The 110,777-nt window shown below is 71.7% G+C and carries 110 protein-coding genes, 1 tRNA gene and 1 riboswitch (1 of these 112 running past the window's edge); of the genes, 51 read left to right on the top strand and 60 right to left on the bottom strand.

Annotation, left to right across the window (positions count from 1 at the left end):
• The 3 genes from DRV96_RS04805 to DRV96_RS04800 all read left to right on the top strand — a co-directional run.
• Positions 1-744, top strand: partial view of an electron transfer flavoprotein-ubiquinone oxidoreductase gene (locus DRV96_RS04805; RefSeq protein WP_119288355.1) — the final stretch only. Its footprint begins 930 nt before the window's first position; 744 of the gene's 1,674 nt are visible here — the last part of the coding sequence; the start codon falls outside the window, past its left edge; it ends in the stop codon at positions 742-744.
• 201 nt (positions 745-945) lie between these two features.
• Positions 946-1,296: a beta-propeller fold lactonase family protein gene (locus DRV96_RS18350; protein WP_210756969.1), complete on the top strand. Its 351-nt coding sequence runs from the start codon at positions 946-948 to the stop codon at positions 1,294-1,296.
• Between the two features lie 3 nt (positions 1,297-1,299).
• Positions 1,300-2,175, top strand: a complete 876-nt coding sequence (locus DRV96_RS04800) for a YVTN family beta-propeller repeat protein (RefSeq protein ID WP_210756968.1) — start codon at positions 1,300-1,302, stop codon at positions 2,173-2,175.
• Positions 2,176-2,199: 24 nt separating this feature from the next.
• On the opposite strand, the gene ppk2 is transcribed toward DRV96_RS04800, so the two are convergent.
• A complete protein-coding gene (gene ppk2 / locus DRV96_RS04795) occupies positions 2,200-3,129 on the bottom strand; it encodes a polyphosphate kinase 2 (protein WP_119288352.1) in 930 nt (309 codons plus the stop codon).
• Positions 3,130-3,204: 75 nt separating this feature from the next.
• Positions 3,205-4,449 carry a glycosyltransferase family 4 protein gene (locus tag DRV96_RS04790; RefSeq protein ID WP_235823286.1) on the bottom strand — a complete coding sequence of 415 codons (1,245 nt, stop codon included), beginning with the start codon at positions 4,447-4,449 and terminating at the stop codon, positions 3,205-3,207.
• Between the two features lie 179 nt (positions 4,450-4,628).
• On the opposite strand from DRV96_RS04790, the gene DRV96_RS04785 reads away from it, so the two are divergent.
• Positions 4,629-5,240 carry a hypothetical protein gene (locus DRV96_RS04785; protein WP_119288349.1) on the top strand — a complete coding sequence of 204 codons (612 nt, stop codon included), beginning with the start codon at positions 4,629-4,631 and terminating at the stop codon, positions 5,238-5,240.
• Positions 5,241-5,267: 27 nt separating this feature from the next.
• Here the strand turns inward: DRV96_RS04785 and DRV96_RS04780 are convergent, their stop codons facing one another.
• On the bottom strand, positions 5,268-6,911 hold the full coding sequence (locus DRV96_RS04780) for an aminotransferase class III-fold pyridoxal phosphate-dependent enzyme (protein ID WP_119288347.1): 1,644 nt from the start codon (positions 6,909-6,911) through the stop codon (positions 5,268-5,270).
• A gap of 28 nt (positions 6,912-6,939) precedes the next feature.
• Between DRV96_RS04780 and asd the strand changes: the two genes are divergently transcribed.
• The 9 genes from asd (at position 6,940) to tolA (ending at position 13,852) form a co-directional block, all read left to right on the top strand.
• Positions 6,940-7,833, top strand: coding sequence for an archaetidylserine decarboxylase (asd, locus tag DRV96_RS04775; RefSeq protein ID WP_119288345.1), 894 nt, complete (start codon positions 6,940-6,942; stop codon positions 7,831-7,833).
• Positions 7,834-8,454: 621 nt separating this feature from the next.
• Positions 8,455-8,967, top strand: a complete 513-nt coding sequence (locus tag DRV96_RS17980; protein WP_162910947.1) for a hypothetical protein — start codon at positions 8,455-8,457, stop codon at positions 8,965-8,967.
• Positions 8,964-9,263 (top strand): HPr-rel-A system PqqD family peptide chaperone, encoded by a 300-nt coding sequence (locus DRV96_RS17975; RefSeq protein WP_162910946.1) that lies wholly within the window; start codon positions 8,964-8,966, stop codon positions 9,261-9,263. Before DRV96_RS17980 ends, DRV96_RS17975 begins: the two co-directional genes overlap by 4 nt.
• Complete coding sequence (locus DRV96_RS04765) at positions 9,260-10,177, top strand: HprK-related kinase A (protein ID WP_119288341.1); 918 nt, start codon at positions 9,260-9,262, stop codon at positions 10,175-10,177. The genes DRV96_RS17975 and DRV96_RS04765 overlap by 4 nt, the downstream gene beginning before the upstream one ends.
• Positions 10,174-11,313 carry a nucleotidyltransferase domain-containing protein gene (locus tag DRV96_RS04760; RefSeq protein WP_162910945.1) on the top strand — a complete coding sequence of 380 codons (1,140 nt, stop codon included), beginning with the start codon at positions 10,174-10,176 and terminating at the stop codon, positions 11,311-11,313. The genes DRV96_RS04765 and DRV96_RS04760 overlap by 4 nt, the downstream gene beginning before the upstream one ends.
• A 50-nt stretch (positions 11,314-11,363) precedes the next feature.
• A complete protein-coding gene (ybgC, locus tag DRV96_RS04755; RefSeq protein ID WP_119288337.1) occupies positions 11,364-11,792 on the top strand; it encodes a tol-pal system-associated acyl-CoA thioesterase in 429 nt (142 codons plus the stop codon).
• Positions 11,789-12,514, top strand: a complete 726-nt coding sequence (gene tolQ, locus DRV96_RS04750; protein ID WP_119288335.1) for a protein TolQ — start codon at positions 11,789-11,791, stop codon at positions 12,512-12,514. The genes ybgC and tolQ overlap by 4 nt, the downstream gene beginning before the upstream one ends.
• 2 nt (positions 12,515-12,516) lie before the next feature.
• On the top strand, positions 12,517-12,942 hold the full coding sequence (locus DRV96_RS04745) for an ExbD/TolR family protein (RefSeq protein ID WP_119288332.1): 426 nt from the start codon (positions 12,517-12,519) through the stop codon (positions 12,940-12,942).
• A gap of 4 nt (positions 12,943-12,946) precedes the next feature.
• Positions 12,947-13,852, top strand: coding sequence for a cell envelope integrity protein TolA (gene tolA, locus DRV96_RS04740; RefSeq protein WP_119288330.1), 906 nt, complete (start codon positions 12,947-12,949; stop codon positions 13,850-13,852).
• A gap of 35 nt (positions 13,853-13,887) precedes the next feature.
• Here the strand turns inward: tolA and DRV96_RS04735 are convergent, their stop codons facing one another.
• From DRV96_RS04735 to thpR, 3 genes are read right to left on the bottom strand one after another with little or no spacing between them, the layout of a single operon-like run.
• Positions 13,888-14,622 (bottom strand): DUF3047 domain-containing protein, encoded by a 735-nt coding sequence (locus DRV96_RS04735; protein WP_162910944.1) that lies wholly within the window; start codon positions 14,620-14,622, stop codon positions 13,888-13,890.
• A complete protein-coding gene (locus DRV96_RS04730; RefSeq protein ID WP_119288325.1) occupies positions 14,619-16,784 on the bottom strand; it encodes an FAD-dependent oxidoreductase in 2,166 nt (721 codons plus the stop codon). Before DRV96_RS04730 ends, DRV96_RS04735 begins: the two co-directional genes overlap by 4 nt.
• Positions 16,785-16,837: 53 nt before the next feature.
• Positions 16,838-17,413 (bottom strand): RNA 2',3'-cyclic phosphodiesterase, encoded by a 576-nt coding sequence (thpR, locus tag DRV96_RS04725; RefSeq protein ID WP_119288322.1) that lies wholly within the window; start codon positions 17,411-17,413, stop codon positions 16,838-16,840.
• Between the two features lie 218 nt (positions 17,414-17,631).
• Between thpR and DRV96_RS04720 the strand changes: the two genes are divergently transcribed.
• Positions 17,632-18,075: a rhodanese-like domain-containing protein gene (locus DRV96_RS04720; RefSeq protein WP_119288320.1), complete on the top strand. Its 444-nt coding sequence runs from the start codon at positions 17,632-17,634 to the stop codon at positions 18,073-18,075.
• Between the two features lie 77 nt (positions 18,076-18,152).
• A complete protein-coding gene (locus tag DRV96_RS04715; protein WP_119288318.1) occupies positions 18,153-19,718 on the top strand; it encodes a methyl-accepting chemotaxis protein in 1,566 nt (521 codons plus the stop codon).
• A gap of 15 nt (positions 19,719-19,733) precedes the next feature.
• Here DRV96_RS04715 and DRV96_RS04710 read toward each other — a convergent pair whose 3' ends face one another.
• Positions 19,734-20,204 carry a CBS domain-containing protein gene (locus DRV96_RS04710; protein WP_119288316.1) on the bottom strand — a complete coding sequence of 157 codons (471 nt, stop codon included), beginning with the start codon at positions 20,202-20,204 and terminating at the stop codon, positions 19,734-19,736.
• Positions 20,205-20,302: 98 nt separating this feature from the next.
• Here DRV96_RS04710 and DRV96_RS04705 point away from each other — a divergent pair, with 98 nt between their 5' ends.
• Both DRV96_RS04705 and DRV96_RS04700 read left to right on the top strand, forming a co-directional pair.
• Positions 20,303-21,604 carry an O-acetylhomoserine aminocarboxypropyltransferase gene (locus DRV96_RS04705; RefSeq protein ID WP_119288314.1) on the top strand — a complete coding sequence of 434 codons (1,302 nt, stop codon included), beginning with the start codon at positions 20,303-20,305 and terminating at the stop codon, positions 21,602-21,604.
• Positions 21,601-22,416 (top strand): alpha/beta fold hydrolase, encoded by an 816-nt coding sequence (locus tag DRV96_RS04700; RefSeq protein WP_119288312.1) that lies wholly within the window; start codon positions 21,601-21,603, stop codon positions 22,414-22,416. Before DRV96_RS04705 ends, DRV96_RS04700 begins: the two co-directional genes overlap by 4 nt.
• A 23-nt stretch (positions 22,417-22,439) precedes the next feature.
• On the opposite strand, the gene DRV96_RS04695 is transcribed toward DRV96_RS04700, so the two are convergent.
• On the bottom strand, positions 22,440-23,672 hold the full coding sequence (locus DRV96_RS04695; RefSeq protein WP_235823285.1) for a YihY family inner membrane protein: 1,233 nt from the start codon (positions 23,670-23,672) through the stop codon (positions 22,440-22,442).
• A gap of 19 nt (positions 23,673-23,691) precedes the next feature.
• On the opposite strand from DRV96_RS04695, the gene DRV96_RS04690 reads away from it, so the two are divergent.
• Both DRV96_RS04690 and DRV96_RS04685 read left to right on the top strand, forming a co-directional pair.
• On the top strand, positions 23,692-24,096 hold the full coding sequence (locus DRV96_RS04690) for a DUF2069 domain-containing protein (protein ID WP_119288308.1): 405 nt from the start codon (positions 23,692-23,694) through the stop codon (positions 24,094-24,096).
• Positions 24,093-25,520: an FAD-binding oxidoreductase gene (locus DRV96_RS04685; protein ID WP_119288306.1), complete on the top strand. Its 1,428-nt coding sequence runs from the start codon at positions 24,093-24,095 to the stop codon at positions 25,518-25,520. Before DRV96_RS04690 ends, DRV96_RS04685 begins: the two co-directional genes overlap by 4 nt.
• Before the next feature lie 45 nt (positions 25,521-25,565).
• Here the strand turns inward: DRV96_RS04685 and DRV96_RS04680 are convergent, their stop codons facing one another.
• The 25 genes from DRV96_RS04680 to DRV96_RS04560 all read right to left on the bottom strand — a co-directional run bounded on the left by DRV96_RS04680 (position 25,566) and on the right by DRV96_RS04560 (position 49,620).
• A complete protein-coding gene (locus DRV96_RS04680) occupies positions 25,566-26,006 on the bottom strand; it encodes a DUF1178 family protein (protein ID WP_119288304.1) in 441 nt (146 codons plus the stop codon).
• A 32-nt stretch (positions 26,007-26,038) separates the two neighbouring features.
• Positions 26,039-26,617 (bottom strand): NUDIX domain-containing protein, encoded by a 579-nt coding sequence (locus DRV96_RS04675; RefSeq protein ID WP_119288433.1) that lies wholly within the window; start codon positions 26,615-26,617, stop codon positions 26,039-26,041.
• Positions 26,617-26,916 (bottom strand): DUF2818 family protein, encoded by a 300-nt coding sequence (locus DRV96_RS04670; RefSeq protein WP_119288302.1) that lies wholly within the window; start codon positions 26,914-26,916, stop codon positions 26,617-26,619. Before DRV96_RS04670 ends, DRV96_RS04675 begins: the two co-directional genes overlap by 1 nt.
• A 39-nt stretch (positions 26,917-26,955) precedes the next feature.
• Complete coding sequence (gene nuoN / locus DRV96_RS04665) at positions 26,956-28,440, bottom strand: NADH-quinone oxidoreductase subunit NuoN (protein WP_119288300.1); 1,485 nt, start codon at positions 28,438-28,440, stop codon at positions 26,956-26,958.
• Between the two features lie 19 nt (positions 28,441-28,459).
• A complete protein-coding gene (locus tag DRV96_RS04660) occupies positions 28,460-29,935 on the bottom strand; it encodes an NADH-quinone oxidoreductase subunit M (RefSeq protein ID WP_119288298.1) in 1,476 nt (491 codons plus the stop codon).
• Positions 29,936-29,966: 31 nt separating this feature from the next.
• On the bottom strand, positions 29,967-32,003 hold the full coding sequence (gene nuoL / locus DRV96_RS04655) for an NADH-quinone oxidoreductase subunit L (protein ID WP_119288296.1): 2,037 nt from the start codon (positions 32,001-32,003) through the stop codon (positions 29,967-29,969).
• A 7-nt stretch (positions 32,004-32,010) separates the two neighbouring features.
• Complete coding sequence (nuoK, locus tag DRV96_RS04650; protein ID WP_210756971.1) at positions 32,011-32,322, bottom strand: NADH-quinone oxidoreductase subunit NuoK; 312 nt, start codon at positions 32,320-32,322, stop codon at positions 32,011-32,013.
• Positions 32,322-32,960 (bottom strand): NADH-quinone oxidoreductase subunit J, encoded by a 639-nt coding sequence (locus DRV96_RS04645; protein ID WP_119288291.1) that lies wholly within the window; start codon positions 32,958-32,960, stop codon positions 32,322-32,324. The genes nuoK and DRV96_RS04645 overlap by 1 nt, the downstream gene beginning before the upstream one ends.
• A 65-nt stretch (positions 32,961-33,025) precedes the next feature.
• Complete coding sequence (nuoI, locus tag DRV96_RS04640) at positions 33,026-33,514, bottom strand: NADH-quinone oxidoreductase subunit NuoI (RefSeq protein ID WP_119288288.1); 489 nt, start codon at positions 33,512-33,514, stop codon at positions 33,026-33,028.
• A gap of 19 nt (positions 33,515-33,533) precedes the next feature.
• Complete coding sequence (gene nuoH / locus DRV96_RS04635; protein ID WP_119288286.1) at positions 33,534-34,601, bottom strand: NADH-quinone oxidoreductase subunit NuoH; 1,068 nt, start codon at positions 34,599-34,601, stop codon at positions 33,534-33,536.
• A gap of 2 nt (positions 34,602-34,603) precedes the next feature.
• A complete protein-coding gene (gene nuoG / locus DRV96_RS04630; protein ID WP_119288284.1) occupies positions 34,604-36,925 on the bottom strand; it encodes an NADH-quinone oxidoreductase subunit NuoG in 2,322 nt (773 codons plus the stop codon).
• Positions 36,926-36,945: 20 nt separating this feature from the next.
• Positions 36,946-38,286 (bottom strand): NADH-quinone oxidoreductase subunit NuoF, encoded by a 1,341-nt coding sequence (nuoF, locus tag DRV96_RS04625; protein ID WP_119288282.1) that lies wholly within the window; start codon positions 38,284-38,286, stop codon positions 36,946-36,948.
• A 20-nt stretch (positions 38,287-38,306) separates the two neighbouring features.
• Entirely contained in the window at positions 38,307-38,795 is a 489-nt protein-coding gene (gene nuoE / locus DRV96_RS04620) for an NADH-quinone oxidoreductase subunit NuoE (protein WP_119288280.1), read from the bottom strand.
• Between the two features lie 8 nt (positions 38,796-38,803).
• Complete coding sequence (locus DRV96_RS04615) at positions 38,804-40,057, bottom strand: NADH-quinone oxidoreductase subunit D (RefSeq protein WP_119288278.1); 1,254 nt, start codon at positions 40,055-40,057, stop codon at positions 38,804-38,806.
• A gap of 3 nt (positions 40,058-40,060) precedes the next feature.
• Positions 40,061-40,660, bottom strand: coding sequence for an NADH-quinone oxidoreductase subunit C (locus DRV96_RS04610; protein ID WP_119288276.1), 600 nt, complete (start codon positions 40,658-40,660; stop codon positions 40,061-40,063).
• A 12-nt stretch (positions 40,661-40,672) separates the two neighbouring features.
• Positions 40,673-41,149: a NuoB/complex I 20 kDa subunit family protein gene (locus DRV96_RS04605; RefSeq protein WP_119288274.1), complete on the bottom strand. Its 477-nt coding sequence runs from the start codon at positions 41,147-41,149 to the stop codon at positions 40,673-40,675.
• Positions 41,150-41,263: 114 nt separating this feature from the next.
• Positions 41,264-41,623, bottom strand: a complete 360-nt coding sequence (locus DRV96_RS04600; protein WP_119288272.1) for an NADH-quinone oxidoreductase subunit A — start codon at positions 41,621-41,623, stop codon at positions 41,264-41,266.
• A gap of 174 nt (positions 41,624-41,797) precedes the next feature.
• Positions 41,798-41,882, bottom strand: a tRNA-Leu gene (locus DRV96_RS04595).
• 169 nt (positions 41,883-42,051) lie between these two features.
• The gene (secG, locus tag DRV96_RS04590) at positions 42,052-42,450 is read right to left on the bottom strand and encodes a preprotein translocase subunit SecG (protein ID WP_119288270.1); all 399 of its coding nucleotides are present in this window, start codon (positions 42,448-42,450) and stop codon (positions 42,052-42,054) included.
• Positions 42,451-42,480: 30 nt separating this feature from the next.
• The gene (gene tpiA / locus DRV96_RS04585) at positions 42,481-43,230 is read right to left on the bottom strand and encodes a triose-phosphate isomerase (RefSeq protein ID WP_119288268.1); all 750 of its coding nucleotides are present in this window, start codon (positions 43,228-43,230) and stop codon (positions 42,481-42,483) included.
• 10 nt (positions 43,231-43,240) lie between these two features.
• Positions 43,241-44,227: an NAD(P)H-quinone oxidoreductase gene (locus DRV96_RS04580; RefSeq protein ID WP_119288266.1), complete on the bottom strand. Its 987-nt coding sequence runs from the start codon at positions 44,225-44,227 to the stop codon at positions 43,241-43,243.
• Between the two features lie 31 nt (positions 44,228-44,258).
• Complete coding sequence (gene pnp, locus DRV96_RS04575; protein WP_119288264.1) at positions 44,259-46,538, bottom strand: polyribonucleotide nucleotidyltransferase; 2,280 nt, start codon at positions 46,536-46,538, stop codon at positions 44,259-44,261.
• A gap of 199 nt (positions 46,539-46,737) precedes the next feature.
• Positions 46,738-47,007, bottom strand: a complete 270-nt coding sequence (rpsO, locus tag DRV96_RS04570) for a 30S ribosomal protein S15 (protein WP_119288262.1) — start codon at positions 47,005-47,007, stop codon at positions 46,738-46,740.
• 148 nt (positions 47,008-47,155) lie between these two features.
• Complete coding sequence (locus tag DRV96_RS04565; RefSeq protein ID WP_119288260.1) at positions 47,156-48,340, bottom strand: pyridoxal phosphate-dependent aminotransferase; 1,185 nt, start codon at positions 48,338-48,340, stop codon at positions 47,156-47,158.
• On the bottom strand, positions 48,337-49,620 hold the full coding sequence (locus DRV96_RS04560) for a branched-chain amino acid ABC transporter substrate-binding protein (protein WP_119288258.1): 1,284 nt from the start codon (positions 49,618-49,620) through the stop codon (positions 48,337-48,339). The genes DRV96_RS04565 and DRV96_RS04560 overlap by 4 nt, the downstream gene beginning before the upstream one ends.
• Before the next feature lie 108 nt (positions 49,621-49,728).
• Here DRV96_RS04560 and DRV96_RS04555 point away from each other — a divergent pair, with 108 nt between their 5' ends.
• Positions 49,729-50,169, top strand: a complete 441-nt coding sequence (locus DRV96_RS04555; RefSeq protein WP_119288256.1) for an Hsp20/alpha crystallin family protein — start codon at positions 49,729-49,731, stop codon at positions 50,167-50,169.
• 19 nt (positions 50,170-50,188) lie between these two features.
• On the opposite strand, the gene tsaD is transcribed toward DRV96_RS04555, so the two are convergent.
• Entirely contained in the window at positions 50,189-51,229 is a 1,041-nt protein-coding gene (tsaD, locus tag DRV96_RS04550) for a tRNA (adenosine(37)-N6)-threonylcarbamoyltransferase complex transferase subunit TsaD (RefSeq protein ID WP_119288254.1), read from the bottom strand.
• 120 nt (positions 51,230-51,349) lie between these two features.
• On the opposite strand from tsaD, the gene DRV96_RS04545 reads away from it, so the two are divergent.
• Positions 51,350-51,811: a DsrE family protein gene (locus DRV96_RS04545; protein ID WP_162910943.1), complete on the top strand. Its 462-nt coding sequence runs from the start codon at positions 51,350-51,352 to the stop codon at positions 51,809-51,811.
• Positions 51,812-51,980: 169 nt separating this feature from the next.
• Here the strand turns inward: DRV96_RS04545 and fdx are convergent, their stop codons facing one another.
• The 11 genes from fdx to uvrB all read right to left on the bottom strand — a co-directional run bounded on the left by fdx (position 51,981) and on the right by uvrB (position 61,790).
• Complete coding sequence (gene fdx, locus DRV96_RS04540) at positions 51,981-52,322, bottom strand: ISC system 2Fe-2S type ferredoxin (protein WP_119288250.1); 342 nt, start codon at positions 52,320-52,322, stop codon at positions 51,981-51,983.
• Between the two features lie 6 nt (positions 52,323-52,328).
• A complete protein-coding gene (gene hscA / locus DRV96_RS04535) occupies positions 52,329-54,185 on the bottom strand; it encodes a Fe-S protein assembly chaperone HscA (RefSeq protein WP_119288247.1) in 1,857 nt (618 codons plus the stop codon).
• Positions 54,186-54,190: 5 nt separating this feature from the next.
• A complete protein-coding gene (gene hscB, locus DRV96_RS04530; RefSeq protein ID WP_119288245.1) occupies positions 54,191-54,709 on the bottom strand; it encodes a Fe-S protein assembly co-chaperone HscB in 519 nt (172 codons plus the stop codon).
• Positions 54,706-55,206 (bottom strand): GNAT family N-acetyltransferase, encoded by a 501-nt coding sequence (locus tag DRV96_RS04525; protein ID WP_119288243.1) that lies wholly within the window; start codon positions 55,204-55,206, stop codon positions 54,706-54,708. Before DRV96_RS04525 ends, hscB begins: the two co-directional genes overlap by 4 nt.
• Before the next feature lie 50 nt (positions 55,207-55,256).
• Positions 55,257-55,580, bottom strand: coding sequence for an iron-sulfur cluster assembly protein IscA (iscA, locus tag DRV96_RS04520; protein ID WP_119288241.1), 324 nt, complete (start codon positions 55,578-55,580; stop codon positions 55,257-55,259).
• 5 nt (positions 55,581-55,585) lie between these two features.
• On the bottom strand, positions 55,586-55,987 hold the full coding sequence (gene iscU, locus DRV96_RS04515; protein ID WP_119288239.1) for a Fe-S cluster assembly scaffold IscU: 402 nt from the start codon (positions 55,985-55,987) through the stop codon (positions 55,586-55,588).
• 100 nt (positions 55,988-56,087) lie between these two features.
• Entirely contained in the window at positions 56,088-57,308 is a 1,221-nt protein-coding gene (locus DRV96_RS04510) for an IscS subfamily cysteine desulfurase (RefSeq protein ID WP_119288237.1), read from the bottom strand.
• 32 nt (positions 57,309-57,340) lie between these two features.
• The gene (iscR, locus tag DRV96_RS04505) at positions 57,341-57,874 is read right to left on the bottom strand and encodes a Fe-S cluster assembly transcriptional regulator IscR (RefSeq protein ID WP_119288430.1); all 534 of its coding nucleotides are present in this window, start codon (positions 57,872-57,874) and stop codon (positions 57,341-57,343) included.
• A 216-nt stretch (positions 57,875-58,090) separates the two neighbouring features.
• On the bottom strand, positions 58,091-58,591 hold the full coding sequence (locus DRV96_RS04500; protein ID WP_235823284.1) for a low molecular weight protein-tyrosine-phosphatase: 501 nt from the start codon (positions 58,589-58,591) through the stop codon (positions 58,091-58,093).
• Positions 58,588-59,679, bottom strand: a complete 1,092-nt coding sequence (locus tag DRV96_RS04495; RefSeq protein WP_235823283.1) for an NAD(P)H-dependent flavin oxidoreductase — start codon at positions 59,677-59,679, stop codon at positions 58,588-58,590. The genes DRV96_RS04500 and DRV96_RS04495 overlap by 4 nt, the downstream gene beginning before the upstream one ends.
• The gene (gene uvrB / locus DRV96_RS04490) at positions 59,676-61,790 is read right to left on the bottom strand and encodes an excinuclease ABC subunit UvrB (protein ID WP_119288234.1); all 2,115 of its coding nucleotides are present in this window, start codon (positions 61,788-61,790) and stop codon (positions 59,676-59,678) included. The genes DRV96_RS04495 and uvrB overlap by 4 nt, the downstream gene beginning before the upstream one ends.
• 131 nt (positions 61,791-61,921) lie before the next feature.
• On the opposite strand from uvrB, the gene DRV96_RS04485 reads away from it, so the two are divergent.
• From DRV96_RS04485 to nth, 4 genes are all read left to right on the top strand, one after another.
• Positions 61,922-63,124 (top strand): amino acid aminotransferase, encoded by a 1,203-nt coding sequence (locus DRV96_RS04485; RefSeq protein ID WP_119288232.1) that lies wholly within the window; start codon positions 61,922-61,924, stop codon positions 63,122-63,124.
• A gap of 221 nt (positions 63,125-63,345) precedes the next feature.
• Entirely contained in the window at positions 63,346-64,752 is a 1,407-nt protein-coding gene (locus tag DRV96_RS04480) for a polyhydroxyalkanoate depolymerase (RefSeq protein WP_119288230.1), read from the top strand.
• A gap of 60 nt (positions 64,753-64,812) precedes the next feature.
• Positions 64,813-65,493: an electron transport complex subunit RsxB gene (gene rsxB / locus DRV96_RS04475; RefSeq protein ID WP_119288228.1), complete on the top strand. Its 681-nt coding sequence runs from the start codon at positions 64,813-64,815 to the stop codon at positions 65,491-65,493.
• Positions 65,490-66,128, top strand: coding sequence for an endonuclease III (nth, locus tag DRV96_RS04470; RefSeq protein WP_119288226.1), 639 nt, complete (start codon positions 65,490-65,492; stop codon positions 66,126-66,128). Before rsxB ends, nth begins: the two co-directional genes overlap by 4 nt.
• Before the next feature lie 92 nt (positions 66,129-66,220).
• Here the strand turns inward: nth and DRV96_RS04465 are convergent, their stop codons facing one another.
• The 7 genes from DRV96_RS04465 to DRV96_RS04435 are packed head-to-tail and all read right to left on the bottom strand — an operon-like array spanning position 66,221 to position 73,953.
• Complete coding sequence (locus DRV96_RS04465; protein ID WP_119288224.1) at positions 66,221-66,895, bottom strand: general secretion pathway protein GspB; 675 nt, start codon at positions 66,893-66,895, stop codon at positions 66,221-66,223.
• 19 nt (positions 66,896-66,914) lie between these two features.
• Entirely contained in the window at positions 66,915-68,585 is a 1,671-nt protein-coding gene (locus DRV96_RS04460) for an ExeA family protein (RefSeq protein WP_119288222.1), read from the bottom strand.
• 27 nt (positions 68,586-68,612) lie between these two features.
• Positions 68,613-69,413, bottom strand: coding sequence for an ABC transporter substrate-binding protein (locus DRV96_RS04455; protein WP_119288220.1), 801 nt, complete (start codon positions 69,411-69,413; stop codon positions 68,613-68,615).
• A gap of 20 nt (positions 69,414-69,433) precedes the next feature.
• Complete coding sequence (locus DRV96_RS04450) at positions 69,434-70,219, bottom strand: ABC transporter ATP-binding protein (protein ID WP_119288218.1); 786 nt, start codon at positions 70,217-70,219, stop codon at positions 69,434-69,436.
• Positions 70,216-71,238, bottom strand: coding sequence for a FecCD family ABC transporter permease (locus DRV96_RS04445; RefSeq protein WP_119288216.1), 1,023 nt, complete (start codon positions 71,236-71,238; stop codon positions 70,216-70,218). Before DRV96_RS04445 ends, DRV96_RS04450 begins: the two co-directional genes overlap by 4 nt.
• Positions 71,235-72,041 (bottom strand): ABC transporter substrate-binding protein, encoded by an 807-nt coding sequence (locus DRV96_RS04440; RefSeq protein ID WP_235823282.1) that lies wholly within the window; start codon positions 72,039-72,041, stop codon positions 71,235-71,237. The genes DRV96_RS04445 and DRV96_RS04440 overlap by 4 nt, the downstream gene beginning before the upstream one ends.
• A gap of 58 nt (positions 72,042-72,099) precedes the next feature.
• A complete protein-coding gene (locus DRV96_RS04435; protein WP_119288212.1) occupies positions 72,100-73,953 on the bottom strand; it encodes a TonB-dependent receptor plug domain-containing protein in 1,854 nt (617 codons plus the stop codon).
• A gap of 70 nt (positions 73,954-74,023) precedes the next feature.
• A riboswitch (cobalamin riboswitch) is annotated at positions 74,024-74,265 on the bottom strand.
• 56 nt (positions 74,266-74,321) lie between these two features.
• Here DRV96_RS04435 and DRV96_RS04430 point away from each other — a divergent pair.
• The 4 genes from DRV96_RS04430 (at position 74,322) to DRV96_RS04415 (ending at position 76,389) form a co-directional block, all read left to right on the top strand.
• Positions 74,322-74,534 (top strand): cell division protein ZapB, encoded by a 213-nt coding sequence (locus DRV96_RS04430; RefSeq protein WP_119288210.1) that lies wholly within the window; start codon positions 74,322-74,324, stop codon positions 74,532-74,534.
• Positions 74,531-74,848, top strand: coding sequence for a cell division protein ZapA (locus DRV96_RS04425; RefSeq protein WP_119288208.1), 318 nt, complete (start codon positions 74,531-74,533; stop codon positions 74,846-74,848). Before DRV96_RS04430 ends, DRV96_RS04425 begins: the two co-directional genes overlap by 4 nt.
• Before the next feature lie 264 nt (positions 74,849-75,112).
• Positions 75,113-75,577 (top strand): EVE domain-containing protein, encoded by a 465-nt coding sequence (locus DRV96_RS04420; RefSeq protein ID WP_119288423.1) that lies wholly within the window; start codon positions 75,113-75,115, stop codon positions 75,575-75,577.
• Positions 75,574-76,389: a sulfite exporter TauE/SafE family protein gene (locus DRV96_RS04415; RefSeq protein WP_119288206.1), complete on the top strand. Its 816-nt coding sequence runs from the start codon at positions 75,574-75,576 to the stop codon at positions 76,387-76,389. The genes DRV96_RS04420 and DRV96_RS04415 overlap by 4 nt, the downstream gene beginning before the upstream one ends.
• A 27-nt stretch (positions 76,390-76,416) precedes the next feature.
• Here DRV96_RS04415 and DRV96_RS04410 read toward each other — a convergent pair whose 3' ends face one another.
• Complete coding sequence (locus DRV96_RS04410; protein ID WP_119288204.1) at positions 76,417-77,433, bottom strand: GGDEF domain-containing protein; 1,017 nt, start codon at positions 77,431-77,433, stop codon at positions 76,417-76,419.
• Positions 77,434-77,890: 457 nt separating this feature from the next.
• On the opposite strand from DRV96_RS04410, the gene rpsU reads away from it, so the two are divergent.
• The 5 genes from rpsU to DRV96_RS04385 all read left to right on the top strand — a co-directional run bounded on the left by rpsU (position 77,891) and on the right by DRV96_RS04385 (position 81,531).
• Entirely contained in the window at positions 77,891-78,103 is a 213-nt protein-coding gene (rpsU, locus tag DRV96_RS04405; protein WP_019559597.1) for a 30S ribosomal protein S21, read from the top strand.
• A 98-nt stretch (positions 78,104-78,201) separates the two neighbouring features.
• Positions 78,202-78,648 (top strand): GatB/YqeY domain-containing protein, encoded by a 447-nt coding sequence (locus tag DRV96_RS04400; RefSeq protein ID WP_119288201.1) that lies wholly within the window; start codon positions 78,202-78,204, stop codon positions 78,646-78,648.
• 4 nt (positions 78,649-78,652) lie between these two features.
• On the top strand, positions 78,653-79,012 hold the full coding sequence (locus tag DRV96_RS04395; RefSeq protein WP_119288199.1) for a protein tyrosine phosphatase family protein: 360 nt from the start codon (positions 78,653-78,655) through the stop codon (positions 79,010-79,012).
• 102 nt (positions 79,013-79,114) lie between these two features.
• Positions 79,115-79,720 carry a TRAP transporter small permease subunit gene (locus DRV96_RS04390; RefSeq protein ID WP_119288196.1) on the top strand — a complete coding sequence of 202 codons (606 nt, stop codon included), beginning with the start codon at positions 79,115-79,117 and terminating at the stop codon, positions 79,718-79,720.
• Complete coding sequence (locus tag DRV96_RS04385) at positions 79,720-81,531, top strand: TRAP transporter large permease (protein WP_119288194.1); 1,812 nt, start codon at positions 79,720-79,722, stop codon at positions 81,529-81,531. The genes DRV96_RS04390 and DRV96_RS04385 overlap by 1 nt, the downstream gene beginning before the upstream one ends.
• Positions 81,532-81,687: 156 nt before the next feature.
• On the opposite strand, the gene DRV96_RS04380 is transcribed toward DRV96_RS04385, so the two are convergent.
• Together DRV96_RS04380 and pmbA are read right to left on the bottom strand one after the other, a co-directional pair.
• The gene (locus DRV96_RS04380) at positions 81,688-82,767 is read right to left on the bottom strand and encodes a TRAP transporter substrate-binding protein (protein WP_119288192.1); all 1,080 of its coding nucleotides are present in this window, start codon (positions 82,765-82,767) and stop codon (positions 81,688-81,690) included.
• 224 nt (positions 82,768-82,991) lie between these two features.
• Entirely contained in the window at positions 82,992-84,362 is a 1,371-nt protein-coding gene (pmbA, locus tag DRV96_RS04375; protein ID WP_119288190.1) for a metalloprotease PmbA, read from the bottom strand.
• 66 nt (positions 84,363-84,428) lie between these two features.
• On the opposite strand from pmbA, the gene yjgA reads away from it, so the two are divergent.
• Positions 84,429-84,974: a ribosome biogenesis factor YjgA gene (gene yjgA, locus DRV96_RS04370; protein ID WP_235823281.1), complete on the top strand. Its 546-nt coding sequence runs from the start codon at positions 84,429-84,431 to the stop codon at positions 84,972-84,974.
• A complete protein-coding gene (mog, locus tag DRV96_RS04365; RefSeq protein WP_119288185.1) occupies positions 84,967-85,563 on the top strand; it encodes a molybdopterin adenylyltransferase in 597 nt (198 codons plus the stop codon). Before yjgA ends, mog begins: the two co-directional genes overlap by 8 nt.
• On the opposite strand, the gene cysE is transcribed toward mog, so the two are convergent.
• Positions 85,564-86,343, bottom strand: a complete 780-nt coding sequence (cysE, locus tag DRV96_RS04360; protein ID WP_119288183.1) for a serine O-acetyltransferase — start codon at positions 86,341-86,343, stop codon at positions 85,564-85,566.
• A gap of 45 nt (positions 86,344-86,388) precedes the next feature.
• Complete coding sequence (locus tag DRV96_RS04355; protein WP_235823280.1) at positions 86,389-87,147, bottom strand: RNA methyltransferase; 759 nt, start codon at positions 87,145-87,147, stop codon at positions 86,389-86,391.
• A gap of 91 nt (positions 87,148-87,238) precedes the next feature.
• Here DRV96_RS04355 and DRV96_RS04350 point away from each other — a divergent pair, with 91 nt between their 5' ends.
• From DRV96_RS04350 to mutS, 4 genes are all read left to right on the top strand, one after another.
• Positions 87,239-88,192 carry an inositol monophosphatase family protein gene (locus DRV96_RS04350; RefSeq protein ID WP_119288181.1) on the top strand — a complete coding sequence of 318 codons (954 nt, stop codon included), beginning with the start codon at positions 87,239-87,241 and terminating at the stop codon, positions 88,190-88,192.
• A gap of 10 nt (positions 88,193-88,202) precedes the next feature.
• Positions 88,203-88,481, top strand: coding sequence for a cupin domain-containing protein (locus DRV96_RS04345; protein ID WP_119288178.1), 279 nt, complete (start codon positions 88,203-88,205; stop codon positions 88,479-88,481).
• A gap of 97 nt (positions 88,482-88,578) precedes the next feature.
• Positions 88,579-89,742, top strand: a complete 1,164-nt coding sequence (locus DRV96_RS04340; protein ID WP_119288176.1) for a GGDEF domain-containing protein — start codon at positions 88,579-88,581, stop codon at positions 89,740-89,742.
• Between the two features lie 49 nt (positions 89,743-89,791).
• On the top strand, positions 89,792-92,398 hold the full coding sequence (gene mutS / locus DRV96_RS04335; protein WP_235823279.1) for a DNA mismatch repair protein MutS: 2,607 nt from the start codon (positions 89,792-89,794) through the stop codon (positions 92,396-92,398).
• Positions 92,399-92,422: 24 nt separating this feature from the next.
• Here mutS and DRV96_RS04330 read toward each other — a convergent pair whose 3' ends face one another.
• On the bottom strand, positions 92,423-94,585 hold the full coding sequence (locus DRV96_RS04330; protein WP_119288173.1) for a putative bifunctional diguanylate cyclase/phosphodiesterase: 2,163 nt from the start codon (positions 94,583-94,585) through the stop codon (positions 92,423-92,425).
• Between the two features lie 123 nt (positions 94,586-94,708).
• Between DRV96_RS04330 and DRV96_RS04325 the strand changes: the two genes are divergently transcribed.
• The 11 genes from DRV96_RS04325 (at position 94,709) to DRV96_RS04275 (ending at position 108,892) form a co-directional block, all read left to right on the top strand.
• Entirely contained in the window at positions 94,709-95,536 is an 828-nt protein-coding gene (locus tag DRV96_RS04325) for a proteasome-type protease (RefSeq protein WP_119288171.1), read from the top strand.
• On the top strand, positions 95,536-96,354 hold the full coding sequence (locus DRV96_RS04320) for an alpha/beta fold hydrolase (RefSeq protein ID WP_119288169.1): 819 nt from the start codon (positions 95,536-95,538) through the stop codon (positions 96,352-96,354). The genes DRV96_RS04325 and DRV96_RS04320 overlap by 1 nt, the downstream gene beginning before the upstream one ends.
• Before the next feature lie 44 nt (positions 96,355-96,398).
• Positions 96,399-99,320, top strand: a complete 2,922-nt coding sequence (locus tag DRV96_RS04315; protein WP_119288167.1) for a winged helix-turn-helix domain-containing protein — start codon at positions 96,399-96,401, stop codon at positions 99,318-99,320.
• A gap of 374 nt (positions 99,321-99,694) precedes the next feature.
• The gene (locus tag DRV96_RS04310; protein WP_162910942.1) at positions 99,695-102,976 is read left to right on the top strand and encodes a DUF1565 domain-containing protein; all 3,282 of its coding nucleotides are present in this window, start codon (positions 99,695-99,697) and stop codon (positions 102,974-102,976) included.
• 109 nt (positions 102,977-103,085) lie between these two features.
• On the top strand, positions 103,086-104,753 hold the full coding sequence (locus tag DRV96_RS04305; RefSeq protein WP_119288162.1) for a CTP synthase: 1,668 nt from the start codon (positions 103,086-103,088) through the stop codon (positions 104,751-104,753).
• Between the two features lie 22 nt (positions 104,754-104,775).
• The gene (gene kdsA / locus DRV96_RS04300; protein WP_119288160.1) at positions 104,776-105,633 is read left to right on the top strand and encodes a 3-deoxy-8-phosphooctulonate synthase; all 858 of its coding nucleotides are present in this window, start codon (positions 104,776-104,778) and stop codon (positions 105,631-105,633) included.
• A 10-nt stretch (positions 105,634-105,643) separates the two neighbouring features.
• A complete protein-coding gene (locus DRV96_RS04295) occupies positions 105,644-105,952 on the top strand; it encodes a DUF1330 domain-containing protein (protein WP_119288159.1) in 309 nt (102 codons plus the stop codon).
• A 39-nt stretch (positions 105,953-105,991) separates the two neighbouring features.
• Positions 105,992-107,275, top strand: coding sequence for a phosphopyruvate hydratase (eno, locus tag DRV96_RS04290; RefSeq protein ID WP_119288157.1), 1,284 nt, complete (start codon positions 105,992-105,994; stop codon positions 107,273-107,275).
• 18 nt (positions 107,276-107,293) lie between these two features.
• Positions 107,294-107,572: a septum formation initiator family protein gene (locus tag DRV96_RS04285; protein WP_119288155.1), complete on the top strand. Its 279-nt coding sequence runs from the start codon at positions 107,294-107,296 to the stop codon at positions 107,570-107,572.
• A gap of 7 nt (positions 107,573-107,579) precedes the next feature.
• A complete protein-coding gene (gene pnuC, locus DRV96_RS04280) occupies positions 107,580-108,212 on the top strand; it encodes a nicotinamide riboside transporter PnuC (RefSeq protein ID WP_119288153.1) in 633 nt (210 codons plus the stop codon).
• Positions 108,209-108,892 carry an AAA family ATPase gene (locus DRV96_RS04275; RefSeq protein WP_119288416.1) on the top strand — a complete coding sequence of 228 codons (684 nt, stop codon included), beginning with the start codon at positions 108,209-108,211 and terminating at the stop codon, positions 108,890-108,892. The genes pnuC and DRV96_RS04275 overlap by 4 nt, the downstream gene beginning before the upstream one ends.
• A gap of 21 nt (positions 108,893-108,913) precedes the next feature.
• On the opposite strand, the gene hslO is transcribed toward DRV96_RS04275, so the two are convergent.
• Entirely contained in the window at positions 108,914-109,879 is a 966-nt protein-coding gene (hslO, locus tag DRV96_RS04270; protein WP_119288151.1) for an Hsp33 family molecular chaperone HslO, read from the bottom strand.
• A gap of 76 nt (positions 109,880-109,955) precedes the next feature.
• Positions 109,956-110,468, bottom strand: coding sequence for a zinc-binding dehydrogenase (locus tag DRV96_RS04265; RefSeq protein WP_235823278.1), 513 nt, complete (start codon positions 110,466-110,468; stop codon positions 109,956-109,958).
• Positions 110,469-110,777 lie beyond the last annotated feature (309 nt).

The raw sequence follows: 110,777 nt of genomic DNA, 5'->3' as shown, positions 1-110,777 counted from the left end.
ACCGCCGGCGGTCTGTTGAGCCTGCCCAAGCTCGTGTTCCCGGGCGGCGCGCTCGTGGGCTGCGACGCCGGCACGCTCAACGCGTCGCGCATCAAGGGCAGCCACGCCGCGATCAAGAGCGGCATGCTCGCCGCCGAGGCGGCGGCCGCGGCGATCGCCGCCGGGCGCAGCGGTGACGAACTCGCCGCCTACCCCGAGGCCTTCACGAAGAGCTGGCTGTACGCGGAGCTCGACGCGAGCCGCAACTTCAAGCAGTGGTTCAAGAAGGGCCGCCTGGTGGGCACCGTGATGACCGGCGTCGAGCAGTGGCTGCTGCCGCGGCTCGGCATCAAGAGCCCGCCGTGGACGATCCACCGCCACACGCCCGACCACGCGCGCCTGAGCGGCGCGGCCGCGTGCGAGCCGATCCGCTACCCGAAGCCCGACGGCGTGCTGACCTTCGACCGGCTGAGCTCGGTGTACCTGAGCAACACCAACCACGAGGAGAACCAGCCCGCGCACCTGACGCTGAAGGATGCGTCGGTGCCCGTGGCGGTGAACCTCGACAAGTACGCCGGCCCCGAGGCGCGCTACTGCCCGGCCGGCGTCTACGAGTTCGTCAAGAACGACGACGGCAGCGACCGCCTCGTGATCAACGCGCAGAACTGCGTGCACTGCAAGACCTGCGACATCAAGGACCCTACGCAGAACATCGTCTGGGTCACGCCCGAGGGCGGCGGCGGGCCGAACTACGCCGGGATGTGACGGCCCGGCAGCCATGAGTGGCGCGCCGGCTGCGCGCCGCCGGCCGTTCACACGCCGCGGCGTCGCCGCGCAAGGTCCCCAGACGAACCCTTGACGGCGCGCTTGGCGCCCCGCTCCAATGGACGCCAAGTGCGGCGCGCGGGGCGGCGTGCGCCGCGATGTGTCCACAACAACCATCCGCCCGTGGAAGGAGACCATCCCATGGCGATCCGCACCCTGACCGCGGCGATTGCGCTCGTGCTCGCCGGCTGCGCCGGCCTCGCCCCCGCGCCGTCGAAGCCGACGTGGCCCGACGTCGTCGTGCACCTGCACACACTGGGCAAGGCCTACCTCGTCGACCCGCGCACCGATCAGGTCGTCGCCGCGCTCGACACGGTGCCCGGCGGCAACCTCGGTTCGACGACGCCCGACGGGCGCTACGTCTACGTCGGCGGCGAGGCGCTGAACCAGAACACCGTCACCGTGCTCGACCTGAAGGAGCGCAAGGTCGTCAAGAAACTCGCCACCGGCAGCCGCCCGAAGCACCCCCAGGTCAGCCCCGACGGGCGCTGAGTGATGGTCAACCACTGGGGACTCGACGGCGGCAAGCTGCGTGTGACCTTCATCGACACGCGCACGCACGAGATCGCGAAGAACGTCGAGGTCGCGGTCGCCGGTGCCGCGTCGCCCACCGCGGTGACGTCGATGCACAACAGCTGGAGCGTCGACTCGCGCTACGCGTTCACCGTCGACCGTGTCGACCGGAACCTGCTCGTGATCGACACGCGCGACTGGTCGGTGCGCAAGATCGCGACACCTTCGCAGCCGCACTACCCGGTGCCGAGCCCCGACGGCAAGGAACTGTGGCTCGTCGTCGAGGGCCGTGGCACGGCCGAGCCGCCGGCGGCGCTCGTCTACGACCTGACGCAGCCGGGCATGCCGCAGATCGCGCGCGTGAACCTGCCGCTCGCGGGGCAGGCGGCGATCGAGGGCCACCACGGCAACTTCACGCAGGACGGGCGGCACTTCTACATGCTCAACCGCGGCCCCGGCAACGACCTCAGGGGCACCGCGGTGGCCGTCGTCGATGCGCGCACGAAGCAGGTCGTCGCGCGCGTCGACACCGGCAGCACCGGCATCGGCCACACCTACAACACCCCCGACGGCCGCTACGCGGTGGTCACGAATTACGGCAACAACGTGATCAGCGTGATCGACGCGAAGACGTTCCGCCTCGTCAAGGACCTGACGGTGGGCAAGGGCCGCATGGGCCACGTCGCGTTCACGCGCGACGGGCGCTTCGGCTACGTGTCGAACGCCGGCGACGGCAACCTGCACAAGATCGACATGGCGAGCCTCACCGTCGTCAAGGAGATCGCCACCGGTAACGCGCCGGGCGGCGCGCAGGTGCTCAACGTGTGGACCGGCGTGTTCGAGGAGCTGCCGCGCTGACACCCCCGCGGGGCGTGCCCGGGGTCAGTAGACCTCGGGCACGATCATTTCGGGCGGCACCGGGTGGCGGATGTAGTCGGGGTGCCGCTCGCGCGGCGGCAGCACGACCTCGGGGCGCTCGACCTCGTGGTAGGGCACCAGGCTCAGCAGGTGGTGGATGCAGTTGAGCCGCGCGCGCTTCTTGTCGACCGCCGGCACTATCCACCACGGCGCGTCGGGGATGTGGGTGCGCTCGAGCATCGCCTCCTTGGCCTTGGTGTAGTCCTCCCAGCGGCGGCGGCTCTCGAGGTCCATCGGGCTGAGCTTCCACTGCTTCAGCGGGTCGTGGATGCGGCCGAGGAAGCGCAGGTGCTGCTCCTCGTCGCTGATCGAGAACCAGTACTTGACGAGCTGGATGCCCGAGCGCACCAGCATTCGCTCGAACTCGGGCACCGAGCGGAAGAACTCCTCGACCTCGTCCTCGGTGCAGAAGCCCATCACGCGCTCGACGCCGGCGCGGTTGTACCAGCTGCGGTCGAACAGCACGATCTCGCCGCCGGCGGGCAGGTGCGGCACGTAGCGCTGGAAGTACCACTGCGTGCGCTCGCGGTCGCTGGGCGCCGGCAGCGCGACGACGCGCGCCACGCGCGGATTCAGCCGCTGCGTGATGCGCTTGATGACGCCGCCCTTGCCCGCCGCATCGCGCCCCTCGAAGACGATGACCATCTTGTGCCTGGTGTGCGCGACCCAGTCCTGCAGCTTCACGAGCTCGCCCTGCAGCCGGAACAGCTCGCGGAAGTAGGTCTGCCGGGCGGTGCGCGCCTGCGGGCTGCGGTCGACCACGGTGCGCCCGTCGGCGTCGACGTCGCGGTCCTCGTACGCCATCTCGAGCTCCTCGTCGTAGCCGTCGAGGAGTTCCTGCTCGATGCGCTCGCGCAGGTCGGACAGGTCGGGCAGCGGCGTCGGTCGGGTCATGGCGGTGTCGCAGGCGCAAAGGGGTCGACCCGCCAGCGTCGCGGCCGTCTGTGACCGCGCTGTGACAGCGCGCCGTCAGACGTCGCTGGGCACCGGCACGCGCACCGGCCGCCACGGCAGCGGCTCGTGCTGCGCGAGTGCTGCCAGCAGCACCGACTCGACCTGCGCGACGATGCGCTCCCAGCCGTGGCCGACCATCGTCTCGCGCGCGCGCCGTGCGAGCGCGCCCGCCAGCGCCGGCGACGCCGCCAGCCGCAGCGCGCGCTGCACGAACGCCACTTCGTCGCCGGCCGGCGCGAGCAGGCCGTTGTCGCCGTCGCGGATCAATTGCGCCGCTGCCGCGTGGTCGAACGCGAGCACCGCCAGCCCGCTGGCCAGCGCTTCGGGCGTCACGTTGCCGTAGGTCTCGGTCAGGCTCGGAAAGACGAACAGGTCGCCCGACGCGTAGTGCGCCGCGAGCGCCTCGCCCGACTGCGTGCCGGCGAACACGGCCTGCGGGCAGCGCGCCTGCAGGTCGGCGCGCGACGGCCCGTCACCGACGAGCACGAGCCTGAGCCGCGGGTCGACGGCGGCCATTTGTGCGTGGCAGCGCAGAAGCAGCTCAAGGTTCTTCTCCGGCGCGAGCCGCCCGACGTACAGCAGCACGCGGTCGCCCGGCGCGCAGCCCCAGGACCGGCGCAGCGCGTCGCTGCGGCGCGAGGGATCGAAGCGGCGCGTGTCGACGCCGCGCGCGACCACCGCCAGGCGCTGGAAGCCGTAGGCCTCGAGCTCGCGCTTGAGCGCCTCGGTGGGCACCATCGTGCACGCGGTGCGGTTGTGGAACTTGCGCAGGTACGCGACGATGGGCTTGTGCAGCCAGCCGACGCCGTAGTGCCGGCTGTAGGCGTGGAAGTTGGTGCGGAAGTCCGACACCACCGGCAGCCGCAGCCGCTGCGCGGCCTGCAGCGCCGACCAGCCGAGCGGCCCCTCGGTGACGATGTGCACGACGTCGGGGCGCTGGCGGCTCCAGCGCTCGCCGAGTGCGCGCCGCGCCGGCAGCCCCATCTTCAGGTGCGGGTAGCGCGGGATCGGCAGCCCGCGCAGCAGCACCTCGTGCAGCCGCTGCGCGTCGTCGTCGGGCCGGTCGCCGGCGTGCTGGCGCGGCCGCACGAGCTGCACCGCGTGCCCGCGCTGCACGAGGCCCTCGACGATCGGTGCGATCGTCGCCGCGACGCCATTGACCTCGGGCGGGTAGGTCTCGGTGACGACGGCCACGCGCAGCGAGCGGCGCACGGTCGGCAGGTCGTCGACCGTGATGCCGGCGTCGTCGCGTTGCGTCACGCGCGCATCGTCGCTGCAGCAAGCGACAGTTCGATGACCGCCGCCGCGCGTGTCGCGGCGTCAACGCAACGACGCCGCCGCGTCGCGAGCGCGTCATCGCGGTTTCACGCCCGCGCCGCAGCATCGTCACGCGCAGCGCAGGTCGCGCTGCCGCCTCGTCCACCCACGGAGACCCGACGATGAACGAATTCCTGCGCCAGCTCGAGATCCAGCGCTGGGACGACCACCGCTACTACCACCACAGCACGATCAACCAGTCGCTGCACCTCGTGTCGGCGATCTCGTTCGTCGTCGCGTACGGCCTGCTGTTCGTCGATCCGCCGCTGGCGGCGCTGCTGGCCTGGTGCGTGTCGATGACGACGCGCCAGGCCGGCCACTTCTTCTTCGAGCCGCGGGGCTACGACCACGTCAACGAGGCCACGCACGAGTACAAGGAACAGATCAAGGTCGGCTACAACCTGCGCCGCAAGGTCGTGCTGATGGCGATCTGGGTGCTGCTGCCACTCGTGCTCTGGTTCGACCGCAGCTTCTTCGGCCTCATCGCGCCGAGCACCGACCTGTGGGGCTATGCGCGCGACGTCGGCTGGCTGTGGCTGGCGCTCGGCGCCGGCGGCCTCGTGTTCCGCACCGTGCAGCTGTTCTTCCTGCAGGGCGTGACGACGGGGCTGGTGTGGGCGACGAAGATCCTCACCGACCCGTTCCACGACATCTGGCTGTACCACAAGGCGCCGCTGAAGCTGCTGCGCGGGCAACTGATCGACCCGGCACACGGCCGGCGCCCCGCGCGCTGAACGCGCGGGGGCGCACCGAGAAGCGTCTCAGAAGCGTTGCGCCAGCATCTCGCGCAGCAGGCTGCGCTTGATCGCCTTGTCGGTCAGCGCGGCGTCGTGCCACCACCAGCCGTCGGCCTGCATCTGCCGGCCGGCGGCCACGACGCGCTCGAGCACCTGCGCGAACTCGGCATCACCGTAGTTCAGGCTGAAGATCAGCCGCCCGGTGCCGACCCAGCTCAGCGCCAGCCCCTGCGCGCGCAGGTAAAACTGCATCATCCAGTGGTAGCGCCCCGGCTGCGTGTAGAACAGCGTCCAGATCGTCGACAGGTTCGCCGCGCGCAGCGGCAGTCCCTCGGCCGCCATGCGCGCGTTGAAGGCCGCGCAACGCGCGTTCCAGCGCTCGTCGAGACCGTCGTACAGCGCGCGCACGTCGGGGCGCTCGAGGCGGTCGAGGAAGGCCGCCATCGCGCCCATCACGTAGGGGTGCGTGTTGAAGGTGCCGCGCGCGAAGCAGATGTCGGCGGGCCGCTCGTCGCGGAAGCGCTTCATCAGCTCGCGTCGCCCGCACACGACGCCCACCGGCAGGCCGCCGCCGAGCGTCTTGCCGTAGGTCACGAGGTCGGCCTTCACGCCGAAGTACGCCTGCGCCCCGCCCGGTGCGAGACGAAAGCCGACGAACACCTCGTCGAAGATCAGCACGATGCCACGCTCGCTGCAGACCTCGCGCAGCTGCTGCAGCCAGCGCGTGTAGGCGGCACGGTCGAAGCCGGCGCGGCGCGAGCCGTCGACGAGCGACGAGTCGCCTGGCGCCGGCCTGTTCGGGTGCAGCGCCTGCAGCGGGTTGACGAGCACGCACGCGATGTCGCGCCGCGTGCGCAGCACGTGCAGCGTGCGCTCGTCCATCTCGGCCAGCGTGTAGGTGTGGCGCGGGTTGACCGGGTTGCCGGGGCCGGGCTGCACGTCTTCCCACCAGCCGTGGTACGCGCCGGCGAAGCGCACGAGGTGCGTGCGCCGCGTGTGGTAGCGCGCCAGGCGCACGGCCTGCATCACGGCCTCGGTGCCCGACATGTGGAACGACACCTCGTCGAGCCCCGAGATCGCGCGCAGCCGGCGCACGTTGTCGGCGACGACCGGGTGGTAGCTGCCGAGCACGGGGCCGAGCGCGGCGACGCGCGCGCTGCCCTCGGCGATGCACTCCTTGTAGAAGTCGTAGCCGAACACGTTGACGCCGTACGCGCCGGTGAGGTCGAAGAAGGCGTTGCCGTCGAGGTCGGTGACGGTCACGCCGGCGCTCGACTCGACGAACGCGCCCACGGCCAGGTGTTCGCGCAGGTAGCGGCTGAACGGGTACGGCACGCGGTACGCGCCGGTGAACTGCAGGTCCGAGATGCCCTCGCGCGCCTGCGTCGTCAGCGCCACCGACTTGGGGTAGCGCTCGCGGTACAGCGCGGCCAGCCGCTCGAAGCCGGCGCGGCGGCGCGCGACGACGTCGCCCGGCGCGCCGTCGGCGGCGAAGAAGCGCTGCTCGTCGTACGCGTAGCCGGGAATCAGCGCTGCGACGCGCTTGGCCATCTTCGAATGGCCGGCCAGCGACGGGTGCTTGGCGCGCGACAGCTCGAGGCGGCGCTTGACTTTGGGCAGCAGCGCGAGCGCGCCGGCGCCGAGGGCGAGGGCAAGGGTTTCGTTCATCCCCCGATTGGTAACCGAGGCGTTTGACATGGCCGTGAATCACCCGTTCGACGACGCGCGCGCGCCACGACGCCGGCGCGACCGCTGGCTCCAGCACGAGGGCCTGAACTTCGTGCTGACCAACCGCGTGCCGCGCGCGGCGCTGACGCACCTCGTCGGCTGGTTCAGCCGCATCGAATGCGAGTGGCTCGCGCGGCTGTCGATCGCGGTGTGGCGCCAGTTCACCGAGCTGGACTTGAGCGACGCGCGCGAGACGCGCTTTCGCAGCCTGCACGCGTGCTTCACGCGGGCGCTCAAGCCCGGTGCACGCACCGTCGACGCCGACGCGCGCGTGCTCGCGAGCCCGTGCGACGCGATCGTCGGCGCCTGCGGCACCGTGCGCGACGGCCAGCTGTTCCAGGCCAAGGGCATGCCGTACACGCTCGACGACCTGTTCGCCGGCTCGCCGCTGGCAGCGCACTACCGCGACGGCACCTGGGCGACGCTGCGGCTGACGTCGGCGATGTACCACCGCTTCCACGCACCGCACGACGGGCGGCTCGAGCACGTGACCTACGTCAGCGGCGAGGTGTTCAACGTCAACCCCGCGGCGCTCGCGCGCATCCCGCGCCTGTTCTGCCGCAACGAGCGCGCGCTGCTGAAGACGACGATCGCCGGCGGCCACGTCGTCACGCTGGTGCCGGTGGCGGCGATCCTGGTGGCCAGCATCCGCCTGCACGCGCTCGACGTGCGGCTGCACCTGAAGTACCGCGGCCCGAACGAGATCGCCTGCGACGTGCCGTTCGCCAAGGGCGACGAACTCGGCTGGTTCGAGCACGGCTCGACGATCCTCGTCTTCGCGCCGCGCGGCTTTACGCTGGCACCGGGCATCGCGCCGGGCACGCGCATCCGCATGGGGCAGGCGCTGATGCGCCTGCCCTGAGCGGGCATGCGCGGGCACTGCGATGAGCGTCCTTCGGGACGACGCGCCGAACCCCGGCGCGCCGAGTTCGTCGGGCTATGGACTTGCGCCGGGCGGCCGTCGGCCATCGCCCGGCCCCTGACGTATGGCCTGGTCGGCCACCTCACCGTTGACAACCACCGGCTGGCGATCGCCTTCTTCGCCGGCGGGCTCGTGCTGCGGGTGCCGGTCAACGTCGCGCGGCGGTCGCGGGGGGCTCGACGCTGCCCACCGCCGCGCAGCACGAACAAACAAGACAAGCAGCCCCGGGTGTCGAAAATTTTTACAGTCTTTCAGGATCCCGACCCGCCATCGCCCCCTCGTCCAAGGGGCGCACCGCTCGCGGCCCAGGTTTGTCGCTGTCCATGGCCCGTCGGACGTGCGAACATTCAGGCCACTTGGGGTACTACCTAGTGGTGTGCGCACGCGGCTTGCTTGGCCGACGTGATGAGCACACCGGGAGATGCCGTGATGAACGAATCCGAACGCAACGCCCACAGCGATAGTCGTCACGACCAGCCGGATGCACCGTCGTCTGCAGCTGCAGCCGATTCGGCATCGCGTCGGCGTGCCCTGCTGCGACACCTGTCGCTCGGCGCCGCGGTGACAGCTGCCGGCGCGCCGATTCGTGCACTGGCGGGCTACGGCGGGGACAAGAAACACTGCTTCCACAAGGACGACTGGAAGAAGACGAAGTGCCACGCGACGGTCTCGGGCTGTCACTCGCCGATCTCGTCGCTGTACGACCGCGATGTCCCAGAGTCCCCCGGCAAGCACTGCACCTACTACAGGGACCGCACCAAGTGGCCCAAGGACTGGCAGGGCTACTCGTATTGCAAGGGATGGAACAACCAGCCGTTCCGGCGCGACGCCACTTTCAAGGAGTTGTTCAACTGCAGCGGCGGTGGGTACCGCGACATGACGCTGCGCGACATCATGAACAACCAATACGACTGCGACGAGAAGCACTGGATCACGGCGTGCCTGAATGCAACGCTGTTCGGTACCCAGTTCTCGTACGAGCCGTACCAGGTCGTGCAGATGTACCACGACCCGTTCAAGCGCCCGGCCGCGCTCTACTTCTTCAAGAACTTCCAAGAGAATTACTACTCGTGAGCGATGCCGCCGAACCTTGGCGGCTGAACCCGACCGCGCAGTGGCACTGGCGCGACTGGGGCGCTGATTCGGTCGTGATCGAAGTGCGCTCCGGCGACACGCACTTGCTCGACCCATTGAGCGCCGCCGTGATGGCGTGCATCGAGTCCGGCGCCTGCTGCCGGGGCGAGCTGCTGGCGATGCTTCGTGCCGACCTGGACGTCGACGCCGTGCCGGAGTTCTCGCAGACGCTGGAGACCATCCTCGAGAAGCTGTTCAGACTGGGCTGGATCGAGCCGAAGCCCGGCGCGGCATGAGGATTGGCGAACTCCCCGCGGATGCACTGAAGCGCGAACTGGCGGCCGGACGGCTGGCGGTGCGCACCGGGCCGTTCGGGTTCCGGTTGCGCTGCGACGCCGATCGCGTCGCCCGCGGCATCGCGCTGTTGTACGGCGACTACCCGCGCCTGGGCGACGACGACTTCTGCGACTTCACGCTCGACGTCGGCCGCGTGCGCGGGCTGCGGCGCTGGATTCGCCCCCAGGTGCGCGCGCTGTACGACGGCGAGCCGAACTTCGAGCCGCTGCCGCTCGGCCACGCGTTTCCGCTGCTCGAGTGGACGCTCAACTGGTGCATCAGCACCCACACGTTCGAGTACCTGACGCTGCACGCGGCCGTCGTCGAGCGCGGCGGGCGCGCGGCGATCCTGCCGGCCCCGCCCGGCTCGGGCAAGAGCACGCTGTGCGCGGCGCTCGTGCACCGCGGCTGGCGGCTGCTGTCCGACGAGATGGCGCTCGTCGCCCTCGCCGACGGGCGCGTGTGGCCGCTCGCGCGGCCGGTGAGCCTGAAGAACGCGTCGATCGACGTGATCCGCCGCTTCGCGCCCGACGCCGTGATGAGCGAGCCGACGCACGACACCAGCAAGGGCACCGTCGTGCACATGAAGGTGCCCACCGAGCACGTGCTGCGCATGGACGAAGCGGCCGCGCCGGCGTGGATCGTGTTCCCGCGCTACGTCGCCGGCGCGCCGGCGCAGCTCACCGAGCGGCCGAAGGCCGACGCGATGATCGAGCTCGGCCAGAACTCGTTCAACTACGGCGTGCTCGGCCGCGCCGGCTTCGACGCGCTGGCCGACCTCGTCACCAGGTGCGAGTGCGCCGACTTCAGTTACGGCCACCTCGACGACGCGATCGCCGTCTTCGACCGCCTCGCCGCAGGCGCACCGTCGTGAACGGCGACCTGATCACGCCGGCGCTGACGGCCCCCGAGCGCCTCGAGTTCACGCCCCGCCAGTGGGAAGACCTGCTGAGCCAGGCGCGCCGCTCGCGGCTGCTCGCGCGGCTGGCCTGGCGCTACGACGAGCGCGGCTGGATCGACGCGGTGCCCGCCGGCCCGCGCCAGCACCTGCGGGGCGCACTGCGCGTCGTGCAGCGCCAGCGCGACGAAGTGCTGTGGGAGATCGACCGCCTGCGCTTCGCGCTGCGCCACGTCGATGGTCCCGTCGTGCTGCTCAAGGGCGCGGCCTACATCGCGGCCGACCTGCCGCCGTGGCGCGGGCGGCTGTTCGGCGACGTCGACCTGCTCGTCGCGCGCGACCGCCTCGCGCAGGTCGAGACGGCGCTGATGGCCGGCGGCTGGATCGCGGCCCGCCTCGACCCCTACGACGACCGCTACTACCGACAGTGGATGCACGAGCTGCCGCCGCTGCAGCACGTGCAACGGCGCACGCACCTCGACGTGCACCACACGATCACGCCACCGACGTCGCGCTTCCCGATCGACGGTGGCTCGCTGCTCGAGCGCTCGGTGCCGGCCGTGCACGGCGTGGGGCTGCGCGTGCTCGCACCTGCCGACATGGTGCTGCACAGCGCGGTGCACCTGCTGCAGGAAGGCGAGTTCGAAGGCGGCCTGCGCGACCTGCTCGACATCCGCGACCTGCTGCTGCACTTCGGCAGCGACGACGCCGGCTTCTGGGATGAACTCGCGCGGCGCGCCGCCGAGCTCGGCGTCGGCGTGCCGCTGAGCTATGCGCTGCACCACGTCGAACGCCTGTTCGGCACGCGCCCGCCCGAGGCGCTGCGCGAGCGTTTCGACGCGCTGCGCGCGCCGCTACTGCCGCGCGCGGCGATGAACGCGCTGCTGGCCATCGCGCTGCGCCCCGACCACCCGGCGTGCGACACCGCGCTCACCCGGCCGGCGCGCTTCGCGCTGTACGTGCGCTCGCACCACCTGCGCATGCCGTGGTACCAGATCGCGCCGCACCTGGCGCGCAAGGCGTGGATGCGTGCGCTGCAGCGGCGCAAGGACGCGCGCGAGCGCGCGGCACAGGCCGCGGCGCAGAACGACGCCGGCCACACGACGCGGTAACGACCGGCAACGGGACCACCGCAGGGCACGCCGATAATGCGGCCCCAGCGATGAGCGACTTCACCCGCGCCGCCCCCTTCGTCCACCGCCTGCGCGTCTACTGGGAAGACACCGATGCCGGCGGCATCGTCTTCTACGCCAACTACCTGAAGTTCTTCGAGCGCGCACGCACCGAGTGGCTGCGCGCGCTGGGCATCGGGCAGCAGCGGCTGAAGGACGAGCACGCGCTGATGTTCGTCGTCGCCGCTACCTCGGTGCGCTACCTGCGACCGGCGCGGCTCGACGACGAGCTCGATGTCACGGTGACCGTCGTCGCGGCCGGGCGCGCGAGCCTCGACGTCGCGCAGCAGGCCTGGCATGGCGACCGCCTGCTCGCCGAAGGCGACATCCGCATCGGCTGCGTCGACGCGGGAACCTTTGCGCCGCGGCGCATTCCGAAGCCGATCGCCGACGCGGCGATGCAAGAACTCCGAAGATGAACCAGGACATGTCGATCGTCTCGCTGGTCATGCAGGCCAGCCTCGTGGTGCAGCTCGTGATGGCGGGGCTGCTCGTGACGTCGCTCGCGAGCTGGACCGTGATCTTCGGCAAGCTGTTCGGCCTGAAGCGCGTGCGCGAGCGCAACGACGGCTTCGAGCGCGAGTTCTGGTCGGGACGCAACCTCAACGAGCTGCACCAGGCCGCGATCGCGCGTGCCGCCGGCGACGGCGCGCCGATGGAGCGCATCTTCGCCAGCGGCATGCGCGAGTTCCTAAAGCTGCGCGAGCGCCGCCTCGACGCCGCCGCGCAGCTCGACGGCGCACGCCGCGCGATGCGCGCGAGCTTCCAGCGCGAGCTCGACACGATGGAAACGCACCTGAGCTTCCTCGGCTCGGTGGGCTCGGTGTCGCCGTACGTCGGGCTGTTCGGCACCGTGTGGGGGATCATGCACGCCTTCGTCGGGCTGTCGAACCTGCAGCAGGTCACGCTGGCCACCGTGGCGCCGGGCATCGCCGAGGCGCTGGTGGCCACCGCGATCGGCCTGTTCGCGGCGATCCCGGCGGTCGTGGCCTACAACCGCTTCGCGCGCGACATCGACCGCATCGCGATCCAGCTCGAGACCTTCATCGAGGAGTTCTCGAACATCCTGCAGCGCAACGCCGGCACGCCGGCCGCCGCACCCGCCGCAGCGGCCCCCGCGGCCGCGGCGTCGAGGTTCTGACGATGCCGCAGCTCGCAGCCCGCGGCGGGCGGCGCCGGCGCACGATGAACGAGATCAACATGGTCCCGTTCATCGACGTGATGCTGGTGCTGCTGATCATCTTCATGGTCAGCGCACCGCTGATCACGGTCGGCGTCGTCGACCTGCCCAGCGTCGGTACCGCGCAGCAGCGCGCACCGAAAGTCATCGAGATCATCGTCGGCGCCGACGAGCGCCTGCGGCTGAAGGTCGACGGTGGCAACGAGGAGTCGGTCGCGCTGCCGCAGCTCGTCGCGCGCGTGCAGCAGGCGCAGGGCGGCAACGGGCAGGTGCCGGTCGTGATCTCGGCCGATCGCAACGTCAAGTACGACGCCGTCGTGCGCGTGATGGACCGCCTGCAGCGTGGCGGCGTGCAGCGCGTGGGCCTGTCGGTGCGCCAGGCCGGCTGACGCGATGGGCGGGCGCAGCGCGATCGACCCGCTCAAGCCACCGCCGGCCGACCGGCTGGGGCCGGGTGCGGCCGTCGCGCTCGGCGCGCACGCGGCGCTGCTGGCCGCGCTCGCGCTCGGGCTGCAGTGGCGCAGCCAGAGCCCGACGCCCGTCAGCGCCGAGCTGTGGGCTGCGGTGCCGCAAATCGCCGCACCGCCCGCGCCCCCGCCACCGCCGCCGGCCCCACCCGCCCCTGAGCCACCACGTCCGGCCCCGCCGCCGGCGCCAGCGCCCGAGCCACCGGCACGGCGCGAAGCCGACATCGCGCTCGAGCGCGAGCGCCAGCTGCGCGAGCAGCGCGAGGTCGAGGCCAAGCGTCAGGCCGAGCGGCAGCGGCTCGAACGCGAACGTGTTGAACGCGAACGCGCCGAACGCGAGCGCATCGAGCGCGAACGCGCCGAGAAGGCGCGTGCCGAAGCCGAGGCCAAGCGCCAGCGCGAGGCCGAGCAGCGCCGCCAGGCCGAAGCGCAGCGCCAGCGCGAGCTCGCCGAACAGAAGCGCATCGAGGCGCAGCGCCAAGCGCAGCTCGAGCGCATGCTGAGCCAGGCGCAGGGCAGCGGCAGCCCGTCGTCGAGCGGCACCGCGGCGCGCGACGCGGCACCCTCGGCGAGCTACGCGGGGCGCATCGTCGCGCGCGTCAAGCCCAACATCATCTTCACCGACGACGTCCCGGGTAACCCGGCCGCCGAAGTCGAGCTGCGCACGCTGCCCGACGGCACCATCGTCTCGCGCCGCATCGTCAAGAGCAGCGGCGTGCCCGCGTGGGACGACGCCGTGCTGCGCGCGATCGACCGCACGGCGGTGCTGCCGCGCGACGTCGACGGCCGCGTGCCGCCGTCGATCGTCATCGTGTTCCGCCCGCGCGACTGAGCCGCACCGCTGCGGCGCGCGCGCACCACGCGCCGTCAGGGGTCGGCGCGCAGTGCGCTCACGTGCGCGACACTGTGCGCGCCGGTGTTGTCGGCGTCGCCGGCCACGGCGATCGCGCTTGCTGGCGGCATCTCGCGCGCCTCGTCGCCGAACGCACGCAGGTAGTCGGCCGCCACGTCGCGCCGCTCGTCGAGCCAGGTGGCCAGCGGGGCGTCGGCACTGCGCAGCACGACGTAGCGCACGCGGCGCGAGTACGCGTTGGCGAGCACCGCGCCGGCGGGCTGCGCGTGCGCCCACACGTAGCACAGCGTCGCCGCAGGCAGCGGCTCGGCGCTGGCCGCGCGCGCCAGGCGCAGCAGCTGCCGCTCGACGAACGGCACCTGCGCGAGCGGCGCATCGAACAGCACGCAGACCTTGACGGCGCTGTCGTCGCCGGCCTTCGTCGCGAGGTCCGCGCGGCGGTTCGGCAGGTCGACGCGCCAGCGCCACGCGAGCGTGTCCACGCGCGTGCCCGGCGGCAGCGCGTGCACCAGGTTGCCGTACGAGCCGCGCGCCTCGATGCGCAATGCGTCGACGCCATCGACGCGCACCGCGCGGTACTCGGTGGACGGCAGGCTCTGCTGCGGCAGCCTGGCGAAACGCCACGGCGCGGCGATCCCGGGGACGTCGCCGCCGACGAGCGGTGCGAGCCCGACGGACGGCGCCGCCGCGCCCAGTCCCGTGCACGCGGCCAGCGCCGCCGCCACGCACCGCTGCTTCGCCACGCTCACGGCGCGTCCCCGCCGCGCTGCCACGCGTGGAAGCGCTCGAGCCAGGCCAGCACCCGCTGCGGCGCGTGCGCGCGCTTCCACGCGCCGGCGGCGTACTTGTTGGCTTCGACGAACGTCGGGTACGCGTGGATCGTGCCGAGGATCTTGTTCAGCCCGATGCCGTGCTTCATCGCGAGCACGTATTCGGCGATCAGCTCGCCGGCGTGCGCGCCGACGATCGTCACGCCGAGGATGCGGTCGCGGCCCGGTGCCGTCAGCACCTTGACCCAGCCCTGCGCCTCGCCGTCGACGATCGCGCGGTCGAGGTCGTCGATGCCGTAGCGCGTGACCTCGAACGCGACGCCGCACGCACGCGCCTCCTGCTCGTTGAGGCCCACGCGCGCGACCTCGGGGTCGACGAAGGTGGTCCACGGGATCACGGCGTAGTCCACCGCGAAGCGCTTGAAGCGCCCGAACAGCGCGTTGACAGCGGCGTGCCACGCCTGGTGCGCGGCGACGTGGGTGAACTGGTACGGCCCCGCGACGTCGCCGGCGGCGAGGATGTTGGGGTAGACCGTGCGCAGCGCCTCGTCGGTGACGATCGTGCGCTGCGTCGCAATGCCCAGCGCCTCGAGCCCGTAGCCCTCGAGCCGCGCGACGCGGCCGACCGCGCACAGCAGGCGGTCGAACGGCACGCGCTGCTCGACGCCGCCGTGCTCGACGACCAGCACGTCGCCGTCGCGCCCGGCCGCTTCGACGCGCAGCGCCCGGTGCCCGGCGAGCACGCGCACGCCGTCGGCCTCGAGCCGCTCGCGCACGAAGGCCGAGACGTCGTCGTCCTCGCGCGCGAGCAGCCGTGGCAGCTGCTCGACGAGCGTCACGGCGCTGCCCAGGCGCGCGAAGGCCTGCGCGAGTTCGCAGCCGACGGGCCCGCCGCCGAGCACCAGCAGCCGCGGCGGCAGCTCGCGCAGCTCCCACAGGTTGTCGCTCGTCAGCACCTCGATGCGCTCGAGCCCCGGCAGGTCCGGCACGTGGGGCCGCGCGCCCGCGGCGATCACGATCGCGCGCGTGGACAGCACCTGCTCGCCGCCGCCGTGCAGCGCGATCTTCACGTGCCACGGGTCGACGATCGTCGCGTGCCCGCGCACGACGTCGACCCCGAGCTGCGTGTAGCGCTCGACCGAGTCGTGCGGCTCGATCTCGCGCACGACGCGCGCGACGCGCGCCATCACGTCGGCGAAGTCGACCCGCGCTTCGGCGTGCGCGATGCCGAGCGCGCGGGCATGGCGCACCTCGTGCAGCAGCTTCGCGGTGCGCAGCAGCGCCTTGCTCGGCACGCAGCCGGTGTTCAGGCAGTCGCCCCCCATGCGGTGCGCCTCGACGAGCGTGACCTTGGCCTTGACCGCGGCGGCGACGTAGCTCGCGACGAGCCCGGCGGCGCCGGCGCCGATGACGACGAGGTTGCGGTCGAAGCGCCGCGGCCGGCGATCGGCCCAGCGGGCATAGACGCGGCGCACCTTCACGGCCTCGACGGCCTTCTTCGCCAGCAGCGGGAACACACCGAGCAGCGCGAACGACGCCAGCAGCCCCGGCGAGACGATGCCCGCGACGCTGTCGAGCTTCGCGAGCTGCGTGCCGGCGTTGACGTAGACGGCCGTGCCCGCGAGCATGCCGAGCTGGCTGACCCAGTAGAAGGTCCACGCGCGCATCGCCGTCAACCCGAACAGCAGGTTGATGACGAAGAACGGGAACACCGGCACCAGCCGCAGCGTGAACAGGTAGAACGCGCCGTCGCGCTCGATGCCGCGGTCGACCTCGGCCAGCCGTGCGCCGAAGCGCGCCTGCACCGCGTCGCGCAGCAGGTAGCGCGCCACCAGCATCGCCAGCGTCGCGCCCAGGCTCGACGCGAACGACACGACGACGAGGGCGACGCCGAAGCCGAAGAGCGCACCGCCAGCCAGTGTCATCACCGCCGCGCCCGGCAGCGACAGCGCGGTGACGGCGACGTAGAGCGCGAAGTACGCGCCGATCACGGCCACGGGCCGCGCCGCGTACAGCGCGGCGAGGTCGGCCTGCGCCGACTTGACGTACCCGAGGCTGAAGAAGCGCCCGAGGTCGAGCGCGAAGAACGCCACGACCGCGGCGGCGAGCAGCGCGAGCAGGATCAGCTGGCGGCGGTTCATCGGGTCGGCGGCAGACGGTCCGCGCGGCACCGCGGCCTTCGATCAGTGCGCGCTCAAGTCGCGCGCGGCGGCCCCGACGTTACCGCGGCGCCGCCAGCCGCGTAGCGGCGCAGCACGTGGTAGCCGGCACCGCGCGGGCCGCCCGATTCGACGAGCACGAACTCGCGCACCGGCCAGCGCACCGCGAGCGGCGCCGCCGGCGGCTGCGCCCCCGCAGCGCGGCGCGCCAGCGTCAGGTGGGGATGGAACCGCCGCGCCTCGGTGCGCAGCCCCTGCGCCCGCAGGACCTCGCCGATCGCCGCGTGCAACGCCTCGAGCGCCGGCGGCGCGACGACGTCGACGACCGCGAGCCCATGCCCCCACTGGGGCACGGCCCCGAAGCCGAGCTCGAACGGCTCGCCGCGCCACGCGAGCGCGGCCGCGAGCACCGGCACCCCCGTGCGCGGCACCGCGCCCAGGAAGTGCAGCGTCACGTGCAGGTCGCGCGGCGCGACGAGCCGCGCCCCGGGCGGCCAGCGCCAGCGATCGCGCCAGCGCACGATTGCCTGCCGCACGCGGTGGTCGGCCCACAGCGCGACGAACAGGCGTGGCGTCTCGGCTGGCGGCGATGGCGGCGCGGCGGCGCGCATGGCGCGAGGCTACCGCAAACTGCGAGGCCGCCGGTCTCCAGCGGCGCAGCCGCATCGCGGTGCGAAAAGCACGGTGTGCACCGCTCGAATCCGTGCATGGATGCACGCCGCGACCTGCGCTCGTCGCTCAACGCGGTCCGCGGCGCGCCGATAGACCGTAGGTCGATCCCGGCCCTGGTGGCCGCGTCCGTTCGACGCCCCTAGCAAAGGAGACCGCCATGTCCAAGTTCCTGCCCGCCCTGTGTCTGGCCGCTGCTGCGTTCTTCGCGACGTCGGTGCAGGCGCAGGAAACCCCCGCCACGCTCGACGGCGTGAAGATCGTCACCGCCGAGCAGGCGCGCGACCTCGGCGCCAAGGGCGCCGCGCTCGTCGACACGCGCACCGCCAACGAGTACGCCGAGAAGACCGTCAAGGGCGCGATCCATGTGCCGTACGTCGAGAAGAGCGCCAAGGACGTCAAGTTCGACCGGTCGGCCGACAAGTTCGACCTCTCGAAGCTGCCGGCCGACAAGAGCGCGCCGGTGATCTTCTTCTGCAACTCGGGCACCTGCTGGAAGAGCTACAAGGCGTCCGTCGTCGCGCGCGACGCCGGCTACAAGCAGGTGGGTTGGTTCCGCGGCGGTATGCCCGAGTGGATCAGCAAGGGCCTGCCGACGCAGTGAGCCCACGCGCCCGGCGCCCCTGACACGGCGGATAACACTCACCGGGTCACCACCCACACCGACCAGGCAGTCGTTCCATGCGCACCCTCAGCATCCGGGCCCGTCTTTGGCTGGCCACCATGGTCGCCGGTCTGGGCGCATTCGCGCTCGCCGCGCTGGCGCTGCTGGCAGGCCAGCGCGGCGCCGAGACGCTCGAGGTCGTCGTCGACGACAGCTTCAAGCCCTTGATGGCGGCACAGCGCATCGAGTCCGGGCTGCACGCGGTGCGCTACCGCGCCGCCGGCGTGCTGCTGGATCACTTTCCGCTGCCCGGCACGATCAATCACCTGAAGGAAACGCGCACCGCGATCGAGCAGGACTGGGCCGTGGTCAGCGTCGTGCACGAGATCGACAGCGAGAAAGAGACGGCGGCGCTGAACGAGCTGCGCGCACACTACCCGCTGGTGACGAAGATCCTCGATCGGCTCGACGCCGCCTATGCGAAGGCGGACAAGGACGCCGTCGACGAAGTGCTGCAGTCCGACTGGGCGCTGCTGCACAAGAACTTCATCCGCCCGCTGCAGGCCATGCAGGCCAAGCAGATCGACAACGCCGGCACCTTGGTCGAGGCCCGCCGCCGCGACAACCGTACGCAGATGGCCGCCGCGCTCGTGCTCGCGGTGGTGACGATCGGAGTCGTCGCCGTCGTCATGTGGTTCACGGCGCGCGCCGTGCTCGGCGCGCTGCACGACGCCGCCGCCGGCGCGCGCGCGATCGCCACCGGCGACCTGACGACGCGCTTCGACCACTCTCGCCGCGACGAACTCGGACAGCTGTTCGGCGCCCTCGACGCGATGCAGGCTGCCCTGGCGAAGCTGGTGGCCGGCATCCGCGAGACCGCTGACAGCCTGCGCACCGCCAGCGCCGAGGTGGCGATGGGCAACCAGGACCTGAGCCAGCGCACCGAGCAGGCAGCGAGCAACCTGCAGCACACGGCGAGCTCGATCGAGCAGCTCAGCGGCGCGGTGCGGCAGACGGCCGCGTCGGCGCGCGAGGCCGACGCGATGGCGGGCGACGCGGCCAAGGTCGCGAGCCGCGGCGGCGAGGTCGTCGCCCAGGTCGTCGCGACGATGGACGACATCCACGCCAGCTCGAGGAAGATCGCCGACATCATCGGCGTCATCGACGGCATCGCCTTCCAGACCAACATCCTCGCGCTCAACGCCGCCGTCGAGGCCGCCCGCGCCGGCGAGCAGGGCCGCGGCTTCGCGGTCGTCGCCGGCGAGGTGCGCAGCCTCGCCCAGCGCAGCGCCGAAGCGGCCAAGGAAATCAAGGCCCTCATCGGCACCAGCGTCGACAAGGTCGAGACCGGCTCCAGGCTGGTCGGCGACGCCGGTGCGACGATGCAAGACATCGTCGGCAGCGTGCGCAAAGTGGCGCAGATGATCGGCGAGATCGGCAGCGCGACGGCTCAACAGACGCAGGGCATCGGCGAGGTCAACGGCGCCGTCGCCGCGCTCGATCGCATGACGCAGCAGAATGCCGCCCTCGTCGAGCAAAGCGCCGCGGCCGCCGAGAGCCTGCGCGCGCAGGCCGACGGCCTTGCGCAGGCGGTGGCCGTGTTCCGGCTCGCTGCCGGCCCGCGTGGCGAAGTCGCCGCCTGAGCCGGCGCGCCGCCGTCAGGCCTGCGGCTGCGCCGCGGGCTGCTCGCCTTCCTCGACCGGCCAGTCGCGGATGTAGGCCTTGAGCATGCGGTTCTCGAAGTCCTGCGCCTCGACCACGGCACGCGCGACGTCGTAGAAGCTGATCACGCCCATCAGCGTGCGCCCGTCCATCACCGGCGTGTAGCGCGCGTGGCGCTGCAGCATGATGCGGCGCACTTCGTCGAGCTCGGTCTCGGGCGTGCAGGTCAGCGGCGAGTCGTCCATCACGGTGCGCACGACCGTGTCGCCGACCTTGCCGCCGTTCTTCACGACCGCCGCGATGACTTCGCGGAAGGTCAGGATGCCCACCAGCTCGCCGTGGTCCATCACGACCAGCGAGCCAATGTCGTGCTCGGCCATCGTCTGGCAGGCGTGCCACAGCGGCTGGTCGGGCGACACGGTGAACAGCGTGCCGCCCTTGACGCGCAGGATGTCGTGGACTTTCATCGGCCGTCTCCTCGCCCGTTGCGCGGGTCCCGTCGGGGCAATATAGCCCACAATCGCCGCAGCACGACACCCCGCGAACCCCGGGTTCGCGCCCTGCCATGCCCGGACCTTCCGACCCCGGCTTCGACACGCTGGCGCTGCACGCCGGCGCCGCGCCCGACCCCGCCACCGGCGCGCGCGCGCTGCCGATTCACCTGAGCACGAGCTTCGTGTTCGAGAGCTCCGAACACGCCGCGAGCCTGTTCAACATGGAACGCTCGGGGCACGTCTACAGCCGCATCAGCAACCCGACGAACGCCGTGTTCGAGGAGCGCATCGCTGCGCTCGAGGGCGGCGTCGGCAGCATCGCCACCGCCAGCGGCCAGGCCGCGCTGCACCTCGCGATCGCGACGATCGCCGGCGCGGGCAGCCACATCGTGGCCAGCAGCGCGCTGTACGGCGGCAGCCACAACCTGCTCGCGTACACGCTGCCGCGCTTCGGCATCACGACGACGTTCGTCGCGCCGGGCGACGTCGACGCATGGCGCGCCGCGATCCGGCCGCAGACGCGGCTGCTGTTCGGCGAGACGCTCGGCAACCCGGGGCTCGACGTGCTCGACATCCCGGCGGTGGCGCAGGTCGCGCACGACGCCGGGCTGCCGCTGCTGGTGGACTCGACGTTCACGACGCCGTGGCTGATGAAGCCCTTCGAGCACGGCGCCGACCTCGTCTTCCACTCGGCGACCAAGTTCCTCTGCGGCCACGGCACCGTCGTCGGCGGCGTGCTGGTCGACGGCGGCACGTTCGACTGGGCGGCGTCGCCGCACTTCCCTGAACTCAACGAACCCTACGCCGGCTTCCACGGCATGGTGTTCACCGAGGAGAGCACGGTCGGCGCCTTCCTGCTGCGCGCACGCCGCGAGGGGCTGCGCGACTTCGGCGCCTGCATGAGCCCGCACACCGCGTGGCTGATGCTGCAGGGCCTCGAGACACTGCCGCTGCGCATGGCACGCCACGTCGACAACACGCGCAAGGTGGTCGACTTCCTCGTGCGCCAGCCGCTGGTCGCGCGCGTCGGCTACCCCGAGCTCGAGAGCCACCCGAGCCACGCGCTGGCCAAAAAGCTGCTGCCGCGCGGCTGCGGCGCCGTCTTCAGCTTCGACCTGAAGGGCTCGCGCGCCCAGGGCCGCGCGTTCATCGAGGCGCTGAAGCTCTTCAGCCACCTCGCCAACGTCGGCGACTGCCGATCGCTGGTGATTTACCCGGCGTCCACGACGCACTTCCGCATGGACGACGCGGCGCTCGCGCGCGCGGGCATCGGGCCGGGGACGATCCGGCTGTCGATCGGGCTCGAGGACCCCGACGACCTGATCGACGACCTCAAGCGCGCGCTGCGCGCCGCCGAGAAGGCCGCGCCATGAAGCTGACCGTCCACGGCCGCGAGGCCTACGCGTACACCGGCGGCAAGCCGTTCGATGCGGCGCTGCCCACCGTCGTCTTCATCCACGGTGCGCTCAACGACCACAGCGTGTGGACGCTGCTGGCGCGCTGGTTCGCGCACCACGGCTGGGGCGTGCTCGCCGTCGACCAGCCCGGCCACATGCGCAGCGCCGGCCCGGTGCTGCCGAGCATCGAGGCGCTCGCCGACTGGACGCTGGCGCTGCTCGACGCAGCCGGCGTGCAGCGTGCCGCGTTCGCGGGCCACAGCATGGGCTCGCTGATCGCGCTCGAGGCGGCGGGGCGCGCGCCCGAGCGCGTTACGCACCTCGCGCTGCTGGGCACCGCATACCCGATGAAAGTGTCCGAGGCGCTGCTCGCGACGTCGCGCGACGACCCGCTGAAGGCGATCGACATGGTGACCGTGTTCTCGCACTCGACGATCGCGGCCAAGCCGTCGTTCCCGGGGCCGGGGATGTGGCTGCACGGCTCGGCGCGCGCGCTGGGGCGGCGCGTGCTCGCGGCGCAGCGCGAGATCAACCTGTTCCACCACGACTTCGCGCTGTGCGACGCCTATGCGCACGGTCTCGAGGCCGCCGCGCAGGTGCGCTGCCCGGCGACGCTGATCCTCGGCGAGCGCGACCAGATGACGTCGCCGAAGGCCACACGCGACCTCGCGCAGGCGCTGAAGGCGCGCGTGCTGACGGTGCCCGCCGGCCACGCGCTGATGGCCGAGGCGCCCGACGCGACACTGGCGGCGCTGCGGGCGGCGTTCGCGCCGACGTCGTCCGCCTGAGACGCCGCCCCGCGGCGCGCGCGTCAGCCGAGCACGTCGGCCAGCGTCAGCCGCGCCAGCCCGGCGCGGTCGCGGAACGCGGCCGTCGCGCTGCTCGGCGCGAGCAGCAGCGCGTCGACGAGCGGCGCCACCGGCGTCGTCGCCGGGTCGCAGGCCAGCACGTGGCGCGGGTCGCCGCCCTCGTCGAGGCGGCCGACCCAGTCGAGCGCGATCAGCGTGTCGAGCACCGGCTCGATCTGCAGCGGGTCGAGCCGCAGCTGGTAGGCCAGCGACGGCAGCGACCACCCGCGCGCCGGCAGGCTGCGTGCGCGCGCCAGCTCGCGCAGCAGCACCAGCGCCAATTCGAAACGGTCGCCGGGCGACGGCGGCCGCCGCGCGACGCGCATCGACAGGCTCGGCGCGTAGGCCGCGATCACGGCGCCGAGCAGCACGATGGCCCACACGGTGTAGATCCACAGCAGGAACACCGGCAGTGCGGCCGCGGCGCCGTAGATCGCGGCGTTGGCCGGGAACGCGCGCACGTACCAGCCCAGCGCCTGCTTGGCCAGCTCGATGCCGACCGCGACGAACAGCCCGCCGGCCCACGCGTGGCGCCAGCGCACGTCGGTGTTGGGCAGATAGTGGTACAGACCGGCCATCGTCGTGGCGAGCAGGCCGAACTCGAACGCGCCGAGCAGCGCGCGCGTGAGACCCGGCATCGGCCCGACCCAGCCGGCCGCCGCCGACAGCGCCCACGAGCTGGCCGTCACGCTGACGGCCAGCACCAGCGGCCCCAGCGTCAGCGCCGCCCAGTACACGAGCACGCGCTGGCCGAGCGGGCGCGGCCGGCGCACGCGCCAGATCGCGTTGAGCGCGCCGTCCATCGTGAACAGCAGCACCAGCGCCGACGCCAGCAGCACCGCGACGCTGACGCCGCCCATCGCCAGCGCGCGGTCGGCGAAGCGCGTCAGCGCCGCGAGCACCGGCTTGGCGATCTCGGCCGGCACGAAGGCGGGCAGCACCTGCGTCTCGAGCCGCCCGCGCAGGTCGGCGAACAGCGGGAAGATCGACAGCACCGCGAAGGCCACCGTGACCAGCGGCACGAGCGCGAACAGCGTCGTGAACGTCAGGCTGCTCGCCGTCAGGCTGAGGTGGTCTTCGCGGAAGCGCTGGCGCAGCGTGGCCAGCGTCGCCATCCAGGGCCAGTCGTGCAGCGTGGCCAGCAGTTCGGCCGCGCGGCTGCGCACGTGGGCGACGGTCGCGAGGGGCGATCTCATGCGGCCTATGATGCCAGCCATGCCCGACGCGACCGCCCTCCCCGCCGAGCCCGCAACCCCCGACGGCGTCGTGCGGCTGACGCGCGCGATGGCGGTCGGCAGCCTGCTCGCGATGATCGTGCTCGGCCTCGCATGGGAGCTGTGGCTGGCGCCCACCGGCAACCGCACGCTGGCGCTCAAGGTGCTGCCGCTGGCGATCCCGATCGCCGGGCTGCTGAAACACCGCATGTACACCTACCGCTGGGTCAGCCTGCTGGTTTGGCTGTACTTCACCGAGGGCGTCGTGCGCGCGACGAGCGACAGCGGGCTCAGTGCGGTGCTGGCCGCGATCCAGGTCGTGCTGTGCCTGGTGCTGTTCACGGCGTGCGCGCTGCACGTGCGCTGGCGGTTCCGGCGTGCAGCGCAAGTGCCCCCTGCCGCATGAACGACGCCTTGCTGCTGGCGCGACTGCGCGCGCTCGTCGGTGATGCCCACGTCTTGACTGCCGCGACGCACGGCGACCTCTCGGCCTACGAGGTCGACTGGCGCAAGCGCTGGCGCGGCCGTGCCTTGGCCGTCGTGCGGCCGGGCACTGCGGCCGAGGTGGCCGCCGTCGTGCGCGCCTGCGCCGACGCCGGCGTGGCGATCGTGCCGCAGGGCGGCAACACCGGGCTGGTCGGTGGCGGCGTGCCCGACGACAGCGGCACGCAGGTGCTGCTGAGCCTGACGCGGCTCAACCGCGTGCGCGAAATCGACACGGCCAACCTGACGATCACCGTCGAGGCCGGCTGCGTGCTGCAGGTGGTGCAGCAGGCCGCCGACGACGCCGGGCTGCTGTTCCCGCTCAGCCTCGCCGCCGAGGGCAGCTGCACGATCGGCGGCAACCTCGCGGCCAACGCCGGCGGCACGCAGGTGCTGCGCTTCGGCAACGCGCGCGAGCTGTGCCTGGGTCTCGAGGTCGTCACGCCGCAGGGCGAGCTGTGGGACGGGCTGTCGGGCCTGCGCAAGGACAACACCGGCTACGACCTGCGCGACCTGTTCATCGGCAGCGAAGGCACGCTGGGCGTGATCACCGCCGCGACGCTGAAGCTGTTCCCGCGCCCCGCCGCCGTGATGACGGCGCTGGCCGCCTGCGCGTCGATCGCCGACGCGGTGCGGCTGCTCGAACGCGCGCGCGCCCGCCTGGGCGCGGGACTGACGGGGTTCGAGGTGATGAACCGCTTCTCGCTCGAACTCGTCGCGCGCCACTTCCCGCAACTCGCACAACCGTTCGCCGGCGACGCGGCGCCAGCGTGGACCGTGCTGCTCGAACTCTCCGACGGCGAGAGCGAGGCGCACGCACGCGAGGCCTTCGAGGCGCTGCTGGCCGACGCGCTCGACGCGCACCTGATCGCCGACGCCGTGGTCGCCGAGAGCGTCGCGCAGTCGAAGGCGCTGTGGCACCTGCGCGAGTCGATTCCGCTGGCGCAGGCCGAGGAAGGGCTGAACATCAAGCACGACATCGCGCTGCCGGTGTCGCGCATCCCGGACTTCGTCGCGGCCACCGACGCGGCCCTTGAAGCCGCCTTCCCCGGCGTGCGGCTGGTCGACTTCGGCCACCTCGGCGACGGCAACCTGCACTACAACGTGCAGGCGCCGGTCGGCGTCGATGCGGCGGCGTTCCTGCGCGAGCGCGAACACGCCGTCAACGCGCTGGTGTTCGACGCGGTGATGGCGCACGGCGGCTCGATCTCGGCCGAGCACGGCATCGGCGCGCTCAAGCGCGACGAACTCGCGCGGCGCAAGCACCCGGTGGCGCTGCGGCTGATGCGCGCGATCAAGGCCGCGCTCGACCCGGCCGGCGTGATGAACCCCGGCCGCGTGCTCTGAGCCGGCCCGCCGCGCGTCTCGGGCGAACGCGGCGCCCGCTGCGCGCTACTGCAGCGGCTCCTTCAGTGCGGCCGGCACCGGCAGCGCGACGACTTCGATGCCCTCCTCGCGCAGCGATTCGCGCTCCTCGGGGGTGGCGTGACCCCGGATGCCGCGGGCCTCGACCTCACCGTAGTGGATGCGCCGCGCTTCTTCCGCAAAGCGGTCGCCGACGTCTTCCGTGGTCGCCAGCACGTGGCGCACGGCCTTCAGCCACAGCGCCTGCAGGTCGGGCTGCGGCGCGGCGGTCGCGGGCGGTGGTGCCTCGTCGGCGCGCGCGCCCGACAGGTTCAGCCGTGGCGCGCTCGGCAGCCGCGTGACGACGCGGTCGCCGCACAGCGGGCATTCGATCAGGCCGCGGCCGTTCTGGTCGAGGAACTCGTCGTCGCTGGCGAACCAGCCTTCGAATCGGTGCCCGTGGGAACAACGCAGGTCGAGCACTTTCATGGCCGCATTATCGGCGGCCGTCACGAAAACCTTCACGGTGCGGGTTGCCAGCGCAGCGGCCACGCGCCAGCGCGCCAGCGCTGCAGCCACAGCAGGCCGACGAGCGTCTTGACGTCGGTGACCTCGCCGCGCGCGGCCATCGCGTCGAGCTCGGCGGGGTCGACGAGCACGACCTCGAGGTGTTCGCCGTCGTCGAGCCGCGAGGCTCCCGCCGTCAGGCCGCGCGCGAACCAGATCTCGATGCGCTCGTCGGAGTAGCCCACCGCGTTGTGCATCAGCCCGGCGCGCGCCCACTCGCGCGCGGTGTAGCCGGTTTCCTCGGCGAGCTCGCGCACGCCGGTGGCCAGCGGCCCTTCGCCGGCGTCGATCTTGCCGGCCGGCAGCTCGAGCAGCACGCGCCCGAGCGGGTAGCGGAACTGGCGCTCCATCACGAGCCGACCGTCGTCGAGCAGCGGCACGACGACGACGGCACCGGGGTGCACGATGTACTCGCGCGTGGCCTCGCGGCCGTCGGGCAGCCGCACGCGGTCGCGGCGCACGTCGAGCAGCGCACCGCGGAAGACGACCTCACTGGCGACGCGCGACTCGCGCAGGTGCTCGTCGTCGGCCATCACGCGCCGCGGCGCAGGTAGCGCCACACGAAGCCCGGGAAAGCGAACGTGACGAACAGGCACAGCGCGGCGACGTAGAACTCCCAGTTCTGCGGCTGACGCTGGCCGACGCGAGCCTCGAGCCCGAAGCCCACCGCGAGCGCGATGCCGCCGTAAACCAGCAGTTCGAGCACGCGCCAGCCCAGGTGCTTGCGCGCGAGCCGCGGCCCGGCGACGAACAGGCGCTCGTTGACGAACGGCAGGTTGGCGAGCACGAGTGCGACGAGCAGCACCAGCCACACCTCGGTGGAATGCGTCATGGACGTGTCGACCTGCGAGCGCGGTGGGTGGTTCCGCGCTCAGCCGGCCAGCGCCTTGACGATCGCGTCGCGGCACAGCGCCATCAGGCCGCCGGGCAGCAGCCCGAGCACGAGCACCGCGGCGCCGTTGACCGCCAGCAGCGCGCTCGCGCCCTGCGGCACCCACGTGACCGGCGCCGCGTCGGCCGGCTCGTCGAAGTACATCACCTTGACGACGCGCAGGTAGTAGAACGCGCCGACCAGCGACAGCAGCACGGCGACGACGGCGAGCACGATGTAGCCGGTCGAGGCCGTCGTCACCAGCGCCTGCAGCACCGCGAGCTTGGCGTAGAAGCCCACCGTCGGCGGGATGCCGGCCAGCGAGAACATGAACACCGTCATCACGCCGGCCAGCCACGGGCTGCGCCTGGCCAGGCCGGCGAAGTCGGCGATCTGGTCGCACTCGTGGCCCTGGCGCGCGAGCAGCATCACGAGTCCGAACGTGCCCAGCGTCGTCAGCACGTAGGTCACGAGGTAGAACAGCGCCGAGCTGTAGCCGTTGGCTGCCGACAGCGTGTTGCCGGCCACGACGGTGGGCGTCAGGCCGAGCAGCACGAAGCCGATCTGCGCGATCGTCGAGTACGCCAGCATCCGCTTGAGGTTGGTCTGCGCGATCGCCACCAGGTTGCCGATCACGAGCGACGCCACCGCGAGCACGATCAGCATCTGCTGCCAGTCGGCGGCCAGCCCGTTGAGCGCCTCGTGCAGCAGGCGGATCGTCATGCCGAACGCGGCCAGCTTCGGCGCGCCGGCGATCAGCAGCGTCGCGGCCGTCGGCGCGCCGTGGTAGACGTCGGGCACCCACATGTGGAACGGCACCGCGCCGAACTTGAACGCCAGCCCGGCGACGATGAACACGATGCCGACGACGAGCACTTCCTCGTTGATGCGCCCGCTCTGGATCGCGTCGAAGACCTCGTCGTGCTGCAGCGAGCCGGTGGCGCCGTACATCATCGACAGGCCGTAGAGCAGGAAGCCGCTGGCCAGCGCGCCGAGCACGAAGTACTTCATCGCCGCCTCGGTCGCGGTGGCGTGGTCGCGCCGCAGCGCCACGAGCGCGTACAGCGACAGGCTCATGATCTCGAGGCCGAGGTAGACGACGAGGAAATTGTTGGCCGACACCATCACGCCGATGCCCAGCAGCGCGAACATCGCCAACGAGAAGAACTCGCCCTTGAGCATCTCGCGAGACGCGATGTACGGCTGCGCGTAGGCGATCGTCAGCATCGTGGCCAGCGTCGCGAACAGCGACAGCAGGTGGCCCAGCGGGTCCGACACCATCAGGCCCTGCATGCCGACCGTGCTCTCGCCCGCCGACAGCGCGTCGAAGTGCAGCAGCGCGACGATGGCCAGCGACGCCTGCGCCAGCCAGAACGTCGGGCGCCGGCGCGCGTCGGTGACGAACAGGTCGACCAGCGCGACCACGGACACCGCGACCAGCAGCACGATCTGCGGCAGGCCCACCATCCAGTTCAGCTCGTTCATGTCGTTCCAGAGGGCGGTGTCAGTCCAGCTTCGATTGCGCGACGTGGTCGAGCAGCTGCGTCACCGACGCCTGCATCACGTCGGTGAACGGCTTCGGGTACACGCCCATCGCCAGCACCGCGACGGCCAGCACCGCGAGCATCGCGAACTCGCGCCGGTTGATGTCGGCCAGCGCCTTCACGTGGTCGTTGGCGACGTCGCCGAAGTACACGCGCTTGACCATCCACAGCGTGTAGGCTGCGCCGAAGATCAGCGTCGTCGCCGCCAGCATGCCGAGCCAGAAGTTGACCTTGACGGTCGCGAGGATGACCATCCACTCGCCGACGAAGCCCGCGGTGCCCGGCAGGCCGGCGTTGGCCATCGCGAACAGCACCGCGAAGGCGGCGAACCTCGGCATCGTGTTGACGACGCCGCCGTAGTCGGCGATCTCGCGCGAGTGCACACGGTCGTACAGCACGCCGATGCACAGGAACATCGCGCCCGAGACGAAGCCGTGGCTGATCATCTGCACGAGGCCGCCAGCGACGCCAAGCTCCTCGAAAATGAAGAAGCCCAGCGTCACGAAGCCCATGTGCGCGATCGACGAGTACGCGACGAGCTTCTTCATGTCGCGCTGCACCAGCGCGACCAGCCCGATGTAGACCACGGCGACCAGGCTCAGCGCGATGATGAACCACGCGTACTCGCGCGACGCATCGGGCGCGATCGGCATCGAGAAGCGCAGGAAGCCGTAAGCGCCAAGCTTGAGCATGATCGCCGCCAGCACGACCGAGCCGCCGGTGGGCGCCTCGACGTGCGCGTCGGGCAGCCAGGTGTGCACCGGCCACATCGGCACCTTGACCGAGAACGCCGCGAAGAACGCGAAGAACAGCAGCGCCTGCGCCGTCATCGGGATCGGCAGCGCGTGCCAGTCGAGGATCGCGAAGCTGCCGCCGGACTTCCAGTACAGGTAGATCAGCGCGATCAGCATCAGCAGCGAGCCGAGCAGCGTGTAGAGGAAGAACTTGAACGCCGCATAGACGCGCCGCGGGCCGCCCCACACGCCGATGATGATGTACATCGGGATCAGCGTGGCCTCGAAGAAGACGTAGAACAGCAGACCGTCGAGCGCGGCGAACACGCCGATCATCAGCCCCGACAGGATCAGGAACGCGCCCATGTACTGGTTGACGCGCTCCTCGATGACTTCCCAGCCGGCGATCACGACGATGACGGTGATGAACGCCGTCAGCAGCACGAACCACACCGAGATGCCGTCGACGCCGAGGTGGTAGTGCGCGTTGAAGCGCTCGATCCACGGCAGCTTCTCGACGAACTGCATCTGCGCCGTGCTCGCGTCGAAGCCCGTCACCAGCGGGATCGTCACCAGGAAGCCGGCCACGGCACCGGCCAGCGCCATCCAGCGCACGACGTCGCGGTGCTGGTCGCGCCCGAGCGCGAGCAGCACGACGCCCGCCGCGATCGGCAGCCAGATGGCAACACTCAGCAAACCCATTGTTCTTCGCTCCGCCCGTCTCGTCGTCGCCTCAACGCCCGACGAGGCCCGTCAGGTGCGGCCACAGCTGCCACGTCATCAGGGCGAACACGCCCAGCATCATCACCAGCGCGTACCAGTACAGGTGTCCGGTCTGCACGACGCGCAGGACACCCGACAGCCAGCCGACCACGCGCGCCGACCCGTTGACGACGAGGCCGTCGATCAGCGTCTGGTCGCCGCCCTTCCACAGCCCGGTGCCGAGTGCGCGCGCGGCGCGCGCCAGCACGTTCTCGTTGAACCAGTCCATGTAGTACTTGTTCTCGAGCACCGTGACCACCGGCCTGAAGGTGCGCGCGATCGCTGCCGGGATCGCCGGCTGCTTCAGGTAGAACCACCACGCGGTCGCGACGCCGGCCACCGCGAGCCAGAACGGCAGCGTCTGCAGCCCGTGCAGCGCCATCGCCGCGGCGCCGTGGAAGTATTCGGCCAGCTGCGCCATTGCCGGGTGCTTCGCGGCGTCGACGACGATCGCGCCGGCGAAGAAGTCGCCGAACAGCATCGGGCCGATCGTCAGGTAGCCGATCACGACCGACGGAATCGCCAGCAGCACGAGCGGCGCCGTGACGACCCACGGCGACTCGTGCGGCGTCGCGTCGTGGTGGTCGCCGTGGCCGTGATCGTCATGCGCGTGGTCGTCCTCCGGCGGGAACGGCTTGTGGCGGAAGCGCTCCTCGCCGTGGAAGACGAGGAAGTACATCCGGAACGAGTAGAACGCCGTGACGAACACGCCGGCGACGACGGCGAACGTCGCGAAGCCTGCACCCGGCAGCGCGCTCGCCTCGACCGCCATGATGATGCTGTCCTTGCTGTAGAAGCCCGAGAACAGCGGCGTGCCGATCAGCGCGAGCGAGCCCAGCAGCGCCGTGATCCACGTGATCGGCATGTACCTGCGCAGGCCGCCCATGTTGCGGATGTCCTGGTCGTGGTGCATGCCGATGATCACGCTGCCCGCGGCGAGGAACAGCAGCGCCTTGAAGAACGCGTGCGTCATCAGGTGGAACACCGCCACCGAGTACGCGCTCGCGCCGAGCGCGACCGTCATGTAGCCGAGCTGGCTCAGCGTCGAGTACGCGACGACGCGCTTGATGTCGTTCTGGATGATGCCCAGCAGGCCCATGAACAGCGCCGTGATCGCGCCGATGACGAGCACGAAGTTCAGCGCCGTGTCCGACAGCTCGAACAGCGGGCTCATGCGCGCGACCATGAAGATGCCCGCCGTGACCATCGTCGCGGCGTGGATCAGCGCCGAGATCGGCGTCGGGCCCTCCATCGAGTCGGGCAGCCACACGTGCAGCGGGAACTGCGCGCTCTTGCCCATCGCGCCGATGAACAGGCAGATGCACGCGACCGTGATCAGCATCCACTCAGTGCCGGGGAAGGTCAGCGTCGCGAGTTCGCCGGCCTTCGCGAAGGCCTCGGCGTAGTTCAGCGTGCCGGCGTAGGCGGCGATCAGGCCGATGCCGAGGATGAAGCCGAAGTCGCCGACCCGGTTGACGAGGAAGGCCTTCAGGTTCGCGAAGATCGCGCTCGGCTTCTTGTACCAGAAGCCGATCAGCAGATAGCTCACGAGGCCCACCGCTTCCCAGCCGAAGAACAGCTGCAGGAAGTTGTTGCTCATCACGAGCATCAGCATCGAGAACGTGAACAGGCTGATGTAGGCGAAGAAGCGCTGGTAGCCCGGGTCGTCGGCCATGTAGCCGATCGTGTAGACGTGCACCATCAGCGACACGAAGGTCACGACGCACATCATCATCGCCGTCAGCCCGTCGACGAGGAAGCCGACTTCCATCTTCAGGCCGCCGACGACCATCCACTCGTAGATCGTCGCGTCGAAGCGCGCGCCGTGCAGCGCGACGTCCTTGAGCACGAGCGCCGACAGCACGAACGCGACAGCGACGCCGAGGATCGTGACCGTGTGTGCGCCACGCCGGCCGACGACGCGGCCGAACAGGCCGGCGACGACGGCGCCGGCCAGCGGCGCCAGCGGCACCGCGAGCAGGAGGTTGGGGTTCAGTTCCGCTGCCATGTCGTGGTCATCCCTTGAGCGTGTCGAGCTCCTCGACCTCGATCGACGAGCGGTTGCGGAACAGCACGACCAGGATCGCCAGGCCGATCGCCGACTCGGCGGCGGCCACGGTCAGGATGAAGAAGACGAAGACCTGCCCCGCCATGTCGCCGAGGTAGTGCGAGAACGCGACGAAGTTCAGGTTGACGGCGAGCAGCATCAGCTCGATCGCCATCAGCAGCACGATCAGGTTGCGGCGGTTGAGGAAGATGCCGATCACCGACAGCGCGAACAGGATCGCGCCCAGAGACAGGAAGTGGCCCAGCGTGATCGGCCCCATCATGCCTGCCCCTCCTCGGCGCCCTTGGCCACGGCCGGCCGGTCGACCACCGGCAGCATCTGCACCACGCGCAGGCGCTCGGCCTTGCGCGCCTTGATCTGCTCGGCCGGGTCGATGTAGCGCGTGTCCTTGCGCCGGCGCAGGGTCAGCGCGATCGCGGCGACGATGGCCAGCAGCAGTAGCACCGCGGCGAGCTGCAGCGGGTACAGGTAGTTGGTGTAGATCTCGATGCCCAGCAGCTTGGTGTTGCCCATCGCCACCTGCTCGGGGGTGGGGCGCGGCGCATCGGGCAGGTCGAAGCCGCCCATCAGCACGAGCGCCATCTCGAGCGCGATGACGGCGCCCACCGCGCCGGCCAGCGGGAAGTGCTTCCAGAAGTTCTCGCGGAACTTGTCGGTGTTGATGTCGAGCATCATCACGACGAACAGGAACAGCACCATCACGGCGCCGACGTAGACGAGCACGAGCGCGATCGCGAGGAACTCGGCCTCGAGCAGCATCCACACGCACGACGCACTGAAGAATGCCAGCACGAGGTACAGCGCCGCGTGCACCGTGCTGCGCGCGGTGATGACGCGAAATGCCGCGAACAGCAGCACAGCCGAGAAGACGTAGAAGAGCGCGGTCATCGTGTTCATGGTGTTCGGGCCGTACGACGCCGCCGCGGGCCGGTCGCGGGCCGCGGCAGCGGTCGGCGAGCGCCTCAGCGGTACGGTGCGTCGGCCTGCCGGTTGGCGGCGATCTCCTTTTCGTAGCGGTCACCGACCGCGAGCAGCATGTCCTTCGTGAAGTACAGGTCGCCGCGCTTCTCGCCGTGGTACTCGAAGATGTGTGTCTCGACGATCGAGTCGACCGGGCAACTCTCCTCGCAGAAGCCGCAGAAGATGCACTTCGTCAGGTCGATGTCGTAGCGCGTCGTGCGCCGCGTGCCGTCGGCGCGTACGTCGGACTCGATCGTGATCGCCATCGCCGGGCACACCGCTTCGCACAGCTTGCACGCGATGCAGCGCTCCTCGCCGTTGTCGTAGCGGCGCAGCGCGTGCAAGCCGCGGAAGCGCGGCGACAGCGGCGTCTTCTCTTCCGGGTACTGGATCGTGATGCTCTTGCGCAGGAAGTGGCGGCCGGTCAGCGCCATGCCCTTGAACAGCTCGAGCAGCAAGAAGCTGGAGAAGAAGTCTTTCACCGCGGACATGTCCTCGTCTCCCGGGTCTTCACTTCCAGATGTTCCACGGCGACTGGATCCACAGTCCGACGACGACCAGCCACACCAGCGTCACCGGGATGAAGATCTTCCAGCCCAGGCGCATGATCTGGTCGTAGCGGAAGCGCGGGAACGTCGCGCGCACCCAGAGGAACATCGTGACGACGACGAAGGTCTTCAGCGCGAGCCAGATCCAGCCCGGGATCGCGTTGAACACCGGCGAGTCGATCGGCGGCAGCCACCCGCCGAGGAACATGATCACGCACAGCGTGCTGACGAGGATCATGTTGGCGTACTCGGCGAGGAAGAACATCGCGAAGCTCATCCCCGAGTACTCGATCATGTGGCCGGCGACGATCTCGCTCTCGCCCTCGACGACGTCGAACGGGTGACGGTTGGTCTCGGCCAGACCCGCGATGAAGTACACGAGGAACACCGGCAGCAGCGGCAGCCAGTTCCACGACAGGAAGTTCAGCCCCATCTCGGCGAAGGTGCCGCGGTCCTGCGAGAGCACGATGTCGGTCAGGTTCATGCTCGCCGACACCATCAGCACGACGACGAGCGCAAAGCCCATCGCGATCTCGTAGCTCACCATCTGCGCGCTCGCGCGCAGCGCGCCGAGGAAGGCGTACTTCGAGTTGCTCGCCCAGCCGGCGATGATCACGCCGTAGACCTCGAGCGACGTGATCGCCATCAGGAACAGCAGCCCGGCGTTGATGTCGGCCAGCGCCACCTCGGGGCCGAAGGGGATCACGGCCCACGCCGCCAGCGCCGGCATGATCGTCATCACGGGCCCGAGGAAGAACAGGCCCTTGTTGGCCGCCGTCGGGCGGATGATCTCCTTGAAGATCAGCTTGACGGCATCGGCGATCGGCTGCAGCAGGCCGGCCGGCCCGATGCGGTTGGGGCCGAGCCGGATCTGTGTGAAGCCGATGCCCTTGCGCTCCCACAGCGTGAGGTAGGCGACGCAGATCATCAGCGGCAGCACCAACGCGACGATCTTGACGAGGCTCCAGACGACGGCCCAGCCGCCGCTGCCCAGCGCGGCCTCGCCGATCTGATGGACTTGGTCGAGCATGGTCAGGCTTTCTCCACCGCGATCGGCCCGAACATCGCGCCGAGCGCGGCCGTGTCAAGGTGGCCCGCGCTCACGCGCACCGCGGTCGGCGCCAGCGTCGGGTCCTCGCGCGCCGGCAGCACAGCGCTGGCCGCCCCCTGCGTGAGGCGTACCTTGTCGCCCGGCTGCAGTCCGAGCTCGCGCCACAGCGACCCCGGCAACCCGGCCACCGGCGGTCTCGCGTCAGCGGTGCGCTGCAGCGACGGCGCACGGCGCACGATGGCGTCGGTGCAGTAGATCGGCACGTCGGCGATGCGCTCGAGCCCGCCGGCCGCGGCCTGCGGTGCGGCCAGCGGTGCCGCGTTGTCTAGCCGCGCCGCGAGCGCCGCCTCGTCGGGCAGCGCCTCGGTGCGCACGTCGTCGATCGTCTCGTGTTCGAAGCCCGGCAGACCGAGCAGGCTGCCGAGCACGCGCAGCACCTTCCACGCCGGGCGCGCGTCGCCCAGCGGCTTGACGACGCCGTGGAAGCGCTGCACGCGTCCCTCGGCGTTGACGAAGGTGCCCGCCGTCTCGGTGAACGGCGCGATCGGCAGCATCACGTCGGCATGCTCGACGACCGCATCGTTGAACGCGGTCAGCGCGACGACCATGCCCGAGCCTTTCAGCGCCGCGACCGCGGCCGCCGGATCGGCGGCATCGAACGCCGGCTCGACGTTCAGCAGCAGCAGCGCCTTCATCGGCTGCGTCAGCATCTGGCCGGCGTTCAGGCCACCGGCCTTCGGCATCGCGCCGACCCACTGCGCGCCGACGCTGTTACCGGCCTCGCCGAGCACGCCGACCGTGGCGCCGGCCTGCTGCGCGATCCAGCCCGCCAGGCCGAGCAACGCGCTGGCCTGCGGGTGCCACACGGCGGCGTTGCCGAGCAGAACCGCCTTCTTCGCCGCGTTCGGCTCGCCGGCGAGCAGCGACGCGGCGACGGCGTCGGCCTCGGGCGTCGCGGTGCCGGGCACCGGGGCCGTCGCACCGGTGCGCGCCGCCACCGCCGTCGCGACGTCGGCCAGCGCCTGCAGCCAGCCGCTGGGCGCGGCGGTCAGGCGGTGCGCCACCGGGATCGCCCAGTCGTCGTGCACCGCGTTCAGGCTCGAGACCTCGGCACCATGGCGCACGGCCTGGCGGATGCGCTGCGCGAACAGCGGGTGGTCCTTGCGCAGGAACGAACCGACGACGAACACGCGTTGCAGCGTCGACAGCGACGCGATCGGCATGCCGAGCCAGCGGATGCCCGCAGCCGGCGTGAAGTCGGCGTGGCGGGTGCGGAAGTCGACGTTGTCGCTGCCGAGTGCGCGCACCAGCTTGGCCAGCAGGTGCAGCTCCTCGACGGTGCTCGACGGCGCGCCGAGCGCACCGATGCCCTGCGGGCCGAACTCGGCGCGGATGCGCTTGAGACCGTCGGCGACGTAATCCAGCGCCGTTGTCCAGTCGACCGCGCGCCAGGTGCCGTCCTGCTTGATCATCGGCGCGGTCAGGCGCCGGTCGGTGTTCAGCGCCTCGTAGCTGAAGCGGTCGCGGTCGGCGATCCAACACTCGTTGACGTCCTCGTTCTCGAACGGGACGACGCGCAGCACCTGGTTGCCCTTGACCTGCACGATCAGGTTGGCGCCGGTGCTGTCGTGCGGGCTGATGCTCTTGCGGCGGCTGAGCTCCCAGGTGCGCGCGCGGTAGCGGAACGGCTTGCTCGTCAGCGCGCCGACCGGGCAGATGTCGATCATGTTGCCCGACAGCTCGCTGTCGACCGTGCCGCCGGTGATCGTCGTGATCTCGCTGTGCTCGCCGCGGTGAACCATGCCGAGCTCCATCACGCCGGCGATCTCCTGGCCGAAGCGCACGCAGCGCGTGCAGTGGATGCAGCGGCTCATCTCCTCCATCGAGATCAGCGGGCCGACGTCCTTCGGCAAGACGACGCGCTTTTCCTCGGTGTAGCGCGAGGCCGACTTGCCGTAGCCCATCGCGAGGTCCTGCAGCTGGCACTCGCCGCCCTGGTCGCAGATCGGGCAGTCGAGCGGGTGGTTGATGAGCAGGAACTCCATCACCGCCTTCTGCGCCTGAACCGCCTTGTCGCTCTTCGTGCGCACGACCATGCCCTGCGTGACCGGCGTCGCGCAGGCCGGCATCGGCTTGGGCGCCTTCTCGACGTCGACCAGGCACATGCGGCAGTTGGCTGCGATGCTGAGCTTCTTGTGGTAGCAGAAGTGCGGGATGTAGGTGCCCGCCGCGTCGGCGGCGTGCATCACCATGCTGCCCTCGGGCACGCTGACCTTGCGGCCGTCGAGTTCGATCTCAACCATGGGTGTCGCTCAACCGATGCTCAGACGTGGGCCGGCACGAGGCAGGACTTGTGCTCGATGTGGTGCACGAACTCGTCACGGAAATGCTTGAGCATGCCCTGCACCGGCATCGCCGCCGCGTCGCCGAGCGCGCAGATCGTGCGGCCCTTGATGTTGTCGGCCACCGAGTCGAGCAGCTCCAGATCCTGCAGCCGGCCCTGGCCGTGCTCGATGCGGTGGACGATGCGCCACAGCCAGCCGGTGCCCTCGCGACACGGCGTGCACTGGCCGCAGCTCTCGTGCTGGTAGAAGTAGGACAGGCGCAGCAGGCTCTTGACCATGCAGCGCGTGTCGTTCATCACGATCACGGCGCCCGAGCCGAGCATCGACCCGGCCTTGGCGATCGCGTCGTAGTCCATCGTCAGGTCCATCATGACCTGGGCCGGCAGCACCGGCGCCGACGAGCCGCCGGGGATCACGGCCTTCAGCGCGCCGCCCCTGACGCCGCCGGCGAGCTCGAGCAGCTTGGCAAACGGCGTGCCCATCGGCACCTCGTAGTTGCCCGGGCGCTCGACGTCGCCGACCATCGAGAAGATCTTCGTGCCGCCGTTGTTCGGCTTGCCGACCTCCAGGTAGGCCTGGCCGCCGTGGTTGATGATCCACGGCACCGCGGCGAAGGTCTCGGTGTTGTTGATCGTCGTCGGCTTGCCGTACAGCCCGAAGCTGGCCGGGAACGGCGGCTTGAAGCGCGGCTGGCCCTTCTTGCCTTCGAGCGACTCGAGCAGCGCCGTCTCCTCGCCGCAGATGTACGCGCCGAAGCCGTGGTGCGCGTGCAGCTGGAAGCTGAAGCCGCTGCCGAGGATGTGGTCGCCGAGGAAGCCGGCGGCGCGCGCCTCCTCGAGCGCCTGCTCGAAGCGCTCGTAGACCTCGAAGATCTCGCCGTGGATGTAGTTGTAGCCGATCTTCACACCCATCGCGTAGGCGGCGATCGCCATGCCCTCGATCACGATGTGCGGGTTGTAGGCGAGGATGTCGCGGTCCTTGCAGGTGCCCGGCTCGCCCTCGTCGCTGTTGCACACGAGGTACTTCGCGCCGGGAAACTGCCGCGGCATGAAGCTCCACTTCAGGCCGGTCGGAAAGCCGGCGCCGCCGCGGCCGCGCAGCGCGCTCGTCTTGACCTCGGCGATGACCTGCTCGGGCGTCATGCCCGCGCCGCCGTCCTTGCCGAGGACCTTCCTCAGCGCCGAATAGCCGCCGCGCGCGACGTAGTCGGCCAGACGCCAGTTGCTGCCGTCGAGGCCGGCGTAGATCTGCGGCGCGATGTGGCGGCCGTGGAAGCAGGTCTCGCGGCCGGTGGCCTGGAAGCGGGAGAGGTCGAGCATGGCGTGCGCTCCGCGATGGATCACTGGGCTTGCGCCTTCAGGACCTCGACCAGTTCGTCGAGGCGCTCGTTCGTCATGAAGCTGACCATCTGGCGGTCGTTGACCAGCATCACCGGTGCGTCGGCGCAAGCGCCGAGGCACTCGCACTGCTGCACCGTAAACCGGCCGTCGGCCGTCGTGCCGCCTTCCTCGACGCCGAGACGCTCGCACAGGTGCGCCAGCGCCTGGTCGCCGCCGCGCAGCGCGCACGGCAGGTTGGTGCAGACGTTGAGCTTGAACCGCCCCACCGGCTGCTGGTTGTACATGTTGTAGAACGTCGTCACCTCGTGCACCGCGATCGGCGCCATGCCGAGGTACTCGGCCACCGCGACCTCGGCGTCCTGCGACACCCAGCCCTGCTCCTGCTGCACGATGGCCAGGCACGCCATGACGGCCGACTGCTTCTGGTCGGCGGGGTACTTGGCCACTTCGCGCGCAAAGCGCGCGAGCGTCTCGTCGCTGAACTTCATCGCTGCGCTCATCGGTCGATCTCGCCGAACACGATGTCCATGGTGCCGATGATCGCCACCGCGTCGGCGATCATGTGCCCGCGCGCCATCTCGTCGAGCGCGGACAGGTGCGCGAACCCGGGCGCGCGGATCTTCAGCCGGTACGGCTTGTTCGCGCCGTCGCTGATCAGGTAGATGCCGAACTCGCCCTTCGGGTGCTCGACGGCGGCGTAGGCCTCGCCCTCGGGCACGTGCATGCCCTCGGTGAAGAGCTTGAAGTGGTGGATCAGCTCCTCCATGTTGCTCTTCATGCTCACGCGCGACGGCGGCGCGACCTTGTGGTTGTCGGTGATCACCGGACCGGGATTGGCGCGCAGCCAGTCGACGCACTGCTTGATGATGCGGTTGGACTGGCGCATCTCCTCGATGCGCACGAGGTAGCGGTCGTAGGTGTCGCCGTTGGACCCCACCGGCACGTCGAACTCGACGCGGTCGTACACGTCGTAAGGCTGCATCTTGCGCAGGTCCCACGCGATGCCGCTGCCACGCAGCATCGGCCCGGTGAAGCCGAGGTTCAGCGCCCGCTCGGGGCTGACGACGCCGATGCCCACCGTGCGCTGCTTCCAGATGCGGTTGTCGGTCAGCAGCGTCTCGTACTCGTCGACGTACTTCGGGAAGCGCTGCGTGAAGTCGTCGATGAAGTCGAGCAGCGAGCCCTGCCGGTTGGCGTTGAGCTCGGCCACCGCGCGCGCGTTGCGGATCTTGCTCGCCTGGTACTGCGGCATGCGCTCGGGCAGGTCGCGGTAGACGCCGCCGGGACGGAAATACGCCGCGTGCATCCGCGCGCCCGACACCGCTTCGTACATGTCGAACAGGTCCTCGCGCTCGCGGAAGCAGTAGATGAAGATGTTCATCGCACCGCAGTCGAGGCCGTGCGCGCCGAGCCACATCAGGTGGTTCAGCAGCCGCGTGATCTCGGCGTACATGACGCGGATGTACTGCGCGCGCAGCGGCACCTCGATGCCCAGCAGCTTCTCGATCGCCAGGCAGTAGGCGTGCTCGTTGCACATCATCGAGACGTAGTCGAGCCGGTCCATGTACGGCAGCGACTGGATGAACGTCTTCGTCTCGGCGAGCTTCTCGGTCGCGCGGTGCAGCAGGCCGATGTGCGGGTCGGCGCGCTGGATGACCTCGCCATCGAGCTCGAGCACCAGGCGCAGCACACCGTGTGCGGCCGGGTGCTGCGGCCCGAAGTTCAACGTGTAGTTCTTGATCTCGGCCATGGCTCAGTGGAGTCCGCCGTAGTGCTCTTCGCGCACGATGCGCGGCGTGATCTCGCGCGGCTCGATCGTCACCGGCTGGTAGATCACGCGGCGGCGCTCGGGGTCGTAGCGCATCTCGACGTGACCCGAGACCGGGAAGTCCTTGCGCATCGGGTGGCCGATGAAGCCGTAGTCGGTCAGGATGCGACGCAGATCCTCGTGGCCCTCGAACACGATGCCGAACAGGTCGAAGGCCTCGCGTTCGAACCAGTTGGCCGAGTTCCACACGCCGGTCAGCGAAGGCACGAGCGGCAGGTCGTCGTCGGGCGCGAACACCTTTAACCGCAAGCGCCAGTTGTGGCTGACGCTCAGCAGGTGCGAGACGACGCAGAAGCGCGGCCCCTCCCAGGGCTGGTCCTTGTAGGTCGAGTAATCGACCCCGGCGAGGTCGATCAGCTGCTCGAACTTCAGCGCCGGGTCGTCGCGCAGCGTGCGCGCGACGTCGACGCTGTCGGTCGCACGGACCGTGATCGTGATCTCGCCGCGTTCGCGCTTGAAAGCCTGGATGCGCTCGCCGAGCGCGCCTTTCAGCGCGGCTTCGAGCCGGTCGAGTCGTTCGCTCATGCGTCGTGTTCCTCAGCGCGCGATCGTGTTCTCGCGCCGGATCTTGTTCTGCAGCTGCAGGATCCCGTAGAGCAGCGCCTCGGCGGTGGGTGGGCAGCCGGGCACGTAGACGTCCACCGGCACGATGCGGTCGCAGCCGCGCACGACCGAGTAGCTGTAGTGGTAGTAGCCGCCGCCGTTGGCGCACGAGCCCATGCTCAGCACCCAGCGCGGCTCGGCCATCTGGTCGTAGACCTTGCGCAGTGCCGGCGCCATCTTGTTGCACAGCGTGCCGGCGACGATCATCAGGTCGCTCTGGCGCGGGCTCGGCCGGAACAGCATGCCGAAGCGGTCGATGTCGTAGCGTGCCGCGCCCGCGTGCATCATCTCGACGGCGCAGCACGCGAGGCCGAACGTCATCGGCCACAGCGAACCGGTCTTGGACCAGTTGACGAGCTTGTCGACCGAGGTGGTGACGAAGCCTTCCTTCAGAACGCCTTCGATGCCCATTGCACTACTCCATGGCCATCACCGCGCGCGGGCCGAGCGCCGCGTCGCTGCCGAGCTGGCCCGCATCCCCTCGGGGGATCGGCCGACGGTGTCGTCGCACGAGGAGCCCCATGTTCACTCCCAGTCGAGCGCGCCCTTCTTCCACTCGTAGACGAAGCCGACGACGAGGATGGTGAGGAAGACCATCATGGCCCAGAAGCCCGTGGCCCCGATCTCGTGCAGCGCCACTGCCCACGGGAACAGGAACGCGATCTCGAGGTCGAAAAGGATGAACAGGATCGCGACGAGGTAGTAGCGCACGTCGAACTTCATGCGCGCGTCCTCGAACGCCTCGAACCCGCACTCGTAGGGCGAGTTCTTCTCGGGGTCGGGCCGGTTGGGGCCGAACAGGAAGCCGAGCACCTGCGGCGCCACGCCCACCGCCACCCCGACCAGGATGAACAGAATGACGGGCAGGTACTGTTGCAGGTCCATGGTCTCGGCGGTGTCGTGATCGCTCGGTCGGCTTTCCGGCCTTGCGTGCCGAGGCCACCGCAGTGATCCCGAGCATGCCGGCCGAACCCTGCACGAAACTGTCAGGGCCGCTGCGCGGCCACCTCGGTGACGTCCTCGCAGCGAGGGTGTCGATCAGACGGACTGATTCGACGCTGGTGCCGACGGCGAGACTCGAACTCGCACAGCTTTCGCCACTACCCCCTCAAGATAGCGTGTCTACCAATTCCACCACGTCGGCGCCGACGCTTTCGTGTCTGACTCGCATGAGGAGTGGCTCGTCAGAACGCGGCGCATTCTAAGCGCAAAAGGGGCCGTTTCCGGCCCCTTCGCTGTCGAGGTCTCGCGGCACACACGATCCCCGTCGGCGACGCGGCCACGGGAGTCGCAGCGCCGGCCGTGACTCGAGCTCAGTTGCTCGGGATCGCGCCCCCGCCCGCGGGCGCCGGCTGCGCCGGCGGCGGCACGAGGCCCGGGATCTGCGCGGGCGCCGTGCCCGCCGGCTCGCTGGCCGCGGGTGCCACGCGGTCGAGCACGCTGGTGCCCTCGCCGGCCGACGGCGCGATCGCGCGCGTGTGCCCCATGTAGGCCAGCGCGAGCGTGCACGCGAAGAAGACGGTGGCCAGCGCCGCCGTCGAGCGCGACAGGAAGTTCGCACTGCCGCTGGCACCGAACAGGCTGCCGGCCGAACCGCTGCCGAACGACGCGCCCATGTCGGCGCCTTTGCCGTGCTGCACCAGCACGAGCCCGATCATCGCCAGCGCCGACAGGAGCTGGATCACCACCACGATATTCACCCAGATCTGCATGGAGGTCTTCCTCGCAATCGAAATTCGGAATCAGCCTGCGGCGCGGCAGATGGCGACGAAGTCCGCGGCCTTCAACGACGCGCCGCCGATCAGGCCGCCGTCGATGTCGGGCTGCGCGAACAGCTCGCGCGCGTTGTCGGGCTTGACGCTGCCGCCGTAGAGGAGCTTCATCTCGTCGGCGCGGCTGCCGGTGGCCGCACGCAGCTGCGCGCGCAGCAGCGCGTGCACCGCCTGCGCCTGCTCGGGCGTGGCGGTGCGCCCCGTGCCGATGGCCCACACCGGCTCGTAGGCGACGACGATCTCGCCGGCGCAGTGCGCCAGCGTGTGGATCACGGCGGCGAGCTGGCGCTTGACGACGTCGGCGGTCTCGCCGGCCTCGCGCTGCGCGAGCGTTTCACCGACGCACACGATCGGCGTCACGCCGCGCGCGAGCGCAGCCTTGGCCTTGTCGGCGACGAGTTGGTCGCTCTCGCCATGGTAGGCGCGGCGCTCCGAGTGCCCGACGATCACGTAGCGGCAGCCGAACTCCTGCAGCATGCCCGCCGAGACCTCACCGGTGTAGGCCCCCTGCTCGTGCGCCGAGCAGTCCTGCGCGCCCCAGCGGATGTCGGTGCCGGCCAGCGCGACCGCGGTCTCGGCCAGGTACGGAAACGGCGGGCACACCGCGACGTCGCAGCCGAACGGCCGCGCGCCGGCGATGCCGTCGAGCAGTTCGGCATTGCCCTTGCGGCTGCCGTGCATCTTCCAGTTGCCCACCACCAGCTTGCATCGCGTGTTCATCGCGTGTTCCTCACCAGGTCAGCACGATCTTGCCGACGTGCGTGCTCGACTCCATCAGCGCGTGCGCGGCCGCGGCATCGGCGGCCGGGAACACCGCATGGATCACCGGCTTGACGCGCCCGGCTTCGAGCAGCGGCCACACGCGCTCGCGCAGTGCCTGCGCCAGGCGCGTCTTGTACGCGACGGAACGCGCGCGCAGCGTCGAGCCGGTGATCGCCAGGCGCTTGCGCAGCACCAGCCCCGCGTCGAACGCGCTGCGCGTGCCGCCCTGCACCGCGATGATCGCCAGCCGACCGTCGTCGGCCAGGCACTGCACCTCGCGCTCGACGTAGTCGCCCGCGACCATGTCGAGCACGACATCGACGCCGCGCCCGCCGGTCAGGCGCCTGGCCTCGGCGGCGAAGTCCTGCGTGCGGTAGTTGATCGCATGGTCGGCACCGAGCCGCACGCACGCGGCGCACTTGTCGTCGCTGCCGGCGGTGACGATCACGGTCGCGCCGAGCGCCTTCGCGAGCTGGATCGCGGTCACGCCGATGCCACTCGAGCCGCCCTGCACGAGCAGCGTCTCGCCCGGCTGCAGCTTCGCGATCTCGAAGACGTTCTGCCACACGGTGAAGAACGTCTCGGGCAGTGCCGCCGCCTCGACGTCGGTCAGGCCCGCGGGCACCGGCAGGCACTGGCCGATCGGCGCGGTGCACTGCTCGGCGTAACCGCCACCGGCCACCAGCGCGCAGACGCGGTCACCGAGCCGGAAGCCCGCGGCCGCGAGCTCGGCCGGGTCGCCGCCCGCCACCGTGCCGGCGACTTCGAGGCCGGGCAGGTCGGACACGCCGGGCGGGGGCGGGTAGGCCCCCTTGCGCTGCAGCACGTCGGGGCGGTTGACCCCCGAGGCACGCACCGCGATCAGCATCTCGCCGGCCTGCGGCACCGGTGCTGCGCGCTCGACGGTGCGCAGCACCTCGGGCCCACCGGGGCGGCTGATCTCGATTGCCTTCATCGCATCGTGTCGGCCGGCGCGCGACGGCGCGTCACTCGGACTTGGCCGGCGGCTCGTCGCCACCGGCCGCGTCGGCCACCGGCTCGCGCTCGGCGCGTTTACCGCGCTCCGGGCGGTCGCTGCGCTCGCGACGCGGACCGCGATCGCCGCGTCCGCCGCGCTCGTCACGGTCGCGGCGCGGGCGCTCCTCCTCGACCCAGCCCTCGGGCTTGTCGAGCAAGGCCTTCATCGACAGCTTGATGCGGCCCTTGTCGTCGGTCTCGAGCACCTTGACCTGCACGACCTGGCCTTCCTTCAGGAAGTCCTCGACCTTCTCGACGCGCTGGTGCGCGATCTGGCTGATGTGCAGCAGGCCGTCCTTGCCGGGCAGGATGTTGACGAGTGCGCCGAAGTCCAGGATCTTCGTCACCGGCCCCTCGTAGACCTTGCCGACCTCGGCCTCGGCGGTGATCTCGCCGATGCGCCGCATCGCCTCCTGCGCGCGCGCCGCGTCGGTCGAAGCCACCGTGATCGTGCCGTCCTCGGCGATGTCGATCGTCGTGCCGGTCTCCTCGGTCAGCGCGCGGATCGTCGCGCCGCCCTTGCCGATCACGTCGCGGATCTTCTCCGGGTTGATCTTCATCGTGTACAGGCGCGGCGCGAACGGGCTGAGCTCCTCCTTCGCGCCACCGACGGCCTCGACCATCTTGGCCAGGATGTGCATGCGCGCTTCCTTCGCCTGCGCGAGCGCGACCTGCATGATCTCCTTCGTGATGCCCTGGATCTTGATGTCCATCTGCAGGGCGGTCACGCCGGCGGTGGTGCCGGCGACCTTGAAGTCCATGTCGCCGAGGTGGTCCTCGTCGCCGAGGATGTCGGTGAGCACCGCGAAGCGGTTGCCCTCCTTGATCAGCCCCATCGCGATGCCGGCCACGTGCGCCTTCATCGGCACGCCGGCGTCCATCAGCGCGAGGCAGCCGCCGCACACCGACGCCATCGACGACGAGCCATTGCTCTCGGTGACCTCGCTGACGACGCGCATCACGTACGGGAACTCGTCGCGGCTGGGCAGGCAGGCGGCCAGCGCACGCTTGGCCAGGCGCCCGTGGCCGACCTCGCGGCGCTTCGGCGAGCCCACGCGCCCGGTCTCGCCGGTGGCAAACGGCGGCATGTTGTAGTGCAGCAGGAAGCGGTCCTGGTACTCGCCGGCCAGCGCGTCGATCTTCTGCGCGTCCTGCTCGGTGCCCAGCGTGGCCACCACCAGCGCCTGCGTCTCGCCGCGCGTGAACAGCGCCGAGCCGTGCGTGCGCGGCAGGATGCCGGTGCGGATCTCGATCGGGCGCACGGTGCGCGTGTCGCGCCCGTCGATGCGCGGCTCGCCGGCCAGGATCTGGCTGCGCACGATGCGCGCCTCGATGTCGAACAGCATCGCGTCGACCTTGACCTCGTCGAAAGGGACGCCCTCTTCGGCGAGCGACGCCTTGACGCTGGCGTAGGCCTCGCGGCAGGCCTGCGTGCGCGCCTGCTTGCTGCGGATCTGGTAGGCCGCGCGCAGCTTGTCCTCGGCGAGCGCGTTGACCTTGGCGATGAACGCCTCGTCCTTGGCCGGCGGCGTCCACAGGCCCGCGGCCTGCCACTCGGGCTTGCCGGCCTCGCGCACGAGTTCGTGGATCGCCTCGATCGCGACCTTGCCCTGCTCGTGGCCGAACACGACGGCGCCGAGCATCACCTCCTCGCTGAGCTGGTCGGCCTCGGACTCGACCATCAGCACCGCGGCCTCGGTGCCGGCGACGACGAGGTCGAGCTTGCTGTCGGCGAGCTGCGTCTTGCCCGGGTTGAGCACGTACTCGCCGTTGATGTAACCGACGCGCGCGGCGCCGATCGGGCCGTTGAACGGGATGCCCGACACCGACAGCGCGGCGCTGGTGGCAATCATCGCGGCGATGTCGGCCTGCACCTCGGGATTCAGGCTCAGCACGTGCACGACGACCTGCACCTCGTTGAAGAAGCCGTCCGGGAACAGCGGGCGGATCGGGCGGTCGATCAGGCGGCTGGTCAGCGTCTCGAGTTCGCTCGGGCGGCCTTCGCGCTTGAAGAAGCTGCCCGGGATCTTGCCGGCGGCGTAGGTCTTCTCGATGTAGTCGACGGTCAGCGGGAAGAAGTCCTGCCCCGGCTTGGCGTTCTTGGCCGCGACGACGGTGGCCAGCACGACGGTATCGTCGATGTCGACGAGCACGGCGCCGGTGGCCTGGCGGGCGATCTCGCCCGTTTCCATGCGCACCGTGTGCGCGCCCCACTGGAAGGTCTTGGTGACTTTGTTGAACAGGCTCATGGCGAGTCTCCGGTCAGAAAGGCCGCACCCTCACGGCGGTGCGCGGAACCGGGAGCCTGGGCCTCGCGGCGGGATGCCATTCCAGCGTCGCGGCCGACCGCGACGGTGGAATGACACAGCAGCGCCGTATGGGCCATGCTCCAAACGACGACAGCCTGTGCTGCACGCGCAGACAGGCTGTCGCTTCGCATCGTACGGCTTACTTGCGCAGGCCGAGCTTGTTGATCAGCGCGACGTAGCGCTCGGCGTCCTTGCTCTTCAGGTACGCGAGCAGGCGCTTGCGCTGGTTGACCAGCTTGAGCAGGCCGCGGCGGCCGTGGTGGTCCTTGACGTGGGTCTTGAAGTGCGGCGTCAGCTCGTTGATGCGCGCGGTCAGCAGCGCGACCTGCACTTCGGGCGAACCGGTGTCGTTGGGGCTGCGGCCGTTGGCCTTGACGATCTCGGCCTTGTTGATGTCTGCGACTGCCATCGTGGGTCCTTGCGATTTCGAAAAGCGGACAACCACGACGGCGACGCACGCCGCAGCGGTTTCCGGGTGGGACTCGCGGTCGCGGGTGAAACCGACCCGCGCCGTGCTCGCATGCGCCGAAGCCGTCCAGCCCCGGCGCGACCGTGCATTATAGCCGCAGCGCCGCCGCGAGCCGCTGCACGCCCTGCTGCAGCCGCGCCGGGTCGCGCGACGCGAAGCACCAGCGCAGCCAGCCTTCGCCCTCGTCGCCGAACGCGACCCCGGGCGCCAGCCCCAGCCCGTGCTCGGCGACCAGCCGCTTCGCGAACGCGAGCGAGTCGTCCTGCCCCTCGACGCGAAAGAACGCGTACAGCCCGGCCGGCGGGGCGGCCACCGTCACGCCGGGCAGCGCGGCCAGCGCACCGACGAGCGCGTCGCGGCCGCCGCGCAGCCGCTGCACGAGGGACGGCACGAAGTCGTCGGCGATCGCCAGCGCCGCCAGCCCGCCGCGCTGCACGAACACCGGCGTGCACGAGCTGTTGAACTCGATCAGCTTACCCACCGTGTCCATCACCTCGGCCGGCGTCACGAGCCAGCCCAGCCGCCAGCCCGTCATCAGGAAGCTCTTCGAGAAACTGTGCGCGACGAGCAGCCGGTCGTCGGGTTCGGCCTGGTCGAGGAAGCTCGGCGCGGCGCGGCCCTCGGCGCCGAACCACACGCGCGAATAGACCTCGTCGGCGACGATCCACGTGCCGGTGCGCCGGCAGTGCTCGAGGATGGCGCGCTGCTCGTCGGGCATCAGCGTCCAGCCGGTCGGGTTGTTCGGCGCATTGAGCACGAGCGCACGCGTGCGCGGCGTCACCGCGTCGAGCAGGCGCTGCAGGTCCAGGCCCCAGCGGCCGCCTTGCGGGCGCAGCGGCACGCGCACGACCGACGCGCCGAGGATCGCCGGCTGCGCGGTCAGGTTCGGCCACACCGGCACGACGGCGACGACCTCGTCGCCGGGCGCGAGCAGCAGCTGCGCAGCGATCATCAGCGCCGTCACGCCCGAGCTGGTGACCGCGATGCGGCTGGCGCCCAGCGGCCGGTGCAGCGCCGACAGGTACGCCGCCAGCGCCTCGCGCAGCGCGGGCAGCCCGAGGTTGTGCGAATAGAAGGTCTCGCCGGCGGCCAGCGAGCGCGCCGCGGCGTCGCACACCGCCGCCGGCGTGGGCTCGTCACTCTCGCCGAACCAGAACGCGAGCACGTCGTCGCGGCCGAGCGCGGCGTTGGCCACCTCGCGGATCTTCGAGCCGGGCAGCGCGGCGATGCGCGCCGGCAGCACCACCGGCGTCGGTGGCGGCCGGGTGCTCATCCGGGCCACGTCATGCGGCACGCGTGCGGCTGCGCGACCTCGTCGGCCGAGAACGTGCGCACCGTGCGAAAGCCGAAGCCCGAGCCCTCGACGTCGTGCGCGACGCCGGGGCGGCCGGCACGGTCCATCACGCTGACGACGAGCGACTGCTGCAGCTGGTGGTCGGCGGCGCGCATCGTGCCGCGGTGCACGCCGCCCAGCGTCGCACCGTCGTGGGACAGGCCCGACAGCGCCTGCGCCACCGCCAGCGGCTCGGCGCTGCCGGCACGCTCGATCGCCGCGGCCAGCATCTCGATCATCAGCTGCATGCGCGCGTGCACGTAGTCGTCGCGCGGATCGGGGAAGCGCCGGCGGAACTCGGCGTAGAACGCCTGCGACGCCGCGCCGCTCACGTTGGGATGCCACTCGGCCACCGCGAGCACGCGCCCGACGCCGGCCTCGCCGATCGCCGCCGGCGCGCCGAGCGCGTTGCCGTAGAAGGTGTAGAACTTCAGCGACTCGCCGAGGTCGCGCACCGCGCGCACGAGCTGCGTCAGGTCGTTGCCCCAGTTGCCGGTCAGCACGGCCTGCGCGCCGCTGGCGCGGATCTTCGTCGCGTACGGCAGGAAGTCCTTCACCCGGCCGAGCGGGTGCAGTTCGTCGCCGACGATCTCGATGTCGGGCCGCGCCGCGGCGATCATCGCGCGCGCCTGCCGCGCGACGTGCTGGCCGAAGCTGTAGTCCTGGTTGATCAGGTACAGGCGCCGCACCTCGCGGTCGCTGCGCAGGACCTCGACGAGCGCCGCGAGCCGCATGTCGGCGTGCGCGTCGAAGCGGAAGTGCCACGGGCTGCAGCGCTCGTTGGTCAGGCTCGGGTCGACGGCCGAGTAGTTCAGCAGGATCGCGCGTCGGGCGGGGTCGCGCTCGTTGTGCTTGTTCAGCGCATCGATCAGCGCCGCGGCCACCGCCGAGCTGTTGCCCTGCAGCACGAAGCCGATGCGCTGGTCGATCGCGCTGCGCAACAGCGCCAGCGCCTCCTCGGCCTGGCCCTTGCTGTCGAAGCGCACCAGTGCGAGCGGGCGCCGTCCGCCGGGCAGCGCGACGCCGCCGCGTGCATTGACGCGCTCGACCGCCCACTGCAGGTTGCGAAACACGGCCTCGCCGGCGTTGGCGAACGGGCCCGACAGGCCTTCGATCAGCGCCAGACGCAGCGGCGCGGCAGGGGCCTGCGCGACGGCCGGCGGCAGCAGCGCACCGGCGGCGAGCGCGAGCAGCGCGCGACGCGCAACGGGTTGATTCATCTCAATGTCTTGGGGTTGAAAACGGGCCTGCCGGCTCGCATAGTCACAGCGGCCCGATGACCGTCGCGGCGCGACGGTCCGTGTTCAACCCGATTCTAGGAGGACGCCATGTTTCCGCTGAGCACATCCCGCAGCAGCAACGACCTCGCGCGCTCGTTCGAGCGCCTGTTCGACGAGAGCTTCGAGCGCTTCTTCGGCCTCGCCCCGCGCGGTGAAGGCGGCACGCGCACGCCGGCGCTCGACGTGCACGAGTCCGACAAGGCCTACACCGTCAAGCTCGACCTGCCCGGCGTCGACAAGAAGGACGTCAAGATCAGCATCGACGGGCGCCTCGTGACGGTGCAGGCCGAAACCAAGAAGGAAGAAGAGAAGAAGGAAGGCGAGCGCGTCGTCTACCGCGAGCGCTCGATGTCGAGCTATGCGCGCAGCTTCACGCTGCCGCAGGACATCGACGAAGGCGCGTCGAGCGCGAAGATGGACAACGGCGTGCTGACGCTGACGCTGGCCAAGAAGGAGCCGGCGCAGACCAAGCGCATCACGGTCTCCTGAGGCTGGCAAGGCGGGCCGCTCAGGCTTCGTCGAGCGGCCAGCGCGGCCTGACGTCGAACGCCGCGTCGGTCTGCGGTGCGGCGATGCCGGCTTGCAGCCGCATCGCCGCGGCGAGCGCGATCATCGCGCCGTTGTCGGTGCACAGGTGCAGTTCGGGGTAGTGCACGCGCACGCCCCGCGCAGCGCAGGCGGCGTCGAGCTGCGCGCGCAGCCGCCGGTTGGCGCCGACGCCACCGGCCACGACCAGCCGCTTCAGTCCGGTCGCGTGCAGCGCACGCATCGACTTGGCGACCAGCACGTCGACGATCGCGGCCTGCGTCGCCGCAGCGAGGTCGGCGCGCGACTGCTCGCACGGTGCGTCGCCGAGCTTGCGCAGCTGCGTCAGCACCGCCGTCTTCAGCCCGGCGAACGAGAAGTCGAGGTCGGCGCTGTGCAGCAGCGGGCGCGGCAGCGCGAACGCGCTCGCGTCGCCGAACTCGGCCAGCCGCGCCAGCGCCGGACCGCCGGGGTAACCGAGGCCGAGCAGCTTGGCCGTCTTGTCGAAGGCCTCGCCGGCGGCGTCGTCGATCGTCTCGCCGAGCAGCGTGTAGCGGCCCATGCCGTCGACGCGCATCAGCTGCGTGTGTCCGCCCGAGACGAGCAGCGCGACGAACGGGAACCGCGGCGCGTCGGCCGACAGGAACGGCGACAGCAGATGCCCCTCGAGGTGGTGCACGCCCAGCAGCGGACGGCCGAGCGCCGTGCCCAGCGCGCACGCCAGCGCGGCGCCCGTGAGCAGCGCGCCCGCGAGGCCCGGCCCGCGCGTATAGGCGACGACGTCGACATCGGCCAGCGCGAGCCGCGCGTCGGCCATGACCTGCCGCACCAGCGGCACGAGCCGGCGGATGTGGTCGCGCGACGCAAGCTCGGGCACGACGCCGCCGTAGGCCTCGTGCATCGCGACCTGGCTGTGCAGCGCGTGCGCGAGCAGCCGTGGCAGCGCGTCGTCGGCCCTGTCCGTAGCCTCGACCAGCGCGACGCCGGTCTCGTCGCACGACGACTCGATCCCCAGCACCCTCATCGCGCGGCAGTGTAGCCACCCGCGTCGCTGGATCTGGATCAAGCGCGGCACGCGCCGCGCCCGTACCATCGCGCGAGCCGACTCCCCGATGCACTGCCGATGTCGAACCGCCGCCGCTTCATGACCCTGTCCGCGCTGCCGCTGGCCGGCGGCGCGCTGGCTGCCACCGCGACCCGCGCCGCCGATGCGCCGAAGGCCGAGCGCTTCCCCGGCGACCCGCCGCAGCACAAGGTCGTCTACCAGCTCAACGAAGCCGACAACGCCTACATCGAGCACATCCTGAACTCGGTCGGCGCGATGATTGGCAAGTACCAGGACAACGTCGCGATCGCCGTCGTCGTCTTCGGCCCCGGCATCCACCTGCTGGCCAAGAACCCCAAGCGCCCCGTGGCGGCGGCGCTGCGCCAGCGCGTGATCAGCCAGGCGCGCGACTACGGCGTGACCTTCATCGCCTGCGGCAACACGATGAAGACGCTGGGCTGGACCGCGCAGGACCTCGTCGAGGTCGCCAAGGTCGAGGAGGTCGGTGCGGCAACGCTGATGGAACTGCAGGAGCAGGGCTACGCCTACATCGCGTGGTGAGGCCGCCGCGATGGCACGCCCCTTGCGTGCAGCGTGGTCGACACTGGAGCGCGGTGTCTGTCTATCTCCTCAGCAGGGCGATGCCCTTTGACACGCCTCCCCTCGCGGGAGGCGTTCTTTTTTCGCCCCTCGACGGTGCGCGGCGCACCGACAGCGGGCAGCCCGGCGTTCAGCCGTGCTGCTCCTTGGCGTGGTTGATCGAGTACTTCGGGATCTCGATCGTCACGTCGCGGTTGGACAGGATCGCCTGGCAGCTCAGCCGCGAGGTCGGCTCGAGGCCCCAGGCCCGGTCGAGCAGGTCCTCTTCGGCCTCGTCCATCTCGCCGAGCGACTCGTAGCCCTCGCGCACGACGACGTGGCACGTCGTGCAGGCGCAGCTCATCTCGCACGCGTGCTCGATCGCGATGCCGTTGTCGAGCAGCGCCTCGCAGATCGAGGTGCCGGCGGGCGCCTCGATGACGTCGCCTTCGGGGCAGTACTCGGCGTGCGGCAGGACGGTGATGGTGGGCATCGGTGGTCAGACTTCCTCGACCTTGCGGCCGGCGAGCGCGGCACGGATGCCGCGGTTCATGCGCATCGCAGCGAAGGGTTCGGTGCCTTCGGCGAGCGCCTTGACGGCGTCGTCGATCGCGTGGGCGTCGCTGCCGGCGGCGGCGGCGACGGTGCGCTCGACGAGCGCCTCGATCGCGGCGCGCTCGGCGTCGCCGAGCAGGTCGCCGTCGGCGGCGAGCGCCGAGCGCGTGGCGAGCACCATGCGCTCGGCCTCGACGCGCGCCTCGCGCAGCGCGCGCGCGGCCATGTCTTCCTCGGCGCGGGCGAAGCCCTCCTGCAGCATGCGCGCGATCTCGTCGTCGCCGAGCCCGTAGCTCGGCTTGACGGCGACCTTGGCCTCGACGCCCGAGGTCAGTTCGCGCGCCGAGACCTGCAGCAGGCCGTCGGCGTCGACCTCGAACGTGACGCGGATGCGCGCCGCGCCGGCAGCCATCGGCGGGATGCCGCGCAGCTCGAAGCGCGCGAGCGAGCGGCAGTCGGCGACCAGTTCGCGCTCGCCCTGCACGACGTGGATCGCCATCGCCGTCTGGCCGTCCTTGAACGTCGTGAAGTCCTGCGCCTTGGCCACCGGGATCGTGCTGTTGCGCTCGATGATGCGCTCGACCAGCCCGCCCATCGTCTCGATCCCCAGCGACAGCGGGATCACGTCGAGCAGCAGGATCTCGCCGTCGGGCGCGTTGCCGGCGAGCTGGTTGGCCTGGATCGCCGCGCCGATCGCGACGACCTCGTCCGGGTTGACGTCGACCAGCGGCTCGCGCCCGAACAGCTCGCCCACCGCGACGCGCACCTGCGGCATGCGCGTCGAGCCGCCGACGAGCACGACGCCGTGCACCTCGTCGCGGCCGACCTTCGCGTCGCGCAGCACGCGCCGCACCGCGGCGAGCGTGCGCTCGAGCAGCGGGCGCGTCAGCGACTCGAACTGCGCGCGCGTGACCTCGACCTCGAGCGGCCCGTCGGACAGGCTCGCGCGCAGCTGCGCCGTCGCCGCACCCGTCAGCGCCTCCTTCGCGGCGCGTGCGGCGACCAGCACGGCGCGCTTGTCCTGCGCGCTCGTCGCGCGGCGGCCGGCCTGCGCGAGCGCCCACTGCGCCAGCGCCGCGTCGAAGTCGTCGCCGCCGAGCGCGGCGTCGCCACCGGTGGCCACGACCTCGAACACGCCCTTGGTCAGCCGCAGCAGCGAGATGTCGAACGTGCCGCCGCCGAGGTCGTAGACGGCGTACAGCCCTTCGGCGCCGCGGTCGAGACCGTAGGCCACCGCGGCGGCGGTCGGCTCGTTGATCAGCCGCAGCACGTTCAGGCCGGCGAGCTTCGCGGCGTCCTTCGTCGCCTGGCGCTGCGCGTCGTCGAAGTACGCGGGCACCGTGATCACGGCGCCGAACAGCTCGGCGTCGAACGTGTCCTCGGCGCGCTGGCGCAGCGCGGCGAGGATCTCGGCCGAGACCTCGACCGGCGTCTTGACGCCGTCGCGCGTCTCGATCGCGACCATCCCGGGGCGGTCGACGAAGCGGTACGGCAGCCGCTCGGGGTGGGCGATGTCGGCCAGCCGCCGGCCCATGAAGCGCTTGACCGAGACGATCGTGTCGTGCGGGTCGTCGGCCTGCGCGGCGAGCGCGTCGTGGCCGATCTGGCGCCGGCCGCCTTCGAGGTAGCGCACCGCCGACGGCAGGATCACGCGGCCCTGCGCGTCGGGCAGGCACTCGGCCACGCCGTGGCGCACCGCGGCCACCAGCGAGTGCGTGGTGCCGAGGTCGATGCCCACCGCCACGCGCCGCTGGTGCGGGTCGGGGGCCTGGCCGGGTTCGGAGATCTGCAACAGCGCCATGGCCGTCATTGTCCCAGCGCGTCGAGCCGGCGGGCGACGTCGTCGCGAAAGCGCGCGACGAACATGAGGGCTCTGACGGTGCCTGCAGCGGCGGCGAAGTCGCCCTCGTCGTCGATCTGGCGCGCAAGGTCGTCGAGCATGCGGCGCTGCGCCGCCGCGACCTCGGCGTCGATCGCCTCGATGGCGGCGGCATCGCCGGCCTCGGCCAGTGCCTCGCGCCACTGCATCTGCTGCAGCAGGAACGCCGGCGGCATCGCGGTGTTGTCGTGCAGCCCGACCGGCACGCCGGCCAGCTCGCACAGGTACGCCGCGCGCTGCAGCGGGTCGCGCAGCCGGCGGTACGCCTCGTTGACGCGCACCGACCACTGCATCGCCACGCGCTGCGCTGCGGCACCCTGCGCGGCAAAGCGGTCGGGGTGCACCTGTGCCTGCAGCGTGCGCCGCTGCGCGTCGAGCTCGGCCACGTCGAGCGCGAAGCGGCGCGGCAGCGCGAACAGCGTGAAGTCGTCGTCGGCGAGGTTCACGCCGCTGCCTTCGCGGGCAAGGCCTTGCGCATGAACACGCTCAGGCCGTTGTCGGGGTAGCCGGCGAACGCGCCGCAGCGCGTGTAGCCGGCGCGCTCGTACAGGCGCAGCGCCTCGTGCTGGTCGCGGCCGGTCTCGAGCAGCGCCAGGCCGATGCCGTCGGCGACGAGCACGCGCTCGAGTGCGGCGAGCAGCCGCGCGCCGATGCGCTGGCCGCGATGCGCCGGGTCGACCATCATGCGCTTGACCTCGCCGTACGGCATGCCACCGGTCGCGGCCTCGCCCGGCATGCGGCGCACCGCGGCGCAGCCGACGACGTCGCCGCCGCGCCGCGCGACGAGGAACGTCACCTCGGGCGCCATCAGCGCCGGCACGTCGAGGATGTGGTTGTCCTCGGGCGCATACAGGCTCGCGAGGTAGGCGTCGAGACGGTCGAGCAGCGCGACGACGGCGCGCTGGTCGGGACGTTCGGCGGCGATGGCGAGGTCGTCGGGCATCGGGAAAAGAACGGGCGCGGCCGTCGGCCGCGCCCGGGGGTGGCAGCGCGTCACACGCGGAACGACTCGCCGCAGCCGCAGCGGTCCTTCTCGCGCGGATTGTGGAACTTGAAACCCTCGTTGAGCCCCTCGCGCACGAAGTCGAGCTCGGTCCCGTCGATGTACGGCAGGCTCTTCGGGTCGACGAGCACCTTGACGCCGTGACCCTCGAACACGTGGTCCTCCGGCGCGATCTCGTCGGCGTACTCGAGCTTGTACGCCAGCCCCGAGCAGCCGGTGGTCTTGACGCCCAGGCGCACGCCGATGCCCTTGCCCCGGCGGGCCAGGTAGCGCGTGACGTGCCGCGCGGCGGCTTCGGTCAGCGTGACCGCCATGGCACTCAGTGCGAGCCGGCCGGCGCGCCGTGCTTGGCCCTGTAGTCCTCGACGGCGGCCTTGATCGCGTCCTCGGCGAGGATCGAGCAGTGGATCTTGACCGGCGGCAGCGCGAGCTCCTCGGCGATCTGCGTGTTCTTGATCGTCAGCGCCTCGTCGAGCGACTTGCCCTTGACCCACTCGGTGACGAGCGAGCTCGACGCGATCGCCGAGCCGCAGCCGTAGGTCTTGAAGCGCGCGTCCTCGATCAGCCCCGTCTCGGGGTTGACCTTGATCTGCAGCTTCATCACGTCACCGCACGCCGGCGCGCCGACCATGCCGGTGCCCACCGTCTCGTCGCCCTTGTCGAACGAGCCGACGTTGCGCGGGTTCTCGTAGTGGTCGATGACTTTGTTGCTGTAGGCCATGTCTACTGCTCCTTGCTGCTTCGTCAGTGCGCAAGCCCTGCGGCCTGCATGCCGCAGGGCCTGCCCACCGCGAGAGACCGTCCGCAGGGACGGTCTCTCGTCAGTGGGCAGTCCATTGGATCGTGTTGAGGTCGATGCCGTCCTTGTACATCTCCCACAGCGGCGACAGCTCGCGCAGCTTCGCGACGCGGTCCTTCAGCGTGGTGACGACGTAGTCGATCTCTTCCTCGGTCGTGAAGCGGCCGATCGTCATGCGCAGGCTCGAGTGCGCGAGCTCGTCGCTGCGGCCGAGCGCGCGCAGCACATAGCTCGGCTCGAGGCTCGCCGAGGTGCACGCCGAGCCTGACGACACCGCGATGCCCTTGATGCCCATGATCAGGCTCTCGCCCTCGACGTAGTTGAACGACGCGTTGACGTTGTGCGGCACGCGGTGCTCGAGGCTGCCGTTGATGTAGACCTGCTCGATGTCGGCGATGCCGCGCAGCAGCCGCTGCTGCAGCATGCGGATGCGTTCGAGCTCGGTGCCCATCTCTTCCTTGGCGATGCGGAACGCCTCGCCCATGCCGACGCACTGGTGCGTGGGCAGCGTGCCGCTCCTCATGCCGCGCTCGTGGCCGCCGCCGTGCATCTGCGCCTCGAGACGCACGCGCGGCTTGCGCCGCACGTAGAGAGCCCCGATGCCCTTGGGCCCGTAGGTCTTGTGCGACGCCAGACTCATCAGGTCGACCGGCAACGTCTTGACGTCGATCGGCATCTTGCCGGTGGCCTGCGCGGCGTCGGTGTGGAAGATGATGCCGCGCTCGCGGCACATCGCGCCGATCGTCGCGATGTCCTGGATCACGCCGATCTCGTTGTTGACGAGCATCACGGAGGCCAGGATCGTGTCGGGACGCAGCGCGTCCTTGAAGCGGTCGAGGTCGAGCAGACCGTCTTCCTTGACGTCGAGGTAGGTCACCTCGAAGCCGTCGCGCTCGAGCGCGCGGCAGGTGTCGAGCACCGCCTTGTGCTCGGTCTTGACGGTGACGATGTGCTTGCCGCGCGTCTTGTAGAAGTGCGCCGCGCCCTTGAGCGCGAGGTTGTCGCTCTCGGTGGCCCCCGAGGTCCAGACGATCTCGCGCGGGTCGGCGCCGATCAGGTCGGCGACCTGCGCGCGCGCCTTCTCGACGGCTTCCTCGGCCTCCCAGCCCCACGCGTGGCTGCGCGACGCCGGGTTGCCGAAGTGCTCGCGCAGCCACGGGATCATCGCGTCGACGACGCGCTGGTCCACCGGGTTGGTGGCGCCGTAGTCCATGTAGATCGGGAAGTGGGGGGTCATGTCCATCGGCCGTGGCCTCGTCCAGTCCGTCGCGTGAATTACTTCGTCAATGCGCCGCCGAGCGCGAACACCGAGTTCGGCGCCGTGACCTTGATCGGCTTGACCACCGGCACGCTCGAGATCGCGCGCTTGACCGGCGCCTCCTCGATCGACACGCCCTTGGCGATCTGCTCGTCGACCAGCTTCTTCAGCGTGATCGAGTCGAGGTACTCGATCATCTTCTGGTTCAGGCTGGCCCACAGGTCGTGCGTCATGCACTTGCCGGTGTCCTCGCCCATGCAGCCTTCCTTGCCGCCGCAGCCGGTGGCGTCGATCGGCTCGTCGACGGCGACGATGATGTCGGCCACCGTGATGTCCTCGGCCTTGCGGCCGAGCGAATAGCCGCCGCCCGGCCCGCGGGTGCTCTCGACGAGCTCGTGCCGGCGCAGCTTGCCGAACAGCTGCTCGAGGTACGACAGCGAGATCTGCTGGCGGGCGCTGATGGCGGCCAGGGCCACCGGCCCCGAGTGGGAGCGCAGTGCCAGATCGATCATCGCGGTGACGGCAAATCGGCCCTTGGTGGTGAGACGCATCGACAACTCCTTTCGCCTTGCGGCATCGCTGACCCGAAATGTGCGCCGGTGGCGCGCCCTCGTGACGGCGGACCGATCGGATCCGCCGCGGCCGATACCGCGACCGGGCCCGCGATGACGGGCCCCGCATCGGAACGGCCGATCGCTATTCCGAGCGTTTGAGTCGAGTATACGTGAAGCCGAGTCTTTCGGTCGAGTTTGCGCGCGTTGGTTCCCTTACGGCCTCAGGGTTGTCGCGCACAGGTGGTCGAGCAGTCCCTCGCAGGCGTCCTCGACGAGGTCGAGCACGCGCTCGAACCCGTCGGCGGCGCCGTAATACGGGTCGGGTACCTCGTCGACCGCGTGCCGGCGCGCGAAGCGCATCAGCAGCTCGACCCGTGCCCCGGCGCCGGGCGGCCGCAGCTCGAGCAGCTGGGCGAGGTTGTCGCGATCCATCGCGAGGATCAGGTCGAAACGCTCAAAGTCAGTGGCCTGCACGCGGCGTGCGCGCAGCGGCGCGAGGTCGTAGCCGCGCCGCGCGCCGTGCGCCTGCGCGCGGGGGTCGGGGGGCTCGCCGGCGTGCCAGCCGTGCGTGCCGGCCGAGTCGACCTCGACGCGCCGCGCCAGCCCGCGCAGCGCCGCCTGCGTGCGCAGCACCGCCTCGGCGGTCGGCGAGCGGCAGATGTTGCCCATGCACACCATCAGCACGCGCGTCGTCGGCACGAGGACGTTCGTCATGCCGCCTCCGAGGCGCCGCCGGCCAGCAGGTTCCGCGCGTCGGCCCACAGCCGCGGCAGCGTGACGCGCGGCGAGTCGGCGTGCGCGAGCGCGGCCGCCTGTCCCGCCCAGGCCTGCAGGTGCCGCAGGTCGCCGGCCGCTTCGGCGGCCTGGCGCATCGCCGCGGTCAGCCCGCGCTGCACCGGGTACGGCGCGGGCGGCGGCGCGTCCGGCGCGGCGGCGGCGCGCACGTAGTCGGTCGCGATCGCGCGGCCCCAGCGGCCGGAGAACGCGCGCGTCAGCCGCGTCGCCTCGGGCGCGAGCGTGGCCAGCGCGGCGGCCCAGCACGGCGCGACGCCGGCCTCGGGCGTGCGCAGCAGCGCGGTGCCGAGCTGGACCGCGCTCGCACCGAGCAGCAGCGCGGCGGCCACGCCGCGCGCATCGGCGATGCCGCCGGTGGCGACCACCGGCACGTCGACCGCGTCGACGACCTGCGGCAGCAGCGCGAACAGCCCGACGGCCTCGTCGCGCGCCCGCGCGGCGTCGAACGCGCCGCGGTGGCCACCGGCCTCGGCGCCCTGCGCGACGATCACGTCGGCGCCGGCCGCGGCGGCGGCGCGCGCCTCGGCCACCGTCGTCACGTTGGCGAACCACGCGATGCCGGCGTCCTTCAGCCGCTGGACGACGCGCTCGGGGTACAGCCCCATGATCGACGACGCGGCCGTCGGACGTGCCGCGAGCAGCGCCTCGCACTGCGCCGCGAAGTCGGGCGGGCGCGCGTCACCGGCGTCGGGGGGCACCGGCGGGCCGTGGCGCGCGAGGAACGCGCGCAGCGCCTCCTCGTGCGTCGCGTCGCGCACGGGCGGTGGGTCGGGGATCCAGAGGTTGATCTGCAGCGGCCGGTCGCCCGTGCGGCGGTACGCGGCGACCCACTCGGCAATCGCCGGAGGCGGCATTGGCAGTGCGCCGAGCGCGGCCATCCCGCCGGCGTCGGCCACTGCCGCCGCGAGCGCGACCGGGCTCGCGCCAGCCATCGGCGCCATCAGCACAGGCAGCCGCAGGCCGAAGCGCGCGGCGAACGCTTCGGCGCGCGCGAGCGCCGCGCTCACGGCTTGCCCCCGGCGACGAGCGGCACGACGTTGGCGTCGTGCCCCGGCCCGCCGAAGGCCTGCTCGCGCAGCAGCGCGAGCTGGTCGCGGAGGCGCGCGGCCTTCTCGAACTCGAGGTTTTTCGCGTGCTCGAGCATCTGGCGCTCGAGCAGCTTGATGCGCTTGCCGAGGTCCTTCTCGGACAGTGCCTCGACCTCGGCCGCGGCCTGCGCGCGCTGCAGGTCGTCCTTCGCGGCGCGATCGGAGACGACGCCGTCGATCAGGTCGCGCACCTGCTTGCGGATGCCCTGCGGCACGATGCCGTGCTCGGCGTTGTAGGCGATCTGCTTGGCGCGCCGGCGCTCGGTCTCGCCGATCGCGCGCCGCATCGACTCGGTGATCTGGTCGGCGTAGAGGATCGCCTTGCCGTGCACGTTACGTGCTGCGCGGCCGATGGTCTGAATAAGGCTCCTCTCGGCACGCAGGAAGCCCTCCTTGTCGGCGTCGAGGATCGCGACCAGCGACACCTCGGGGATGTCGAGCCCCTCGCGCAGCAGGTTGATGCCCACCAGCACGTCGAACGTGCCCAGCCGCAGGTCGCGGATGATCTCGACGCGCTCGACGGTGTCGACGTCGCTGTGCAGGTAGCGCACCTTGACGCCGTTGTCGGCCAGGTAGTCGGTCAGCTGCTCGGCCATGCGCTTGGTCAGCGTCGTGATCAGCACGCGCTCGTGCCGCTCGACGCGCTCGCGGATCTCCTGCAGCACGTCGTCGACCTGGGTCGTTGCCGGGCGCACCGCGATCTCGGGGTCGACGAGCCCCGTCGGGCGCACGACCTGCTCGACGACCTGCCCCGAGTGCTCGCGCTCGTAGTCGGCGGGGGTGGCACTGACGAAGATCGCCTGGCGCATCTTGCGCTCGAACTCCTCGAACTTCAGCGGCCGGTTGTCGAGCGCGCTGGGCAGCCGGAAGCCGTAGTCGACGAGCGTCTGCTTGCGCGCGCGGTCGCCGTTGTACATGCCGCCGAGCTGGCCGATCAGCACGTGGCTCTCGTCGAGGAACATGATCGCGTCGGCGGGCAGGTAGTCCACCAGCGTCGGCGGCGGCTCGCCGGGCTTGGCGCCCGAGAGGTGGCGCGTGTAGTTCTCGATGCCCTTGCAGTGGCCGACCTCCTGCAGCATCTCGAGGTCGAAGCGCGTGCGCTGCTCGAGGCGCTGCGCCTCGACGAGCTTGCCCGCGGCGACCAGTTCGGCCAGGCGCTCGCGCAGCTCGGCCTTGATGCCGTCGATCGCGCGCAGCACCTGCTCGCGCGGGGTCACGTAGTGGCTCGACGGGTAGACGACGAAGCGCGGCACCTTCTGGCGGATGCGCCCCGTGAGCGGGTCGAACAGCGCGAGCGACTCGACCTCGTCGTCGAACAGCTCGATGCGCACCGCCAGCTCGCTGTGCTCGGCCGGGAAGACGTCGATCTGGTCGCCGCGCACGCGGAACGTCCCGCGCGCGAAGTCGGTGTCGCCGCGCGTGTACTGCATGCGCACGAGCTGCGCGATCGCGTCGCGCTGGCCGAGCCGGTCGCCCACGCGCACGATGAAGCGCATCTGCGTGTAGTCCTCGGGCTTGCCGATGCCGTAGATCGCGCTGACGGTGGCCACGACGACGACGTCGCGCCGCTCGAGGATGCTCTTGGTGGCCGACAGCCGCATCTGCTCGATGTGCTCGTTGATCGAGCTGTCCTTCTCGATGAACAAGTCGCGCTGCGGGACGTAGGCTTCGGGCTGGTAGTAGTCGTAGTAGCTGACGAAGTACTCGACAGCGTTCTTCGGGAAGAACTCGCGGAACTCGCTGTACAGCTGCGCGGCGAGCGTCTTGTTCGGCGCGAACACGATCGCCGGGCGGCCGAGCCGCGCGATCACGTTGGCCATCGTGAACGTCTTGCCCGAGCCGGTGACGCCGAGCAGCGTCTGGTAGCTCAGGCCGTCGCGCACGCCGTCGACGAGCTGTGCGATCGCCGCCGGCTGGTCGCCCGCCGGCGGGTACGGCTGGTACAGCTGGAACGGCGAGTCGGGGAACGAGACGAACTCGCCCGCGGGCACATCGGCCGCGGGGGCGTCGGTCACGGTCGGTTCGGCCATCGGGGTTTCCCTGTACGACTCACTAAAATGCGGGCATCGGGTGTGCGTGCAAGCGCCGCCGAACCCGACAGCCTAACGCAGCGGCCTGCAGCGCGCTGCCCTCACCCGCCCCCACCCTGCCAGGAAGCACCATGACCTTGTTCGCCGCCGTCGAGATGGCCCCCCGCGACCCGATCCTGGGGCTCAACGAGCAGTTCGCCGCCGACCCGCGGCCGAACAAGGTCAACCTCGGCGTGGGCGTCTACACCGACGAGACCGGCAAGCTGCCGCTGCTGGCCTGCGTGCAGGCGGCCGAGAAGCAGCTGATGGAGGCGCCGAAGCCGCGCGGCTACCTGCCGATCGACGGCATCGCCGCGTACGACCAGGCGGTGCAGGCGCTGGTGTTCGGCGCCGACAGCGAGGCCTTCACGTCGGGGCGCGTGGCCACCGTGCAGGCGCTCGGCGGCACCGGCGCGCTGAAGGTCGGCGCCGACTTCCTGAAGAAGCTGCGGCCCGACGCCAAGGTGCTCATCAGCGACCCGAGCTGGGAGAACCACCGCGCCCTGTTCACCAATGCCGGATTCGAGGTCGAGACCTACCCGTACTACGACGCCGCGACGCGCGGCGTGAACTTCGAGGGGATGCTCGCCGCGCTCGACGCGGCGCCGGCGGGCACGATCGTCGTGCTGCACGCGTGCTGCCACAACCCGACCGGCGCCGACCTGACGCCCGCGCAGTGGCGCCGCGTCGTCGACACGGTGAAGGCGCGCGGCCTGGTCGCGTTCCTCGACATGGCGTACCAGGGCTTCGGCGACGGCATCGCCGAGGACGGCGTCGCGGTGCGCGAGTTCCTCGCCAGCGGCGTCGACTTCTTCGTCGCGACCTCGTTCTCGAAGAGCTTCTCGCTGTACGGCGAGCGCGTCGGTGCGCTGAGCGTCGTGTGCGAGAACAAGGACGAGGCGGCGCGCGTGCTCAGCCAGCTCAAGATCGTGATCCGCACGAACTACAGCAACCCGCCGACGCACGGCGCGCAGGTCGTGGCCACCGTGCTGACGACGCCGGCGCTGCGCGCGCAGTGGGAGCAGGAGCTCGCCGGCATGCGCCAGCGCATCAAGGCGATGCGCGAGGCGCTGAAGCGCAAGCTCGAGGCCGCCGGCGTGCCCGGCGACCTCTCGTACATCACGCGCCAGAAGGGCATGTTCAGCTACTCGGGCATGAGCGCGGCGCAGATGCAGCGCCTGCGCAGCGAGTTCGGCGTCTACGGCGTCGACTCGGGGCGCGTCTGCGTGGCGGCGCTCAACGAACACAACCTCGACGCGGTGGCCAGCGCGATCGCGCACGTGATGCGCGGCTGACCGCGCACGCCCGCGCGGCAGGGCGCCCCTGTCGCCTCGGTGACAGGGGCCGGCGATTCGCGCCTCCACCCTACGTGTTTTCTCGCTTTTGGCACCCGCCGGGCCGCGGCAGCATCGGTTCCGGACGATAATGCTGCACTGCACAAAGAAGGCGGTGACGCGGCCGAGAGGGGCCGTGCCGCCGCCCGATGCGGGCAGGCCCGACGACGGAGGAAGCCCCGATGCTGTACCAGCTCTATGAAACACAGCGTGCGCTGATGGCGCCGTTCTCCGAGTTCGCCAGTGCCTCGGCGAAGCTGTACAGCCATCCGCTGTCGCCGTTCTCGCACACGCCGATGGCGCAGCGCGTCGCCGCCGGCTTCGACCTGCTGCACCGCCTGGCCAAGGAATACGAGAAGCCGGCGTTCGGAATCCACACGGTGCGCGTCGGCGGCGTCGACGTCGCGGTGCAGGAGAAGGTCGCGATCGAGAAGCCGTTCTGCCGGCTGCTGCGTTTCAAGCGCTTCACCGACGATCACGACGTGCTCGTCAAGATGAAGACGCAGCCGACCGTGCTCGTCGTCGCGCCGCTGTCGGGGCACCACGCGACGCTGCTGCGCGACACCGTGCGCAGCCTGCTGCAGGACCACAAGGTCTACATCACCGACTGGACCGACGCGCGCATGGTGCCGGTCGAGAAGGGCCCGTTTCACCTGCACGACTACGTGCACTACGTGCAGGAGTTCATCCGCCACATCGGCCCGGGCGTGCACGTGATGTCGGTGTGCCAGCCGACAGTGCCGGTGCTCGCGGCGGTGTCGCTGATGGCCAGCGACGGCGAGTTCACGCCGCGCACGCTGACGATGATGGGCGGCCCGATCGACGCGCGCAAGTCGCCCACCGCGGTCAACAACCTGGCGATGAACAAGAGCCACTCGTGGTTCGAGAACAACGTCATCTACCGCGTGCCGCCGAACTACCCGGGCGCGGGACGTGCCGTCTACCCCGGCTTCCTGCAGCACACCGGCTTCGTCGCGATGAACCCGGACCGGCACCTGTCGTCGCACTACGACTACTTCCTCGACCTGATCCGCGGCGACGGCGACAGCGCCGAGGCGCACCGCCAGTTCTACGACGAGTACAACGCCGTGCTCGACATGCCGGCCGAGTACTACCTCGACACGATCAAGGTCGTGTTCCAGGACTTCGCGCTCGTCAACGGCACGTGGCGCGTCAAGGGCCGGCTCGTGCGCCCGCAGGACATCACCGGCACCGCGCTGCTGACCGTCGAGGGCGAGCTCGACGACATCTCGGGCGCCGGCCAGACCAAGGCCGCGCACGCGCTGTGCACCGGCATCCCGGTCGAGCACCAGTTCCACTACGACGTGCCCGGCGCCGGCCACTACGGCATCTTCTCGGGCCGGCGCTGGCGCGAGATGGTCTACCCGCGCGTGCGCGACTTCATCGCCAACTTCCACGGCGCGCACCCCGGCGACGTGCCGCGGCCGATCAAGATGGTCGAGGTGCCGGGCGCGCCGCACGTGCCCCCCGGCACGCCACCGCGCCGTCGCCGCACCGGCACGAAGACGGCGACGCGCGCCGCCGCCGCGTCGGGCCGCAAGACCTCCCCGCGCCGCGCGCAGCGCTGAACCCGGCCGGCGCCACGGCCGTGCCGGCTGCGGCGCGCGCCGCCGCTCGATAATCGGCGAGTGACCCCCGCCGAGCCTTCGCACGCCTCGCTGGCCGACGCCATCGACGCCGTGCTGCCGCAGACGCAGTGCACGCGCTGCGGCTACCCCGACTGCCGCCGCTATGCCGAGGCGATCGCCGCCGGCGAGGCACCGATCAACCAGTGCCCGCCCGGCGGCGCCGAGGGCATCCGGCGGCTGGCCGCAGTCACCGGACGGCCGGTGATCCCGCTGAACCCGGCGCACGGCACCGAGGGCCCGCGCGCGGTGGCGGTGATCGACGAGGCGTGGTGCATCGGCTGCACGCTGTGCATCAAGGCCTGCCCGGTGGACTGCATCGCCGGCGCGAGCAAGCGCATGCACACCGTGATCGAGGACGACTGCACCGGCTGCGAGCTGTGCGTGCCGGCGTGCCCGGTCGCCTGCATCGCGATGCTGCCCGTCACCGGCACGCGCACCGGCTGGGACGCGTGGAGCCCCGAGCAGGCCGCCGCCGCGCGCGAGCGCTACGCGTTCCACCGCTTCCGCCTCGAGCGCGATCGGCGCGAGAACGACGAGCGCCTCGCCGCGAAGGCCCAGGCCAAGCTCGCCGACCTCGAGCAGCACAGCCGCCTGACCGACCCCGAGATGCTGGCCAAGAAGCGCGCCGTCGTCGAAGCGGCGCTGGCCCGTGCGCGCGCGCGCCGGCAGGAGCCGACATGAAGACCGAGGACATCGAGCCGTTCTTCGCGACGCTGAAGGCGGCCAACCCGACACCGACGACCGAGCTCGAGTTCACGACCCCGTTCGAACTGCTCGTGGCCGTGCTGCTGTCGGCGCAGGCCACCGACGTCAGCGTCAACAAGGCCACGCGGCGGCTGTTCGCGGTGGCCAACACGCCGCAGAAGATGCTCGCGCTCGGCGTCGACGGCGTAGCCGAGTACATCAAGACGATCGGCCTGTACCGCAGCAAGGCCAAGCACCTGATCGAGACCTGCCGCATCCTCGTCGAGCGCCACGGCGGCGAGGTGCCGCGCTCGCGCGAGGCGCTCGAAGCGCTGCCCGGTGTCGGGCGCAAGACGGCCAACGTCGTGCTCAACGTCGCGTTCGGCGAGCCCACGATCGCGGTCGACACGCACATCTTCCGTGTCGCCAACCGCACCGGACTCGCGCCCGGCAAGACGCCGCTCGAGGTCGAGAAGCGGCTGCTCGAGCGCGTGCCGCCGCAGTACCTGCACGACGCGCACCACTGGCTGATCCTGCACGGGCGCTACGTGTGCCAGGCGCGCAAGCCGCTGTGCGAGCGCTGCGCGGTGCGGCGCTGGTGCGACAGCGGCCGCACGGCGCCACCGGGCTGAGCCGGCGGCCCGTGCGCGCGCCCGGCGCGCGGCGGGACGCCACGCGGCGACGAGGCACGGCGGCGGCGCGCCGCGCGGCGAGTCGCCGGCGTTCAGAAGTCGATGCGCACGCGCTGCTCGCGCCAGCGCAGCACGGCCTGGCGCGGCGCGATGCGCTCGAGCACGAGGTCGCGCGCGATCGTCTCGCCCTCGCGCAGCACGCGCCCGTCGAGCACGAGCAGCCGCGCCGAGGGCTGCGGCGAGTCGACCGCGCCGCCGACGACGAGCGGCGGCAACAGCGCGCGCTGCGCGGGCGGCAACTCGCTGAGCGCCATGACGGCGCCGGCGGCATCGGCCGACGGTGCTGCCGCGTCCGCCGGCGGTGGCGCGGGCCGCGCGGGGGGTGCCGTCGCGGCCGGTGGCGGCAGCGGCGGCAGGCTCGCCAGCGGCGGCGTGCGCGAGGCGGCCGGCGCCGCGGCGGTTGCTGCGGGTTCCACCGGCGCCGCAGCGACCGGCGCGGATGGCGCAGGGGCCGCCGGCACGACCGCCGCCGGCGCGGCCTCGGGCGCCGGCGCAGGCGGTGGCGCCGCGCGCCACCCCGCCCACACCGCGAGTGCGACGAGCACGGCGATGCCGGTCGCACCGAGCGCCCAGCGCGTGCGGCGCGGCAGCCCCGCCGCGTCGTCGGCCGCCGGCGGCACGGCCGGCGACTGCGCGTGCAGGCCGGGCGACTGACCGAGCGCGCGCTGCGCATCGGCGCGACGCAGGGCTTCGAGGATGTAGGACATGGCCGTGGGCGCCGCAGCGTCAGAGAGCGTCCAGACGCGGCTCGTCGACGCCGGCCGCGCGGTTGAGTTGCATCAGCGTCAGCGGCCCGGCGAGGCCGTCGGGCGGCAGCCCGTGCGCGGCCTGGAAGCGGCGCAGGCGCTCGCGCACCGGCAGCCCCTCGGGCGGGCCGACGCGGTCGAGCTGCTGCGCCAGCCAGCGCGCCGTCGCCGGGTCGGCGGGGTTCAGCGCCTGCCCGCGGTAGCCGCTCGGCGCGCGCCACAGCGTCGCGTACTCGCCGGTCCACAGCCCGGCGAGCACCGGCGCCGGCACGCGGAACTCGTCGTCGCCCAGTCGCAGCAGCGCCTCGCGCTCGTCGAGCGCGGCCAGCACGGCATGGCTCGGCGGTCCCCGTTCGTCGCGCAGCACGACGATCGCCGGGCGGCCGAGTCCGCGCAGCAGCGCCGGCGTGCCGTCGCGCCCGCGGTGGCAGTGCAGCGTCGCGTCGGCCGCGCCGGCACACGGGTCGTCGGCGACGGCCGCGACGCCCCAGCGCCGCGCGAGCTGCGCCCATGCCGCGGCCTCGTCCTGCGGCGCCGCGGCCAGGCGCGCGCGCAGCGCCTCGATCGCGTCGACCGCCGGTGCCGGCGGCGTCGACGGCGCGATCGACGCATCGGCCGGCGGGGCCGTCACGGCCGTGACCGCTGACGCGGCAGCGGGCGGTGCCGGCGCGGGCTCGGCCGCCACCGGCGCTGCCGCCCGCAGCGCTCGGGCGGCTTCGCCCCACCCGCCGGCGAGCCACACCGCGCCGGCGCCGGCTGCCACGGCGACCGCCACGGCCCCCGCGCCCCGCCACGCCCACCGCGTCGCCGCGCTCGACGCCGCCGGCGCGGCACCGAACACTTCGGCCGCCGCACGGTCGACGATGGCGCGGTCGGCCTGCGCGCGCCCGAGCGCGTAGGCACCGAGCAGCGCGCGGTCGGCGAGCAGGTTGATGCGCCGCGGCACGCCGCGGCTGTGGTGCACCAGCCGCGCGAGCGCGGCGCGGTCGAACGGCAGCGGCCCGTCGCGCCCGGCGGCGGCCAGCCGGTGCGCGACGTAGCGCACCGTCTCGGCCGCGTCGAGCGGCGCGAGGTGGTAGCGCGCGATCACGCGCTGCGCGAGCTGCTCCATCTCGGGCCGCGCGAGCAGCGCGCGCAGCTCGGGCTGGCCGATCAGCACGATCTGCAGCAGCTTGCGCTCGTTCGTCTCGAGGTTGGTCAGCAGCCGCAGCTGCTCGAGCACGGCCGCCGACAGCGCCTGCGCCTCGTCGATCACGAGCACGTTGTTGAAGCCGGCGGCGTGCGTGCGCAGCAGGTATTCGTTGAGCGCGTCGACGTGGTCCTTGCGCGTCGGGTGCGCACTGCCGTCGGCCGCCGCCACCGGGATGCGGAACTCGGCGCAGATCGTGCGCAGCAGCTCGATCACGTCGAGCGCCGGATTGAAGATGTAGGCCACGCGGCAGCGCGGCGGCACCTGCTCGAGAAAGGCGCGGCACACCGTCGTCTTGCCGGTGCCGACCTCGCCGGTCAGCACGACGAAGCCACCACCGCCGCCGACGCCGTACAGCAGGTGCGCGAGCGCCTCGCGGTGGCGCTCGCTCATGTACAGCAGGCGCGGGTCGGGGGCGATGGAGAACGGCTCGCGCTGCAGCCCGAAGTGGCGCTCGTACATGGGCGCGCAGGATAGCGCGACGCACCCTCAGCCCGCGCCGTGGCGCGCCGCCCACGCCGCGAACAGCCGGTGCAGCTGCTCGACGCCGTCGGTCAGCGCCGCCGGGCCGGGCTGCAGGATGTCGGCCGACTTGACCTCGTGTAGCTCGCCGTCGCGCACCGCCGGCACGTCGGCCCAGCCGGCACGCGCGGCGACATGCTCGGGGCGGAACTTCTTGCCGCACCACGAGCCGACGATGACGTCGGGCGCGCGTCGCACCGGCTCGAGCGCGTCGGCGACGACGCGGTCGCGCCCCATCGGCTGCACAGCGAGCTCGGGGAACACGTCGTCACCGCCGGCGATGCCGATCAGCTCGCTGACCCAGCGGATCGCGCTGATCATCGGCGCGTCCCACTCCTCGAAGTACACGCGCGGGCGCCTGGGCCACGCGGCGGCCGCCGCGGCGATCTGCGCGTGGCGCGCCTGGCAGCCGGCGATCCAGCGCTCGGCGCGGTCGCCGGCGCCGACCATCGACGCGACCAGGCGCAGCGTGTCGAAGATCTGGCCGACGCTGCGCTGGTTCGTCACCAGCACGTTGAGCCCGGCGCGGATCAGCTTGTCGGCCAGCGCGGCCTGCATGTCGGAGAAGCCGACGACGAGGTCGGGCTCGAGCGCGACGATCTGTTCGATGCGCCCGTCGAGGAAGTGCGAGACCTTGGGCTTTTCGGCGCGCGCGCGGCGCGGGCGCACCGTGTAGCCGCTTATGCCGACGATGCGGTGCTCCTCACCGAGCAGGTACAGCCACTCGGTGGTCTCCTCGGTCAGGCAGACGATGCGCTGCGGGCCCATGCGGCGATTGTCGGCGCGCGTCAGCGTGCCGCGACGACAGGCAGCGCGACCCAGCGCTCGCCGCCGGCGGTGGCCACGCGCTCGATCGCGACCGCGCCGTCGAACGCGTCGACGACCGCGGCGCGTACCGCCGCGTCGGCCGGCGCGCCGTCGGCGCGCAGGCGGCCGGCCACCATCACGAGCACGCGGTCGGCGGCGAGCGCGAGCGTCAGGTCGTGCAGCACGGCGGCCACCGCGGCGCCGGCGCGCGCGCGCGCCGCGAGGCTCGCGACGAGGGCACGCTGGTGCGGCACGTCGAGGTGCGTCGTCGGCTCGTCGAGCAGCAGCACCGGCGCATTCACCGCCAGCGCGCGCGCGATCAGCACGCGCTGGCGCTCGCCGCCAGACAGCTCGCCGAGGCGGCGCTCGGCGAACGCAGCGCATTCGGTCTCGGCCATCGCCGCGTCGACCGCGGCCTCGTCGGCGGCGGTGACGGCGCCGAACAGCCCGTGGTGCGGCAGGCGGCCCAGGCGCACGACGTCGCGCGCGGCGAGGTCGCCGTCGGCCTCGCCGTGCTGCGCGAGCCACGCGACGCGGCGCGCGCGCTCGCGCGGCGGCCAGTCGGCGAGCGCGCGGCCGTCGAGCTCGACGCGACCGGCGTGCGGCGCGCGCAGCCCGGCCAGCAGCGCGAGCAGCGTGCTCTTGCCGGCGCCGTTCGGCCCGACCAGCGCCGCCCACTCGCCGGCGCGCAAGTCGAGCGACACGCCGTCGACGACGCGGCGCGGGCCGTAGGCCAGCGCGAGGCCGTGCGCGCGCAGCGGCGTCATCGCGCACCTCCCCCGCCATGGCGGCGGCGCAGCAGCACGAGCAGGTAGACCCCGCCGAACACCGCCGTCAGCAGGCCCACCGGCAGCTCCTGCGGCACGCGCACGCTGCGCGCGGCGACGTCGGCGGCCAGCAGCAGCACGCCGCCGGCCAGCGCCGACAGCGCCAGCAGCGCCGCGTGGGTCACGGTGACGGCGCGGCGCACCAGGTGCGGCGCCACGAGTCCGACGAAGGCCACCAGCCCGGCGTGCGCCACCGCGGTGCCGGTGGCCAGCGCCATCGAGGCCACCAGCAGCAGGCGCACGCGCGCCAGCGGCACGCCCAGGCTCGCGGCGCTGGCCTCGCCGAGCACGAGCGCGTCGAGCGCGCGCGCGAAGCGCACCGCCAGCGGCAGCACGAGCGCGCCGACCGCGGCGAGCCACGCGACGCCGTCCCAGCCGAGGAAGGCCGTCGTGCCGAGCAGGAAGGCCTGCCGCGCGCGCAGCGCCGCCGGCGCCAGCAGCGCGAGCAGGTCGGCCAGCGCGCCGAGCAGCACGCCGACGACGACGCCGGCCAGCAGCAGCACCAGCGGCCGCCCGGCGCCGCCGGCCAGCACCAGCGCGAGCCCGACGCCGAGCAGCGCGCCGGCGAAGGCCCCGCCGACGACACCGAGCTGCAGCACGCCCGCCGCGAGCGACGCCGGCAGCGCCGCGACCAGTCCGGTGGCGGCGGCGAGCACCACCATCACGCCGAGCCCGGCGCCGGCGGCGCTGCCGAGCAGGAACGGGTCGGCCAGCGGGTTGCGGAACAGCCCCTGCGCGATCGCGCCGGCCAGTCCGAGCAGCGCGCCGACGAGCAGCGCACCCAGCGTGCGCGGCGCGCGCACCGCGGCGACGAGGTCCCACTCGTCGCGCCACGCCCACGACCAGCCGTCGCTGCCGGCGGCCAGCCCGCACGCGGCGAGCACCAGCGCCGCAGCACCCAGGCCCAGCGCCAGCGGCCCTGCGCCGGCGCGCCGTGATGACGCCGGCAGCGACGTCATCGCCCGTTGCCGAGCGCGGCGACGCAGTCGGCGATCACGTCGGCCGCCTCGTCCAGGCGCGGCCCCGGGCGCACGAGCAGGTCGTACTGCGCCGGCGCGAGCGCGCACACGTGCCCGGCGCGCAGCGCGTCGAGCCGCGCCCAGCCGGGACGCTGCGGCATCTGGGCCACCGCCTGCGCGGCGGCGACCACCAGCGCCGGCCGCGCGCGCAGCACGTATTCGGGGCTGACCTGCGGGAACGGCCCGAGCGCGGCCGGCACGATGTTGCGCAGGCCCAGCCGCGCGAGCAGCTCGCCGATGAACGAGGCCTCGCCGGCGGCGTGCGGCATCGGGGAGACCTCGACGTAGACGCGCTGCCCGCGCCACGCCGGCGGCACGCGCGCCGCGGCGGCCGCCACGCGCGCGTCGATGCGCTGCCACAGCCGCTCGCCGCCGCCCGGCACACCGAGCGCGCGCGCCAGCGTCTCGGTCGCAGCGCGCATCTCGGCCAGCGTGTCGGCCTGCAGCACGAGCACCGGCAGACCCAGCGCCTCGAGCCGAACACGCACGCGCGCGCCCGGCGCGACGATCACGAGGTCGGGCCGCAGCGCGACGATGCGCTCGACCTGCGCGTCCTCGAGCGAGCCGACCTGCGGCAGGTCGCGCACGCGCTCGGGCCAGTTCGAGTGGCGGTCGACACCGACGAGCCGCTCGCACGCGCCGAGCGCGCACGTGGCCTCGGTGAAGGCGGGCACCATCGAGACGATGCGCTGGGGGGGGCGGCCATCGGCGGCTGCAGCGACGGCACCCGCGAATGCGAGCACCGCCGCCGCGACTGCGCGTCGCCACCCGTCGGACCGCCCGACCACCGTCGCGCCGCCCTCAGGACTGCCAGGCCACGCGCACGAAGACGCTGCGCGGGCGGCCGTTGTAGCCGTACGCCGGCACTTCGTCGCGGTCGAACACGTTGTCGAACGTCGCCGCGGCGACCCAGCCCTTCGCGAAGCGCCACGTCGCGTTCAGGCCGAGCACGGTGGCCGCCGGCAGCATCTCGGTGGCGTCGGGCCGGCGGCCGACGTGGCGCACGACAGCGTCGACGCCGAACGCGCCGATGTCGCGGCCCAGCCGCAGCGACGCCTGCACGCGCGCGCGGCGCAGCAGCGGCTCGCCGGTGTCGGCGTCCTCGGGGTCCTGCCACAGCAGTTCGCCGCTGGCACGCCAGTCGGCCCACTGCGTCTGACCTACCACCTCAACGCCGCGGTTGCGCGTGCGCGCGAGGTTCTGGGGCACGAAGAAGGCATCGCTGGCGATCTTGTCGCGGTAACGCGCGTGGAACAGCGTGGCGCGCACGCGCGACGGCCCTTGCTGCCACTGCGCACCGACCTCGACGGTGCGGCCACGCTCGGGGCGCAGGTCGGGGTTCGAGCAGACGAAGCCGAACGGACTGCAGTCGAAGTAGAGGAAGTCCAGCGTCGGCGGCGTGTAGCTCGTCGACGCGCTGGCGAGCAGGCTCCACGCCGGTGCGACTTGCAGGCGCCCCCCGGCAAGCCACGTCGTGGCGGTGCCGAAGTCGCTGCTGTCGTCGTGCCGCCACGCGAGCTGCCAGCCGCCCGCCTCGCGCTCGTCCTGCAGCCCCACGCGCCAGGTGTCGGTCGTGCGCTGGCGGCGAAGGTAGGTGGCGTTGTCGGTCCACTGGCGCAGCCGCTCGGCCGCCACCTTCAGCGCGAGCGAGCCGACCAGGGTGCCGGTGGCTTCGGCCATCGCGGAGCGGTTGTGCAGCCGGTTGCCGAAAGTCGACGTGCCGAAGGCATCGCCCGTGGTGTCGCGCCGGTCCTCGTCGTTGCCGCCGAGGTGCCAGGCGAGCGACCACGCCGGCGTCAGCGCGTGGCGTCCGCGCAGCGTGAGCCCGCGCTGGTCGATCGTCGCGTCGTGCGTGTCCGTCGGCGTGCCCCAGCTGCTGTCGTAGGCGACGTCGCCGCGCAGCCAGCGCAGGTCGAAAGACAGCCGGTGGCCCGGCGCAGGTGTCGCGTCGGCGACCAGCGTCGCGAAGCGGCGGCGGTAGCCGTCGTCGTCGGGGTTGACGTTGGGCACCTGCGCCGGGTCCTGCGCCGAGAAGCCGTCGCTGCGTTCGCCGCCGACGGTCAGGCGCGCGTTGAGCACCTCGCTGCCGCCGGCCAGGCTCGCACCGGCCCCGCGCGTCGAGCGCGTGCCGAGTCCGGCGTGCGCACTGACGTCGAGGCCGCTGCGGCCGCGGCGCGTGAAGATCTGCAGCACGCCGCCGGTCGCATTGCCGCCATGCAGCGCCGAGAGGTTGCCGCGCACGACCTCGATGCGCTCGATGTCGTCGACCGCAATCGACGCGATCGACGCCTGGCCGCTGGTGACGTCGGTGATCGGCACACCGTCGATCAGCACCAGCGTGTCGCGTGTGTCGGCGCCGCGTAGCCGCAGCGCCGCCTGCGTGCCAGGCCCGCCGAGCTGCTCGGGCACCGCGGTGCCGAGCAGGCCGAGCGCCGCGACGAGGTCGCGCACGCCGGCGCGCTCGAGGTCGCTGCGCGTGAGCACGCTGGCGGCGGCCAGCTCGGTGCCGACGGTGAGCGGCAGCACGCTGCCGGTGACGACGACGGTGGGTGTTTCCTGGGCTGCGGTGCCGGCTGCAGCACACAAAAGGGTCGCGGCCAGCGACGTGGCGACGCACGCGCTGGCGCGTCGCGTGGCGAAGGGAGAGACGATCATGGACGATGAAGGACTCGAGGGCCGTGGCCCGCTTCCCCGCAGGCCCCGACGACATGGCGCGTCGCTGTGCGCGACGCACCGCCCGTTGGCCGGTATCCGGGCTGGCGGATGCGACCTCGGCGACCTTCCCGGTGCGGCTGCACCAGTGGCCACTGCGCCGAAGCGGGGTGCGTGGCGTGCACGCGCCCGTCCGCTTACCGTTGCGGGGGCAGCGCAGGTTGGGCCTCGTCCGGCGGATCCGGCCTTCCTGCTTCCCGTTTACCCCGGGGCGGCACGACGGCCGACCCAGGCACCAACGGCGCGGATCGTAGCAGCGGCAGCTGACCGCGCCCCTACAATCGTCGCCACCCCCTGAGGCGGCGCAACGCATGGCAACCCTCGACTCGTTGGCCGAACGCATCGACCGGCTGCTGCTGCGGCACGAGGAACTCAAGCGCACCAACGCGCTGCTCGAGCAGCAGGTGGCCGCGCTGACCGCCGAGCGCGACAGCCTGAAGTCGCGCCTCGCCGCGGCGCGCGCACGCATCGACGCGCTGCTCGACAGGCTGCCTGCCGGCAGCGATGCCGGGAATGCGACGTGAAGCAGATCGAGGTCACGATCCTCGGCCAGAGCTATCGCCTCGGCTGCCCCGACGGCGGCGAGGCCACGCTGCTGGCCGCGGTGGCCACCGTCGACCGCGAGATGAGCGCGATCCGCGACGCCGGCAAGGTCAAGGCGCGCGAGCGCATGGCGGTGCTGGCGGCGCTGAACCTCGCCTACCAGCTGGCTGAGCGCCCGGCGAACACGCCGCCGGCGGCCGAGCCGGCGCGCCCCGCGGGCGCCGGCGACGCCGAAATCGAGCACTTGATCGCGCGCATCGACGCCGCGCTCGGCGACGACGGCCGCCTGCTGTGACCCGGCGGCGCCTCGGGGCCTAGAATGGCCGCGTCCGTCGCGTGTGCGTGGGTCTAGATTTCCTTGAACCGATGCTCATCGAGCCAGGGCTTGGAACATCGCGCGGCTGGTGTGATCGTCTCGCGTCAGACGAACCCGACGCCTCGCTGACCTCGCCCACCTGAACTTCCCTGAGGGTTCAGGAATGCGGCTCACGCCTCGCGGCGGACACCTTCGCCGCTGCCCGCCTCACCCCGCGTCGCCTTTGCCGTGGCCTACTGGCTGATGAAGAGCGAGCCCGCCGAGTGCTCGATCGACGACCTCGCGCGCGCGCCGCGGCAGACGGTGCCGTGGACCGGCGTGCGCAACCACCAAGCGCGCAACTTCATGCGCGACGCGATGCGCATCGGCGACGGCGTGCTGTTCTACCACTCGTCGTGCGCCGAGCCGGGCATCGCTGGGCTCGCCGAAGTGGCCAGCGCGGCCTACCCCGACGCGACGCAGTTCGACCCCGCGAGCCCGTACCACGATCCCCGCTCGTCACCCGACGCGCCGCGCTGGGTGCACGTCGACGTGCGGCTGGTGCGCAAGACACGGCTGCTCAGCCTGCGCGAGATGCGCGAGCGGCCGGAACTGGCCGACCTGCAGGTGCTGCGGCGCGGCAACCGGCTGTCGATCACGCCGGTCACGCCGGCGCAGTGGCTCGCGGTGCTCGCGGCGCTCGACGAAGCGCAGGGCGCGGCGCGTTGAGCCTCGACGCGCTGCTGATCGCCGAGCTGCTCGCCCTCGGTGCCGCGGTCGGCTTCATGGCCGGGCTGCTCGGCGTCGGCGGCGGCATGCTGCTGGTGCCGTTCATGACGCTGATCGTCTCGAACCGCGGCGTCGACACCGGCCTGGCGGTCAAGATGGCGATCGCGACGTCGATGGCGACGATCCTGTTCACGTCGCTGTCGAGCGTGCGCGCGCACCACGCGCGCGGCGCCGTGCGCTGGGACCTCGTGCGCACGATCGCGCCGGGCATCGTCGCCGGCGGGCTCCTTGCCGGCGCCGGCGCGTTCGCGCTGCTCAAGGGCCGCTGGCTGGGGCTGCTGTTCGGCGTGTTCATCGCGCTGATGGCCACGCAGATGCTGCTGGCGCGGCCGCCGCGTGCGACGCGCCGACTGCCCGGCGCCGGCGGCCCGGCGGCGATGGGTGGCGTGATCGGGTTCGTCTCGGGCCTGGTCGGCGCCGGCGGCGCGTTCCTGTCGGTGCCGTGGATGACGCGTGGCAACGTGCCGATGCACCAGGCCGTCGGCACGAGCGCGGCGCTGGGCTTTCCGATCGCGCTGGCCAACACCGCCGGCTACCTGATCGCCGGCTGGACGCTGCCGCCCGCGCTGCCCGGTGCCGTCGGCTACCTGTTCGTGCCCGCGCTGGTCGTCGTCTCGCTGGCCAGCGTGGCCACCGCGCCGCTGGGCGCGCGCGCGTCGCATGCGATGGACGTGCGTCAGCTCAAGCGCATCTTCGCATTCATGCTCTACGGGCTGGCCAGCTACATGTTCGCCAAGGCGTGGCTCGGCTGACGACCGGCGCGCCAGCCGGCGCCGTGCTCACGGCCGCTCGAAGCGGATGCTCGCCAGCGTGACGTGGTTGCCGCCGCGGCGCTGCGCCTCGGCCAGCGCCTCGTGGCACGCGGCGAGCAGTTCGTCGAGCGTGTGGGCGGTGTGCGGGAAGCTCGCCACGCCCATCGAGACGGTGAAGCCGAGCTCGCGCCCGTCGAGCATCACGATCTGCGTCGCGCACTGGCGGCGCAGACCCTCCATGCGCGAGTGCGCGGTGGCCAGCCCGACGCCGGACAGCAGCACCGCGAAGCGGCCTTCGTCGAGGTGACACGACGCGTCCATCGCACGCGTGTTGCCGCGCAGCAGACGCCCGATGGCCGCCAGCAGCGCTCGCCGCGCCGGCGCGCCGAGCGCCGCCACCTCGGCCGGCAATGGATCGAGCGCGATCGACACCAGCGCGAACTCTCGGTGTTCACGGTTCGACAGGTCGACCTCGCGCTTGAGCAAGTCGTCGAAGTGGGCGCGGTTGTACAGGCCGGTGGCGGCATCGCGCAGGCCGTGCTGCTCGTGCAGCTCGACGCGCAGCAGCGCGTTGGCACGCTGCTGCTGCTCGAGCTGCTCGAGCGCCTGGCGCAGCTGCGCGTCCTTCTGGCGCTGCGGCGCGAGGTCGCTCCATAGGCTGGCCAGCCAGCGCCGGCCGTCGGGCGCCGTGTGCGCCAGCCGCAGCACGGTGAACTCGCGCCGCTGGCCGTGCAGGTCGAAGCGGTGCTCGGTGACCGACGCGACGTCGCTCGCCGCCACCGCCGCCCGGTCGGCGGCGCGCAGCACGTGCGCGACGTCGGCGCCGAAGAGCTCGACGTCGGTGCGGCCGACGATGTCGGCGGCCGCACGCGCCAGCAGCGCGGCCATCGCGGCGTTGGCCTCGACGTAGCGGCCGCTCTCGGCGTCCTTGATCGCCAGCGCCGCCTGCTGCCGATCGACCCACGCGGCGAGCAGCGCCCAGCGCGCTGCGGCCCAGTCGGGATCGCCCGCGGCGGCATCGGCATTCGAGGCGAGCGGCGACATGGGGGGGCGTTCAGGCGTGTGGGCGACCGGCAGTTTCGCTCGTCGCGAGGCCTGCTCGGCGAGCCTGCGTATCGTCGGCCCAGTGCAAGCACCCCACAAGCCGGATCAACGCGGGTTTCCCGGCTTTCCCTAGCTTGAACAGGGTGATGCGGCGCATCACCGGTCGGCTCGTCGCGACGGCACGCAGCGCAGCGCTGGCCGTGCCGACGACGCCGGGAGGTGGCGCCAGTGGCCGCTTGGCGCACCCCGGCGGCAGAGGACGATGCGTGCACGCATCAGAGCGGCACTGGGGACGCGACGCGACGTGACTATAATGCGCGATTTTGTAGGCCGAAGCACCCACCCCTGAGCGCCACCGCGGCGTGGCGCGAGGTGTCACGCGGCGGCCTGGGGCGGCGCATCGCGCCGCTTCGATCGGCAGCCCTCAGCTTCGAGATTCCGAAGGACCTTCCGCTCCATGACCACGATCCGCGTCAAAGAGAACGAGCCGTTCGACGTCGCCCTGCGCCGCTTCAAGCGCACCATCGAGAAGCTCGGCCTGCTCACCGAACTGCGCGCGCGCGAGTTCTACGAGAAGCCCACCGCCGAGCGCAAGCGCAAGAAGGCAGCTGCGATCAAGCGCCACTTCAAGCGCGTGCGCAGCATGCAGCTGCCCAAGAAGCTGTACTGAGTCTCGAACGCGTGCGGGTCGGCTGCCGCCCCGCCCTCTGACGCACGAGCCCGCGCGGTCCGCCGACGCGGGCTTTGACGTTTTGCGAAGGAGCCCCGATGAGTCTGAAGGACCGCATCACCGAGGACATGAAGGCCGCGATGCGCGCCAAGGATGCCGAGCGTCTGTCGACGATCCGCATGCTGCTGGCCGCGTGCAAGCAGCGCGAGGTCGACGAGCGCATCACGCTCGACGACGCGGCCGTCGTCTCGATCGTCGACAAGCTGATCAAGCAGCGCAAGGACTCGGTGGCCGCCTACGCGCAGGCCGGCCGCAACGACCTCGTCGACAAGGAATCGGCAGAGATCCGCGTGCTCGAGGGCTACCTGCCGCAGCGGCTGAGCGCCGACGAGATCGCCGCGCAGGTCGCCGCGCTGGTCGCCGAACTCGGCGCCTCGGGTCCGGGCGACATGGGCCGGGTGATGGCGGCGGCCAAGGCAAAGCTCGGCGGTCAGGCCGAGATGGCCCTCGTCTCGGCCGCCGTCAAGCAGGCGCTGGGGAGGTGACGCGATGACGACGCCTCATCACCTGTCGATCCGCCCGATCGCCGAGGGCGTGTGCGTGGCGCCGCAGCTGTGGCCCGAGGCGATGGCCGAGGCCGCGCGGCTGGGCTTTCGCGCCGTCGTCAACAACCGCCCCGACTTCGAGCACGGCCCCGACCAGCCGACCAACGCCGCGATCGAGGCCGCCGCCCGCGCCGCCGGGCTCGAGTACCGCTTCCTGCCGGTTAGCGGCGCGCACCAGACGCCCGAGCAGATCGCCGCGTTCGCGCACCTGCTCGACGAACTGCCGCGCCCGCTGCTGCTGTTCTGCCGCTCGGGCGCGCGCTCGGCGCGGCTGTACCATCTCGCCACCAGCCCCGAGCGCTGAAGTCGTCGAACCGCGCGGTGCCGCCACGCGCAGGCAGCAAATCGCCGTGCGCGGCCCGGGCGGCCGGCAGCTGACGTCCACGCCCACCTGAGAGGAGACCCGGTGTCCGCGCTGCTCAAGCTTTCCAGCCTTATCGACGCCGCCAACGGCGTTCTCGGCCACCTGATCCGCTGGCTGATTCTGGGGTCGGTGCTCATCAGTGCCGGCAACGCCGTGTTGCGCAAGGTCTTCAACGTGGGCTCGAACGCCTGGCTCGAGATCCAGTGGTACCTGTTCGCCGCCGTGTTCATGCTCGGCGTCGGTTACGTGCTGCAGAAGAACGCGCACGTGCGCATCGACTTCGTCTCGTCGCGCCTGTCCAAGCGCACCAATGCGATCATCGACGCGATCGGCATCGTCGTCTTCATCATCCCGCTATCGCTGATCATGATCGACCTCGGCTGGCCGCTGTTCGCGCGCGCCTGGGCCAGCGGTGAGACCTCGCAGAACGCTGGCGGCCTGATCCGCTGGCCAGTGCTGCTGCTGATCCCGGTCGGCTTCGGCATCCTCGCGTTGCAGGCCGTGTCGGAGCTGATCAAGCGGCTGGCTTTCCTCGCCGGCGCACGTCCCGAGCCGTTCACGGTCGAGCACGTCAAGACCGAAGAGGAGCTGCTGGCCGAGGAGCTCGCCGCGAAGGTCGAGACAGCAGCGGCCGGAGGCTCACGCTGATGGCCAGTGTCATCGCCCAATACTTCGTCCCGCTGATGTTCGCGGGACTCCTGGTATTTCTTCTCACCGGCATTCCGGTAGCCTTCGGACTGGCGGCCACCGGACTGCTTTTCGGCTACATCGGCATCGAGGTCGGCCTGTTCGGTGCCAACATGTTCCAGGCGCTGCCGCTGCGCGTGTTCGGCATCATGCAAAACGACACGCTGCTGGCCATCCCCTTCTTCACCTTCATGGGCATCATCCTCGAGCGCTCGGGCATGGCCGAGGACCTGCTCGAGACGGTGGGTCAGGTCTTCGGACCGGTGCGCGGCGGTCTGGCCATCGCGGTGATCTTCGTCGGCGCGCTGCTGGCCGCGACGACGGGCGTCGTCGCCGCAGCCGTCATCTCGATGGGCCTGATCTCGCTGCCCATCATGCTGCGCTACGGCTACAACCGCACGATCGCCACTGGCACGATCACCGCCTCGGGCACGCTGGCGCAGGCGATCCCGCCGTCGCTGGTGCTGATCGTGCTGGCCGACCAGCTCGGCCGTTCGGTGGGTGACATGTACGCCGGCGCGCTCGTGCCCGGCCTGTTGCTCGTCGGCCTGTACCTCGCCTTCGTCGCCGCTGTCGCGATCGTGCGCCCGTCGTGGGTGCCGGCGCTGCCGCCCGAGGCACGCATCTACCGCGAGCCCGGCGGCGCGAGCGGGCACCGCTCGCTGCTGGTGCTGCTGGCGATCTGCGCCGCCGCCGGGTGGGTGTGGCAAAGCCAGCACGAGCGCATCCTCAACCCGCTGATCGGCCGCGAACTCCCGGCGCCGCGCGACGAGATCGTCATCATGACGATGACGGTGGCCAGCGTGCTGGCGCTGCTGCTGGCGATCGTCAACCGCATGCTCAAGCTCGGGCTGCTGTCGCGGCTGGCCGAGCGCGTGACCTTCGTTTTGATCCCGCCGCTGGTGCTGATCTTCCTCGTGCTCGGCACGATCTTTCTCGGCATCGCGACGCCGACCGAAGGCGGGGCGATGGGCGCCGTCGGCGCGCTGCTGATGGCGCTGGCCAAACGCAAGCTCGGCTTCAAGCTGCTGAGCCAGGCGCTGGACAGCACGGCGCGGCTGTCGACCTTCGTGCTGTTCATCCTCATCGGCTCGACGGTCTTCAGCTTCACGTTCAACGCCGCCGACGGCCACATCTGGGTCGAGCACCTGTTCGACCAGATCCCGGGCGGCGCGATGGGTTTCCTGATCGTCGTGAACGTGCTCGTGTTCGTGCTCGGCATGTTCATCGACTTCTTCGAGATCGCCTTCATCGTCGTGCCGATGCTCGCGCCGGTGGCGGCAAAGATCCTCCCGGCATTGCTGCCCGAAGGGGTGCCGGCCGACTTCGCGCTGATCTGGTTCGGCATCATCCTCGCGATGAACCTGCAGACCTCGTTCCTGACGCCGCCGTTCGGCTTCGCGCTGTTCTACCTGCGCAGCGTCGCGGCGCGCCACGACTACGTCGACCGCATCACCAGTCGAACGATTCCCGCCGTCACGACGACGCAGATCTACAAGGGATCGGTCGCTTTCATCGCGATCCAGCTGGTGATGGTCACCTCACTGATCGCGTTTCCGCAGCTCGTCACCGGCGGCATCGAGCAGACGGACACGATCGACGCCGACAAAGCCCTGCAGGAGATGGGCTTTCCGGGCGCCGCCGATGCGCAGGATGCGGCCTCCGAGGCCGACATGCCGGCGAGCGACGCTGCGTCGAATGGCGCGGACGATGATGACCCGATGAAGATCTTCGAGGAAAGCCCGAACAACGACCCCGGCGGCAAGCGATGAGCAGGCTGCCGGCTCGGCCGGCGCGCCGGGTCCGGGATGGACACCTCGGCCGACCTGCACCGCAAGCCTGCAAGCGGCCGCGGCAGGTCCCAAAAAGAAAGGCCTCGCCCAAAGGGCAAGGCCTGACCGCCAAGGCGTCCGAGTGCCGGCGCGCGCTCAGAGGCGAGCGCTCTGCATGAAGCCGTCGAACCTCGCTTCGGTGAAACGGAACCACAGGTTCTGCTCGCGCCGGAAGTTCGCGTAGTCCTCGTAGACCTTCTTCCAGTTCGGGTTCTTCGCGTTCAGTTCCCCGTACAGGCCCATCGCGGCGTCGAACGCCGCCTTCATGACCGGGTTCGGGATCGCGACGAGGCGCGTCTTGGCCGCCACCAGTTGGCGCAGCGCAGCCGGGTTGCGAGCGTCGTACTTGGCCTGCATTTCGGTGTGCGCGTATGCCGCCGCGCTCTCGAGGATGGCCTTGTTCTCCGCCGACAAGCCTTCGTAGGCCTTCGTGTTGACGTACAGGTCGAGCTGCGGGCCGCCTTCCCACCAGCCCGGATAGTGATAGAAAGGCGCGACCTTGTTGAAGCCCAGCTTCAGATCGTCGTACGGGCCGACCCATTCCGCGGCGTCGATGGTGCCCTTCTCGAGCGCTTGGTAGATCTCGCCGCCAGGGATGTTCTGCGGCACGCCGCCAATGCGCTCGAGCACCTTGCCCCCGAAGCCGCCGATGCGCATCTTCAGGCCCTTGACGTCGGCCAGCGTCTTGATCTCCTTGCGGTACCAGCCGCCCATCTGTGCCCCGGTGTTGCCCATCGGGAAGCTGATGATGTTGAAGTTGCGATAAAACTCGCGCATGAGCTTCAGCCCGTTGCCGTCATACATCCAGGCCGTCATCTGCCGGCTGTTCAGGCCGAACGGGATCGCGCAGGCCAGCGCGAAGGTTTCGTCCTTGCCGAAGAAGTAGTACGGGGCCGTGTGCGCGCACTCGACGGTGGCGTTTTGCACGCCGTCGACGACGCCGAAAGGCGGCATCAGTTCACCGCCCGGATGGACCGAAATCTCGAACTTGCCGCCGGACATCTCCTTGACCTTCTTCGAGAAGGTCTCCGCAGCGCCGTAGATCGTGTCGAGCGACTTCGGGAAGCTCGACGCCAGGCGCCAGCGGATGTTCGCCTGCGCGTGCACGGCGGGGGCGACGCCGGCAGCCAGCACGCCGGCCAGACCGGCACCACGCACGAATGCTCTACGTTCCATTCAGAAGCTCCTTCGAACAGGATGGGATGAGGTTGGGGATGCTCAACGAAGCGTGCCGCCGCGCCAACGGGGGTTTCCCGCGCGCAGCGCGCCGCCGGCAGACGCACGCCCTGCCGACGACCGTCGCGTCGAACCGGCACAGACTAGGCGCGCGACCTTGAAGTTGCCTGAAATTCGGGTTGACCCCTAGGCGGCGCGCATCGGCCGCGCACCGGCGTGCAGCGTCAGCTGCCGGCCACTTTCATGCTCTCGACGAGCACCGAGCCGCAGGTCTTGCTGCCCGTCGTGTACGCGTCGGCGCCGACGGCAACGATGCGCCGGAACATCTCGCGCAGGTTGCCGGCGATCGTCACCTCGTGCACCGGGTGGACGATCTGCCCGCCCTCGACCCAGAAGCCGGCCGCGCCGCGCGAGTAGTCGCCAGTGACGTAGTTGACGCCCTGCCCGATCAGCTCGATCACGAACAGGCCGCGGTGCAGCTTGCGCAGCATCGCGTCGAGGTCGTCGCCGGGCTGCGTCAGCCGGCTGGCCAGCGTCAGGTTGTGCGAGCCGCCCGCGTGGCCCGTCGTGCGCATGCCGAGCTTGCGCGCCGAGTAGCTGGAGAGGAAGTAGCCCTGCACGACACCGCCGTCGACGACGCGCCGCTGCCGCGTGGCCACGCCCTCGTCGTCGAACGGCGCGCTTCCCTTGCCGCCGCGCAGGTGCGGGTCCTCGTCGACGTCGAGGTGCGGCGCGAGCGCCGGCTGGCCGAGGCTGTCGAGCAGGAAGCTCGCCTTGCGGTACAGCGCGCCGCCCGACGTGGCCTGCACGTAGGCGCCGAGCAGCCCGGCGGCCAGCGGCGCCTCGAACAGCACCGGCACCTCGCAGGTGGGCACCTTGCGCGCGCCCAGGCGCGACAGCGCGCGCTCGGCGGCGTAGCGGCCCACCGCTTCGGGGGCGGCGAGGTCGTCGGGGCGACGCATCGAGCTGTACCAGTAGTCGCGCTGCATCGCGTCGCCGCGGCCGGCAATCGGCGCGACGCTCAGCGAGTGGCGCGAGCTCGAGAAGCCGCCGCGAAAGCCGCGCGTGTTGCCGGCGAAGAAGTGCGACTGCTGCGCCGACACGCCCGCCCCTTCCGAATTCGTGATCCGCCGGTCGGTCGCGAACGCCGCGGCTTCGCAGCGGCGCGCGAGCTCGGTCGCGCCGGCGGCGTCGATCGCCCACGGGTGGAACAGGTCGAGGTCCAGCGCGGCCTGCTCGGCCGTGGCGAGATCCTCGGCGTCGGGCAGGCCGGCGGCCGGGTCCTCGGCGGTGTAGCGAGCGATGTCGTAGGCCGCGCGCACGGTCTGCTCGAGCGCTGCCGGCGAGAAGTCCGAGGTGCTCGCGTTGCCGCGCCGCTGGCCGAGGTAGACGGTGACGCCGATCGACTTGTCGCGGTTGCGCTCGACGTTCTCGACCTCGCCCTTGCGCACCGACACCGACAGCCCGACCCCTTCGGACACCTCGACGGCCGCGTCGCTGGCGCCGATGCGCTTCGCGATCGCGAGCGCGTCGTCGACGAGCTGCTCGAACTGCGCGCGCGTGTAGCTGAACCCGGGGGGCGTCGGTGCGGTCATGGAGGCGTGGAATCGGCAACGGGAGGCGGCAAGGCCAAAGCTATGATACCCACCCCCTGCCTCGCCATGCGACGTCACGCCCCCGCCCCCGATGCCGACGACGATGTCGTCGAGCGTACGAGCAAGACGGCGCTGAAGCAGCAGGCGCACGAGGCGCAGCGGCTGGGCGAGGCGCTCGCCGCGCTGCCCGACGAGCGCCTGGCCGCGCTCGCGATGCCCGACGAGCTGCGCGACGCGCTGCACGCGCTGCGCCGCACGCGCTCGCACGAGGGCCGGCGGCGCCAGCTGCAGTACGTCGGCAAGCTGATGCGGCGCGAGGACCTGCAGCCGCTGCGCGACGCGGTCGCGCAGTCGCAGCTCGGCGCCGCGCACGACGCGCTCGCGCTGCACGAGGCCGAGCGCTGGCGCGAGGAGCTCGCGCGCGACGACGACGCGATCACGCGCTGGCTCGCCGCCTACCCGCAGTGCGACGCGCAGCGGCTGCGCAGCCTCGTGCGCAGCGCGCGCAAGGACGCCGTGCTGCCACCCGAGCAGCGCCACGGCCGCGCGTGGCGCGAGCTGTTCCAGTTCATCAAGCCCCACGTGGCGTCTTCCGGAATCGGCGATGAGTGACTTCGACCCCGTGCGCATCGGCCTCGTCTCGGTCAGCGACCGCGCCTCGAGCGGCGTCTACGAAGACAAGGGCCTGCCCGCGCTGCGCGAGTGGCTGCAGCGCGCGCTGAAGAACCCGCTCGCGTTTGTCGAGCGGCTGATCCCCGACGAGCAGGCGACGATCAGCGCGACGCTCGTCGAACTCGTCGACGTCGAGCGCTGCGACCTCGTGCTGACCACCGGCGGCACCGGGCCGGCGCCGCGCGACGTCACGCCCGAGGCGACGCTCGCCGTCGCCGACAAGGTGATGCCCGGCTTCGGCGAGCAGATGCGCCAGATCAGCCTGCGCTTCGTGCCCACCGCGATCCTGTCGCGCCAGGTCGCCGTGATCCGCGGCCGCGCGCTGATCGTCAACCTGCCGGGGCAGCCCAAGTCGATCGCCGAGACGCTCGAAGGTCTGCCGAAGGCCGAGCCGCCGGTGCACGGCATTTTCGCCGCGGTGCCGTACTGCATCGACCTGATCGGCGGGCCGTACCTCGAGACGCACGACGAGGTGTGCAAGGCGTTCCGGCCGAAGTCGGCCGTGCGCCCCGCGCGCGCGGCAGGCTGACTACTTGACGAGCCGGTTCAGCCGCTCGGCGTCGAACGTTTCGGTCGTGTGCGCGTCCTGCGGCACGCACGCGTCGGCCGGCAGTTCGCGCGTGCGCGAGCCGAGCTTCTCGATCGCCTGCCACAGCAGCGCGATCTGGTGCTCGTGCGCGGCAGCGTTGTCGATGAGGCCCTTCATCGCCTGTGCGACCGGATCGTCGCCCTGCGTGACGCCGTAGGCCGAGAAGCCCATCTTGGCGGCTGCCGCCTCGCGCCGCGCGTCGACGTCGGCCTCGATGATGCGCGCCGGGTTGCCGACCGCCGTGGCGCCGGCAGGCACCGGCTTGACGACGACGGCACCCGAGCCGATGCGCGCGCCGTCGCCGACCGTGAAGCCGCCGAGCACCTGCGCGTTGGCGCCGACGATGACACCGCGGCCCAGCGTCGGATGCCGCTTGGCCCCTTTCGTGAGCGACGTGCCGCCGAGCGTGACGCCCTGGTAGATCGTGCAGTCGTCGCCGACCTCGGCCGTCTCGCCGATCACGACGCCCATGCCGTGGTCGATGAACACGCGCCGCCCGATCGTCGCGCCGGGGTGGATCTCGATGCCGGTGAGCATGCGCCCGAGGTGCGACAGGAAGCGGCCGAGCCACAGCCAGCCGCGGCGCCAGCACGCGTGGGCGGCACGGTGCCAGACCAGCGCATGCAGCCCCGGATAACACGTGAGCACCTCCCACGACGAGCGCGCCGCGGGGTCGCGCTCGAGGATGCAGGCGATGTCTTCACGCAGGCGGCTGAACATGGTGCGACGCCGTGACAAGCGGGCGCTCAGTGTATGCGGCCGCGTTCAACCCTGCCCGGTTCGCGACCGGCCGACGGCGCGCGCGATGCCGCGCAGGATGTGCACTTCCTCGCGCGTGAGGCGTGCGCGGTTGAACAGCTGGTTCAGCCGCGGCACGAGCTTCTTCGGCGCCGCCGGGTCGAGGTAGCCGATCTCGACGAGCACCTGCTGCCAGTGCTCGAGCAGCCGCTGCACCGACGCCGCGTCGGCCAGCTCGCCCTCGACGGGCAGCGACTCGACGTCGAAGCCGCCGAGCGCCTGGCGCCACTCGTAGGCGATGACCTGCACCGCCTGCGCGAGGTTCAGCGAGCCGTAGCCCGGCGCGGTCGGGATGCTCAGGCACGCGTGGCAGCGGTAGACGTCGGCGTTCGCGAGGCCGAAGCGCTCGCCGCCGAACACGAAGGCGACGCGTTCGCCGCGCCCGGCGAGCGACGACAGGTGCTCGCGCGGGGCAAAGGTAGGCGGGCCGAAGTCGCGCGGCGTCATCGCGGTGGCGCAGGCGTAGGTGATGCCGTCGAGCGCATCGGCCAGCGTCGGCACGACGCGCGCGCGCACCAGCACGTCGGCCGCGCCGCTGGCCATCGCGACCGTCTCCTCGCGGATCAGCACGTCGGCAAAGCGCGGCTGCACCAGCACCAGGTCGGTGAAGCCCATCACCTTGATCGCGCGTGCCGCGGCGCCCACGTTGCCGGGGTGGCTCGGGTGCATCAGCACGAAGCGCGTCGCCGACGTCCTCGACGCGTCGCTCGAGAGTTCGTCAGCCATGCGCCGGTACACTAGCGGGCATCACGCAGCGATTGTCGCGCGTGCGCTCTTTGCCTCTGCCAAATCGCTCCTCCACTGTCCCCGCCTGCCCATGTCGACGTCGCTGCACCCCATGCTCAACATAGCCGTCAAGGCGGCGCGCGCGGCCGGAGCGATCATCAACCGCGCCTCGCTCGACCTCGACGTGCTGAAGGTCGCGACCAAGAGCACCAACGACTTCGTCACCGAGGTCGACCGCGCCGCCGAGCAGGCCATCATCGACACGCTGCTCGGCGCCTACCCGGGCCACGCGATCCTCGCCGAGGAGTCGGGCCGCGAGCGCGGCGCGAAGGACAGCGAGTACCTGTGGATCATCGATCCGCTCGACGGCACGACCAACTTCATCCACGGCTTTCCGGTCTACGCGGTGTCGATCGCGCTCTCGTACCGCGGCAAGGTCGAGCAGGCCGTCGTCTACGACCCGGCGCGCAACGACCTGTTCGTCGCTAGCAAGGGCCGCGGCGCGTTCCTCAACGACCGGCGGCTGCGCGTGAGCAAGCGCACGCGCATCCAGGACGCGCTAATAGGCACCGGCTTTCCGTTCCGCAAAGGCGACAACTTCAAGCGCTACGTCAAGATGTTCGAGGAGGTCATGCAGCACTGCGCCGGGCTGCGCCGCCCGGGCGCCGCGGCGCTGGACCTGTGCTACGTCGCCGCCGGCTGGTACGACGGCTTCTTCGAGACGGGGCTGTCGCCGTGGGACATCGCCGCCGGCTCGCTGATGGTCACCGAAGCCGGCGGCCTGATCGGCAACTTCACCGGCGAAGCCGACTTCCTGTACCAGCGCGAAGTCGTCGCCGGCAACCCGAAGGTCTACGGCCAGCTCGTGCAGCTGCTCGCGCCCTACACCCGCGTGATCCCCGCCGACAGCGCCGACGCGACGCTGCCGGCGGCGGCAGCGACGCCACCGGCCGCGCTGGCCACCGCCGGGAGCGCCCCGGCGGCCAAGAAGGCCGTGCGCGTGCGCAAGGCAGGCACACCGCGCGACGACAGCGCGCCGTTCTGAGCCGATCGCGATGGCCCTGCCGACCTTCGCCGAGTTCGAAGCGCGCGCACGTGCCGACGGCTTCGACGACGTGCTCGAGCGCCGCTGGGCTGCGGGCCGCGGGGTCGACACCCACACGCACCCGTTCGCCGTGCAGGCGATCGTCACCGCGGGCGAGATGTGGCTGACCTGCGACGGCACGACGCGCCACCTGCGCGCGGGCGAGCGCTTCGAGCTCGCGCGCGACGTGCCGCACGCCGAACGCTACGGCGCCGACGCAACGACGCTCTGGGTCGCCCGCCGGTCATGACGTGCCGCCCGTCGCGGCGGCACCGCGATCGTCCGTCGACGCTGCGCGGCCGTCGGGCCGGCGCGCAGCGCCCGGCCAGAGGTGAGCGCCGTCCGCGATGAGCCTCGTCGACCCCCGCACGCTGATCCTGATGGGGTCGCTGCTCGGCGCGCTGATGGCGCTGGTGCTCGAGCTGCTGCGCCGCTCGATCCCCGAGCCGGTGCCGGGGCTGCGCGAGTGGACGCAGGGCACCTGGCTCGCGTTCGGCGCGGCGATCCTGTTCGGGCTGCGCGGCCGCGTGCCCGACCTGCTGTCGATCACGCTGGCCAATGCGACGCTGTCGACGGCGTTCCTGCTGCACCTGGCCGGCACGCGGCGCTTCTTCGGCGCACCGATGCCGTGGCGCGCCTGGCTCGCGGCGCTGGCGGCCGCGATGGCCGCCGTCGCGTGGTTCACCCACGTCGAGCCGAGCTTCCGCCACCGGCTGGTCGTCGTCGTCGCCCTGTTCGCCGCGATCGTGCTCCACCACGCGCAGTTCCTCGGGCGGCACCTGCGCGGTGCCGCGCGTCGGCGCAACGTCGGGCAGAGCTTCACGCTGGTCGCGCTCGCACTGCTGGGGCTGGTATTCGTCGGGCGCGGGCTGCACGCGGTCGCGGTGCCGGCGCCGCAGGCGGATCACCTGCTGGCCACGCACTGGGTGCAGACCGCATACACCGCCAGCTACACGGTGGGCATCCTGATGATCGCGCTGGGCTTCGCGCTGTGGGCGTCCGACAGCGTGCGCGAGCGCTTCGAGCACCAGGCGATGCACGACCCGCTGACGCACGCGCGCAACCGCCGCGCGCTGCAGCCGCTGCTCGACCACGAGCTCGAACGCAGCCGGCGCTACGGTCGCCCGTTCTCGCTGCTGCTGATGGACCTCGACCACTTCAAGGCCGTCAACGACCGCCACGGCCATGCCGCCGGCGACGCCGTGCTGCGGCAGTTCGCGCGCCGCGTGCAGGCCATGCTGCGCCCGAGCGACGCATTCGCGCGCTGGGGCGGCGAGGAGTTCGTCGCGCTGCTGCCCGAGACGCCGCTCGACGACGGCCTCGTGACCGCGCGCCGCATCGTCGCGGCCACCGCCGGCGCCGACGACCCCGGCGTGCCGCCGGTCACCGTCAGCGTCGGTGTCGCCGCGTGGCAGCCCGACGACCGCTCGATCGACGACGTGCTGCGCCGTGCCGACGAGGCGCTGTACCGCGCCAAGCGCGGCGGCCGCGCCCGCGCCGAGGCGGCCTGACGTCGTGGCGCCCGCAGTCGCTGCCCGCTCCCATAACATCCCCGCCGCGATGAGCGCCCCGCCCCCGAACGCGCCGACGGCGACGCCGGATCTCTCGGCGCACACGCCGATGATGGCGCAGTACCTGCGCATCAAGGCCGAGCACCCCGACACGCTCGTGTTCTACCGCATGGGCGACTTCTACGAGCTGTTCTACGACGACGCGCGCAAGGCCCACCGGCTGCTCGACATCACGCTGACCACGCGCGGCGTGAGCGCCGGCGAGCCCGTCGTGATGGCCGGCGTGCCGGTGCACGCGGTCGAGAGCTACCTCGCCAAGCTGCTCAAGCTCGGCGAGTCGGTCGCGATCGCCGAGCAGGTCGGCGAGGTCGGCGCCGGCAAGGGGCCGGTCGAGCGCAAGGTGGTGCGCGTCGTCACGCCCGGCACCGTCACCGACAGCGAGCTGATGAGCGAGCGCGCCGACACGCTGCTCGTCGCGCTCGCGCGCCAGCGCGCGACGTTCGGCCTCGCGTGGCTGGGGCTGGCCAGCGGACGGCTCGGCCTCACCGAGTGCGGCGAGGCCGAGCTCGCCGGCTGGCTTGCGCGGCTGAACCCGGCCGAGATCCTCGTCGACCGCGACGAGCTGCCCGCTGCGGTGCTGCAGCACCGCGCCGCACGCACGAAGCGCCCGGCGTGGCAGTTCGACGCCGCGCTCGGCGAGCGCAAGCTGCGCGAGCTGCTGAAGGTCGCGACACTGGCCGGCTTCAACGCCGCCGACCTGCCGGTCGCGCACGCGGCCGCAGCCGCGCTGCTCGCGTATGCCGAGCACACGCAGGGGCAGGCGCTCGCGCACGTGACGACGCTGGCCGTCGAGCGCGCGCACGAGCTGCTCGACCTGCCGCCGGCCACGGTGCGCAACCTGGAACTGGTGCAGACGCTGCGCGGCGACGAGGCACCCACATTGCTGTCGCTGCTCGACACCTGCCGCACCGGCATGGGCAGCCGGCTGCTGCGCCACTGGCTCACGCACCCGCCGCGCGATCGCGCACCGGCCGTCGAGCGGCTCGACGCCGTCGAGCGGCTGATTGCCGACGGCTTCGACGCGCTGCGCGATGCGCTGCGCCACGTCAGCGACGTCGAGCGCATCACGGCACGCATCGCGCTGCGCCAGGTGCGCCCGCGCGAGCTCGCCGGGCTGCGCGCGACGCTGGCCGCGCTGCCGGCGCTGCGCGCCGTGACGCCGTCGGGCTGCACCGCGCTCGACGCGCTGCACGCCGCGCTGCAGCCGCCGCCGTCGATCCACGCGCTGCTCGCGCGCGCGATCGCCGACGAGCCCGCGGTGCTGCTGCGCGACGGCGGCGTGATTGCGGCCGGCTTCGACGCCGAGCTCGACGAGCTGCGCGGCATCGCGCAGAACTGCGACGCGTTCCTGCTCGACCTCGAGGCGCGCGAGCGCGCGCGCACCGGCATCGCCAACCTGCGCGTGCAGTACAACAAGGTGCACGGCTTCTACATCGAGGTCACCGCCGGCCAGAAGGACAAGGTGCCCGCCGACTACCAGCGCCGCCAGACGCTGAAGAACGCCGAGCGCTTCGTCACGCCCGAGCTGAAGGCGTTCGAGGACAAGGCGCTGTCGGCGCAGGAGCGCGCCCTCGCGCGCGAGAAGTGGCTCTACGAGCAGCTGCTCGACGCGCTGCAGCCGCATCTGCCTGCACTCGGCACGGCCGCGCGCGCGCTGGCCACGCTCGACGCGCTGGCGGCGCTCGCCGAGCGTGCCGCGACGCTCGCCTGGTGCCGCCCGCAGTTCGTCGCGCACCCGTGTATCGAGATCGAGGCTGGGCGCCACCCCGTCGTCGAGGCGCGGCTGGCCGAGACCGGCGGCGGCGCCTTCATCGCCAACCACTGCCGGCTCGACGCGAAGACGAAGATGCTCGTCATCACCGGCCCGAACATGGGCGGCAAGAGCACCTTCATGCGGCAGGTCGCGCTGATCGTGCTGCTCGCGGCGATGGGCTCGTACGTGCCGGCCGCCGCGTGCCGGCTCGGGCCGATCGACGCGATCCACACGCGCATCGGCGCTGCCGACGACCTCGCCAACGCGCAGTCGACCTTCATGCTCGAGATGACGGAGGCCAGCGCGATCCTGCACGCCGCAACCGAGTACAGCCTCGTGCTGATGGACGAGATCGGCCGCGGCACGAGCACGTTCGACGGGCTGGCGCTCGCCGGCGCGATCGCGAGCCACCTGCACGACCGCTGCCGCGCGTTCACGCTGTTCGCGACGCACTACTTCGAGCTGACCGCGTTCCCCGAGAAGCACCCGCGCGCGATCAACGTGCACGTCAGCGCCGTCGAGGGCGCCGGCAAGGACATCGTGTTCCTGCACCAGATCGAAGCCGGCCCGGCGAGCCGCAGCTACGGCGTGCAGGTCGCGCAGCTCGCGGGGATGCCCGCGTCGGTGATCCGCCAGGCCCGCGCCGCGCTCGAGGCGCTCGAGGCGCAGCAGCGTGCCGGTGCCGCGCAGGTCGACCTGTTCGCACCGCCGCCACCCGCCCCGGCGCCGGCCGCCTCGCCGGTGGAGGACGCGCTCGCCGACCTCGACCCCGACACCCTCACGCCCCGCCAGGCGCTCGACGCGCTGTACCGGCTCAAGGCCCTGAGCGCCGGCAAGGACTGACGACGGCCGCCGCCGGCGCGTGCGTCAGACGTTGAGTTCGGCGACGGCCGGCACAGCCGGCTCGGCAGGGGCCCGACGGCGCGCATCGAGCCATGCCGCGAGCCGCTCGGCCGGCATCGGCCGCGCGTAATGCCAGCCCTGCAGCACGTCGCAGCCGAGCTCGCGCAGCAGGCGGGCCTGCGCCTCGGTTTCGACGCCTTCGGCGACGACTTCGAGGGCCAGCGCATGCGCCAGGCGCACGACGGCTTCGACGATGGCCCGCGACGCCGGCGCGGTCTCGATGTCGGCGAGCAGGCTGCGATCGAGCTTGAGCTGGCGCACCGGCAGGCGGCGCAGGTACGCGAGGCTCGAATAGCCGGTGCCGAAGTCGTCGATCGACAGCCGCACGCCGAGCGCCGCGAGCCGCTGCAGGTGCTGCGCCTGCTGCTGCAGGTCGTCCATCACCGCCGTCTCGGTGATCTCGAGCACGAGCGACGCGGGCTCGATGCCGTGACGTTCCAGCGCCTGCGCGACCTGCTCGACGAGGTCGGGCTGGCGCAGCTGCACCGCGCTGAGGTTGACGGCGACGCGGCAATGCACACCCTGCTCGCGCCAGCGCGCCAGCTGCGCGCAGGCCTCGTCGAGCACCCAGCGGCCGATCGCGCCGATCAGGCCGAAGCGTTCGGCCACCGGCACGAACACCGCCGGGCTGATCCAGCCGCGCTGCGGGTGGCACCAGCGCAGCAGCGCCTCGGCGCCGTGCACACCGCCGTCGCCGGCGGCGATCTTGGGCTGGTAGTGCAGCTGCAGCTCGCCGCGCTCGATCGCGCCGCGCAGCGCCTGCTGCAGCATCACCTGCTGGCTCGCGCCGTCGCTCATCTGCGAGTCGTAGACCGCCCAGGCACCGCCGCCGCGCTGCTTGGCCGCATACATCGCCATGTCGGCGCGCGCCAGCAGGTGGCCATCGGCGCCGTGGTCGGGATGCACGGCGATGCCCACCGAGGCCGACAGCTGCACCGACTGCCCGACGCCGATCTCGAACGGCCGGTGCAGTGCCTGCAGCACGCGCTCGGCGCAGGCCACGCCGCTGGCCAGCGCGTCGTCGCTCTCGAGCAGCAGCACGAACTCGTCGCCGCCGATGCGGGCCACGGTGTCGCTGTCGCGCACCAGCCCCTGCAGCCGCTGCGCGATCTCGACGAGCAGGCGGTCGCCGGCGTCGTGCCCGAAGGTGTCGTTGACCGGCTTGAAGCCGTCGAGGTCGATGTACAGCAGCGCCAGTTTCGCGGCCGCGGCGTCCGTCGCGTCGCGCGCCAGCAGCTCGCAGGCGTGCTGCAGCCGGTCGAGCAGGTGTGCACGGTTCGACACGCCGGTCAGCGGGTCGCGAAACGCCAGCCGCTGCAGCTCGGCGTTGACCTGCAGCAGCTCGGCGTTGGTCGCCTGCAGCGTGCGCTGCAGCCGGCGCTCGCCGCGCTGGCGCTGCGCATCGGCCAGCGACAGCAGCAGCGCCACGGTCAGCACGAGGAACGCCGCGGTGCTCACCAGCAGCAGCATGCCGCGGCCGCCGAGGCCGTCGGCGCTCACGCACACGCTGCCCGACGGGATGCGCGCCGCCGCCATGCCGACGAAGTGCATGCCGGCGATGGCCACCCCCATCGCGAGCGCCGCAGCACCCTGCATGCGGATGCGGTGCGCGCCGCGCAGCGGCCGCAGGCGCCCGAAGATCCACAGCGCCGCGGCCGACGCCGCCCACGCGACGACGACCGACAGCAGCACGTAGCGACGGTCCCACTCGATGCCCGGCAGCATCTCGAGCGCGGCCATGCCGACGTAGTGCATCCCGCAGATGGCGGCCGCCATCGCGCTCGCGCCGCCGAGCACGTGCCAGGCGCCGATGCGCGGCCGCGCCGCGGCGGCCAGCGCGACGCCGCCGGCGGCCACCGCCGCGAGCCACGACAGCGCCGTCAGCGTCGGCTCGAAGCCCAGCCACTGCCCGGCGTCGTAGCCGAGCATCGCGACGAAGTGCATCGCCCACACGCCGGTGCCCATCGTCAGCGCGCCGCCGGCCCACCAGCCGATGCGCAGCATCCCCTCGCTGACGTGCACGCGGCGCGCGAGCTCCAGCGTCACGTACGACGCGAACACCGCCAGCGCGCAGGCCAGCGCGACGACCATCGGGTCGTGACGGGTCGCGAGGTAGGCCGCTTCCATGCGCACGGTTGTCGGCCGCGGGACGCGCGACTTGAGCGCTCGACGCCGGCGATGGCCGCAAAACTTGGTACGCTCGCCGCTCGGCGGCACACGCCGTGCCGTGCACCCCCACCCCTCGCACCCATGACGTACTGTGTCGGCATCCGGCTCGACGCCGGGCTCGTGTTCCTGTCCGACTCGCGCACCAACGCGGGCCTGGACCAGATCAGCACGTTCCGCAAGATGATGATCTACGAGAAGCCCGACGACCGCTTCATGGTGCTGCTGTCGGCGGGCAACCTGAGCATCAGCCAGAGCGTGCGCGAGATCCTGCAGGTCGAGAAGCTCGACCGCGGCGCGCACGAGCCACCGCTGACGATCTGGAACGCGCAGAGCATGTTCGACGCCACGCGCGTGCTCGGCAGCGCGGTGCGCCGCGTCTACGAGCAGGACGGCCCCGCGCTGCGCGCCGCCGGCATCGACTTCGTCGCCAGCTTCATCTTCGGCGGCCAGATCAAGGGCGAGGCAATGCGGCTGTTCCTCGTCTACTCGGCGGGCAACTTCATCGAGGCCACGCGCGAGACGACGTACTTCCAGATCGGCGAGAGCAAGTACGGCAAGCCGGTGCTCGACCGCATGATCACGCCGAAGACCTCGCTCGACCAGGCCGCCAAGTGCGCGCTGGTGTCGATGGACTCGACGCTGAAGTCCAACCTCTCGGTCGGGCTGCCGCTGGACCTGCTCGTCTACGAGAAAGGGACGTTTCGCACCGACCGCATCGTCTGCATCGACGAGCACAACCCGTACTTCCACATGGTGCGCAGCACCTGGGGCCAGCGGCTGCGCGAAGTGTTCGACGCGATGGACGACCCGCGCTGGGACCGCGGCGACACGCAGCACCCGCTGCTCGTCGACTCGAAGCGCTACGAGCCGATGCGCAAGATCACGCACCCGGGCGAAAAAGTCATCTGATGGGTGCGCCGAAGCGCGCCGGCCGCCGCGGCGCGATCGTGTTCTCGCACGCCAACGGCTTCCCGGCGGGCACCTACCGCGTGCTGTTCGACGCCTGGCGCGCCGCCGGCTACACGGTGCACGCGCTCGAGAAGTTCGGCCACGACCCGGCCTATCCGGTCACGAGCAACTGGCCGCACCTGCGCCGCCAGCTCGTCGACTTCATCGACGCGCAGGGCTGCGCGCCGGCCTTCCTCGTCGGCCACTCGCTCGGCGGCCTGCTCAGCCTGATGGCCGCATGCCGGCGGCCGGACGTGGCGCGCGGCGTCGTGATGCTCGACTCGCCCGTCATCGGCGGCTGGCGCGCGCACGGCGTGCAGATCTTCAAGGCCAGCGGGCTGATCCGGCGCGTGTCGCCCGGGCGCATCTCGCAGCGCCGCCGCCACGAGTGGCCCGACCGCGACGCGGTGCGCCGCCACTTCGCGGCCAAGCACGCGTTCGCCCGCTGGGACCCGCGCGTGCTCGACGACTACGTCGCGGCCGGCTTCGTCGAGCGCGACGGCCGCGTCGAACTGGCGTTCGACCGCGACGTCGAGGCACGCATCTACAACACGCTGCCGCACACGCTGCCGCGGCTGCTGCGCCGCCACCCGCCGAAGTGCCCGGTGGCCTTCGTCGCCGGCACGCAGTCGGTCGAGGTGCGCCAGGGCGGGCTGGAGGCGTCGCGCGCGCTGGCACGCGAGCGCTTCGTGTGGATCGAGGGCACGCACCTGTACCCGATGGAGCGCCCCGACGAGACCGCGCGCACCGTGCTGACCCTGATCGAGGGTTTCGGCTGACCCTCATCGCGCGGGTGGACACGCGTCTGGCATCATCGGTCGCGATGTGCAGTGCCCGCGTGATCCCCCTGCCGCCGCCGGCCTCCGCCGGCCCGCCGATCGCCAGCGGGCTGCTGCCGCGGGAGCGCCTGTTCCAGCGGCTCGACGCCGCGGCCGGCCAGGCCGTGTGGCTCGTGGCCCCGGCGGGCTACGGCAAGAGCAGCCTGGCCGCGTCGTACGCGCAGGCGCGCGGGCACCGCTGCACGTGGCTGCGGCTGTCGGCGGCCGACACCGACCCCGCCAGCTTCGTGGCCCACCTCACTGCCGTCGCCGGGGCCCGCCTGCCGACGCCGCAGGCCGAGCACCTCGGCGACATCGCGGCGTTCGCACGCCGCTACTTCGCGGCGCTGTTCGCCGCGTTGCCGCCCTCGGCGCTGCTCGTGCTCGACGAGGCCGAGGTGGCGGCCGACGCCTTGCAGGTGCTGTGGGCCGAGTCGGTGGCCGCAGTGCCGCCGCAGGCGCGGCTGGTCGTCACGTCGCGCGCGCCGCCGCCGGCAGCGCTGGCTCGCGCGCGCGTCGAGGGGCGGCTGCTGACGATCGATGCCGCCGAGCTGGCGCTCACGCGCGACGAGGTCGCGGCCCTGTTCGCGCAGCGCCACGCCCGGGCCTCGGCGGCCGAGATCGACGCCGTGTTCGCGCACACGCTGGGCTGGCCCGCGGCCGTCGCGCTGACGCTGCGCGCCGGCGGCCGGCTGCCCACCATCGACGACGACGTGCTGCACGATTACCTGCGCCACGAGGTGTGGCCGTCGTTCGACGAACCCACGCGCCAGCGGCTGCTGCTGGCGGCCCAGCTGCCCTACGTCGACGCCGCCGTCGAGCGCGCATGGCCCGCCTTGGCGGGCACGACGGCGGTGCTCGAGCGCTTCGCGCGCCGCGGCCTGTTCGTGCTGACCGAAGGCGGCGCCACTCCGCGGCACGTGCTGCACCCGCTGCTCCGCGACCACCTGCGCCGCCACGCCGACGAGACGCTGCCGGCCAGCGAGCTCGCGGCGTTGCGGCGCGACGCTGCGCGCGCGCTGGCCGACGCCGGCGACGCCGAGGCCGCGGTGCCCGCGCTGCTCGCCGCCGGCGACCTCGAGCGCGCGACAGCGGCCGTGCTCGCGCTCGCGCCGCGCTTCGTCGCGCAGGCGCGGCTGCGCACGCTCGGCGCATGGCTCGCCGCTTTCCCCACCGAGTGGCGCGAGCGCGAGCCCGACCTCGAGTACTGGAGCGGCCTCGTGCGGGTGATGGCCCAGCCGGCACAGGCGCGCGTGCACCTGCTGCGCGCCGCGGCGGGCTATGTGGCGCGCGGCGACGACGCCGGGCGGCTGCGCACGCTCGCGCACCTGGCGTACCTGTCGTTCGTCGACTTCGCGCCCGACTACCCGATCACCCGCTGGCTCGACGAGCTGCGCGACGTCGCGCCGCGCTTCGACGCGCTGCCCGGCGCCGAGGACAAGGCCCAGGTGGCGATGACGGTGGTCTATGCGCTGCTCGTCGGCGAGCCGGCACACCCGGATCTGCCGCGCTGGCGCGGGCACGCGCTCGACGCGCTTCACGCGCCGATCGGGCTGCAGCTGCGTGCGCGCGTGGCGTCGGTGCTGGGCATCAACCTGCTGTGGAGCGGCCTGTTCGAGCAAGTCGGCGCGATGCACGACCTGCTCGCCCGCGCCATCGACCAGCATGGGCTGGCGGACTACGGCCGTCTCGTGTGGGGACTGGTCGAGCTCGACGCCTGCTGGGCGCAGGGCCGGCTGGCCGATGCACCCGTCGTGCTGCGCCGCCTGCTGGCCACCGCCGAGCAGTGCGGCATCCACGCGCTCGACACCTACCACCGCCTGCTGGCCAACGACGCGCAACTCGCCGCCGGCGATCTCGACGCGGCGCAGGCACTGCTGAGCGCGGCACGCGCCGCGATGCAGCCCACCCAGCTCACCGAGGTGTGGCACGCCGCGTTCCAGGCCGCGTGGCTGGCGCTGTGGCGCGGTGACACCGCGGCGGCACTGCGCGAGGCGCGCGCGGCGATCGACAGCGCGCGCGCGGTCCGCAGCCCGATGTGCGAGGCCTTCGGCTGGGTCGCGCAGGCGCTGGCGCACCGCCAGCGCGGCAGCGACGCCGACGTCGAGGCCACGCTCGCGGTGCTGCGCGACGTGGCGCGTCGCGCCGGCAGCGCGATGGTCGACTTCCACCTGCACGACCTGCAGGCGTGGCAGGCCCGCCGGCGCGGCGACGCCGCCGGCGAGGCCGCCGCGCTGGCCGCGGCCCTGCAGCCCCTGGCGCGCCACGACATCGTCCACCCGGCGCTGGGCACCGACGCCGCGCTCGCCGACCTCGCCGCGGCCGCGCTGGCCCACGGCATCGAGACGGCCTTCGTCCATCGGTGGATCGCCCGGCGTGCGCTGCCGCCGCCGGCCGACGCGATCGCGCCCGACTGGCCGATGCCGCTGCAGCTGAAACTGCTCGGCGGCTTCGAGGTGGTGATCGACGGTCTACCGCTGAGGTTCGAAGGCAAGGTGCAAAAGCGTCCGCTCGAGTTGCTGCAGGCGCTGGCCGTGCACGGGCCGGCATCGGTGCCGGTGGCCACGCTCGTCGACGACCTGTGGCCCGAGCTCGACGGCGACGCCGCGCGCAAGTCGTTCGACGCCGCGCTGCTTCGGCTGCGCCGGCTGCTCGGCGACCACGGTGCCGCGCTGCGGCTCGAGGCCGGCGCCGTGCACCTGGACACGGCGCGCATCGGCTGCGACCTGTGGGCGCTGCGGCAATGGGCCGACCTGCCGGCCGCCCAACGGCCGCAGCGAGCCGCGCTGGAGCGGTGGGCGCGCACGCACGCCGCGGCGCCGCTGCTGCCACTGCAGCAAAGCGCCTGGGCCGTGGCGCCGCGCGAGCGGCACGCGCGGCGCATGCGGCAGCACGTCGGCATCGGCGCGTCGTCCGCTGACCGGTAGCCGATCGGTAGACGATCGGTAGGACCTGGGCCGCGACAGTCGGCCCGACGCGGCGCCGACGCCGCGCGACGCAACCGACCATGCCCCTGTCGCCCCTTCTTCGCCGCTGGCTCGCCCGCGCGCGCGTCGCGCTCGCGCGCCTGCGCCCGCGCCGCGCGCGCTGGCACCCTCCGCTCCCCTGCGGCCCTGCGGTCGCGGCGCGAACCGGCCATGCCCGCGTGCGCTGCGTGCTGCCGCCGCCGAGCGTGCCGCACGACCCCCCCTTCGAGGGGGCGAGCCGATTCGGTAGGTCATCCGTAGGACCTCGCCGGCGAACCTGCGGCCGAGGCGGTCACGGTGCCACCGCCGCGCGGACGGGGGAAGGGAGAAGCACGATGAAACGACAGACGACGACGGCACGGCGGGTGCTGATGGCTGCGGTCGCGGTTGCCTGGATCTCGGGCTGCGGCGGGGGTGGCGGCACAGGCGGCGGCGCCGAGCCCAACGTCACCGCGGCCGGCGCGGTCATCACCTCGGACGACGGCAAGGTGACGCTGACCATACCGCCGGGCGCGGTCAGCGAAGCGAGCACGCTGGCGATCGAGAAGGTCGATCCCGACGCCGAGACCGCCGCCGACCCGCTGTACGTGCCGGGCTCGCTCTACCGCATCGTCGGCTCGCTGGGCACGCTGTCCGAAGCGGCGACTTGGGAGTTCGCCACCGACGACGTGCAACTCGCTGGCACCCGCGTGCGCGGCTCGGCCCTCTCGGGCTTGCCCAGCAATCCTCCCCCCGACACCGGCAAGTCCTGCAACGGCACGGGCGGCAAGCCGCTGGGTATGGAATGGGTGCCCGGCGATACCTGCCCGTCCGGGTGCCTGAAGAGCAGCAGCTACGTCGACGGCAACGCCAACAACGGCGCCGGCCAGTCATACGCGCAGTGCATCCCGCAGAACGCCACCTACTGGGACTCCACGCCGGCGCCGCACTGCGACTGGGAGGACCAACCGGGCGCGTTCTCGATCGGCTACAGCGTCGTGCCGCGCGAGGATGCCGAGGACGTCTACGCGGCGATGGAGCTGCTGCGCGGCGCGGGCGGCGCGCTGTGCCAGATCAACGCGCCGCCGGCGCCGCCGCTGCTGATCGGCAACAGCGCCACGGCGCTCAACCTGCTGCCGTGCACCGTCGCGCCGGGTAAGGCCTCGTGCAAGCTGTCGCAGGTGGCCGCGGGCAATTTCAAGCTGCTGGCCGACAAGACGCCGCCCAGCGGCTACCTGGTCATCACCGATCAGCCGCCCGGCAACGGCGCGACCGACCCGAAAGTCGTGACGCTGAACCTCGACGGGAGCGGCACGATGCGCTACTTCATCGGCGGCGCCGACAACAAGAAGGCGGGCAGCTTCGGCGAGCTGTGGGAACTGAAGATGAGCATGGTCGATGGCCCCGCCGGACCGCAGCCGCAGTTCGCCCACGTGCTGCTGGCGACGCTTCCCAACGTGATGCCACCGGGCAACCCGACGCAGTACCTTTCGGCGTCGGCCAACACCCCGCCCGCGTCGATTCCCTTCAACCAGACCGACCCGCTGGTGCGCTGGTTCTACGGCCGCGTGTTCGACGCCGCCGGCAACCATGCCAACACGAAGATCGTCAAGGTCACGCGCGTGTCGCCCACCGTCGAGGTGGCCAGCTTCGCCGCCAGCCCGGCCACGATCGCGCCGCCTTCGGGCACGACGACGCTGTCGTGGACGGTGGCCAACGCGACCGCCGTGAGCATCGACCAGGGCGTGGGTGACGTCACGGCACAGACCGTCAACGACAGCGGCTCGGTGCAGGTGAGCGTCGACAGCACGCGCACCTTCACGCTCACCGCCAGCGGCCCCAACAGCAGCACGGCGACGAAGACGGTGACCGTCACCGTCGCACCCGACACCACGGCGCCCACGGTGACGCTGTCGGCCAACCCGGGCACCCTCAGCGCGCCGGGCAGCACGCTGCTCACCGCCAACGTCACCGACAACGTCGGCGTCACGCAGGTCGAGTTCTACCGCGGCGCCACGCCGGTCGGCACCGACGGCACGCCGGGCGACGGCTTCACGCAGAGCGTGAACCTCACGGAAGCGGACGTCGGCAACGTGAGCTTCACCGCCAAGGCGTTCGACGCCGCCGGCAATCACGCCACCAGCGCGGCGACCACCGTGCTGGTGACCCTGCCGGTCAGCGCCGACCGCTACGTCTCGCCCAACGGCAGCGACAGCAACCCCGGCACGCAGGCGCAGCCGTACAAGACGCTGACCAAAGCCTTTGCCGAGGTCGGTGCCGACGGCACGGTGTGGCTGGCCAACGGCACCTACACCTGGGCCGACGAAGTCGCGGCCGGCGCCAGCGCCGCCGACAACAGGACTCGTCCGCTGCCCGCAGGCCGCACGCTGCGCGCCAGCACGCCGGGGCAGGCGACGCTGAACTTCGGCATCGTCGCGCAGGGCGCCGCCACGCTGATCGGCGTGAACCTGACCACGGTGAACGGCGACACCAATCACGGCTACGGCCCGGCGGTCGTCCTGCCCAACAACGCCAGCGTGCAGTTGAAGGGCGTGACCTTCGGCCGCTTCACCAACGTGATGTCCTACTGCAACGGCTGCGCCAACGCCACCGTCAGCCTCGACACTAACGGCATGGCCAACTTCAACTACCTGGCGAGCGACTTCACTGGCGAATTCACCAACACCAACGCGGCCCACGGCAGCGGCGGCGTGACGGTCAGCGGTGGCCGCTTCAGCCATCCGGCACTGGCCTCGGCGGGGCAGGGCTGCAACCAGGGCAAGTTCATGTCGCTCGGCGGCAGCGCGCAGGTCACGCTGCACGGTGTGGCGGTCGAACTCGGACCCGTCTCGGGCGGTGCGTTCGACCACCCGATCGCCTTCTGCATCGCCGGCGGCAGCGCCAAGCTCACGCTCGCCAACGGCAGCACGGTGACGCAGGCCGGCAGCACCAGCCGCTATCGGGCCTTCGCGCTCATCGGCGCGGGCGCGTCGCTCGAACTGGCCAACGCGACCGTCAGCGGCCCGTTCTTCGGCATCGTCGGCATCACCGGCGCGGCCCAGGTGACGATCGCCGACAGCACGCTGCAGGGCGCGACCGAGGGCATCACCCCCAACGCCGGCGAGTACAGCGAGCCCACCGTCACGCTGACCGACAGCGTGCTGCAGAACTTCACCGGCAACGCGATCCACCTGCCGCACGGCGGCACGCTGTCGATCACCGGTGGCCAGATCCAGGACAACGGCGGCGCGGGCGTGCGGCTGGGCGGGCTGGCGAATCCGCCTTACTACGGCGGCGTCTACACGCTGACGGTGCGCAACGCGACGATCGCCAACAACGGCGGCGCGCAGGCCGACGGCGCCGGGCTGCTGCTCAATGGCGCCGCCGGATCGGTGCTCGACCTCGGCACCGCGGCGCAGCCCGGCGGCAACACCCTCCTCGGCCTGAACGCGAGCAAGCCGGGCGTGCGGGTGGGCACCGCGGCCGGCAACACGGTCGGCGCTGTCGGCAACACTTGGGTCGCCGGTCAGCAGGGTGCCAGCGCCGGCGGCACCTACGCCGGCAGCGTGCTAGTCACCAGCGGCAACGGCCAGAACTACAGCGTCACGAGCGGATCGTTGCGGCTGGCGGGCAACTGACCACCCCGCCGCGTCCGCAGGCGCGGCCCGGGCCCGGCGGGGGCGCTGCCTATAATTGGGCTTTAACACCACGGCACTCGCAGGCGACGAGCCTCGGGTGCCGTCTGCCATGACCAAGTACGTCTTCGTCACCGGCGGCGTGGTGTCCTCGCTGGGCAAGGGCATCGCGTCGGCGTCGCTGGCCGCGATCCTCGAGTCGCGCGGCCTGAAGGTCACCCTCATCAAGCTCGACCCGTATCTCAACGTGGATCCGGGCACGATGAGCCCGTTCCAGCACGGTGAGGTCTTCGTCACCGACGACGGCGCCGAGACCGACCTCGACCTCGGGCACTACGAGCGCTTCATCACGACGCGGATGAAGCGCACGAACAACTTCACGACCGGCCAGATCTACAAGAGCGTGCTCGAGAAGGAGCGCCGCGGCGACTACCTCGGCAAGACGGTGCAGGTGATCCCGCACGTCACCAACGAGATCCAGGAGTTCATCCAGCGCGGTGCGGCCGACGTCGACGTCGCGATCGTCGAGATCGGCGGCACCGTGGGCGACATCGAGAGCCTGCCCTTCCTGGAAGCGGCGCGCCAGCTCAGCCTGCGCCTGGGGCCTAACAACGCCGCCTTCGTGCACCTGACGTACGTGCCGTGGATCGCCGCGGCCGGCGAGCTGAAGACCAAGCCGACGCAGCACACGGTGCAGAAGCTGCGCGAAATCGGCATCCAGCCCGACGCACTGATCTGCCGCGCCGACCGCCCGATCCCCGACGACGAGCGCGAGAAGATCTCGCTGTTCACCAACGTCGCGCGCCAGGCGGTGATCAGCATGTGGGACGTCGACACCATTTACAAGGTGCCGCGCATGTTGCACGAGCAGGGCCTCGACGAGATCATCTGCATGAAGCTGCAGCTGCTCACGCGCCCCGCCGACCTGCGCCGCTGGGACCGCCTCGTGCACGCCGTCGAGCACCCGCAGCACGAGGTCACGATCGCGATGTGCGGCAAGTACACCGAACTGTCGGACTCGTACAAGTCGCTCAACGAGGCGCTGCGCCACGCCGGCATCCACAACCACGCGAAGGTCAACATCGAGTACGTCGACGCCGAGACGCTGACGCCCGACAACGTCGGGCAGCTCGCGCAGTACGACGCGATCCTCGTGCCCGGCGGCTTCGGCAAGCGCGGCATCGAGGGCAAGATCCTCGCCGCGCAGTTCGCGCGCGAGCACAAGATCCCGTATCTGGGCATCTGCCTGGGCATGCAGGTGGCCACGATCGAGGTCGCGCGCCACCTGGCCGGCCTCGAGGGCGCCAACAGCACCGAGTTCGACCCCGCGACGCCGCACCCGGTGATCGCGCTGATCGACGAGTGGCAGGACCGCGACGGCACGATCCAGAAGCGCGATGCCAGCTCGGACCTCGGCGGCACGATGCGACTGGGCGCGCAGACCGCCGACGTCAAGCCCGGCACGCTGGCCTACAAGATCTACGGCCCCACCGTCACCGAGCGCCACCGCCACCGCTACGAGGCCAACGAGCGCTACCTCGACCGGCTGCAGGCCGCGGGCCTCGTGATCAGCGCGATCACGCAGCGCGAGAAGCTCACCGAGATGATCGAGCTGCCGCCCGACGTGCACCCGTGGTTCGTCGGCGTGCAGTTCCACCCCGAGTTCAAGAGCACGCCGTGGGACGGCCACCCGCTGTTCATCAGCTACGTCAAGGCCGCGCTCGAACACCAGGCACGCCGCTCCGCCGCCGGCCAGGCCGCGGTGGCTGCCGCGGCCTGACCCTCGCCTGGGGATCCCGACCATGAAACTGTGCGGCTTCGACGTCGGCCTCGAGCGGCCGTTCTTCCTGATCGCCGGGCCCTGCGTCGTCGAGAGCGAGCAGCTGCAGATGGACGTCGCCGGCCGGCTGAAGGAGATCACCTCCGCGCTGGGCATCCCGTTCATCTTCAAGTCGAGCTACGACAAGGCCAACCGCTCGAGCGGTGCGAGCTTCCGCGGCCCCGGCATGGACAAGGGCCTCGAGATCCTGGCCAAGGTGCGGCGCGAGATCGGCGTGCCGGTGCTGACCGACGTGCACACCGAGGCCGACGTGCCGGCGGTCGCGGCGGTGGTCGACGTGCTGCAGACGCCCGCGTTCCTGTGCCGGCAGACCGACTTCATCCGCGCCGTCGCGCAAAGCGGCAAGCCGGTCAACATCAAGAAGGGCCAGTTCCTCGCGCCGCACGACATGAAGAACGTGATCGACAAGGCCCGCGCCGCCGCGCGCGAGAAGGGCCTGCCCGACGACGTCTTCATGGCCTGCGAGCGCGGCGTGAGCTTCGGCTACAACAACCTCGTCTCCGACATGCGCAGCCTCGCGATCATGCGCGAGACCGGCGCGCCGGTGGTGTTCGACGCCACGCACAGCGTGCAGCTCCCCGGCGGGCAGGGCACCAGCAGCGGCGGCCAGCGCGAGTTCGTGCCGGTGCTCGCGCGCGCCGCGGTCGCGGTGGGCATCGCGGGCCTGTTCATGGAGACGCACCCCGACCCGGCCCGCGCGCTGTCCGACGGGCCGAACGCCGTGCCGCTCAAGCACATGAAGGCGCTGCTCGAGCAGCTGCAGTCGCTCGACCGCGTCGTCAAGAGCCAGCCGCTGCTGGAAAACGACTTCGGCTGCTGAGGAGCCCCCGATGAGCGCGCCGGCGTACCTGATCGTCGAGATGCACATCCGCGACCTCGAGCAGTACAAGCAGTACATGGCCGACGCCCCGGCCGCCGTGAAGGCCTTCGGCGGCGAGTACCTCGTGCGCGGCGGCCGCCACGAAACGCTCGAAGGCGACTGGCAGCCACACCGCGTCGCGCTGCTGCGCTTCCCGAGCTTCGAGCAGGCCAAGGCGTTCTACGACAGCGAGCCGTACCGTGCCGCGCGCGCCAAGCGCGTAGGCACCACAGAGTACTTCAACATGGTGCTCGTCGAGGGCGTCGCCGCCCCCGTCTGAGCCGCCACACCACGCACAAAGCAGAAAGGACCTTCCCGCATGAGCGCCATCGTCGACATCGTCGGCCGCGAGATCCTCGACAGCCGAGGCAACCCCACCGTCGAGTGCGACGTGCTGCTCGAGTCGGGCACGATGGGCCGCGCCGCGGTGCCGTCGGGCGCGTCCACCGGAAGCCGCGAGGCGATCGAGCTGCGCGACGGCGACAAGGGCCGCTATCTCGGCAAGGGCGTGCTGCGTGCGGTCGAGCACATCAACACCGAGATCAGCGAGGCCGTGCTGGGGCTGGATGCGAGCGAGCAGGCCTTCCTCGACAAGACGCTGATCGACCTCGACGGCACCGACAACAAGGGCCGGCTCGGCGCCAACGCGATGCTGGCCGTGAGCATGGCGGTGGCGCGCGCCGCTGCCGAGGAGAGCGGCCTGCCGCTGTACCGCTACTTCGGCGGGATGGGCGGCATGCAGCTGCCGGTGCCGATGATGAACGTGATCAACGGCGGCGCGCACGCCAACAACAGCCTCGACCTGCAGGAGTTCATGATCGTGCCGGTGGGCGCGCCGAGCTTCCGCGAGGCGGTGCGCTACGGCGCCGAGGTGTTCCACGCGTTGAAGAAGATCATCGACGCCAAGGGCATGAGCACCGCGGTCGGCGACGAGGGCGGCTTCGCGCCCAGCGTCGCGAGCCACGAGGCGGCAATCCAGCTGATCCTCGAGGCGATCGACAAGGCCGGCTACGAGGCGGGCACGCAGATCGCGATCGCGCTCGACTGCGCGGCCAGCGAGTTCCACAAGGACGGCAAGTACGTGCTCGAAGGCGAAGGGCTGACGCTCGAGCCGGCCGCGTGGATCGACATGCTCGCCGCGTGGGTGGACAAATACCCGATCGTCAGCATCGAAGACGGCATGGGCGAAGGCGACTGGGACGGCTGGAAGCTGCTGACCGAGCGGCTCGGCCGCAAGGTGCAGCTCGTCGGCGACGACCTGTTCGTCACCAACACCAAGATCCTGAAGGAGGGCATCGAGCGCGGCATCGCCAACTCGATCCTCGTGAAGATCAACCAGATCGGCACGCTGACCGAGACCTTCGCCGCGATCGAGATGGCCAAGCGCGCCGGCTACACCGCGGTGATCAGCCACCGCTCGGGCGAGACCGAGGACAGCACGATCGCCGACATCGCGGTGGGCACCAACGCCGGCCAGATCAAGACCGGCTCGATGAGCCGCAGCGACCGCATTGCGAAGTACAACCAGCTGCTGCGCATCGAGGAAGACCTCGGCGACGTCGCGCGCTATCCCGGCCGCGACGCGTTCTACAACCTGCGCTGAGCGGCGCTCGGCACCCCGATGGCGGCGCGCTGGGTCACCGCAGGGCTCGTCGCGCTGCTCGCGGTGGTGCAGGCGCAGCTGTGGATCGGCCAGGGCAGCGTGCCGCACGTGATGTCGCTGCGCGCACAGCTCGCCGACCAGCAGGCGGTCAACGACGCGGCGCGCGCGCGCAACGAGCAACTCGCCGTCGAAGTGGGCGACCTCAAGGAGGGGCTCGAGATGGTCGAGGAGAAGGCGCGCGCCGAGCTCGGGATGGTCAAGCCCGACGAGATCCTCGTCCAGATCACACGTCGCTGAGCGCGCGATGGAGCTGCTGTGGGCGCTGGTCGGCGCGCAGGCGTTCGCGCTGTGGGGCAGCCCGGTCACGTGGACCGAGGTCGTCGCGTTCGTGCTCGCGGTGTGGATGGTCGTGTGCAACTGGCGCGTCAACCCGCTCGCGTGGCCGCTGGCGATGGTGTCGTCGGCGCTGTACGGGCTGCTGTTCGCCGACTACAAGCTCTACGGCGAAGCGAGCCTGCAGCTCGTGTTCATCGCGGTCGCGGCGTGGGGCTGGTGGCAGTGGCTGCGCGGCACCGGTGACGACGGCGGCGCGCTGCGCGTGCGTCACCTCGACGGCCGGCGCCTCGTGGGCGTCGTGGCCTTCGTGCTCGCCGCGTGGCCGCTGCTGGGCGCCTTCCTCGACCGCGCCACCGACAGCGACGTGCCCTACTTCGACGCGCTGCCCACCGTCGGCAGCCTGGCCGGCCAGTGGCTGCTCGGGCGCAAGTACGTCGAGAACTGGCCGGCGTGGATCGGGGTCAACGTCGTCAGTGTCGGGCTGTTCGCGTGGAAGGGGCTGTGGCTGACGGTGCTGCTGTACGCGCTGTTCGTCGTGATGGCGGCGGTGGGCTGGCGCACGTGGCGCCGGCTCGCGCACGCGCAGGCGGTGCGCGCGTGAGCGGCGGCCGCGTGATCGCGATCGTCGGCGCCGAGAGCACCGGCAAGACGACGCTCGCACGGGCGCTGGCCGAGCGCATCGCCGCGCTGACGGGCCAGCCGACGACCTGGGTCGGCGAGTGGCTGCGCGAGTGGTGCGCACGCGAAGGCCGCACGCCGCGCGCCGACGAGCAGGCGGCGATCGCCGCCGAGCAGCAGCGCCGCATCGCCGCGGCGGCCGCGGCGCACGCGTGGGTCGTCGCCGACACGACGCCGCTGATGACGGCCGTCTACAGCGAGCTGCTGTTCGACGACCGCTCGCTGCACGGCCTGGCCGCGCAGGCGCACCGCAGCTACGCGGCGACGCTGCTGACCGCGGTCGACCTGCCGTGGGAGCCCGACGGGCTGCAGCGCGACGGCCCACACGTGCGCGCGCCGGTCGACCGTTTGGTGCGTCAGGCGCTGGTCGACCACGGGCTCGCGTGGTCGGTGGTCGGGGGGGCCGGCGAGGCCCGCGTCGAGGCCGCGCTCGACGCGCTGACGCCGCTGCTGCGCGCGCACGCCGCGCCCGACGCCGGGCTGTTCACGCGGCTGGCACGGCGCGAGGCGGCGCAGGCCGCGTGGACCTGGGTGTGCCGCGAGTGCGACATGCCCGACTGCGAGCACGCGGCCAAGCGGCTGCGCGAGGCCGCGCCGCGCTGACGCGCGCAGCCGTCGAGCGCCTCACTGCACCGACGCGCTCGACGGCGGCTGGTCGGCCGGCGGCGTGAACAGCTCGCCGACGTCGACGGCGTCGAAGCGGTAGTGCGCGCCGCAGAAGTCGCAGCCGACCTCGGCCTCGCCGCGCTCGGCGATCAGGCCGTCGACCTCGTCGCGCCCGAGCCCGAGCAGCATGCGGCCGACGCGCTCGCGCGAGCAGGAGCACGCGAAGCGCGGGTGCAGCGGCTCGAAGCGGCGCAGCGTCTCCTCCCAGAACAGGCGGCGCAGGATCGTGTCGACGTCGAGCGTCAGCAGCTCGTCGCGGGTCAGCGTCGCCGCCAGGTGCGCGATGCGGTTGAAGTGCTCGTTCAGCCCGATCTCGTCCTCGTTGCGCGCGCCCAGGTTGCCCGCACCCTCGACCGGCAGCCGCTGGATCAGCAGGCCGGCGGCGACGTCGTCGCTGGCGGCCAGCACGAGCCGGGTGTCGAGCTGCTCGGACTGCAGCATGTAGTGCTCGAGCACCTGCGCGAGGTGCTGCAGCGGTTCGCGGCGGTCGCCATGCAGCGGCACGATGCCCTGGTACGGCTGCTGCCCCGGCAGGCGGTCCTTCGGGTCGAGCGTGATCGCGCAGCGCCCCTGCCCGTGCACGTTGAGCAGCGCCTCGAGCCGCGCGTCGGCCGGCACGTCGCCGATCACCTTCGCGGTGGCGCGAAACGCGAGGTCGGGCTGCACCTCGACGACCGCGAGCTTGACCGGGCCGTCGCCGTGCATCTGCAGCACGAGCGCGCCGTTGAACTTGATGTTCGACTGCATCAGCGCACCGGCCGCGGCCATCTCGCCGAGCAGCTCGCGCACCGGCGCCGGGAACGCGCCCATGCCGCCGGCGGCGGGATCGCGCCGGCGCAGCAGCTCGCGCCAGCCGGTGGTCAGCCGCACCAGCATCCCGCGCACCGGCAGGCCTTCGAACAGGAACTTGTGCAACTCGTCCACGAGGGGCATTGTAGGAAGTGCTCTGCGGCGCGGGTCGAACCCCGTCGCAGGCCCTGGTGCCCCCCCCCGCGGTGAGCTACCCCACGGTCACGGCGACCTTGCCGAACTGTCGGCCCGACTCGAGGCGGTCGAGCGCCTGCGTCACGTCGTCGAGCGGGTAGACGCTGTCGATCACCGGGCGCATCGGCGAGCGTTCACACAGCGCCAGCAGGTCGCGGAACTCGGCCAGCGTGCCCAGCGTCGAGCCGAACACCTTCAGCTGGCGGATGAACATGCGGCGCAGGTCGGCGCCGGGCTGGTCGCCGGTCGTCGCGCCGCAGGTGACGAGCCGCCCGCCGCGCACGAGGCTCTTCAGCGCCGCGCTCCACACCGCGGCGCCGACGTTCTCGATCACGACGTCGACGCCGCGGCCGTCCGTCATCTCGAGCACCGTGCGCGCGATGTCCTGCGTCGCGCCGTGCACCGCGCCGTCGGCGCCCATCTGCACCGCGCGCTCGAGCTTGCCGGCGTCGCGCGACGTCACGATGACCTTCGCGCCCGCCGCCTTGGCCAGCTGCAGCGCCGCGAGCGACACGCCGCTGAACCGCACCGGGTTTCGAGGAGGCCTGTTGGCTTGAGTCAGACCCGGCTGGTCTGACGGTCAAGTTGGCTGCTTGGGCTTTTGGATTCTCTCTCTTCCAGCCCCCCCGCAGGGGCCGCCGGAGGCCTCCCGGTTGGGCCGTGTACTCACCTGATTAGCGAGCAACCTCAGCAGGCTCAGTCTTTGAGCCTGTGAGCCAGGAAGATGGCCGCATCCCTACTGGCTGGAGGCGCGCCATGCCGATGAACCGAGTGCAGTTTCAAGCCGGACTTTCGATGCCCGAGTTCCTCGAGCGCTACGGAACCGAAGACAAGTGCC

It is taken from the genome of Azohydromonas sediminis (assembly GCF_003574675.1).
GTDB classification, from domain to species: Bacteria; Pseudomonadota; Gammaproteobacteria; order Burkholderiales; family Burkholderiaceae_C; genus Calidifontimicrobium; species Calidifontimicrobium sediminis.
Note: the sequence above shows the minus strand (reverse complement) of the source record. Positions and strands in the feature narration are given on the sequence as shown.

What these genes read in the sequence shown, in the direction of transcription:
- kdsA (WP_119288160.1), top strand. Translation starts at nt 104,776, where the DNA reads ATGAAACTGTGCGGCTTCGACGTCGGCCTCGAGCGGCCGTTCTTCCTG.
- yjgA (WP_235823281.1), top strand. Translation starts at nt 84,429, where the DNA reads ATGCGACGTCACGCCCCCGCCCCCGATGCCGACGACGATGTCGTCGAG.
- DRV96_RS04315 (WP_119288167.1), top strand. Translation starts at nt 96,399, where the DNA reads ATGTGCAGTGCCCGCGTGATCCCCCTGCCGCCGCCGGCCTCCGCCGGC.
- nuoH (WP_119288286.1), bottom strand. Translation starts at nt 34,601, where the DNA reads ATGCTCGACCAAGTCCATCAGATCGGCGAGGCCGCGCTGGGCAGCGGC.
- iscA (WP_119288241.1), bottom strand. Translation starts at nt 55,580, where the DNA reads ATGGCGGTCACGCTGACCGAAGCCGCCGCGCGGCACGTCACGCGCTAC.
- mutS (WP_235823279.1), top strand. Translation starts at nt 89,792, where the DNA reads ATGAGCGCCCCGCCCCCGAACGCGCCGACGGCGACGCCGGATCTCTCG.
- DRV96_RS04600 (WP_119288272.1), bottom strand. Translation starts at nt 41,623, where the DNA reads ATGGACCTGCAACAGTACCTGCCCGTCATTCTGTTCATCCTGGTCGGG.
- DRV96_RS04465 (WP_119288224.1), bottom strand. Translation starts at nt 66,895, where the DNA reads ATGTCCTACATCCTCGAAGCCCTGCGTCGCGCCGATGCGCAGCGCGCG.
- DRV96_RS04450 (WP_119288218.1), bottom strand. Translation starts at nt 70,219, where the DNA reads ATGACGCCGCTGCGCGCGCACGGCCTCGCGCTGGCCTACGGCCCGCGC.
- eno (WP_119288157.1), top strand. Translation starts at nt 105,992, where the DNA reads ATGAGCGCCATCGTCGACATCGTCGGCCGCGAGATCCTCGACAGCCGA.
- DRV96_RS04565 (WP_119288260.1), bottom strand. Translation starts at nt 48,340, where the DNA reads ATGAGCACCCGGCCGCCACCGACGCCGGTGGTGCTGCCGGCGCGCATC.
- DRV96_RS04800 (WP_210756968.1), top strand. Translation starts at nt 1,300, where the DNA reads ATGGTCAACCACTGGGGACTCGACGGCGGCAAGCTGCGTGTGACCTTC.
- DRV96_RS04560 (WP_119288258.1), bottom strand. Translation starts at nt 49,620, where the DNA reads ATGAATCAACCCGTTGCGCGTCGCGCGCTGCTCGCGCTCGCCGCCGGT.
- rpsO (WP_119288262.1), bottom strand. Translation starts at nt 47,007, where the DNA reads ATGGCAGTCGCAGACATCAACAAGGCCGAGATCGTCAAGGCCAACGGC.
- DRV96_RS18350 (WP_210756969.1), top strand. Translation starts at nt 946, where the DNA reads ATGGCGATCCGCACCCTGACCGCGGCGATTGCGCTCGTGCTCGCCGGC.
- nth (WP_119288226.1), top strand. Translation starts at nt 65,490, where the DNA reads ATGAAGACCGAGGACATCGAGCCGTTCTTCGCGACGCTGAAGGCGGCC.
- DRV96_RS04780 (WP_119288347.1), bottom strand. Translation starts at nt 6,911, where the DNA reads ATGAACGAAACCCTTGCCCTCGCCCTCGGCGCCGGCGCGCTCGCGCTG.
- DRV96_RS04675 (WP_119288433.1), bottom strand. Translation starts at nt 26,617, where the DNA reads ATGGCCGACGACGAGCACCTGCGCGAGTCGCGCGTCGCCAGTGAGGTC.
- DRV96_RS04400 (WP_119288201.1), top strand. Translation starts at nt 78,202, where the DNA reads ATGAGTCTGAAGGACCGCATCACCGAGGACATGAAGGCCGCGATGCGC.
- DRV96_RS04785 (WP_119288349.1), top strand. Translation starts at nt 4,629, where the DNA reads ATGAACGAATTCCTGCGCCAGCTCGAGATCCAGCGCTGGGACGACCAC.
- DRV96_RS04690 (WP_119288308.1), top strand. Translation starts at nt 23,692, where the DNA reads ATGCCCGACGCGACCGCCCTCCCCGCCGAGCCCGCAACCCCCGACGGC.
- nuoF (WP_119288282.1), bottom strand. Translation starts at nt 38,286, where the DNA reads ATGCTCGACCTCTCCCGCTTCCAGGCCACCGGCCGCGAGACCTGCTTC.
- thpR (WP_119288322.1), bottom strand. Translation starts at nt 17,413, where the DNA reads ATGCGCGCCGCCGCGCCGCCATCGCCGCCAGCCGAGACGCCACGCCTG.
- DRV96_RS04325 (WP_119288171.1), top strand. Translation starts at nt 94,709, where the DNA reads ATGACGTACTGTGTCGGCATCCGGCTCGACGCCGGGCTCGTGTTCCTG.
- DRV96_RS04410 (WP_119288204.1), bottom strand. Translation starts at nt 77,433, where the DNA reads ATGTCGCCGCTCGCCTCGAATGCCGATGCCGCCGCGGGCGATCCCGAC.
- DRV96_RS04680 (WP_119288304.1), bottom strand. Translation starts at nt 26,006, where the DNA reads ATGAAAGTGCTCGACCTGCGTTGTTCCCACGGGCACCGATTCGAAGGC.
- DRV96_RS04480 (WP_119288230.1), top strand. Translation starts at nt 63,346, where the DNA reads ATGCTGTACCAGCTCTATGAAACACAGCGTGCGCTGATGGCGCCGTTC.
- nuoK (WP_210756971.1), bottom strand. Translation starts at nt 32,322, where the DNA reads ATGGGGCCGATCACGCTGGGCCACTTCCTGTCTCTGGGCGCGATCCTG.
- DRV96_RS04730 (WP_119288325.1), bottom strand. Translation starts at nt 16,784, where the DNA reads ATGAACCGCCGCCAGCTGATCCTGCTCGCGCTGCTCGCCGCCGCGGTC.
- DRV96_RS04340 (WP_119288176.1), top strand. Translation starts at nt 88,579, where the DNA reads ATGAGCCTCGTCGACCCCCGCACGCTGATCCTGATGGGGTCGCTGCTC.
- nuoG (WP_119288284.1), bottom strand. Translation starts at nt 36,925, where the DNA reads ATGGTTGAGATCGAACTCGACGGCCGCAAGGTCAGCGTGCCCGAGGGC.
- DRV96_RS04420 (WP_119288423.1), top strand. Translation starts at nt 75,113, where the DNA reads ATGAAGAGCGAGCCCGCCGAGTGCTCGATCGACGACCTCGCGCGCGCG.
- DRV96_RS04555 (WP_119288256.1), top strand. Translation starts at nt 49,729, where the DNA reads ATGTTTCCGCTGAGCACATCCCGCAGCAGCAACGACCTCGCGCGCTCG.
- DRV96_RS04705 (WP_119288314.1), top strand. Translation starts at nt 20,303, where the DNA reads ATGCCCGGACCTTCCGACCCCGGCTTCGACACGCTGGCGCTGCACGCC.
- DRV96_RS04615 (WP_119288278.1), bottom strand. Translation starts at nt 40,057, where the DNA reads ATGGCCGAGATCAAGAACTACACGTTGAACTTCGGGCCGCAGCACCCG.
- uvrB (WP_119288234.1), bottom strand. Translation starts at nt 61,790, where the DNA reads ATGGCCGAACCGACCGTGACCGACGCCCCCGCGGCCGATGTGCCCGCG.
- DRV96_RS04695 (WP_235823285.1), bottom strand. Translation starts at nt 23,672, where the DNA reads ATGAGATCGCCCCTCGCGACCGTCGCCCACGTGCGCAGCCGCGCGGCC.
- pnp (WP_119288264.1), bottom strand. Translation starts at nt 46,538, where the DNA reads ATGAGCCTGTTCAACAAAGTCACCAAGACCTTCCAGTGGGGCGCGCAC.
- DRV96_RS04545 (WP_162910943.1), top strand. Translation starts at nt 51,350, where the DNA reads ATGACCCTGTCCGCGCTGCCGCTGGCCGGCGGCGCGCTGGCTGCCACC.
- DRV96_RS04685 (WP_119288306.1), top strand. Translation starts at nt 24,093, where the DNA reads ATGAACGACGCCTTGCTGCTGGCGCGACTGCGCGCGCTCGTCGGTGAT.
- DRV96_RS04455 (WP_119288220.1), bottom strand. Translation starts at nt 69,413, where the DNA reads ATGGGCCCGCAGCGCATCGTCTGCCTGACCGAGGAGACCACCGAGTGG.
- DRV96_RS04330 (WP_119288173.1), bottom strand. Translation starts at nt 94,585, where the DNA reads ATGGAAGCGGCCTACCTCGCGACCCGTCACGACCCGATGGTCGTCGCG.
- DRV96_RS04525 (WP_119288243.1), bottom strand. Translation starts at nt 55,206, where the DNA reads ATGCCCGACGACCTCGCCATCGCCGCCGAACGTCCCGACCAGCGCGCC.
- pnuC (WP_119288153.1), top strand. Translation starts at nt 107,580, where the DNA reads ATGGAGCTGCTGTGGGCGCTGGTCGGCGCGCAGGCGTTCGCGCTGTGG.
- nuoI (WP_119288288.1), bottom strand. Translation starts at nt 33,514, where the DNA reads ATGTCCGCGGTGAAAGACTTCTTCTCCAGCTTCTTGCTGCTCGAGCTG.
- DRV96_RS04500 (WP_235823284.1), bottom strand. Translation starts at nt 58,591, where the DNA reads ATGACGAACGTCCTCGTGCCGACGACGCGCGTGCTGATGGTGTGCATG.
- DRV96_RS04670 (WP_119288302.1), bottom strand. Translation starts at nt 26,916, where the DNA reads ATGACGCATTCCACCGAGGTGTGGCTGGTGCTGCTCGTCGCACTCGTG.
- nuoL (WP_119288296.1), bottom strand. Translation starts at nt 32,003, where the DNA reads ATGGCAGCGGAACTGAACCCCAACCTCCTGCTCGCGGTGCCGCTGGCG.
- tolA (WP_119288330.1), top strand. Translation starts at nt 12,947, where the DNA reads ATGGGCGGGCGCAGCGCGATCGACCCGCTCAAGCCACCGCCGGCCGAC.
- DRV96_RS04700 (WP_119288312.1), top strand. Translation starts at nt 21,601, where the DNA reads ATGAAGCTGACCGTCCACGGCCGCGAGGCCTACGCGTACACCGGCGGC.
- rpsU (WP_019559597.1), top strand. Translation starts at nt 77,891, where the DNA reads ATGACCACGATCCGCGTCAAAGAGAACGAGCCGTTCGACGTCGCCCTG.
- nuoE (WP_119288280.1), bottom strand. Translation starts at nt 38,795, where the DNA reads ATGAAGTTCAGCGACGAGACGCTCGCGCGCTTTGCGCGCGAAGTGGCC.
- DRV96_RS04380 (WP_119288192.1), bottom strand. Translation starts at nt 82,767, where the DNA reads ATGGAACGTAGAGCATTCGTGCGTGGTGCCGGTCTGGCCGGCGTGCTG.
- secG (WP_119288270.1), bottom strand. Translation starts at nt 42,450, where the DNA reads ATGCAGATCTGGGTGAATATCGTGGTGGTGATCCAGCTCCTGTCGGCG.
- DRV96_RS04320 (WP_119288169.1), top strand. Translation starts at nt 95,536, where the DNA reads ATGGGTGCGCCGAAGCGCGCCGGCCGCCGCGGCGCGATCGTGTTCTCG.
- DRV96_RS04435 (WP_119288212.1), bottom strand. Translation starts at nt 73,953, where the DNA reads ATGATCGTCTCTCCCTTCGCCACGCGACGCGCCAGCGCGTGCGTCGCC.
- DRV96_RS04310 (WP_162910942.1), top strand. Translation starts at nt 99,695, where the DNA reads ATGAAACGACAGACGACGACGGCACGGCGGGTGCTGATGGCTGCGGTC.
- DRV96_RS04610 (WP_119288276.1), bottom strand. Translation starts at nt 40,660, where the DNA reads ATGAGCGAACGACTCGACCGGCTCGAAGCCGCGCTGAAAGGCGCGCTC.
- DRV96_RS04765 (WP_119288341.1), top strand. Translation starts at nt 9,260, where the DNA reads ATGAGGATTGGCGAACTCCCCGCGGATGCACTGAAGCGCGAACTGGCG.
- tsaD (WP_119288254.1), bottom strand. Translation starts at nt 51,229, where the DNA reads ATGAGGGTGCTGGGGATCGAGTCGTCGTGCGACGAGACCGGCGTCGCG.
- ppk2 (WP_119288352.1), bottom strand. Translation starts at nt 3,129, where the DNA reads ATGACCCGACCGACGCCGCTGCCCGACCTGTCCGACCTGCGCGAGCGC.
- DRV96_RS04350 (WP_119288181.1), top strand. Translation starts at nt 87,239, where the DNA reads ATGTCGACGTCGCTGCACCCCATGCTCAACATAGCCGTCAAGGCGGCG.
- DRV96_RS04720 (WP_119288320.1), top strand. Translation starts at nt 17,632, where the DNA reads ATGTCCAAGTTCCTGCCCGCCCTGTGTCTGGCCGCTGCTGCGTTCTTC.
- DRV96_RS04510 (WP_119288237.1), bottom strand. Translation starts at nt 57,308, where the DNA reads ATGGACATGACCCCCCACTTCCCGATCTACATGGACTACGGCGCCACC.
- tolQ (WP_119288335.1), top strand. Translation starts at nt 11,789, where the DNA reads ATGAACCAGGACATGTCGATCGTCTCGCTGGTCATGCAGGCCAGCCTC.
- fdx (WP_119288250.1), bottom strand. Translation starts at nt 52,322, where the DNA reads ATGCCCACCATCACCGTCCTGCCGCACGCCGAGTACTGCCCCGAAGGC.
- nuoN (WP_119288300.1), bottom strand. Translation starts at nt 28,440, where the DNA reads ATGAACGAGCTGAACTGGATGGTGGGCCTGCCGCAGATCGTGCTGCTG.
- iscU (WP_119288239.1), bottom strand. Translation starts at nt 55,987, where the DNA reads ATGGCCTACAGCAACAAAGTCATCGACCACTACGAGAACCCGCGCAAC.
- DRV96_RS04645 (WP_119288291.1), bottom strand. Translation starts at nt 32,960, where the DNA reads ATGAACACGATGACCGCGCTCTTCTACGTCTTCTCGGCTGTGCTGCTG.
- DRV96_RS04345 (WP_119288178.1), top strand. Translation starts at nt 88,203, where the DNA reads ATGGCCCTGCCGACCTTCGCCGAGTTCGAAGCGCGCGCACGTGCCGAC.
- pmbA (WP_119288190.1), bottom strand. Translation starts at nt 84,362, where the DNA reads ATGACCGCACCGACGCCCCCCGGGTTCAGCTACACGCGCGCGCAGTTC.
- tpiA (WP_119288268.1), bottom strand. Translation starts at nt 43,230, where the DNA reads ATGAACACGCGATGCAAGCTGGTGGTGGGCAACTGGAAGATGCACGGC.
- DRV96_RS04445 (WP_119288216.1), bottom strand. Translation starts at nt 71,238, where the DNA reads ATGACGTCGCTGCCGGCGTCATCACGGCGCGCCGGCGCAGGGCCGCTG.
- ybgC (WP_119288337.1), top strand. Translation starts at nt 11,364, where the DNA reads ATGAGCGACTTCACCCGCGCCGCCCCCTTCGTCCACCGCCTGCGCGTC.
- iscR (WP_119288430.1), bottom strand. Translation starts at nt 57,874, where the DNA reads ATGCGTCTCACCACCAAGGGCCGATTTGCCGTCACCGCGATGATCGAT.
- cysE (WP_119288183.1), bottom strand. Translation starts at nt 86,343, where the DNA reads ATGTTCAGCCGCCTGCGTGAAGACATCGCCTGCATCCTCGAGCGCGAC.
- DRV96_RS04460 (WP_119288222.1), bottom strand. Translation starts at nt 68,585, where the DNA reads ATGTACGAGCGCCACTTCGGGCTGCAGCGCGAGCCGTTCTCCATCGCC.
- DRV96_RS04605 (WP_119288274.1), bottom strand. Translation starts at nt 41,149, where the DNA reads ATGGGCATCGAAGGCGTTCTGAAGGAAGGCTTCGTCACCACCTCGGTC.
- DRV96_RS04305 (WP_119288162.1), top strand. Translation starts at nt 103,086, where the DNA reads ATGACCAAGTACGTCTTCGTCACCGGCGGCGTGGTGTCCTCGCTGGGC.
- DRV96_RS04385 (WP_119288194.1), top strand. Translation starts at nt 79,720, where the DNA reads ATGGCCAGTGTCATCGCCCAATACTTCGTCCCGCTGATGTTCGCGGGA.
- DRV96_RS04485 (WP_119288232.1), top strand. Translation starts at nt 61,922, where the DNA reads ATGACCTTGTTCGCCGCCGTCGAGATGGCCCCCCGCGACCCGATCCTG.
- DRV96_RS04745 (WP_119288332.1), top strand. Translation starts at nt 12,517, where the DNA reads ATGCCGCAGCTCGCAGCCCGCGGCGGGCGGCGCCGGCGCACGATGAAC.
- DRV96_RS04395 (WP_119288199.1), top strand. Translation starts at nt 78,653, where the DNA reads ATGACGACGCCTCATCACCTGTCGATCCGCCCGATCGCCGAGGGCGTG.
- hscA (WP_119288247.1), bottom strand. Translation starts at nt 54,185, where the DNA reads ATGGCGCTGTTGCAGATCTCCGAACCCGGCCAGGCCCCCGACCCGCAC.
- DRV96_RS04355 (WP_235823280.1), bottom strand. Translation starts at nt 87,147, where the DNA reads ATGGCTGACGAACTCTCGAGCGACGCGTCGAGGACGTCGGCGACGCGC.
- mog (WP_119288185.1), top strand. Translation starts at nt 84,967, where the DNA reads ATGAGTGACTTCGACCCCGTGCGCATCGGCCTCGTCTCGGTCAGCGAC.
- DRV96_RS04285 (WP_119288155.1), top strand. Translation starts at nt 107,294, where the DNA reads ATGGCGGCGCGCTGGGTCACCGCAGGGCTCGTCGCGCTGCTCGCGGTG.
- DRV96_RS04580 (WP_119288266.1), bottom strand. Translation starts at nt 44,227, where the DNA reads ATGAAGGCAATCGAGATCAGCCGCCCCGGTGGGCCCGAGGTGCTGCGC.
- DRV96_RS04710 (WP_119288316.1), bottom strand. Translation starts at nt 20,204, where the DNA reads ATGAAAGTCCACGACATCCTGCGCGTCAAGGGCGGCACGCTGTTCACC.
- DRV96_RS04660 (WP_119288298.1), bottom strand. Translation starts at nt 29,935, where the DNA reads ATGGGTTTGCTGAGTGTTGCCATCTGGCTGCCGATCGCGGCGGGCGTC.
- asd (WP_119288345.1), top strand. Translation starts at nt 6,940, where the DNA reads ATGGCCGTGAATCACCCGTTCGACGACGCGCGCGCGCCACGACGCCGG.
- DRV96_RS04715 (WP_119288318.1), top strand. Translation starts at nt 18,153, where the DNA reads ATGCGCACCCTCAGCATCCGGGCCCGTCTTTGGCTGGCCACCATGGTC.
- DRV96_RS04430 (WP_119288210.1), top strand. Translation starts at nt 74,322, where the DNA reads ATGGCAACCCTCGACTCGTTGGCCGAACGCATCGACCGGCTGCTGCTG.
- DRV96_RS04295 (WP_119288159.1), top strand. Translation starts at nt 105,644, where the DNA reads ATGAGCGCGCCGGCGTACCTGATCGTCGAGATGCACATCCGCGACCTC.